Origin of the sequence: Microvirga arabica (genome assembly GCF_016811235.1) — a bacterium.
Taxonomy (GTDB): Bacteria; Pseudomonadota; Alphaproteobacteria; order Rhizobiales; family Beijerinckiaceae; genus Microvirga; species Microvirga arabica.
The window spans coordinates 1-115343 of sequence record NZ_JAFBID010000006.1 but is presented as its reverse complement, the minus strand read 5'-3'; the positions used below and the strand labels follow the sequence as shown (position 1 = coordinate 115343).

At 62.5% G+C, this 115343-nt stretch carries 95 protein-coding genes, 1 tRNA gene and 3 pseudogenes (1 of these 99 running past the window's edge); 48 read left to right on the top strand and 51 right to left on the bottom strand.

The features are described 5' to 3' along the window. The 3 genes in view from JQC81_RS05165 to JQC81_RS05155 are tightly spaced (at most 17 nt apart) and all read right to left on the bottom strand, a layout consistent with a single transcriptional unit that may run on beyond the window. Nucleotides 1–456, bottom strand: partial view of a DEAD/DEAH box helicase family protein gene (locus JQC81_RS05165; protein WP_203270747.1) — the start only. 2916 nt of this gene lie to the left of the window's left edge; only the first 456 of its 3372 coding nucleotides appear in the window; the start codon lies at nucleotides 454–456; its stop codon lies off the left edge, out of view. 17 nt (nucleotides 457–473) lie between these two features. Further along, complete coding sequence (locus JQC81_RS05160; RefSeq protein ID WP_203270746.1) at nucleotides 474–1679, bottom strand: restriction endonuclease subunit S; 1206 nt, start codon at nucleotides 1677–1679, stop codon at nucleotides 474–476. Beyond that, nucleotides 1676–3241, bottom strand: coding sequence for a type I restriction-modification system subunit M (locus tag JQC81_RS05155; RefSeq protein ID WP_203270745.1), 1566 nt, complete (start codon nucleotides 3239–3241; stop codon nucleotides 1676–1678). Before JQC81_RS05155 ends, JQC81_RS05160 begins: the two co-directional genes overlap by 4 nt. 270 nt (nucleotides 3242–3511) lie before the next feature. On the opposite strand from JQC81_RS05155, the gene JQC81_RS05150 reads away from it, so the two are divergent. Continuing rightward, a tRNA-Ser gene (locus tag JQC81_RS05150) sits at nucleotides 3512–3601 on the top strand. A 412-nt stretch (nucleotides 3602–4013) separates the two neighbouring features. On the opposite strand, the gene JQC81_RS05145 is transcribed toward JQC81_RS05150, so the two are convergent. The 7 genes from JQC81_RS05145 to JQC81_RS05120 form a co-directional block, all read right to left on the bottom strand. After that, on the bottom strand, nucleotides 4014–6194 hold the full coding sequence (locus JQC81_RS05145; RefSeq protein ID WP_312887477.1) for a CHASE2 domain-containing protein: 2181 nt from the start codon (nucleotides 6192–6194) through the stop codon (nucleotides 4014–4016). Beyond that, the gene (locus JQC81_RS33765; protein ID WP_281400227.1) at nucleotides 6191–6325 is read right to left on the bottom strand and encodes a hypothetical protein; all 135 of its coding nucleotides are present in this window, start codon (nucleotides 6323–6325) and stop codon (nucleotides 6191–6193) included. Before JQC81_RS33765 ends, JQC81_RS05145 begins: the two co-directional genes overlap by 4 nt. A gap of 7 nt (nucleotides 6326–6332) precedes the next feature. Beyond that, a complete protein-coding gene (locus JQC81_RS05140) occupies nucleotides 6333–9041 on the bottom strand; it encodes an Ig-like domain-containing protein (RefSeq protein ID WP_203270744.1) in 2709 nt (902 codons plus the stop codon). A gap of 262 nt (nucleotides 9042–9303) precedes the next feature. Next, on the bottom strand, nucleotides 9304–10590 hold the full coding sequence (locus JQC81_RS05135) for a four-carbon acid sugar kinase family protein (RefSeq protein ID WP_312887476.1): 1287 nt from the start codon (nucleotides 10588–10590) through the stop codon (nucleotides 9304–9306). Between the two features lie 16 nt (nucleotides 10591–10606). Then, nucleotides 10607–11872 carry a ribulose-bisphosphate carboxylase large subunit family protein gene (locus JQC81_RS05130; protein ID WP_203270738.1) on the bottom strand — a complete coding sequence of 422 codons (1266 nt, stop codon included), beginning with the start codon at nucleotides 11870–11872 and terminating at the stop codon, nucleotides 10607–10609. 8 nt (nucleotides 11873–11880) lie between these two features. Then, complete coding sequence (locus JQC81_RS05125) at nucleotides 11881–12420, bottom strand: VOC family protein (RefSeq protein ID WP_203270736.1); 540 nt, start codon at nucleotides 12418–12420, stop codon at nucleotides 11881–11883. Nucleotides 12421–12514: 94 nt separating this feature from the next. Further along, nucleotides 12515–13531, bottom strand: a complete 1017-nt coding sequence (locus tag JQC81_RS05120) for a TRAP transporter substrate-binding protein (protein ID WP_203270734.1) — start codon at nucleotides 13529–13531, stop codon at nucleotides 12515–12517. A 107-nt stretch (nucleotides 13532–13638) separates the two neighbouring features. Between JQC81_RS05120 and JQC81_RS05115 the strand changes: the two genes are divergently transcribed. The 5 genes from JQC81_RS05115 (at nucleotide 13639) to JQC81_RS05095 (ending at nucleotide 19884) form a co-directional block, all read left to right on the top strand. Beyond that, complete coding sequence (locus JQC81_RS05115) at nucleotides 13639–14694, top strand: LacI family DNA-binding transcriptional regulator (protein WP_203270732.1); 1056 nt, start codon at nucleotides 13639–13641, stop codon at nucleotides 14692–14694. Between the two features lie 65 nt (nucleotides 14695–14759). After that, nucleotides 14760–16628 (top strand): TRAP transporter large permease subunit, encoded by a 1869-nt coding sequence (locus tag JQC81_RS05110; protein WP_203270730.1) that lies wholly within the window; start codon nucleotides 14760–14762, stop codon nucleotides 16626–16628. A 580-nt stretch (nucleotides 16629–17208) separates the two neighbouring features. Beyond that, nucleotides 17209–18027 (top strand): ABC transporter ATP-binding protein, encoded by an 819-nt coding sequence (locus tag JQC81_RS05105; protein WP_203270728.1) that lies wholly within the window; start codon nucleotides 17209–17211, stop codon nucleotides 18025–18027. After that, nucleotides 18024–18815, top strand: a complete 792-nt coding sequence (locus JQC81_RS05100) for an ABC transporter permease (protein ID WP_203270726.1) — start codon at nucleotides 18024–18026, stop codon at nucleotides 18813–18815. The genes JQC81_RS05105 and JQC81_RS05100 overlap by 4 nt, the downstream gene beginning before the upstream one ends. Nucleotides 18816–18861: 46 nt before the next feature. Then, nucleotides 18862–19884 (top strand): ABC transporter substrate-binding protein, encoded by a 1023-nt coding sequence (locus JQC81_RS05095; protein WP_203270725.1) that lies wholly within the window; start codon nucleotides 18862–18864, stop codon nucleotides 19882–19884. Between the two features lie 355 nt (nucleotides 19885–20239). Here the strand turns inward: JQC81_RS05095 and JQC81_RS05090 are convergent, their stop codons facing one another. The 9 genes from JQC81_RS05090 to JQC81_RS05050 all read right to left on the bottom strand — a co-directional run bounded on the left by JQC81_RS05090 (nucleotide 20240) and on the right by JQC81_RS05050 (nucleotide 31043). After that, nucleotides 20240–22234, bottom strand: coding sequence for a PAS domain S-box protein (locus tag JQC81_RS05090; RefSeq protein WP_281400226.1), 1995 nt, complete (start codon nucleotides 22232–22234; stop codon nucleotides 20240–20242). Nucleotides 22235–22238: 4 nt separating this feature from the next. Continuing rightward, nucleotides 22239–22880 carry a chemotaxis protein CheX gene (locus JQC81_RS05085; protein WP_203270722.1) on the bottom strand — a complete coding sequence of 214 codons (642 nt, stop codon included), beginning with the start codon at nucleotides 22878–22880 and terminating at the stop codon, nucleotides 22239–22241. A gap of 56 nt (nucleotides 22881–22936) precedes the next feature. Next, nucleotides 22937–23320, bottom strand: a complete 384-nt coding sequence (locus JQC81_RS05080) for a response regulator transcription factor (protein WP_203270720.1) — start codon at nucleotides 23318–23320, stop codon at nucleotides 22937–22939. A 101-nt stretch (nucleotides 23321–23421) separates the two neighbouring features. Then, on the bottom strand, nucleotides 23422–23691 hold the full coding sequence (locus JQC81_RS05075; protein WP_203270718.1) for a hypothetical protein: 270 nt from the start codon (nucleotides 23689–23691) through the stop codon (nucleotides 23422–23424). Further along, on the bottom strand, nucleotides 23688–25682 hold the full coding sequence (locus JQC81_RS05070; RefSeq protein WP_203270710.1) for a chemotaxis protein CheA: 1995 nt from the start codon (nucleotides 25680–25682) through the stop codon (nucleotides 23688–23690). Before JQC81_RS05070 ends, JQC81_RS05075 begins: the two co-directional genes overlap by 4 nt. Then, complete coding sequence (locus JQC81_RS05065; RefSeq protein ID WP_203270708.1) at nucleotides 25675–26532, bottom strand: CheR family methyltransferase; 858 nt, start codon at nucleotides 26530–26532, stop codon at nucleotides 25675–25677. Before JQC81_RS05065 ends, JQC81_RS05070 begins: the two co-directional genes overlap by 8 nt. Next, nucleotides 26529–27629 (bottom strand): chemotaxis-specific protein-glutamate methyltransferase CheB, encoded by a 1101-nt coding sequence (gene cheB, locus JQC81_RS05060; RefSeq protein WP_203270706.1) that lies wholly within the window; start codon nucleotides 27627–27629, stop codon nucleotides 26529–26531. The genes JQC81_RS05065 and cheB overlap by 4 nt, the downstream gene beginning before the upstream one ends. Then, on the bottom strand, nucleotides 27626–29092 hold the full coding sequence (locus tag JQC81_RS05055; protein WP_203270704.1) for a chemotaxis protein CheW: 1467 nt from the start codon (nucleotides 29090–29092) through the stop codon (nucleotides 27626–27628). Before JQC81_RS05055 ends, cheB begins: the two co-directional genes overlap by 4 nt. Before the next feature lie 4 nt (nucleotides 29093–29096). Further along, on the bottom strand, nucleotides 29097–31043 hold the full coding sequence (locus JQC81_RS05050) for a methyl-accepting chemotaxis protein (RefSeq protein WP_203270702.1): 1947 nt from the start codon (nucleotides 31041–31043) through the stop codon (nucleotides 29097–29099). Nucleotides 31044–31970: 927 nt separating this feature from the next. Here JQC81_RS05050 and JQC81_RS05045 point away from each other — a divergent pair. The 6 genes from JQC81_RS05045 to JQC81_RS05020 all read left to right on the top strand — a co-directional run bounded on the left by JQC81_RS05045 (nucleotide 31971) and on the right by JQC81_RS05020 (nucleotide 34324). Continuing rightward, complete coding sequence (locus tag JQC81_RS05045; RefSeq protein ID WP_203270700.1) at nucleotides 31971–32180, top strand: cold-shock protein; 210 nt, start codon at nucleotides 31971–31973, stop codon at nucleotides 32178–32180. Nucleotides 32181–32329: 149 nt separating this feature from the next. Further along, nucleotides 32330–32539 carry a hypothetical protein gene (locus tag JQC81_RS05040; RefSeq protein ID WP_203270699.1) on the top strand — a complete coding sequence of 70 codons (210 nt, stop codon included), beginning with the start codon at nucleotides 32330–32332 and terminating at the stop codon, nucleotides 32537–32539. A 116-nt stretch (nucleotides 32540–32655) separates the two neighbouring features. Then, on the top strand, nucleotides 32656–32829 hold the full coding sequence (locus tag JQC81_RS05035; RefSeq protein WP_203270697.1) for a hypothetical protein: 174 nt from the start codon (nucleotides 32656–32658) through the stop codon (nucleotides 32827–32829). Nucleotides 32830–32880: 51 nt separating this feature from the next. Beyond that, nucleotides 32881–33186 (top strand): hypothetical protein, encoded by a 306-nt coding sequence (locus tag JQC81_RS05030; RefSeq protein ID WP_203270695.1) that lies wholly within the window; start codon nucleotides 32881–32883, stop codon nucleotides 33184–33186. Between the two features lie 38 nt (nucleotides 33187–33224). Next, nucleotides 33225–33929 (top strand): spermidine synthase family protein, encoded by a 705-nt coding sequence (locus JQC81_RS05025; RefSeq protein WP_203270693.1) that lies wholly within the window; start codon nucleotides 33225–33227, stop codon nucleotides 33927–33929. Nucleotides 33930–34075: 146 nt separating this feature from the next. Continuing rightward, complete coding sequence (locus JQC81_RS05020; RefSeq protein WP_196265392.1) at nucleotides 34076–34324, top strand: ParB N-terminal domain-containing protein; 249 nt, start codon at nucleotides 34076–34078, stop codon at nucleotides 34322–34324. A gap of 101 nt (nucleotides 34325–34425) precedes the next feature. Here JQC81_RS05020 and JQC81_RS05015 read toward each other — a convergent pair whose 3' ends face one another. After that, a complete protein-coding gene (locus tag JQC81_RS05015; RefSeq protein ID WP_203270691.1) occupies nucleotides 34426–35295 on the bottom strand; it encodes an amidoligase family protein in 870 nt (289 codons plus the stop codon). Between the two features lie 218 nt (nucleotides 35296–35513). Here JQC81_RS05015 and JQC81_RS05010 point away from each other — a divergent pair, with 218 nt between their 5' ends. Then, complete coding sequence (locus JQC81_RS05010) at nucleotides 35514–36617, top strand: alginate lyase family protein (protein ID WP_203270689.1); 1104 nt, start codon at nucleotides 35514–35516, stop codon at nucleotides 36615–36617. A gap of 39 nt (nucleotides 36618–36656) precedes the next feature. On the opposite strand, the gene JQC81_RS05005 is transcribed toward JQC81_RS05010, so the two are convergent. Continuing rightward, nucleotides 36657–37424 carry an SDR family NAD(P)-dependent oxidoreductase gene (locus tag JQC81_RS05005; RefSeq protein WP_203270687.1) on the bottom strand — a complete coding sequence of 256 codons (768 nt, stop codon included), beginning with the start codon at nucleotides 37422–37424 and terminating at the stop codon, nucleotides 36657–36659. Between the two features lie 107 nt (nucleotides 37425–37531). Between JQC81_RS05005 and JQC81_RS05000 the strand changes: the two genes are divergently transcribed. From JQC81_RS05000 to JQC81_RS04975, 6 genes are all read left to right on the top strand, one after another. Continuing rightward, nucleotides 37532–38293 carry a GntR family transcriptional regulator gene (locus JQC81_RS05000; RefSeq protein WP_203270684.1) on the top strand — a complete coding sequence of 254 codons (762 nt, stop codon included), beginning with the start codon at nucleotides 37532–37534 and terminating at the stop codon, nucleotides 38291–38293. Nucleotides 38294–38487: 194 nt separating this feature from the next. Then, nucleotides 38488–39372, top strand: coding sequence for an ABC transporter permease (locus tag JQC81_RS04995; RefSeq protein ID WP_312887478.1), 885 nt, complete (start codon nucleotides 38488–38490; stop codon nucleotides 39370–39372). A gap of 9 nt (nucleotides 39373–39381) precedes the next feature. Next, nucleotides 39382–40296, top strand: coding sequence for a carbohydrate ABC transporter permease (locus JQC81_RS04990; RefSeq protein WP_203270682.1), 915 nt, complete (start codon nucleotides 39382–39384; stop codon nucleotides 40294–40296). 58 nt (nucleotides 40297–40354) lie between these two features. Further along, nucleotides 40355–41902, top strand: coding sequence for an extracellular solute-binding protein (locus JQC81_RS04985; protein ID WP_246520243.1), 1548 nt, complete (start codon nucleotides 40355–40357; stop codon nucleotides 41900–41902). A gap of 53 nt (nucleotides 41903–41955) precedes the next feature. Continuing rightward, nucleotides 41956–44292: a heparinase II/III domain-containing protein gene (locus tag JQC81_RS04980; protein ID WP_203270680.1), complete on the top strand. Its 2337-nt coding sequence runs from the start codon at nucleotides 41956–41958 to the stop codon at nucleotides 44290–44292. 95 nt (nucleotides 44293–44387) lie between these two features. Continuing rightward, a complete protein-coding gene (locus tag JQC81_RS04975; protein ID WP_203270678.1) occupies nucleotides 44388–45098 on the top strand; it encodes a PRC-barrel domain-containing protein in 711 nt (236 codons plus the stop codon). A gap of 42 nt (nucleotides 45099–45140) precedes the next feature. Here JQC81_RS04975 and JQC81_RS04970 read toward each other — a convergent pair whose 3' ends face one another. Next, nucleotides 45141–47156 carry a sensor histidine kinase gene (locus JQC81_RS04970; RefSeq protein ID WP_203270676.1) on the bottom strand — a complete coding sequence of 672 codons (2016 nt, stop codon included), beginning with the start codon at nucleotides 47154–47156 and terminating at the stop codon, nucleotides 45141–45143. 114 nt (nucleotides 47157–47270) lie between these two features. Here JQC81_RS04970 and JQC81_RS04965 point away from each other — a divergent pair, with 114 nt between their 5' ends. Then, nucleotides 47271–48053, top strand: a complete 783-nt coding sequence (locus JQC81_RS04965) for a hydroxypyruvate isomerase family protein (RefSeq protein ID WP_203270674.1) — start codon at nucleotides 47271–47273, stop codon at nucleotides 48051–48053. Nucleotides 48054–48065: 12 nt separating this feature from the next. Here JQC81_RS04965 and JQC81_RS04960 read toward each other — a convergent pair whose 3' ends face one another. The 6 genes from JQC81_RS04960 to JQC81_RS04935 all read right to left on the bottom strand — a co-directional run bounded on the left by JQC81_RS04960 (nucleotide 48066) and on the right by JQC81_RS04935 (nucleotide 52937). Next, complete coding sequence (locus tag JQC81_RS04960; RefSeq protein ID WP_203270672.1) at nucleotides 48066–48416, bottom strand: cupin domain-containing protein; 351 nt, start codon at nucleotides 48414–48416, stop codon at nucleotides 48066–48068. 17 nt (nucleotides 48417–48433) lie between these two features. Next, nucleotides 48434–49192, bottom strand: a complete 759-nt coding sequence (gene kduD / locus JQC81_RS04955; RefSeq protein ID WP_203270670.1) for a 2-dehydro-3-deoxy-D-gluconate 5-dehydrogenase KduD — start codon at nucleotides 49190–49192, stop codon at nucleotides 48434–48436. An 11-nt stretch (nucleotides 49193–49203) separates the two neighbouring features. Beyond that, the gene (kduI, locus tag JQC81_RS04950) at nucleotides 49204–50040 is read right to left on the bottom strand and encodes a 5-dehydro-4-deoxy-D-glucuronate isomerase (protein WP_203270668.1); all 837 of its coding nucleotides are present in this window, start codon (nucleotides 50038–50040) and stop codon (nucleotides 49204–49206) included. 23 nt (nucleotides 50041–50063) lie between these two features. Beyond that, on the bottom strand, nucleotides 50064–51344 hold the full coding sequence (locus tag JQC81_RS04945) for a TRAP transporter large permease (RefSeq protein ID WP_203270666.1): 1281 nt from the start codon (nucleotides 51342–51344) through the stop codon (nucleotides 50064–50066). A gap of 4 nt (nucleotides 51345–51348) precedes the next feature. Further along, nucleotides 51349–51888 (bottom strand): TRAP transporter small permease, encoded by a 540-nt coding sequence (locus tag JQC81_RS04940; protein WP_203270664.1) that lies wholly within the window; start codon nucleotides 51886–51888, stop codon nucleotides 51349–51351. A gap of 68 nt (nucleotides 51889–51956) precedes the next feature. Beyond that, nucleotides 51957–52937, bottom strand: coding sequence for a TRAP transporter substrate-binding protein (locus tag JQC81_RS04935; RefSeq protein ID WP_203270662.1), 981 nt, complete (start codon nucleotides 52935–52937; stop codon nucleotides 51957–51959). 184 nt (nucleotides 52938–53121) lie between these two features. On the opposite strand from JQC81_RS04935, the gene JQC81_RS04930 reads away from it, so the two are divergent. Then, nucleotides 53122–53814 (top strand): GntR family transcriptional regulator, encoded by a 693-nt coding sequence (locus JQC81_RS04930; protein WP_203270660.1) that lies wholly within the window; start codon nucleotides 53122–53124, stop codon nucleotides 53812–53814. Between the two features lie 103 nt (nucleotides 53815–53917). Further along, complete coding sequence (locus tag JQC81_RS04925) at nucleotides 53918–54973, top strand: MBL fold metallo-hydrolase (RefSeq protein ID WP_203270783.1); 1056 nt, start codon at nucleotides 53918–53920, stop codon at nucleotides 54971–54973. A gap of 21 nt (nucleotides 54974–54994) precedes the next feature. Here JQC81_RS04925 and JQC81_RS04920 read toward each other — a convergent pair whose 3' ends face one another. The 7 genes from JQC81_RS04920 to JQC81_RS04890 all read right to left on the bottom strand — a co-directional run bounded on the left by JQC81_RS04920 (nucleotide 54995) and on the right by JQC81_RS04890 (nucleotide 67531). After that, nucleotides 54995–57232, bottom strand: coding sequence for a xanthine dehydrogenase family protein molybdopterin-binding subunit (locus JQC81_RS04920; protein WP_203270649.1), 2238 nt, complete (start codon nucleotides 57230–57232; stop codon nucleotides 54995–54997). Nucleotides 57233–57243: 11 nt separating this feature from the next. Further along, nucleotides 57244–58260: an FAD binding domain-containing protein gene (locus JQC81_RS04915; RefSeq protein ID WP_203270647.1), complete on the bottom strand. Its 1017-nt coding sequence runs from the start codon at nucleotides 58258–58260 to the stop codon at nucleotides 57244–57246. Then, nucleotides 58257–58772: a (2Fe-2S)-binding protein gene (locus JQC81_RS04910; protein ID WP_203270645.1), complete on the bottom strand. Its 516-nt coding sequence runs from the start codon at nucleotides 58770–58772 to the stop codon at nucleotides 58257–58259. Before JQC81_RS04910 ends, JQC81_RS04915 begins: the two co-directional genes overlap by 4 nt. A gap of 483 nt (nucleotides 58773–59255) precedes the next feature. Beyond that, complete coding sequence (locus JQC81_RS04905; RefSeq protein WP_203270643.1) at nucleotides 59256–62180, bottom strand: Ig-like domain-containing protein; 2925 nt, start codon at nucleotides 62178–62180, stop codon at nucleotides 59256–59258. 13 nt (nucleotides 62181–62193) lie between these two features. Next, nucleotides 62194–63648 (bottom strand): HlyD family type I secretion periplasmic adaptor subunit, encoded by a 1455-nt coding sequence (locus JQC81_RS04900; RefSeq protein WP_203270641.1) that lies wholly within the window; start codon nucleotides 63646–63648, stop codon nucleotides 62194–62196. Next, complete coding sequence (locus JQC81_RS04895) at nucleotides 63648–65831, bottom strand: peptidase domain-containing ABC transporter (protein WP_203270639.1); 2184 nt, start codon at nucleotides 65829–65831, stop codon at nucleotides 63648–63650. The genes JQC81_RS04900 and JQC81_RS04895 overlap by 1 nt, the downstream gene beginning before the upstream one ends. Beyond that, nucleotides 65828–67531 (bottom strand): peptidase domain-containing ABC transporter, encoded by a 1704-nt coding sequence (locus tag JQC81_RS04890; RefSeq protein WP_203270629.1) that lies wholly within the window; start codon nucleotides 67529–67531, stop codon nucleotides 65828–65830. Before JQC81_RS04890 ends, JQC81_RS04895 begins: the two co-directional genes overlap by 4 nt. Before the next feature lie 421 nt (nucleotides 67532–67952). Between JQC81_RS04890 and JQC81_RS04885 the strand changes: the two genes are divergently transcribed. Further along, complete coding sequence (locus JQC81_RS04885; RefSeq protein ID WP_203270620.1) at nucleotides 67953–68843, top strand: LysR family transcriptional regulator; 891 nt, start codon at nucleotides 67953–67955, stop codon at nucleotides 68841–68843. 135 nt (nucleotides 68844–68978) lie between these two features. Beyond that, on the top strand, nucleotides 68979–69179 hold the full coding sequence (locus tag JQC81_RS04880) for a hypothetical protein (protein WP_203270618.1): 201 nt from the start codon (nucleotides 68979–68981) through the stop codon (nucleotides 69177–69179). Nucleotides 69180–69277: 98 nt separating this feature from the next. Here the strand turns inward: JQC81_RS04880 and JQC81_RS04875 are convergent, their stop codons facing one another. The 5 genes from JQC81_RS04875 to JQC81_RS04855 all read right to left on the bottom strand — a co-directional run bounded on the left by JQC81_RS04875 (nucleotide 69278) and on the right by JQC81_RS04855 (nucleotide 74363). Then, nucleotides 69278–69493 carry a hypothetical protein gene (locus JQC81_RS04875; protein ID WP_203270617.1) on the bottom strand — a complete coding sequence of 72 codons (216 nt, stop codon included), beginning with the start codon at nucleotides 69491–69493 and terminating at the stop codon, nucleotides 69278–69280. Nucleotides 69494–69714: 221 nt separating this feature from the next. Further along, nucleotides 69715–70572, bottom strand: coding sequence for a LuxR C-terminal-related transcriptional regulator (locus JQC81_RS04870; RefSeq protein ID WP_203270615.1), 858 nt, complete (start codon nucleotides 70570–70572; stop codon nucleotides 69715–69717). Nucleotides 70573–70750: 178 nt separating this feature from the next. Next, entirely contained in the window at nucleotides 70751–73045 is a 2295-nt protein-coding gene (locus JQC81_RS04865; protein WP_203270613.1) for a bifunctional diguanylate cyclase/phosphodiesterase, read from the bottom strand. 372 nt (nucleotides 73046–73417) lie between these two features. Beyond that, nucleotides 73418–73708 (bottom strand): hypothetical protein, encoded by a 291-nt coding sequence (locus JQC81_RS04860; RefSeq protein ID WP_203270612.1) that lies wholly within the window; start codon nucleotides 73706–73708, stop codon nucleotides 73418–73420. A gap of 235 nt (nucleotides 73709–73943) precedes the next feature. Beyond that, the gene (locus tag JQC81_RS04855; RefSeq protein ID WP_203270610.1) at nucleotides 73944–74363 is read right to left on the bottom strand and encodes a DoxX family protein; all 420 of its coding nucleotides are present in this window, start codon (nucleotides 74361–74363) and stop codon (nucleotides 73944–73946) included. Nucleotides 74364–74616: 253 nt separating this feature from the next. Here JQC81_RS04855 and JQC81_RS04850 point away from each other — a divergent pair, with 253 nt between their 5' ends. Next, on the top strand, nucleotides 74617–75411 hold the full coding sequence (locus tag JQC81_RS04850; RefSeq protein WP_203270608.1) for a DUF1194 domain-containing protein: 795 nt from the start codon (nucleotides 74617–74619) through the stop codon (nucleotides 75409–75411). A gap of 25 nt (nucleotides 75412–75436) precedes the next feature. On the opposite strand, the gene JQC81_RS04845 is transcribed toward JQC81_RS04850, so the two are convergent. After that, complete coding sequence (locus tag JQC81_RS04845) at nucleotides 75437–76423, bottom strand: Bug family tripartite tricarboxylate transporter substrate binding protein (RefSeq protein WP_203270607.1); 987 nt, start codon at nucleotides 76421–76423, stop codon at nucleotides 75437–75439. 199 nt (nucleotides 76424–76622) lie between these two features. Here JQC81_RS04845 and JQC81_RS04840 point away from each other — a divergent pair, with 199 nt between their 5' ends. Beyond that, nucleotides 76623–76880, top strand: coding sequence for a hypothetical protein (locus JQC81_RS04840; RefSeq protein WP_203270605.1), 258 nt, complete (start codon nucleotides 76623–76625; stop codon nucleotides 76878–76880). Nucleotides 76881–76892: 12 nt separating this feature from the next. On the opposite strand, the gene JQC81_RS04835 is transcribed toward JQC81_RS04840, so the two are convergent. Together JQC81_RS04835 and cphA are read right to left on the bottom strand one after the other, a co-directional pair. Next, the gene (locus JQC81_RS04835) at nucleotides 76893–77747 is read right to left on the bottom strand and encodes a cyanophycinase (RefSeq protein ID WP_203270604.1); all 855 of its coding nucleotides are present in this window, start codon (nucleotides 77745–77747) and stop codon (nucleotides 76893–76895) included. A 79-nt stretch (nucleotides 77748–77826) separates the two neighbouring features. Further along, nucleotides 77827–80703, bottom strand: a complete 2877-nt coding sequence (gene cphA, locus JQC81_RS04830; RefSeq protein ID WP_246520242.1) for a cyanophycin synthetase — start codon at nucleotides 80701–80703, stop codon at nucleotides 77827–77829. 473 nt (nucleotides 80704–81176) lie between these two features. Between cphA and JQC81_RS04825 the strand changes: the two genes are divergently transcribed. Next, nucleotides 81177–82808 (top strand): alpha-D-glucose phosphate-specific phosphoglucomutase, encoded by a 1632-nt coding sequence (locus JQC81_RS04825; RefSeq protein WP_203270602.1) that lies wholly within the window; start codon nucleotides 81177–81179, stop codon nucleotides 82806–82808. Nucleotides 82809–82832: 24 nt separating this feature from the next. Here the strand turns inward: JQC81_RS04825 and JQC81_RS04820 are convergent, their stop codons facing one another. After that, nucleotides 82833–83246, bottom strand: a complete 414-nt coding sequence (locus tag JQC81_RS04820) for a VOC family protein (RefSeq protein ID WP_203270601.1) — start codon at nucleotides 83244–83246, stop codon at nucleotides 82833–82835. Between the two features lie 428 nt (nucleotides 83247–83674). Here JQC81_RS04820 and JQC81_RS04815 point away from each other — a divergent pair, with 428 nt between their 5' ends. Then, complete coding sequence (locus JQC81_RS04815) at nucleotides 83675–83998, top strand: hypothetical protein (RefSeq protein ID WP_376772368.1); 324 nt, start codon at nucleotides 83675–83677, stop codon at nucleotides 83996–83998. Here JQC81_RS04815 and JQC81_RS04810 read toward each other — a convergent pair. After that, nucleotides 83995–85056, bottom strand: coding sequence for a LacI family DNA-binding transcriptional regulator (locus JQC81_RS04810; RefSeq protein WP_203270598.1), 1062 nt, complete (start codon nucleotides 85054–85056; stop codon nucleotides 83995–83997). The genes JQC81_RS04815 and JQC81_RS04810 overlap by 4 nt on opposite strands. Before the next feature lie 257 nt (nucleotides 85057–85313). Here JQC81_RS04810 and JQC81_RS04805 point away from each other — a divergent pair, with 257 nt between their 5' ends. From JQC81_RS04805 to JQC81_RS04775, 7 genes are all read left to right on the top strand, one after another. Further along, nucleotides 85314–86834, top strand: coding sequence for a sugar ABC transporter ATP-binding protein (locus JQC81_RS04805; protein WP_203270597.1), 1521 nt, complete (start codon nucleotides 85314–85316; stop codon nucleotides 86832–86834). Continuing rightward, the gene (locus tag JQC81_RS04800) at nucleotides 86831–87829 is read left to right on the top strand and encodes an ABC transporter permease (RefSeq protein ID WP_203270596.1); all 999 of its coding nucleotides are present in this window, start codon (nucleotides 86831–86833) and stop codon (nucleotides 87827–87829) included. Before JQC81_RS04805 ends, JQC81_RS04800 begins: the two co-directional genes overlap by 4 nt. Nucleotides 87830–87896: 67 nt before the next feature. After that, nucleotides 87897–88847 (top strand): substrate-binding domain-containing protein, encoded by a 951-nt coding sequence (locus JQC81_RS04795; protein WP_203270594.1) that lies wholly within the window; start codon nucleotides 87897–87899, stop codon nucleotides 88845–88847. A gap of 112 nt (nucleotides 88848–88959) precedes the next feature. After that, entirely contained in the window at nucleotides 88960–90021 is a 1062-nt protein-coding gene (locus tag JQC81_RS04790) for a sugar phosphate isomerase/epimerase family protein (protein WP_203270592.1), read from the top strand. Between the two features lie 18 nt (nucleotides 90022–90039). Further along, entirely contained in the window at nucleotides 90040–91215 is a 1176-nt protein-coding gene (locus JQC81_RS04785) for a Gfo/Idh/MocA family protein (RefSeq protein WP_203270591.1), read from the top strand. Between the two features lie 126 nt (nucleotides 91216–91341). After that, entirely contained in the window at nucleotides 91342–91752 is a 411-nt protein-coding gene (locus JQC81_RS04780; RefSeq protein ID WP_246520241.1) for a Fur family transcriptional regulator, read from the top strand. A gap of 200 nt (nucleotides 91753–91952) precedes the next feature. Beyond that, nucleotides 91953–92405, top strand: a complete 453-nt coding sequence (locus tag JQC81_RS04775) for a Fur family transcriptional regulator (protein WP_052003362.1) — start codon at nucleotides 91953–91955, stop codon at nucleotides 92403–92405. A gap of 81 nt (nucleotides 92406–92486) precedes the next feature. Here the strand turns inward: JQC81_RS04775 and JQC81_RS04770 are convergent, their stop codons facing one another. Both JQC81_RS04770 and JQC81_RS04765 read right to left on the bottom strand, forming a co-directional pair. Continuing rightward, on the bottom strand, nucleotides 92487–95582 hold the full coding sequence (locus JQC81_RS04770; RefSeq protein WP_203270589.1) for an efflux RND transporter permease subunit: 3096 nt from the start codon (nucleotides 95580–95582) through the stop codon (nucleotides 92487–92489). A 23-nt stretch (nucleotides 95583–95605) separates the two neighbouring features. Next, on the bottom strand, nucleotides 95606–96739 hold the full coding sequence (locus tag JQC81_RS04765) for an efflux RND transporter periplasmic adaptor subunit (RefSeq protein ID WP_203270587.1): 1134 nt from the start codon (nucleotides 96737–96739) through the stop codon (nucleotides 95606–95608). A 163-nt stretch (nucleotides 96740–96902) separates the two neighbouring features. Between JQC81_RS04765 and JQC81_RS04760 the strand changes: the two genes are divergently transcribed. Then, nucleotides 96903–97472 (top strand): TetR/AcrR family transcriptional regulator, encoded by a 570-nt coding sequence (locus JQC81_RS04760; RefSeq protein ID WP_203270586.1) that lies wholly within the window; start codon nucleotides 96903–96905, stop codon nucleotides 97470–97472. Nucleotides 97473–97484: 12 nt separating this feature from the next. On the opposite strand, the gene JQC81_RS04755 is transcribed toward JQC81_RS04760, so the two are convergent. The 3 genes from JQC81_RS04755 to JQC81_RS04745 are packed head-to-tail and all read right to left on the bottom strand — an operon-like array spanning nucleotide 97485 to nucleotide 100683. Further along, nucleotides 97485–98657, bottom strand: coding sequence for a CaiB/BaiF CoA transferase family protein (locus tag JQC81_RS04755; protein ID WP_203270585.1), 1173 nt, complete (start codon nucleotides 98655–98657; stop codon nucleotides 97485–97487). 5 nt (nucleotides 98658–98662) lie between these two features. Beyond that, entirely contained in the window at nucleotides 98663–99469 is an 807-nt protein-coding gene (gene dapB / locus JQC81_RS04750; protein ID WP_203270583.1) for a 4-hydroxy-tetrahydrodipicolinate reductase, read from the bottom strand. A gap of 14 nt (nucleotides 99470–99483) precedes the next feature. Continuing rightward, complete coding sequence (locus tag JQC81_RS04745) at nucleotides 99484–100683, bottom strand: acyl-CoA dehydrogenase (RefSeq protein WP_203270582.1); 1200 nt, start codon at nucleotides 100681–100683, stop codon at nucleotides 99484–99486. A 143-nt stretch (nucleotides 100684–100826) separates the two neighbouring features. Between JQC81_RS04745 and JQC81_RS04740 the strand changes: the two genes are divergently transcribed. After that, nucleotides 100827–101723: a LysR family transcriptional regulator gene (locus JQC81_RS04740; RefSeq protein ID WP_203270580.1), complete on the top strand. Its 897-nt coding sequence runs from the start codon at nucleotides 100827–100829 to the stop codon at nucleotides 101721–101723. Here JQC81_RS04740 and JQC81_RS04735 read toward each other — a convergent pair. Then, nucleotides 101714–102901: a multidrug effflux MFS transporter gene (locus JQC81_RS04735; protein ID WP_203270579.1), complete on the bottom strand. Its 1188-nt coding sequence runs from the start codon at nucleotides 102899–102901 to the stop codon at nucleotides 101714–101716. The genes JQC81_RS04740 and JQC81_RS04735 overlap by 10 nt on opposite strands. Nucleotides 102902–103276: 375 nt before the next feature. On the opposite strand from JQC81_RS04735, the gene bcsN reads away from it, so the two are divergent. The 11 genes and pseudogenes from bcsN to JQC81_RS04680 form a co-directional block, all read left to right on the top strand. Further along, a complete protein-coding gene (bcsN, locus tag JQC81_RS04730; protein ID WP_203270578.1) occupies nucleotides 103277–104224 on the top strand; it encodes a cellulose biosynthesis protein BcsN in 948 nt (315 codons plus the stop codon). 164 nt (nucleotides 104225–104388) lie between these two features. Next, a pseudogene (gene bcsA, locus JQC81_RS04725) lies at nucleotides 104389–106583 on the top strand (UDP-forming cellulose synthase catalytic subunit). 51 nt (nucleotides 106584–106634) lie between these two features. Continuing rightward, a pseudogene (locus JQC81_RS34685) lies at nucleotides 106635–107315 on the top strand (cellulose biosynthesis cyclic di-GMP-binding regulatory protein BcsB); the annotation flags it as partial. 529 nt (nucleotides 107316–107844) lie between these two features. After that, nucleotides 107845–109152: a cellulose biosynthesis cyclic di-GMP-binding regulatory protein BcsB gene (locus JQC81_RS04715; RefSeq protein ID WP_246520240.1), complete on the top strand. Its 1308-nt coding sequence runs from the start codon at nucleotides 107845–107847 to the stop codon at nucleotides 109150–109152. Continuing rightward, nucleotides 109152–110261 carry a family 8 glycosyl hydrolase gene (locus tag JQC81_RS04710; RefSeq protein ID WP_246520239.1) on the top strand — a complete coding sequence of 370 codons (1110 nt, stop codon included), beginning with the start codon at nucleotides 109152–109154 and terminating at the stop codon, nucleotides 110259–110261. Before JQC81_RS04715 ends, JQC81_RS04710 begins: the two co-directional genes overlap by 1 nt. Then, nucleotides 110237–110431: a hypothetical protein gene (locus JQC81_RS04705; protein ID WP_203270575.1), complete on the top strand. Its 195-nt coding sequence runs from the start codon at nucleotides 110237–110239 to the stop codon at nucleotides 110429–110431. The genes JQC81_RS04710 and JQC81_RS04705 overlap by 25 nt, the downstream gene beginning before the upstream one ends. Next, nucleotides 110428–112329, top strand: a complete 1902-nt coding sequence (locus JQC81_RS34110; RefSeq protein WP_203270573.1) for a tetratricopeptide repeat protein — start codon at nucleotides 110428–110430, stop codon at nucleotides 112327–112329. The genes JQC81_RS04705 and JQC81_RS34110 overlap by 4 nt, the downstream gene beginning before the upstream one ends. A 93-nt stretch (nucleotides 112330–112422) precedes the next feature. Next, on the top strand, nucleotides 112423–112929 hold the full coding sequence (locus JQC81_RS04695; protein WP_203270571.1) for a chemotaxis protein CheW: 507 nt from the start codon (nucleotides 112423–112425) through the stop codon (nucleotides 112927–112929). Further along, entirely contained in the window at nucleotides 112929–114371 is a 1443-nt protein-coding gene (locus JQC81_RS04690) for a CheR family methyltransferase (RefSeq protein WP_203270570.1), read from the top strand. The genes JQC81_RS04695 and JQC81_RS04690 overlap by 1 nt, the downstream gene beginning before the upstream one ends. Before the next feature lie 2 nt (nucleotides 114372–114373). Then, nucleotides 114374–114970: a chemotaxis protein CheW gene (locus JQC81_RS04685; protein ID WP_203270568.1), complete on the top strand. Its 597-nt coding sequence runs from the start codon at nucleotides 114374–114376 to the stop codon at nucleotides 114968–114970. Nucleotide 114971: 1 nt separating this feature from the next. Next, nucleotides 114972–115343 (top strand): annotated as a pseudogene (locus JQC81_RS04680) (methyl-accepting chemotaxis protein); the annotation flags it as partial.

The window sequence follows — 115343 nt, the reverse complement described above, 5'->3', positions numbered from 1 at the left end:
CACAAAGGCGGTGCGTAGCGCATCCTCGCGCCGAGTCAGGTGCTTGGGGTCGAAGGCGAGGCCGTCCGCCGGCCGCGTGACCTTGCCATAGGTGCGGGCGAGCCAGAAACAGACATGAAAGAGCTCCTTCACGGCGCCGAGTGCATCAGCCACCGTGATCGTCTTCTCCTCATGCACAGCTCGGTTGCGCAGTCGGTTGATGAACTTCGCCTTGGCGAACACCGCCTCGCCCGCGAGCCGCTTGAAGCTCGGCTCGTGCAGCAGCGCGGCGATGTTGTCCTGGTAAGGCAGGGAGAGCCCTGGATCGTTCCGGAACGTCCATTTGACGGCGATCTCAACAGTCTTGCCTGCGAAAAAAGCTGCCGCTGTCGGATCGGAAATTACATGCCGCTCCGCTGCGACCGCCGCATCATGAATGTTTCCAAATTCGGCCGCGAGGAAGGTGAAGTTAGACATGCTATGGCGTCATCTGTTCAAGGCGTCTGAGAAAAAGCGCGTTGCTGAAGCGATGAGAACAGCTCGTTTGCAGCAGGAAGTGCGGATAACGACTTCGTTCGCTGGCGCTGGATCGAATTCAGAGCATTAATAAACCGTTCTTGCTCTCCTATGGTCGGCACAAGAGTTGGAATCTTAGATAAGTTTGACTGGTTTATTCCGGATATAGTCGACTGTGTAATGTATGGCAGAATGTATTTTTGGCGCACGTAGGAATTTGATAAATAGTAAAACAGATATTCCGCCCTTACGGCTTCTGAATGAGGGCGTATCCTGATAAACGATGATTCATAGATTAGAGGTTCTTCGGAGTTTGGAATCAAACACGGTTTGGCCGCACCCTCAAAATTTAGCGATCGCCGTGCAATCAGGAGATCTGTGTTGAGCAGGCCATACTTTGCGACATCTGCGGCGCTACAATTTACCCGCTTGAGTTCCCCTCTACTGACGATACCATTGAACGCATCGCTCATATGAACCATCTCTACTCCAGACTTGGATAAGCTGTATTTCTCTTTAGGGAAATAAGCCCCATTTTGGAGTGTAGAAATGCTTGCAATCGGCTGAAAGCGTTCTGGGTCTGCGCCAAAAATTTCGTTTCCAAAGACTTCCATAAAAGTTGAATGGAGCAGTTCGTTGAGTAACTTCAGTGTGCGCCTGCGCTTCCGGCGAAGCGCGTCCGCCTTGTCTAGGATAGTTGCGATCTGACGCTGCTCATCGAGCGGCGGGAGTGGGATCGGAGTAGCTGCAATCTCGCCTGATCGTATGCGAGGTAGTTGCCCCGGAGCTGCGTCGATCGGAGCGGTTCTTAAAAAGGCATCGCTTCGCAGGAAATGCGCGACATAGTTTCGGTCAACGCTACTACTCACCTTGAAGACATACTGGTCGACTGAACATATGCCGTCGAATTCAGCAATCCACACTTTATTGAGATATGGTCTCAAATACCCGTAGACGATGTCTCCTTCTTTGAAGCGCGCGCGTCGTCCCGTCATCCCGCCCAGTTCAATCTGCTCGGAACCGATGCGTATCCCCGTATCTCTCTCAACATGTTCCAAGCCAACGAACACGGCCTGTCCGACTGGCTTATCTTTCGGGTGAACGATCTCGTTCCTGAATTCGAGGAGCTCCCCTAATGGTCGGCTTCGGGCGACGTCCGTGATGATTTTGCTGTGAGTATTCACGGCAGCATGGCCTCCAACTCCAACAATCCCTCGGCGATCTCAGCCTCGAGCATTTTCAGTTCGGCAATGATCTCCTGCGGTGGGCGGTGCTCAGCCGCTTCGTGCACCACCTCTTTGTAGCGGTTGAGCGAGAGGTCGTAGTCGGCCGCTGCGATTTCAGCCTTCGGCACGCAGAAGCTTTGTGCCGTGCGGCTGCGCTTCCGCTCAGTGCCGGTCCGCTCGCGCCAGCGAGCTGCAATGTCAGGTAGGTTGTTCTTCGCCTGCTCGTCATTGGTCAGCGGGATACTAACGAAATTTGAGCCCTCACTCCGGCTCGGCGTCGGCCCAAGCTTCTCGTCTGGTAGCAGTGGGACGCGCTTGTCATCGAGGGAGAAGCCATCGGCCTGGCAGTCGTAGAACCAGACCTGGTCGGTGCCGCCTGAATTGGTCTTGGTGAAGAGCAGGATGGCGGTTGAGACACCCGCATAGGGGCGGAACACGCCCGACGGCAGCTTCACGATGCCGTCGAGGCGGTGGTCCTCAACTAACATCTTTCGGATCGTCTTGTGCGCAGTGGAGGAGCCGAACAACACCCCATCCGGCACGATCACGGCGGCGCGTCCGCCGGGCTTCAGGAGCTTGAGAAAGAGGACGAGGAACAGCAACTCAGTCTTCTTCGTCTTGATGACTTTCAGCAGGTCCTTAGACGTCGTCTCGTAATCGAGCGATCCCGCAAAGGGAGGATTGGCGAGGACTAGGCTGTAGCGCTCTGCATCACCGTTGTTGTCCTGCGCGAGCGAGTCCCGATAGCGGATGTCTGGGTTCTCGACTCCGTGCAGGATCATGTTCATAGAGCCGATCCGCAGCATGGTGCCATCGAAGTCGAAGCCATGGAACATGCTGTCGTGAAAATGACGGCGTAGGGCTTCGTCCCGGAAGATCTCCGGGTGGTTGTCACGAAGATACTCCCCGGCTCCAACCAAGAACCCGCAGGTGCCCGCGGCTGGGTCGCAGATCTCGTCCCTGGGCCCCGGCGCCGTCATCTCGACCATGAGCGCGATGATTTGGCGCGGCGTGCGGAACTGCCCGTTCTGACCGGCGCTCGCGATCTTCGAGAGCATGTATTCGTAGAGGTCGCCTTTGGTGTCCCGGTCATCCATCGGGATCTCTGCTAGAAGGTCGACCACTTTAGCGAGGAGTGCGGGCGTCGGGATGGTAAAACGCGCGCCCTTCATGTGCGCCCCATGGGCGGTGTCCGCGTCCGCCATAGAGCGGATGAAAGGGAAGACATGCTCGCCGACGATATTGAACATCTCGGCCGGGGCCTTGTTGCGGAAGCGCGACCAGCGCATCTCCTCAAAGGTAAGGCCGCGCTCGTCCTTCCCTCCCGGAAAGATCACCCTTTCCATAGGGCGCCGGAGCCGATTTGCCTTGTTCTCCTCCCGCGTGTGCACGTCGTCGAGGCCACGGATAAAGAGCAGGTAAGTGATTTGCTCGATCACCTCGAGGGGATTGGCGATACCTCCGGCCCAGAAGGCGTCCCAAATACGGTCAATCTTGTTTCTTAGTTCACCCGTAAGCATTAGCCCCTGAACCTTTGTTCGAGTCTTGGCTCGAACATAAGCTAAGCAGGGTCGCAAGGAAACGGAAACGATATGGCAATGTTATTGCATAACGCTTGCATCTCTGGTATATCTCCCTGAATTGCTCTCTCGGTAAGCCAGTGCTGGGCTAGAGAGCTTAGCGGCACTTCTGCGGCGCGTCCGGCACGCCTCAGCCGCTTGCACGTCTACTGAAGAAGCCCATGATATCCACCCCGCCTCAACCAGCGGGCCTGACGGCCTTCGCACCCCGGAGAGGTGGCAGAGTGGTTGAATGCACCGCACTCGAAATGCGGCATACGGGCAACCGTATCGGGAGTTCGAATCTCCCCCTCTCCGCCATTATTCCGCTCTAAGCTATTGTTGGCATTGCGCTATCCGCAGCGCTCGTCTGAGTGGTCCCAGCAAGGCCCCTAGCGGCGCCACCTGCACCGGTTCAGGAACTCACTACGAACACACCAGCTTCCTTGGCCTTGAGCCTGATAGTGCCTGCTCAAGGAAGTTGAATCGCCTCGTAGCATTCACGATTTGCGGCGTGTCATCCGCGAGCCATAGGCGGCCGGACTCGGACGCATCTCGGTATAAACGCCTTCATTGCTCCACAGTAAGCCGATACCGATTAGCCATCGACGGATCTTCCCGTTGGACCGACCACCGAGTCAGTGCCCATTGTGAAAGCTCGCGAGACGGGGAGGAAACTACCGCTCAGAACGACCAATGCCGCATGGCCTCCCCTCCCTTCCTGAGACAGGAGTTAGCTGGATGATGCCGGTGTGTCGATCAGGTGGCGGATCCGCTGAATGTAAAGCTCGAAATAGTCATCGAGGCCGAACTTCTTGCCTAACTCTCGACAGAGAAGGATCATCTCGAGCGCCTGGGACCACTCGCGGCATCGATAGGCGGTCAGCATCATGCCGTTCCGTTCGTTCAGTTCCGCGAAGTCACGGCCCGTGGCCACATCGGCACGCCCTAGAACAGTGAAGATCCTCTCCAGCTCCCGTTTTCCTCTGACCTGCAGATGGTCGATTTCGAGAACGGCGAAATGGGTCAGAACTGCCTGCGCGGTCCGCTCGCCGATGATGATGGGAACACCGTAGTGCTTTGTCATTCCCTCAAGGCGGGACGCCAGATTGACCGTGTCTCCCAGGGCCGAGTAGTTGAAGTGCAGATCGGATCCAAAGTTGCCGACGGCACAGAGGCCGGTATTGAGACCAATTCCGATCCTGAGCGGCGGAACCGGCTGATCGGCTTCACGCTGGCGTTGTTCGTTCAGCACTTTGAGACTGTCAAGCATCGCGCACGCGGCCTCGCACGCATTCATCTCATGACGCGGATCGTCGAGCGGGGCGTTCCAGAAAGCCATGATGGCATCGCCCATGTATTTATCGATTGTCCCGCGGCGCTCCATGATGTCCTTGGTCAGCGGAGTAAAGAGCCGATTGATAAGGGTCGTCAAACCCTTCGGATCGTCCTTGTACAACTCGGAAATCGTCGTGAAGCCCCGAATGTCCGAGAAGAGGACGGTCAGCACACGCTGCTCTCCGCCGAGGGTCAATTTTTCGGGTGATTGCGCCAGTTGTTCGACGAGATCGGGTGAGAGATACTGGCTGAACGCTGACCTGATCCGATAGCGGTCCGCGGAAACGGTCACGTAATTCGTGAACACCAGAACAGCGTAGACGAGTAGGCTGGAGATCAGTGGGAAGGTGTAGTCGATCAGGAGATCGAGAAAAGAGAAGCAGAACCAGGACACGCCCAAAGTTATGGCGGCGGTGGCCCCCCCAAGTACGAAAAGAATTCCGGCATTCACCCGAGGCACCAGTGTGACCAGGGTCAGGCTCAGCAGCATCGCAAGCACGATCTCGACGGAGGCCGTGTAGGTCGGCCGGCTCAGAGTCTCTCCCGTGAGGGCGCTTTCCAGAAGTTGGGCATGCAACTCGACCCCTGGCAGCGCCGGGTGAACTGGAGTGACCTTGAGATCGAGAAGGCCAGCGGCGGAGGTCCCGATCAACACCATCTTGCCCACGAGGCGGTCCGTGGGCACCCTGCCCTGCAGGAGGTCGATGGCGGAAACATACCTCCCAGGATTGGGGGAAGAGAAATGGATCCACACCCGGCCTTTGCCGTCCGTCGGAATTTCAAGATCATCAACACCGACGCTCTGGACGCCGCTTGCGTCCGACTTGATCAGGATGGCTCCCGATCTGGTGGCGACCCGCAGCATCTCAAGGGAAAGAGACGGAACAACGGTACCATCTGCGACCGCCACTACCGGGACACGGCGGACAGTGCCATCCTGTTCAGGAATAATAGAAAAGATACCCTGGCCCTGAGCGGCCTCGTCAAGGATGGGAAGATTGCGCAGGAGATGCGGAAAGTCGACGAGGAAAGGACGCGGGTCGGACCCGATGATCGCGATCCCCGTCTGGGTAGTCGGCCGCTCGATTGGCGCCGTGCCGGAGACGCGATACCCCGACTGCCCAAGCACCACCTTCGACACCCGAATGGCGTCCGCGAAGACGGCGTCGTTGCCGGGCAGGCGCAGGAGCCTTTCCCGTGTTGCGTTGTCCAACCCCCGGAATGTCTCGGCGGCGACCTCTGGTGAGCTTCGGTCCGGCTCGGGAAAGAGGACGTCGAAGCCAATGACAGTGCCACCTTGTTTGACGATCCTTGAGAGCATCTCGGCCATGACAGTGCGTGGCCAAGGCCATTGGCCCAATGCCCGCAGGCTCTTCTCGTCGATGTCTATGACGGTGACAAGATCCTGGCGCACGGCACGCGGATGCATCAGCTGGTAGATGTCAAACGATCGCTGACGGAGAGCTTCGATAGGTCCAGGATCCCAGATCCGCAAGGCGAGCAGTCCGACGAGAAGCAGGAGGCCGACGATCCGCCCGATCCCGAAGCGGTGCATCCTCTTCAGGAGAGCGGTCACAGCCCTCGCTCCGGTGGGGTGTGGGCATAAGCTGCGATGAACTTCGCACCCTGGTCGTCACGATGGGATCGCGCCTCCCATCGGGTCAGACCGTGAGGAAAGGGACCGGACAGGATCGTCGGCAGATGCATGATCCCCTCACAGGATTTGATCTGTGGAACGGGGTAAGGCGCCTGCAATGGTCAACTCTGCCGCCAAGACCTCCTCACTCGCGAACCTGACAACGGCCGACACCGTATTCCCCTCCCCCACGAGCCGCCTCAACCCTCCGATCGAAGTGTCTAGGGCAAGCCCAGTCGGCGTAGAGACGAAATCCTCGGGGCCAATCCCGACGATCTCCATGCCGTTCACAAAGAGATCGACATCGGTGACCGCCCCACCAGAAACTGGCGATCCGAGGACAGAGATGTCGATCTGGTCTGATGAAATCAGCAGCGATGCTCCGCCCGTGTTGTCGATTTCATTCAGCTGAGAGAGGTTCGCGCCCTCGCCGACGCCGAGAGCCGTGATTTTCGTGCCATATACGTTGTTTAGCGTTGCAAGCTCATCATCAATTGCGCCCTGTCCTCTGCCATCCGAAAGAAAGTAGAGAAAGTTTTTCTCATTCCCCTGATCCAAGATCCGCAAACGATCGTTGGCCGCTCGCAAGGCGTTGGTGAAATTCGTCAATCCATTAGAGCTGAGCCCTCCCAGGTAGTTCGCGATCATATCCTCCCCGGTTTGACCAAGGCTGAACGTCTCCGCATTCACAATGCCTCCACCCGTAGGATCGGCAGGATCGGCGCTGCCGTTGAATGGGATGATCGTGACCGTGAGATCGGCAGGCGAAAAGCCGATCCCTCTCACACGCTCCGTCAGCGCGATGAGACCGGCAATCTCTGCATCCAGGATGGTATTGGCACGTCCGTCGCTGTTAAGATCGCCGACAGACGCCCCGCTGAATTGTTCCGACGTGCTGCCCGAGATGTCGATGAGGTAAAGGATGTTCATCTGCGGCTGCAGGAACGTCCCGAGGTTGACACTCAGCCTGAGATCGGCATTTGCAGCCGTGGTGGCGGAGGGCGCCTCGATGGTAAGAGAGACGGGCTGATCGTTATAGTCGAGGATGCCGCTGCTCGAAGTTGCTTGGTCAGGAGACGTAAACGTCCCGGTGCCGCGGACTTGCACCGTGATGTTTGCAGTATCGGCTCCTCCGTTGCCGTCGGAGACCGTATAGGCGAAGGACACCGTCGCAGTTTCACCGGCGCTGAGAGCGTGGAAATCGTCGCCAGGGTCGAATACCAACTCGCCGGAGGAGTTGCGGAAGACGGAGCCTTCGAGCGGGCTCGTCCAGCGGATAACGTTGAGTGGATCGCCGTCGATGTCGCGGTCGTTTGCAAGCACCGTCAAGACCCTGACACCAGCCTCGCTTGCGCCAATAATGCGATCGCCCGTTGCAGTGGGAGCATCGTTTCGGCCAGCAACGATCCACGAGATCGACGCCGGAACCCGAATGGCACCATCGACCAGCAGATTGTAGTCGACCCTGACCGTCTCGGTCTCTCCCTCACCCAGGTGCTGATAGGCCGGATGCGATGGGTCCAGAGAGAAACTCCGTGCTCCATCGAGATATCGCACGCCAGGAGGCAAGAAAGCTGGGACGATTACAAGAGGCAAGGTCGTGCCAGCCGGTGTGGCCGCGTCCATCAGTGCGCTGAGCCGTGCCAGTGGCCCGTCCTCAAAAGCCGAGCCGCGGATCGGCGCCGGTACTATCGTGACGGATGGAAGAACAATGTCACGCTCCGCGACACGCTCCTGGACAACTGGTGTGATGGCAAATTGCCTTGAGTCTGGCAGATCGACCCGCTGAGGCAGGTTCACGGGAATGATAGGCGCGTCGTCGAAATCACTGCTGCCCCTGGGCTGGCGGTTCTCAGTAGAATAGAACTGGAATATTTCCCGCGCGAACGCGTTCTCGCCGCGGATGTCATCAGCGGTCTTCGCAATCTGTGTGATGCGCGGGTCGGAGCCGGGGACGGGCGTCAAGAGAGTCGTAACGCGGGCATCCGACAGCGACGTGATCACACGGGCCGGGTTGTTCTTATCCAGAAGGACAAACGAGCCCACGGTTCCATCCGGCTCGGTCAAAAGCGAGAACTTCGTGGTTCCGCTGAATGCTGCGATTTCGGTCTGGACGGCCGTACCTCTGATCGCCATGGTCGCGACTGGGGTATCCACCTTGAGGTCGCCGGACTTGGCTACCCGCCCGGCGACGAAGCCGATTACGCCTTGGATGAGGGTGAACAGGGCCGAGTTCGCATTTGAATCTGCGTCGTACACCATATCGTTCAGCACCATGCGGGCGCTGGAAGATAGGCTAAAGACTGTTCCGTCGTTGAATTTGATCGTCAGCGAGGAATCCGCTCCCGTCTGCACGACGTCGCCTTTAGCTACCATGTCGCCGAGGCGCAACTCGACCGAAACGCCGTTCCGCAACACGGTTGCGGAACCGGATACTTTCTCGACACGACCGATCGTCGTTCGGGTTGGCGGTGCATTGCTCACCTGCGCATACTGATCTGAATGATCAGGGCCCGCCAGCGTCTCGATGGTGGCACCTGTGAGGCTCGCACCTTCAGGAGTCATGATGCTCAGGCGCCGCTCGTCCCTGAAATAGCCCAGGATCACTGCCGTTGTCTCCTGGCTTGCGAGCAGGAGATCAGCTCCGGATCTCTTGAATTGGGCAGTAAAGAGTATGTCCTTGTCGGGAAAAACGATCGAGGGTTCGGTGTCAGCACGACGGCTCGCTGCCTCGGCAGCGTCAATCTGGATGTCGAATACGGTAGCGCCGTCCCCAGATTGGTACACAGCATGAACCCCTTGGGTTCATGCGATGATAATCCTTTAATCCATTCTCTCCTACGGGAATGAAATCTTAGACATCGGAACGGCTCGTACAGACGTCCTCAAGCTGGCGGAGGTCGGCTTTGGGTCAGGCACGGCAGTTCCCTTGCTCCTTCGGAACGTCCGGTACGCGCGACCAAAGCTGACAACCAAGTTACTTCGGAGTAGTGCCAGTTGCAGACGCTCTCACCTCAACCGGCCAAGGAATGCGACTGTGCGCTCTTGCTCACGAAGCGGTTTTGTTGTCCAGGAATGACTCGAACAGCTGCTCGTGTCCCATCTGGCCTCCTTTGAGCATCACGAGCATCCCATCGCGCGATGAGTCATCGCTCCGCGCGAGGCTGACGGTGACCCCGTTGCTGATCCGGCTATGATAGCCAAGCCCCCAATAGCCGAGATGACCGACGATCCGGCTCGACGTGTCGCCCCCGGCAATCGCCAGCCGCCGGATCGGACGACGCTTGAGAACCTCTTCGACGAGAGAGGCGCTGGCAGTTGCGAGATCGCCAGCCAAGGAATGCGGAGCATCGCCGGTCTCAGGGGCCGTCGAGAGCATGACGTGCTCGCCTCGAGCCAACGCAGCAGCGGCACTTTCGATGATCCGCTCGCGCGCACCTGAACTCGACAGGATGCTGGCAGGATCCACATTCAGGCGCGTGTAGGACCGTGTGGCTGCTACCTGCATCCTCGTTGTCGGAGAAAGGCTTCCCACAAATGCAAGCACAGGCCCATCTGCCGGCGTCGGCAGAGAATTCGCCAGCGGCTGCCCTTCCTCGAAGAAAGCTTGTGCGACGCTGCTAGAGCCCACCGCCAACAGCGGATGCCGCTGGCTTTCGGTTCGGAGCAAGTGACCGATGGTGTCGACATGCTGCGTGTCGCACGCGTCGAGCAGCACCGCCGGCGCCACGCCCGACAGTCGCTTCCATTCGGCGGCGAGGGACTCCGTGTCCCCAATCAGCAGAGGCCAGTGAATCGCCTCCACTCCGGGCATGCCGAGGGTGGCAAGATGCTGCCGAAGATCTGCCTCGGTCATCGGTGTTGCCGGATGGCGGCTCATGGTTGGGTGACGGTCGAGCCGGAACACACCTCCATCGGTGCCGAATGACGCGAAAAGATTGGAAAAGGCGCAGTAGCGACCGAGCGATGGCTGACCGCCGACAATGGCGACGGTTTTGTGCGCGACATACTCATGCAGGATCGCGGCTGCCACCGCGATGTTCCCGCGCGCCGGAGCACTGTCGAAGGTCGAGCAGCACTTGTAATGCAGGATGCGAACGCCGAGATTGCGGAAGAATGCGCCAACGGGCGCGAGCTCGGCCTGCATCTCGTCCGGCTCCATCGCACGCGCAGCGCCTGCAATGCCTATGGCATCCAAGTCTCCGACCTGAGCCAGCCGCTGCGGATCAGGCACGCGCAGGAAGAGGAACGCGCGGCGACCGCGCCGCGCCACTGTCGCGAGCGTATCCGTTGCTCCGGTGAAATCGTCTCCGTACCAGCCATAGGACGGGGTCACGATGACCTCCGCCCCTCTAAGGCTTGCCGAAGAAGCTGAAGGCATCCGAAAGCGAGCGATGCCTGGCACGCGCGCTGTCGATGCTTTCTCCCGCTTCCACGGCTCGCCAGGCTTCACGAATGCTCGCTACCCCTTCTGCAGGACCGCCCGGGTGGGCCATCACTCCACCGCCTGCCATGAAAAGAAGGTCAGACGTGTTCACGGCGCGATAGGTCTGCTCCACCGTTCCCGCCCATTGACCGGAAGAGAAGGCTGGCATGACCCGGTCGTCCACGTCGCAGAGCGATTCCAAACAATCTTTTGCGCTCTCCACTACCTCCTCGTCGGCCTGCGCGAATTTTCCCCCGAGGCCGTGCACATGCATGTGGTCGACGCCGGCTAGGCGCCAGAGCGTCTGGTAGGCTTGAAAACCGATCCCGAGCGCGGGATGTCGCGAGAGCGCGCCATAGCCGTTTCGGTGGCCATGGACCACCAGATCGCTGCTGCGCCTCAGGGTCTCGATACCCGAGAAGCCGCACCAGTTCAGACTGGCCATGACGCAGCTTCCCCCTTCCTTTGCCACCAGATCCGCATGACGGCGCATGGCGTCCGTCTCGTCGGTGATATTAAAGGCGACCATGACATGCTTGCCGGTTCGATCCTGGTGTCGGCGCACGGCGGCCATCACGGCTGGAACACGGGTAGACAGTGGCGCATGGGTGGGATTAGAGGCGATTTCATCGTCCTTGATGAAGTCGAGCCCAGCAGAGCACAGGCGCTCCACCAACGAGGCAATCTCCTCGGAACGTAGTCCGACATTCGGCTTGATGATCGATCCGATCAGTGCGCCGTGAGCGACGCCCGTCAAGCGTCGCGTTCCATCAATGCCATGCTGCGGCAATGGATACTGTTTTCGATAGGTGCCAGGCAGCTTGAGGGACTGGAGCCGCAGGCCAGTCACCTCGCCGAGATCGAAGAGATTGCCAGCCACAGTCGCGGCAAGCGTCGACAGATTGACCCCTACATTCGCGACCGGAAACCGCACGACCACCTCGCCAAGGTGCGGGGACGCCGATAGGCTCTTGCGGTCAAGCCAAGAGCTGCGAAGGGAGGGCTGCGCAACCTCGCCCAGGTCACGGATCGCGACGACATCCGCGCGAGCGCGCTCCCGCAACTCGTCGGTCTCACCTTCCACCCGAGTGAAGGTTCCGCAGGATTGCTCGCCAGCCATCACCTCGGCCACTGCCTCAAGCGGCAGAGGCGTTTCAACAAGATAGATCGCCTCATAGAATGCATCCGGCATGGCAGACCTCAAAGCCGGGAGAGATCAGGGAACGGCCGGACCGGGTCGCGTCCATCCCAGCCTTCCGAAGCTTCCCTGATCAGCTGAAACATCTTTCCCTTTGGCCCGGCCACCTCCGACAACTCGATCACGGTGCCCGGATGATATTCGGTGTCGAAATAGACGAAGCGGCCGCGCTCGCCTACCTCGCCGCTCATGACGGGAGCGAAACCCTGCTTCATCAACCGTTCCAGATCGGCATCGTAATTGTCCGTCCAGTAGGCGACATGCTGCAGGCCCCGATGACCGGCCTGCTTGAAATCGCGGTACATGGACGGCGCATCGTTGCGGGTTTGGATGAGTTCGATCTGGAGAGAACCGGAATTGGCCAAAGCCACAGAATTATGCGGTCGATAAGTCTCGCCTCTGTATGTGTAGTTCTCGATCGGCACCTGCTCCTTGTAGAAGAATGGTCCCACGCCGAGAACACGCGACCAATAATCCATGGCTGCCTCGATGTCGTCGACAACATAGCCAGCCTGCCTGATCTCCCCGAGAAATCGGCTCATATCCTACCTGCAAGTCTAATGAGGGCGCAGCCATTTGAACCGCGCCCGATGAAGAGGAAAATCCGATGTAAGCCATCGGATCGCACGGCGTTCGTCAGGCGAGCGTTCCGACGACGCTCTCGAGATGCCCCCAGGCCTCTGGGCCGAACTTCTGCTTCCACTCCTTGTAGAAGCCGGCTTCGCGCAGTTTCGCCCGGAAGCTATCCGTGTCGCATTGATTGAAGGACAATCCCTTGCTCTGCAGATCGGTCTGCACCGATTCGTTGAGAGTCTTGATGTCCTCGCGTTGCTTCAAGCCCGCCTCGTTAATAGCGCGCGAGACGACCTCCTGCACGTCCGCAGGCATGCCTGCCCACTGGCGGCCATTCGCGATGAACCAGTAGCCGTCCCAGATATGATTCGTGAGCGCGCAGGAGGACTGCACTTCATAGAGCTTCGCGACCTGAATGATCGGGAGCGGGTTCTCCTGCGCGTCGACCACCTTGGTCTGGAGGGCGGTGTAGACCTCGCTGAACTGCAGGCTGGCCGGCGCCGCGCCGAGGCCGGAGAACATGGAGATGCTGATCGGGCTCACGGGCACGCGGATCTTCAGCCCCTTCATCGAGTCCGCGCTCTGGATCGGCGCACCGCTCGTGGTCATCTGGCGGAAGCCGTTGTCCCACATGGTTTCAAGCGCGTGCAGCCGGGAGTCGGCAATCGCCTTGCGCACGAAGGCCCCAACGGGGCCATCCATGGCGGCCCAAACTTGGTTGTAATCCTTGAACGCGAAGCCCACGGCATTGATCGCCGCGACGGGAACAAGGGTTGCGATCACCAGTGCCGACGGGGTGAAGAAGGTCAGAGCGCCGTTGCGCACTTGGGAGAGCATATCCGTATCGCCGCCGAGCTGATTGGCTGGGAAGATCAGCATCTCGACACGCCCGTTCGTCTCCTTGGCGATCCGATCAGCAGCTTCCTTTGCGCGGATATTGAGGGGATGGCTGAGGGGTAGGTTGTTGCCGTATCGCAGGGTGATCTCGGCAGCGTGAGCATAGCGCGGAATCGAGAAAAGGCTGATGGCAGCCGGAGCAGCCCCGAGGCCTTTGAGAAGTGTCCTTCTGCTGATGGTCATGGCGTAATTTTCTCCCGAAAAGATGGTTTTGCTCTTCCCGAATGAGAAAATCAGTCATATTGATGATGTGGTCAAATCAAAGTTTTGATGTTTTTTGATGTAATCATATGAGCATTCTGGTCGATACCCATCCCCTCAGCCGACGCGCCACCATCGTGGACATCGCACGGCTTGCCGATGTTTCGACAGCCACCGTCGACCGGGTTCTGAACGGCCGGCAGGGGGTTAAGGCTGCAACGGTCAAGCGTGTCATGAAGGCCGCTGCGGAGCTTGGATATGTTGACGAGAGCGACGAGCGGGCGCGGGATGTGAGACCTCTCACCCAAATTTCGTTCATCCTCCCCCAGGGCACCAACCGCTACATCACCATGCTCGGCCGCATGATCACCGAGACGGCGCCGCAACTGGAGCGCTTCTCGATCAAGCCCACGGTAGAATACATCGACAGCTTCAATCCCGATCTGCTCGCCAAGGCCCTGCGCCGCCATGCCAAGCATGCGGACGGTATCGCGTTCATGGCTATCGAACATCCCGTCGTGCGCGAGGCCGTCACCCGCATCGCCGCAGCAGGAAAGCCTGTGGTGACCTTGATCTCCGATGTGGCAAGCCCGGGGCGGATGGCTTATTTCGGCCTCGACAACCGGGCGGCCGGGCGCATGGCGGGCTATCTTCTTGCCCGCTTCATCAGCAAGCACCCTGCCAAGGTCGCCATGATCGCGGGCAGCCTCAGCTACCGTGCTCACGGAGAGCGCGAGATGGGCTTCCTCGATATCTTACAGGAGCTCTACCCCGACATCGAAGTGGTCGGGCTGCGTGAGGGGCATGACGACGAGGCGCTCAACTACCGGCAGATGAGGGCACTCCTGTCTCACCACCCGGACTTGGATGGGATCTACAACATTGGCGGCGGCGCATCAGGCATCGGGCGCGCGCTGAAGGATGCGCGGCGTGAGAGGGACGTGGTGTTCGTCGGCCATGGCCTGACCAGCGACACCCGCGAATTCCTTCTCGACGGCACGATGGATGCTGTCATCACCCAGAGCGCCGAAGACACCATCGCCAAATGCGCAGCCCTGTTCCGTGACCTAAGGGAGGGGCACAAGATCGGCAACCTAGCTGATCCCATGCGCATCGAAGTGGTCTTCAGGGAAAATCTCCCCTGACGGCAAGCAATCACAACAACAAAGAACAAGAACGCCAAGAACATTCAGAGACAACGGAGGAGACAATGACCGTGGCAACAGAGAGCATCGGCGTCGGCGAGATCGAGGACATGCCGACCGGCCTGAAAAGCGGGTCGGCGCTCCTTAAGCCCATCGAGATGATCGCCTCCGGCATCTTGGTGGTGATCATCGTCCTGCTCCTGATGGGCGTGACCTCACGCTACGTGCTCTCTCTGCCGATCGTCTGGATCGATGAGGCGGCTGCCTTCTGCTTCCTCTGGCTGGCCATGCTTGGCGCAGTCATCGCCATCGACCGCAACGAGCACCTCCGCCTGACCCTGTTCCTCCACATGCTCCCGGAAAGACTGCGCGGCTTCTTCGGCGCATTGGGACCGCTTCTCGTCGCAGTGTTTCTGGTCGGAATGCTCTCGCCTGCTATCGAGTATGTGATTGAGGAATCCTATATCACCTCGGCCGCGCTCAACATCCCCATGAGTTGGCGCGTGGCCGCTCTTCCAGTCGGCATTGGTTTGATGGCGCTCCTGGCGCTCAGGGAAACAGTGCGGGCAGCCAGAGCTTCGGAAATCTCCATGGCGGCGGCCGTGATCTTGGCCGTCGGTGGGTTGCTGTGGCTCGCCTCCCCGTCCCTGCCGTCGCTGGGCAACATCAACATCCTCATCTTCCTGGTCGGCTTCGTTGCGTTCTTCCTTGTCATAGGCGTGCCGATCGCCTTCTGCTTCGGCCTCGGTGCCTTCACTTTCCTGACCTTCACCAGTTCCGTGCCGACGATGGTGATGATCGGGCGCATCGACGAGGGCATGTCCAGCCTCATCCTCCTGTCAGTTCCCATCTTTGTGTTCCTGGGCTGCATCCTCGACGCGACCGGCATGGGTCGGGCTATCGTTGAGTTTCTCGCGTCTCTGCTCGGCCACGTGAAGGCGGGTATGTCCTATGTGCTCCTCGGTTCGCTCTTCCTGGTCTCCGGCATTTCCGGTTCCAAGGTATCCGACATGGCCACGGTCGCACCGGCCCTCTTCCCTGAGATGAAGCGTCGCGGCCACAAGCCGAAGGAGATGATTGCGCTGCTGGCGACCGGTGCCGCCATGGCCGACACGGTGCCGCCGTCGATTGTCCTTATCGTTCTCGGCTCGGTGGCGGGCGTCTCCATCGCAGGTCTGTTCACCTCCGGTTTTGTTATCGCAATGGTGCTCCTCCTCGTTCTCGCCATCCTCGCGCGCTGGAAGGCACGCGGCGAGGTTATGGATGGCATCCGGCGCGCTCCCCTACGAACTGTAGGCAAGGCGCTTGCGGTCGCCGGCCCAGCACTCGTGCTGCCATTCCTGATCCGGAGCGCTGTCGGCGGCGGCGTGGCAACAGCGACTGAAGTTTCAACTATTGCCGTGCTCTACGCCCTGATCATCGGCATGGTACTCTACGGTGGCATCCGCCCCGGCAAGATCTACGACATGCTGGTCGAAACAGCGGCTCTCTCAGGCGCGATTCTGATCATCCTTGGCACCGCCTCGGCCATGGCTTGGGCGCTGACCCAGACCGGCTTCGCCTTCAAGATGGCGGCGATCGTCACCGACCTGCCGGGCGGCTGGGTGACCTACATGCTGGTGACGATCGCAGTCTTCATGGTGCTCGGCTGCGTGCTCGAGGGCCTGCCGGCCATCGTGCTGATGGCGCCTATTATGTTCCCAATTGCGAAGAACCTCGGAATTAATGACATCCATTATTCCATGGTCGTCGTGACGGCCATGAATGTGGGCCTAATGGCGCCGCCCATCGGCATCGGCTTCTATATTGCCTGCAAGATCGGCAACGTCTCTCCGGATGAAGCGATGGGTGCCATCTGGCCATACATTGGAGCGCTCTTCGTGGGACTCCTCGTCATCGCCATGATCCCGGGGCTGTCGACGGCTTTCCTTTAGAGTCCGCTAAAAGATCTCCATGCGACTGCCGTAAGGCGGGAGCACGTTGGAGAACCACTGCACTCGAAGTGGTTCTCCAACGATTGAGGGTTTCTCTCACGAGATTAGTAGGTCTGCTCTGGGTTATTCCCTGAAGCTGGAGCACATCAGGATCACGGCACCGTGCAGGATAGCAAGGGTCATGTCGTGCTCGGCTCCGATCTGACCGGGGGTGGACTGGTCACCATCACACTGATGTCACCCTTGCAGGTTTCGTTCTCCCTGTCGGAGCGTGATCTACCGTTGCTGCGCGCGACTCTTGTAGATCCTAAGGACTAAGGCCGCGCGCGTGTTCTCGCCGACCAAGATGGTCAAACGTCTGCAGACGCGGGCCTGGCATTCATCGAATTACTGGGTGACGTCAGTCGGGGCTGACACGCCGCTATGGCGTATGCCTCGACTTAAGCCTGCGGTGTCGCCTGCTGATGCTGTAAGGTCCTTGTCAGCTTGATCAAGGATCTGCCCTGCTCTTGCTATGGAAGGCTGAGCCATTAGGATAGCTCGAAGCGCCGCTCACAGGCGCAGGGAACGATCAACTCTCATGCCTGCATCACCGAGTACCGCAGCCGTTTCGCTCCGCAGCGTGGCCATCACCTTCGGGCCAAAAGTGGGTGGCTACACGGCCGTTCAGAATATTGACCTTACAGCATCCCCTGGGGAATTCATCGCGATCGTCGGGCCGACCGGATGCGGAAAATCTACCCTGCTCAACGCAGCCGCGGGGCTGCTTAAGCCGTCCTATGGCGAGGTCGAGATCTTCGGTGCGCGCCTGCATGGCCTCAACGGCCGTGCGGGTTATCTCTTTCAGCAGGACGCCCTGATGCCCTGGAAGACAGCCCTCCAGAACGTGGCCGTCGCCCTGGAGCCCAAGGGCGTTTCCCGAAAGGAGGCCGAGGCGAAAGCCCGGGACTGGCTGCGACGGGTCGGGCTTGCTGCCTTCGTCGACCGCTACCCGCATATGCTTTCAGGCGGCCAACGAAAGCGGGTCGCCTTGGCACAGATGCTGATCCGCGATCCTGAGATCCTTCTGATGGACGAGCCTTTCGGCCCGCTGGATGCCCAGACCCGGCAGATCATGGGCAACCTGCTGCTGGAGCTCTGGGCAGCCAATCGCAAGGCCGTTCTCTTCGTCACGCACGACCTCGAGGAGGCGATTGCCCTCGCCGACAGGGTGGTGGTGATGTCGGCCGGCCCTGCGGCCGGTATCATCGGGGAGTTTCCCGTGCCGCTGCCGCGCCCGCGCGACATCGCGGAGGTGCGGCTCGAACCCGCCTTCCATCACATTCACAAGGAGATCTGGGCGAGCCTTCGCACCGAGGTGCAGAAGGCCTACGCACAGGGAGAGGGAGCCTCCTCATGAACCGCTTGAAGCTCATTCTCCTCCAGGTTGCCGTAGGCCTTGGCTTCCTGTTGCTCTGGCATGTCTTGACCGCCTACCCCATTCTCGCGCCGACGCGTCAGACCCAGTTCTTCTTCTCGACTCCTCTCGACGTGCTGACGAGGGTCTGGAAGGAGTTCGCTTCCGGCGAGATATGGCGGCATCTCTGGATCACGCTTGTGGAGACTATTCTGGCTTTCGCCTTCGGTGCAGGCGGGGGGATCCTGTTCGGCTTCCTGTTCGCCCGCCGCGAACTCCTGGCTGCCGTGTTTGACCCCTATATCAAGGCGGCAAACGCGCTGCCGCGGGTGGTGCTCGCGCCGATTTTTGCCCTCTGGTTCGGCCTTGGGATCTGGTCAAAGGTGGCTCTTGGCTTCACGCTGGTCTTCTTCATTGTCTTCTTCAACGTGTACCAGGGCGTGCGCGAGGTGAGCCCGGTCGTGCTGGCGAATGCCAGGATGCTCGGCATGAACGAGCGTCAGCTGCTGCGGCACGTCTATTGGCCGGCAGCGCTGACATGGATGTTCTCTTCCCTGCACACCTCTGTGGGGTTCGCCCTCGTCGGCGCGGTCGTGGGTGAGTATCTCGGCTCCTCCGCAGGGCTCGGCTATAAGATCCATGAGGCCGAGAGCGTGTTCGACGTCACCGGAGTCTTCGCCGGCATGGTAATCCTGTCGATCTTCGTCATTCTCATTGACTACGTGGTCACTCTTATCGAGAGGCGCCTCCTGGTCTGGCGCCCTGCCCCATCGACAAACGGGCAAGGTTAAGCAATCCTTCTCGTCCACAATCTGCATCGAAGCAGGGAGAACGAGGATGGAACGCCGTACATTTCTCATTGGGACGGGCGCTGTTGCTCTGTCCACCGGGCTGAGTCGCAGCGCCTTCGCACAGGCGAAGCCGGAAAAGAGCAAGGTCACGCTGGGTGTGGGCGGCAAACCGCTACTTTATTACCTTCCGCTGACCATTGCTGAACGGAAGGGGTTCTTCAAGGAAGAAGGGCTCGAGGTGGAGATCAACGATTTCGGCGGCGGCGCCAAGTCGCTCCAGGCCCTGATCGGCGGCTCCGTCGACATCGTCACCGGGGCCTATGAACATACCATTCGCATGCAAGCCAAAGGTCAGGATGTTCGCGCCATCACCGAACTAGGCCGATTTCCAGCCATCGTGATCGCAGCAAAGAAAGACAAAGCTGGGCAGATCAAATCCGCGGCCGATTTCAAGGGTCTCAAGATTGGCGTGACAGCCCCGGGATCCTCCACCGCGCTGACCGCACAATATGCCATGGTGAAGGCGGGGCTGAAGCCAACTGACGCCGCCTTCATCGGCGTCGGCTCCGGTGCGAGCGCCGTTGCCGCCATGCAGAAGGGTGAGATCGACGTGATCTCACATCTCGATCCAGTCATTTCCAAGCTCGAGTCGGAAGGAGATATCATGATCCTGATCGACACGCGCACAGAGGCTGGAACGCGGGCGCTCTTCGGCGGCTCGAACCCGGCAGCAACCCTCTACACCAAGAAGGACTTCATCGACGCCAACCCAGTGACGACCCAGCGCCTCGTGAACGCCTTCATGAAGTCGCTCAAATGGCTCCAGACAGCGAAGCCGGAGGATGTCGCCGCAACAGTTCCGCCAGAGTACCATCTCGGCGATCGCCCATTGTACCTCAAGGCTGTGCAGAATTCTCTCGAGAGCTATTCGCGTGACGGCATTGTCCCGCCCGATGGCATGAAGAGCGTCATGGATATGCTGAAGCAGCTCGACCCTGAGCTGAAAGATGCCAAGGTTGATCTCTCTGCAACGTTTGAAGACCGCTTCGTGAAGCAGGCCGCGAGCTAGTCGTTGGGCCAGGTCAGTCGAACACGTCAATCGGGAAGATTCTGATCAGACCCATTTCGCCACAGGATTGCGGCTTGTCCGCAAGCCTGGGGCAGGTTGAGTACGTGTCTGAATTCCTCAGGCACTCACAAGACAACTTGGGTAACTATCCCCAGTATGGCCGTCTGACCTGTCACAACTCCGCCAGTTGCGGCCGACTAAACTATCGGATCTGGCAAGAGCGTACGGCCTGTCTATTAACGGCAAGGTACGGACCTGAGGCTTAAGCAGCCAAACGACCGACGACCCGAGCGTGCCGGCACCGGATTCTCAAGTCTAAGGCAGGATCGCCAAATTTCTGAGGAAACAGGTTCACTTACCTCGTGCCCTGGATAATATTCCGGATGCGATTTGCTAAAGCTTCAACCGCAAAGGGCTTAGTGATCATCTCCATCCCCGGATTAAGGAAGCCGTTTGCCAGTGTGGCATTCTCGGCATAGCCGGTGATGAAAAGCACCTTCAGGTGGGGTCGCGTCTCTCGCGCGGCATCGGCGAGTTGTCGCCCATTGATACCGGGCAAACCGACATCCGTGACGAGCAGATCGATGTGTTGCCGCGACTGCAGGATCTTGAGACCTGCGGGACCGTCAGGCGCTTCGAGGGCACGGTAGCCCAGATCCTGGAGCACTTCGACGATCAGGTTGCGGATGACGGGCTCATCCTCGACCACCAGCACCGTCTCGCCCGCCTCTGCCCGAGGGACCTCGGCATGGGAAGCCGGGGACGGCTCCTCCTGGGCGGCGCCGCGGTGCCGCGGCAGGTAGATTCTGATCGTTGTGCCCTGTCCCTCCTCCGAATAGATTTTGACATGCCCTTCGGATTGTTTGGCAAAGCCATAGACCATTGAGAGCCCAAGCCCAGTGCCCTGGCCTATGGGCTTTGTGGTGAAAAAGGGCTCGAAGACGCGCTCGATCAGATCCGGCGGCATGCCCGTGCCGGTATCCGTGATGCAGATCGCCACGTACTGTCCCGGCGCGACGTCAAGGTGAGCTGCCGCATAGGCGTCGTCGAGAGAGGCATTCGCCGTCTCGATCGTGAGCTTGCCACCATCCGGCATGGCATCGCGCGCATTGATCGCAAGGTTCAGGATGGCGCTCTCAAGCTGGTTGGGATCGCACAGGGTCGTCCAGAGACCGCCAGCGTTTACGATCTCCAGGGCATGCAACGGACCAATGGTGCGGCGGAGCAGATCCTCCATGGAGGCGATGAGTTGGTTGGCATTGACCGGCTTCGGATCAAGCGGCTGCCGGCGTGCGAAGGCGAGCAGTCGGTGGGTGAGCGCGGCGGCCCGCTGCGCCGAGTTCATCGCGGCCTTGGCATAGCGCCCAACGTGTTCTGTACGTCCTTGCGCAATACGGGTCTGCATCAGATCGAGAGAGCCGACGATGCCCGCGAGGAGATTGTTGAAGTCGTGGGCAATACCACCTGTCAATTGCCCGACCGCCTCCATCTTCTGAGCCTGGCGAAGCTGCTCTTCGGCTCTCAGAAGCTCCTGTGTCCGTTCTTCGACACGCTCTTCCAGGGTCTGGTTCAGGTGCCGCAGCGCTTCCTCGGCCGCCCGGCGCTCATTCACATCGCGGAGAATGGCCGTCACGAAAACGCGCGTATCGCTCTGCCAGCGCGCGGCAGAAACCTCCATGAAACTGATCGATCCGTCCCTGCGCTTGGCTGTGACCTGCAGGGGACGGTGCATGACGTTTCCTGCCAGGACACTTGTCCAGAGCACATTCCATGCCTCCGGCACGTTCAGAAGTGCAGTCATCTCCAAGCCGATGAGTTCGCGCAGAGCATACCCGAATTCCCGTGCGGCTGCGGGATTGGCGAGCTGGATGACGCCTTGAGCATCGAGGGTGAGAATCGCGTCTGGAGCGCTGTTCACCACGGCATCGTAACGGGCGTTCTGCCGCTCGCGCAGGACCTGTTCGCGTTGGACCGCAACTGTCACATCGACGATTTGCACGAGGCATCGGAGATCGGGCGGCGTTCCCAGCGGGCGCACGGAGACGTTGTGGATGAGCTGTTTCCCGGAGCGGGTCTGCAGCGGCAGGAGGAAAGGGTGCAGGGAATGGGTCAGGAGCCTTGAGGAGCCTGCTTCCAATGTGTCCGTGATAGCGGATTTGAGTCTGGGCGAAACCGCTCCCGGAAACAGTTCATCCAACTGTCGACCAGTAGCCTCCTGACAGGAGACCCCACTGGCCGAGGCGAACCACGCGTTCCAAGCGACCACCCGCATGCTGCCATCGAGCACGATCAGGCCCGTATCTACGGCGTCGAAGACCGTAAGTAGGAGTTTATCATCAAGCTGATGCATATGATCAGGATGCCATGCCATCGGTCGTCCGCTCGATAAACTCGCCGAGCAGGTTCTTGAGCACGGTCAGGGAAGGAATATCCATCAGCATGACGATGTAGCCGCTGATATCCCGTTGCCGGACCGTGAAGTTGATGTAGAGGAACATCACCACGTCGGCAGCCTCGGGTGGAGGCGCAAGGCTGAAGAGTTCCTGCCCCTTCCCCCGGATGATCTCCGGCAGAGACATCCTCAGGCTGCGCTGGAGCATGTTGGCGATCGTGCCCAGGCAGCCGTTCAGCAAAATGTTGCCGGTCTCGGCCAGCGCCTCCTGCTCCAGCTCAATGATGTCTTCGAGGGAAAGTTCGCCACCTGTGACCGCTCTGACGAGTTCAAGGCTTTTGGTCTCGGGAAAGATCAGCAGGGCGCGCCCCGTGATGTCACCCTCGAAGACTTGATGGACCGCTACGAGCGGACCGGCCTCGCGTCCATTGAGGATTTCAATAGCCTGCGTACGATGCACAAGATCGACGGCCGGCACGGACAGATGAACCTGCTCACCGATCATCTCGCGGAGGCTGAAGGCGGCACGGCTGACACCGATGTTCACGAGTTCCGTCAGAGCATCAAGCTCCAGCTCGTTGAGCACTTCCGAGATCGTTGACATGCTCATCTCAAACCTCGGCCGTCATACGTCGCTGGATTCTTCCGGACTGACACTTGTTACGCCGCACTCGACCGCAGGCGCAGGGCTGCTCCGGAAATGAACCCTCTCAATCCCTCTTCCGTCAGAGGCTTGCTGACGAAAGTGGCGTTCACCTCGCGCGCCCGAGCGATCACCTCGTCCTGAATGTTGGCCGTAATGATCGCGATCGGCATCGTCGGATGGCTGGAGCGGATCTCTGTAGCCAATTCGAGCCCATCCTTCTCCGGCATGTTGAAGTCGACCATGGCCACGTCGATCTTCCGCTCGCCCAGGATGGCGAGGGCTTCCTGGGCATTGCCGGCCTCGACTCTGTCCCACTCAGGCTGGAGAGCGGCCAGAGCCTTGGCTGCGACGATGCGCGCAAGCTTGCTATCGTCGACGATCAGAACCGTTGTCACCACTCAGATACTCCGCTGGGGATAGACTTCCCGGGATAGCCGGACCGCCTAGGAGGAGAAGGCTGTAAGTCCCTTTTAGAGTATACCGGGAGAATGACAACGTTTCAGCCTCCCTGACGGCCTGATTCAGGAGGGGTTTTTCCCATCAAAGCCGGAGCGATCCAGTCTCGAAGAAAGGCATCCCCGGCCATTCCCCGCATAGACGGCCGCAGAGCCATCAGAACCTGGAGAACGGCAGCGTGGAGATGTTCGGCACCCGCCAGATCGACCATCCGTCCCCTGTCGGCCTGAAGCCAGCCGAGCAGCGGCTCCGCATCCTCGACCCGGCATGATCCTTCCAGGATGATGACATTGCCGTCCAGCCGCACGCTCATCCGATCAGCTCCGGGATATTGAGAATCATGAGGACGCTGCCATCGCCAAGCAGGGTTGTCCCCATCACGCCCGGCATGCCCGCGAGAATGCCGGTCATGGGCCGCATCAGAACGTCCATCCGCTCGGCAAATCCATCCACCACGACCCCGACCAAGTCGTCACCCGCTGCCATGACCACGACCTTCAGGCGCTGAGGGGACTCCACTGGGGGCCGTATCCCTAAGAGATCGACAAGCCTCACCAGAGGAAGCGTCCTGTCACGCCAGACGAAGGCCTCCGCGTCTCGAACGGGAAGGACCCGCGAGGCCGGCACGAAGGCAGTCTCGATGATCCCGTCGAGGGGAATGCCGTAGAGCTCGCGGCCCAGCCGGACGGCCATGACCTTCGTCATGACAATGGTCAACGGCAGAGACAGGCGGATCGTCGTGCCATGACCAGGCCGACTTCGAACGCCGGCCTGCCCGCCCAGGCGCTCGACCGCGGAACGAACGGCATCCATACCGACCCCCCGGCCCGACAGGTCGGTCACCTCCGAGGCGGTCGAGAAGCCTGGAGCAAAGATCAGGTCGATGACCTCCGAATCGCTCATGCGGTCGAGGTCATCCGCTGAAGCGATGCCGCGTTTGCGCGCCGCCTCCCGGATTGCCGCCGGATCAATGCCGCGCCCATCATCCTCGACTTCGACCTTGACGCGATCGCCATCGCGAGAGGCCCTGAGCACGATCCTGGTTTTTGCCGGTTTCCCGGCCTCCAGACGGAAACGCTCAGGTTCGGCGCCATGGCCGACCGCGTTACGCAGGATATGCAGCAGAGGCTCGAAGAGGCCTTCCACCACGGCCTTGTCGGCCTCGACCTCCTCTCCGTCGATGGAGAAGTCGATGGCTCTGTCCAGTTGGCCTGCGAGATCGCGTACGGCCTTGGGAAAGCGTCGGAAGATGTCCCGCATGGGCATCATGCGAACATCCATCACGGCCCCATGCAGTTCGGCCACGAGGCGTTCTATGGCGGCTTGGCTCGCAAGCAGGCCCTGCGAAGCATGCTTCCGGTCCAGCCCCTCGTCGAATTGTCCCGCCAGATGCGCCAGCGCATTCTTGGCGATGACCATCTCACCGACAAGATCCGCCAGCCGGTCGATCCGCGAGGCGTCCACGCGAAGCATCCGTGCGCCCGGTCGACCTGCGGCTCCCGGCGCGATGCCGGTGGCTCCGTTGGCGAGCGCCATATCGGAGCCCTGTTCCTGAGCCGTTGCGGCGATCTCGTGAAGGGTCACCTGATCCGGCACAAACCGGAAGACAGCCTTGACCCTGTCGAGTTCAGCGCCGGAGAGCGCTTCGATCCTCAGATTACAGGAGAAAGGGTCGATCTCAGCCGCAGGCGGCCACGGGTCCCGGGCCGAGAGGCGGACGGCCACGAGATCGGGAACCGAGCGCAGGAGAGCCATTGGGTCATCGCCGGCAAAGAAGCAATCGGCACGCGGCGTGTAACGGATCGCCACCAGAGGACGATCCTGCGCCCTCAGGGCGGCCGGATCACGGCCCTGTGCCATTAGCTCCTCAATCCAGCCAAGATCGGCCTGGGGGACCGGATCTGCGGCTTGTGCAGGATCCTCATCGAGCTGCGAGCGCAGAGCCCGTGCCAGGCGGTAGCCTTCCTCCGCAGCGTCCGACGGCAACTGTCCTGTCTGCTCGATCACGGCAACCCACCGCTCGGCCTGAGCGATGCAGGCGAGCAGGCTGTCAATTATCTGGCTGTCGATACCGGCCCGCCTCTCCCTGAGAGCGCCCAGCAGGTCCTCGGCCGCATGCAGGGCAATTCCCATCGGGGCGAAGTCGAAGAGGCCGACCGATCCCTTGAGGGTGTGGACGGCACGAAAGGCGCTGTCCATGGGCGCAGTCGCCTGGGGGTTGCGCTCCAGGACCAAAAGGTCGTCCGTCGCCTGCTGGATCAGTTCGTGGGCCTCGACGATGAAATGCTGAAGAAGATCATCCATCGCGGTCGCTCCCAGGCCGTTGATAGACGATCGCATCTTCGAAGCGGCGAAGGCTGAAACGCTTCGAGATCCGGGTCATCGACTCAGTATGGCCGAGACAGATGTAGCCTCCCGGATGCAGGGACCTATAGAGATTGTCGACCGCGAGAAGGCGGGAGGAATCGTCGAAATAGATGAGAACGTTGCGGCAGAAGATGACGTCGAATTGTCCCTGCGCCGCAACGGACGCTGGATCGACGAGATTGGCCGATGTGAACTTCACCGATTCACGCAAATCCTGGATCAGACTGCGCTGTCCATCGTGAGATGGTTCAAAATAGCGCTCGACCACGTCGGGAGGCAAACGCGAAAGGGCACGTTCGCCATAATCTCCCGCCTGAGCGTCCAGCAGAACCTGCGTGTCGATATCCGAGCCGACGATCTCGATATGATAGGCATCGACCAGCGGCCAATTCTCAAGCAGCCATATGGCGATGGAATAGGGCTCCTCACCAGTCGAACATGGCACGGACCAGATCCGCACGAGATCGCCGGGCTCCCTGTCCTGGATGATCCCCGGCAGGAGTGAGCGGCTCAGGCAGCGGAGCTGATGCTCCTCGCGGTAAAAGTAGGTCTCGTTCACCGTGAAGATATTGATCAGCTGCTCGACCTCGCGGCGGTCGGCTTCGACATGCGCGAAGTAGGCGTTGAACGTGCGCATCCCCGTCGCAGCCATGCGATCTGCGATGCGCCTCTCGATGTAGTACCGCTTGGCCTCACCGAAAATCATGCCGGTGCGATGGTGGAGGAACACGCCGAGGCGGCGGATCTCGTCGGCCGTGAGCGCCTGGGCCTTGCGCGGCCTGCTCATGAGCGCTCCACCATATCCATGATCCGGTCGGCAATCTCCTCCAGGGGCGCAATGACCCCCGCGCCGCCGCGTCGAACCAGTTCGCCGGGCATGCCCCACACGACCGCGCTCTCTTCCGCCTCGGCGATGGTGCGGCCACCCTGCCCTTTCAGCCGCGCCATAGCCTCGGCTCCATCGCTGCCCATGCCGGTCATCAGCACCCCGAGCAGGCGCTCGGGGGCGAAATGCTGCATGGCGCTGTCCACCAGCCGATCGACGCTCGGATGCCAACGGTGCTCCGGCAGCGTGGGTGCGGCCAGCACCACGGGACCGTCCGCCCGAACGCTGACAATGACGTCGGCATCGCCCTTGCCGATATAAACATGTCCGGGTGCAAGCTGCATCGGCAGGGCAGCCTCCATCACGGTGAGAGCGCACAGCTTGTCGAGCCGCCGGGCCAAGGGACCGGTGAATGAGCCTGGCATGTGCTGTGCCACCACAATCGGCCACGGAAAGTCGGCCGGCAGCCGTGACAGCACCGTATCGAGCGCCGGAGGACCTCCGGTGGAGACACCGATCAGAACAAGACCGTGAGCTGGCGCAGCCTTGATCCGTCGCCTCGGCGCCGAGACCGGCGCGCGCCGGCGTGGCGCCTGAACAGAAGGTGCCTGCCCCAAGCCGCTGCGCAGCCGCACCCGCTCGGCCAGTCTCAGACTGCTGGGCAGACGAGCCCGCGACGCGGCGCGCACCGTCTCGACGAGCTTGGGGGCGAGCGTCTCCATTTCCAACGAGATGGCTCGGTCAGGCTTGGTGATGAAATCGACGGCTCCGAGCGCGAAGGCCTCAAGAGTCACGCCTGCGCCTGCCTCCGTGAGGGATGAGATCATCACCACCGGACAGGGGCGCTCCAGCATGATCCGGTCGAGGCAGGCAAGGCCATCCATCTCGGGCATGTGCACATCAAGCGTGATCACGTGCGGCTTGAATGCCTGCAATTGCTCCAGTGCCTCAACACCGTTACGGGCAAAGGCGATCTCGAAATCGCCTTCGGCAGTAAACACCCCGCCAAGGAGACGTCGCATCAGAGGAGAATCGTCGACGATGAGCAGCCGGATCACGAAGCGGGCCGCTCCGGGTCGCTCTGGCCCATGGCTGCGAGCAGATCCTTCTCCGCCCTGTCCAGCAACTCGCGTGGATCGAGCAGGAGGATCATTCTTCCCTCGACCTCGATATTGGCGATGCGGTCGATGACCTGGCTCCCGTCCGCGGCGAGATCGGGAGTCGGGCGAAGCTGGCTTTGGGGAATGCTGAGAACCTCCGACACGGTATCGACGACGAAGCCGGCCTGCATCTGGTCGATCCTGACGACGACGACGCGCTCGCGCCGCCGTTCTCCGTGGCCCTCGAACCTGAAGCGCCGCCGCTGATCGATCACGGGAATGACGCGGCCCCGCAGGTTCATGACGCCTTCGATGAAAGCGGGAGCCCTAGGCAGCCGTGTCAGCGTGTCGGGCACGCGCACCACTTCATCGACAACCCCGATGGGCAGCCCGTATTCCTCGCCGCCGAGTTGGAACACGATGAACTGCTCATCGCCCTTTGATGGACCATCCGCTGTGTCCATGTCGTGGTTCTTCCCCGCTTGCGATGTGATCTGCTCGATCAGCGCCTGATCCCTGAACAGGTGGTTTGTGGACAGCACCGAGACCAGCCTCCGTCCGCCTTCGAGACGGCAGATGCCCTGGATCTGAGCCTCCGCATTCCCCCGTGTCAGGATGGCCGGCACAGGATCGATGGCGCTGTCAGGAAGGCGAAGGATTTCCTTCATGCCATCGATGACAAGTCCCACGAGCCCTTGGCCGATCCGTGCCACCACCACGCGGGATCGCTCACCGCCCTGCCCGCCAGCCCGGAGCCCGAGGAGCGCGCGCAGGGAGACCAGCGGCAGCAGCTGCCCGCGCAGGGACGTTACACCCAGCATGACAGAGTCCGTCTGCGGGACGACGGCGACACCATCCGGCAGGGCCACCACCTCGCGAACGGAGGTGAGGGGCAGGGCGAAATCCTGCCCGGCCACGGCAAAGCACACCAGCGCAACCTGGTTTTGCTCCGCAGCCGTTCGATCCCGCCCGTCGGTCGCAGCTTGAGCCTGCCGGTGCTGAGCCCGGCGGGTGAAGCTGCCGAAGTCTTTGGCCAGCAGCGTATCCAGATCGATCATCCGCGCAGGCGTGCCCATGCTGTCATCGGCAGCCGAGTCTGAGGAAGCGACACCCGCTTCTCCAAGCGAGGTCACTCTGTCGATCATGAGGCCGACCGGGGTGCCGCGGTCGATCACCACGACGCGCGCATGCGACGAGGGGCTAGCCTCGCCTCCGAGAAGGCGATGCAGCGACACCACAGGCATCACCGCACCTCGCAGATTGGCTACCCCGAGCAGGCTTGAGGGCCCGAGGGGGACGCGGGTCACGGCCGGGGGACGGATCACTTCGGCCACATCGGATGTCGGAAGGGCGAAGCGCTCATCGCCGACCTGAACGGTCAGAAACGACTGGGCGACAGCCGCAGAGGCCGCCTGGGTCATGGCTTCAAGTCTCCGCCATCTGGAGTTCGTCGGCCAGAGAGGCGATCTCTTCAATTGCAGCTGCCAGATCCTCGGCTCCTCGCGCCTGCTGGCGCGCCGCGGTGGCAGCCTGGGCGGCGGCACTGCCGGCTTGCTCGGCCACGGCGGCAACCTGTTGGGTGCCGAGCCGGACCTCGCGCACTGCCGTCAGAATCGTCTCAGAGCCGGACAGGATGGCGACGCTTCCCTGACGGATGGCCTGCACGCCGGCCTCCACCGCACCCAGCCGCTCCGCCGTCAGAGCGTTCCTGGCAACCTCGGCTGCGGCAATGGCAGCGCTCTGCTCTAGGTCTCGCCTGACGATGGTGATCTGGTCGCGGATCTGGCGAACCACATCCTTGATCCGGTCGGCATTCTCGGAAGCATCCCGCGCCAGATTGCGGATGTCGCCGGAGACGATCGCGAAGCCACGCCCGGCCTCGCCGGCTCGGGCGGCCTCGATGGAGCCGCTCACGGCCAGCATGGTGGTCTGAACGGCCACGAGGGCGATGCCATCGACGATCTTTTCGATGCGGCGTCCGGAATCGTCCAGGCCGCTCATGAGGCCGATCATGGCCTGCGTCTCCCGTAAGCCCTCCTCGACGCCCGAGGCCAGCCTCATGGTCGTGGTGCGATTATCCTGAAGATCGGCTGCAAGAGTCTCGATCCGTTTGATGGCGGTGCTCGCCGCATCCTGCGATGCGGCGGTCGCGCGCTCGATCTGCTCCATCGCCACATTGGCCTGCTGCGTGGCCGCAGCCTGCATCTGGGCGCCTCGGCTGATCTGATCGACAGCCGTCATGATCTCGCCGGAAGCCCCGGAGAGTTCCTGAATGGCCGCAGACAACTCCTCAGCGGCAGAACCGACCTGCTCGGCACTGGCAGCACCGGCCGCGCCCTCCTGAAGATCGTCCGCGAGAGCAGCCAATGCCTGCGCGGTCTGCTGGCTCTGATCGAGCGATGCACTCTGCTGCTGGACGGCCCGCTGAGCCTCGGCGGCGGCGGCGGCCTGCTCCTCGGCGGCACTCGCCACTTGCTCGGCCCCGCGCTGCGCCTCGCGGATGGCAGCTTCGGCTTCGACAGCTGCCACAAGGATGGCCTGGCTCCCCTCGGTCAGAAGGGACACATCGGTTCGAATCTTGTCCAAGGCCGTCACCACGGCACGGCCGATCTGGGCCTCTCCCGATGCCGTTTCGGCTGCCGCCCTGATCCGTTCCGCAACGGAACGAACCTCGCTGACGATGCCTTCTGCGAGGGTCTGGACATCCTGTGCGCTTTTCTCCGAAGCGCCGGCGAGAGCCCGCACCTCGTCGGCCACGACCGCAAAACCGCGCCCACTCTCTCCGGCCCGCGCCGCCTCGATGGCTGCATTCAGCGCCAGAAGATTGGTCTGATCGGAAATGTCTCCGACCACACGGGTGATCTCACCGATCTCGGCTGCCTGTTGTTCGAGGAGCGAGACGATGTCGACCATCACCCGCTGGCGCGACGCATTAGCCTCTACGGCTGTGACGGACGTGCCGATCTGGGCTCCCGTTTCGGTGAGAAGGCTCTGAAGGTCCGCGGTTTTGGTGCGCGTCGCCTCAGCATGGGCGCGCGCCTCGGAAAACGAGGCACTGAGGCTCACGATGGCCGAGAGCGACTGCTGGGAGGCGCCGGCAGCTTCCTCGGCTCCGCTGGCGATCTGCTCCATGGAGCGCCGGAGCTCCTCGGCCGCCGACGAAGCCTCGGCCACGCCGCTCGCCAGTTCCTCCGTTGCAGCACCGATGCGTTCGGCAGCTTTCTGTTGCCTGGCTCTGACACGCTCCAGGTTCCGGCGTTGGGACGCCGCTCCCCTTACAGAGGGAGGCGGCATGCTGGAATTGGCAGCTTCATCGCCGGCTGGACGTGAGTTGCCCTTGCCCGCGAGTTCGGACGTCTTGACCAATGCCATTGGGGTCCCTTGAAGCTTTATATGGTACTCTGACACCGCTCCATTTCGTAAGCCAGCTTTCCGGCTTTGTCGAACGACATAGAGAGGAGTGAGACTCTTATAGGCTTAGCCGAGCCCCAAGCAAGGTATGCATGGCGCAAATACCATGACTTGAAGGACAGCTCAGGGTCGATCTCAAAAGGCTTCCGTAACGTAGAGGGCCATGCTCCAACCGTGTATCGGCCCAATATGAAAACCGTTGTTGGCGCGTGACCAGCCGATCCAGCTAAAGGATCATGCCGCCATGGCTCTCCCGGAATGAGCAAGCACGTGAAGTTTTGCAGAGAAGGAGCCTGCCTCGCTTGGCAAGGCAGGCGCTTCGTTGTGAACTTGGGCTCGGCGGATCATTGCGTCACGACGTGAGGCTTAACCCTTAATCCATCACGAGCCTCATGGCCCGATCAGCTTTGAATGAGGCCAAGAAGATCTGGATTGATGATCTCCGGGTGCGTGGTGCACATCCCGCGCGGAAGGCCCTGCTATACGCTGAGCATGCCATTCCTGAAGAGCTTGACTGCCAGCAGGGCCGAGCGGCAACCGGGAGGCTGGATAGCCCTCCTCGAGGCGCATGAAGAGCATGCCATGGACGGGATCAATAATATCTGGCAGTTGCAATCTTTGCCCAATACATTTTCGCCTCTCTCCTACGTCGAGTTCTGCTGCCATCCGCGTAGATAAATTAAATAATTATAAGCGCTTGCTAATGATCAGGAAAAGATCTATATAGTTCTTATCGGATTTTGGCCGGACAATCGGGTCGTTTCGCTTTTGGTTCTTCCAGGCGCACGTTCGGACTTTCTTACCATCACATCGACGAACCGGGTTGAAACCACGCTTTTGCGTGGCGCCGCTCACGTGCATCTGCAACAATCGCGAAAGGTTACCCCAATGATTATGGGCACAGTAAAATTCTACAATGACATGAAGGGCTTCGGCTTCATTCAGCCGAACGATGGCAGCAAGGACGTGTTCGTTCACGCGACTGCTCTGGAGCGCGCCGGAATGCGCGGCCTCGTTGAGGGCCAAAAGGTCTCCTTCGACACCGCTGAAGACCGCCGCTCCGGCAAGAGCGCCGTCAACAACATCGAGATGGCTTAATCGCTGATGATGGGTGCAGGCTACACACCTGCGCCGCTGAGCCTTGAAGCCGCTCCCTCCGGAGCGGCTTTTTCGTTTGACCGGCAGACACCTTTTAGCAGCGACCTACGCTGCCCTGCCCAACGGCAACTGAATTCCACGAGGAACGAATGTCCCATAAGTATCAGATTCATCAATTGGTCCGGATCATCCACCCGCGGATTTCGGACAAGCGTGCAAGTGCGAGCGGCATCTACGAGGTGACCCGCCTCATGCCGGCCGACCAGACCGGTGAAGTCTCGTACCGGATCAAATCGTCCGGCTTCGGCGAGCGCGCCGTGCGCGAAAGCGAGATCGCAGCCCGGGCATCCGAGATTTGACCAGCGGGGACGCCTTCTTTCAAGAATCTCAGATCTACGATCCGATTGCGCTGCTTCGGCGGAACGAAGAAGTTCTGTACGTCACCCGTGTGGGCATGAAGGCCTCACGACAGTTCATGATTCTGACATCGACTGGCGAGCCTGCTTGGCCGCATGAGCCGCTTGGCAGTCTCTCGGACATCGGCTGGTCGCTTCGCGCACATGAATGGCACGATGTAATGCCCGAGCCCGTTGGACAGAATGAGCGCTTGGCCAAGACGCTGGCCCGCCTGCTGATCGAGCGTGCATAAGCAGTCGACACACTCAGGGATACCCAGGCAGCGGATATGGAGGAACAGGCAATGGGTGATCAACCGACCAATCTCGATGCTCACCGCGGCATGGCGGCCCAGAAGGCAACCGACCTTCGACGTCTCCGGTCCGAGGTCGAAGCCGACCAGGAGGCTCTGCGAACGAGACAGGCGGAACTCGAAGACCTGCTGGCCGCCGCACCCGCCAGCGATTGGCATGAGGCGGTCGAGAAGGCACGCTACCTCCTCGGCCTCTTTGCGCAGAGCCTGGATGCAAGCGATCTGCGTCGCCGCAAGCTCATCGACCGCGTCCTAGCCGACTTCGATCATCTGCTCGACAAGGCGCCTCGGGACTGAGATGATCCCACCGACGAACTTGCAGGCACCGGCTATTCATGATCCCTTGGGTGTTAATCGACACGGCAAAAATCCCTGGTGATGGAGGCGATCTGCGTCTCAAAAAGCGTGGTGCCGAATTCTCCATCATGCTGGGCAGCAACGAGCTGATGAACAGCCGCCTGAGCGGCTCAGAGGAGGCACTGGCCAGACTGTCTTGCCTGAGACTTCAGGATCGCGAGCGGCCGAAGATTCTCATCGGTGGACTGGGGATGGGCTTTACGTTGCGCGCCGCGCTCGCCGAACTCGGCTCTGAAGCCCAGGTCACAGTGGCTGAGCTGCTGCCCGCCGTTGTGGCATGGGCGCGCGGTCCCATGGCCGAAGTCTTCGGCGACAGCCTCATAGATCCGCGTGTCGGCATTTATGAGGGAGATGTCGGGCGCCTGATAAGATCGAGCCGGTCTGCTTACGATGCGATCCTTCTCGACGTCGACAACGGCCCCGAAGGCCTGACCCGCAAGTCCAATGACAGCCTCTACGACCTGCCGGGGCTCAGCTCTGCCCGAGCGGCGCTCACACCTGGTGGCGTCCTGGCCGTGTGGTCATCGGCACCGAACCCTGCCTTCACCCGGCGCCTGCGTAATGTGGGGTTTGGCGTTGACGAGGTCGGTGCACGCGCCAATGGAGCACGCGGTGGCGCAAGACACACGATCTGGATTGCGACCAAGCCAGGAGGAACACCGGTCTCGCAGGCACGAAGCTAAAGGGACAACGTCGTGTGGACTTCGTCCCTCATCGAAGCCACCGCGCAACTGTTACGCCGAATTGCTTGCTTCGATGACATTCCCTGCCCGGAACATGGTCAGGATAAGCACCCATGGACACGAGACTTGGAACAGGAGCAGCACAGATGATGAAGAAGCAGATGGTTGCCATCCAAGATGTCTATGTGCCTGTCCAACGGCGGCAAACACTTGATCCGCAGAAGGTTGAGGCCCTTGCCGAGAGCATGCTGGCCAAAGGGCAGGAGGCGCCTATCCTCGTGCGGCCGGACGGCAAGCGTTTTGTCCTGGTCGAGGGCTTGCATCGCCTGGAAGCCTGCAAGGCTCTCGGAGAGACAACGGTGCCGGTTTACCTGGTGCAAGCCCGCAAGCATTAGCCCGCATCCCGTGGAGATCTACTGCTCCGGCCTGCTGTCTCCGAGCGGCTTGATCCAAAACAACTCATGTTCCAGCTCGTCTGAAAGTCATGTTCGCCGGGTCAGACGAACTCCCTTGGATTGTCCTCGCCTCGAACAAGTTCGGCAGCGATGCGCTCTACCTTGAGCCAGCCATACCAATCCGGGAGGATGCTCCAATCCGGATCGCTGAGATAGGCGTGCGGAAGCCGGTAATGGAACACGGGCCGCGGACCGATCTTCTCCCGCGGAAGCGCTTGGCGCACCTGGGCCTCGTTCAGATGGGCAAGCACCGGCAGGAGGTCGAGGGCACGCTGGCGGGTCGGATTGGCCGCCAGATAATCGGCGGTGAGGTCCGGCAGACCAGGCCAATAATCCCGAGCAAGGACGCGTTCCTTGTAGCTCTCAGGGTAATCGGGTGGGAGTGCAAGCGCGAGCCTCAGGCTGCCCCGAGCCGTCTGCCGTCTGAGATCGTCGCTGACCAGAAGAAATCCTTTCAGGAAGGCCGTGAGTGTCCGCACGTCGAGGCTCGGCGGATCGATGTTGAAGTGCAGGCTGAGTGAGTTCTGGAAGATGACGCCACGGCCCCGGGCGCCCACGGACCGAACGCTTGCAAGAGCCTTGTCCACATCGCCAAGCTGAGCCGCAGGGATGGGTGCGGTGATCAGCTCCCGCGGGACAAAGGGCGAGACGAGGGTTCCCAGGAATGCAGCGCCGCGGCGACCAAGCCCGACATCCAGGTCCGGGTGGCGAGCGGGATGGATATGACGGAGATCCAATTCGATCGAGAGATTGCCCAAGCGGGTGCCGCGCACCTTGACGGCGTGAGGATCCTCGGGCTCGACAACCCCGCCCAAATCCCGGGCAAGGGCGGCAGCCGCCGCACTGACGCTGGGACCGAGAAACTCCACCTCGACACCCACGCGTCGCGCGCTGCCGTCCGCGGCGAGCATTGCGGCGGCTTCAAGGGGGTTTGGATGGGGTAGCGCGATGTCCATTCATCGGAGAGATGGGAGCGGCCACACCATATGGCAACAACCGCTAGGACTGCTTCTCATGGGCTCTGCAGGCCCTAGTTCCCCTTAATCTCTGAATGGCAGGTCAAAATCCGCCTGGAAGCTGGCTGCTAACGGCGTCACATTTTCCAAGGCAGGTGCAACAGGAGCAGGATATGCCTCTCGGTTCCGGCGATCGGGTCTTGTGCGGTGTCCGACTCACTGCGGTTCTTCTCGCCCTTTTGCAGGCAGCCCCGGGTCATGCGCAAGGGGCAGGGTACCTCGTGCCGGCTCCCGGCAAAGACAAGGGGCAGGCGGAGCCGGAATATAAATGCGAGGTGCCTGGAACGCCCGTGATCACTCTTGAGACGCAGAGCAAGTACAAGCAGGCCGATAGCTCCCGCGCGACGATCGATGAAACCGCCAACGAGAGCTATCTGAAGGCTGTGGTGCCACTTCGGGCTTACGCCAAAGGGCTGGTGCAAATCGCCAACGATTATGTGCGCTCAAACCCGAGAAATCCGACGGCAGCCGCTTGTGCGCTCAATTGGCTAGAGCATTGGGCATCGGCCAACGCAATGACCGACATGCGCTCGAAGCAAGCCCTGTTCAATCTGGGCCAGACGCTCGGCGGTTTCGCGCTGGCGTATCTCCAGATCCGGAATTCTCCAGACTTGCAGCAGGACAAGAAAAAGCGGATTGAAGCCTGGCTCAAGGCACTCGGCCACCAAGTGGTCAACTTCATGGATCAAAACAACGAGGTCTCAGGGCGGAACAACCACCGCTACTGGGCAGGCCTTGCCGCCACTGCGGCCGGCATCGCCGCCGATGACAAGCGCTTGGCCGAATGGGGTATTGAGAGCGCCCGCATCGGCCTTTCGCAGATCACCCCGGAAGGCACATTGCCTCTCGAAATCAGCCGAGGCAAGCGTGCCCGTGACTATCATATCTACGCGGCGGAACCGCTCGTTGCGACTGCGGAACTGGCGCGCAGCCGGGGTGTCGACCTTTATGCGGACAACAAGGGTGCCTTGAAGCGGCTGGCAGACCGGGTGGTGGCATCCCTTGACGATCCGTCCTTCTTCGAGAAGGCCACGGGCACGAAGCAGGAGTCTTTCCCCGATAACGGCACCGTGCCGCCCAACCGCATCGCTTGGCTTGAAATTTACCAGAGCCGCTTCCCCTCGCCCAGGATCGAGGCGGTGCTGGAATCGAAACGTCCCCTCGCCTCAAGCGGACTCGGCGGAGACCTGACGCTGCTTTTTCACGGCAGCCAGTGACACCTGCGCGTGATGCGAGAGGGCGAGGCGCGCCCTTCGTCAGATCATGCCGAGGCCGCCGTTGATCTGGAGGATTTCTCCGGACAGATAAGAGGCGCGTTCTGATGCCAGGAAGAGCACGGCTTCGGCCACATCCTCCGGAGTCCCCTCCCGGCGGAGAGGGGTTCGCTCAACCGTCGCCTTGCGTCCCTCGGGCGTGCTGAACACATCGTGGAAGCGCGTGCCGATAAGGCCTGGCGCTACGCCGTTCACGCGGATCCCCAGCGGGCCGACCTCCTTCGCCAGTGCCCTGATATAAGTCGCAACCGCGCCCTTGGTCGCCGCGTAATGGGAGGCGCCGGGCCCACCGCCGTCGAACGCGGCGAGCGAGGACATCAGCACGAGAGTCCCGGATTTCCGCGGCTCCATGCTGCGCAGTGCCAGTTGGCAGGCGAGAAACGTGCTTGTCAGGTTGACGGCAATCGCCTCCTGCCAGAGCTCCAGAGACGTATCGACACAGCGGCTGCGCTTGAGCAGGCCGCCAGCATTGGCAAACAGAATATCGACCGGTCCAAACGCCTCCTCGGCCTTCCCGAACGCATCGGCAACGCTGACGGGATCGGTCATGTCGGCTTTGATGCCCATGACCTGGCGCTCCGAACCGTTGAAGTTGCGCTCTAAGGTTCCGGCTTCCTCGGTGCTCGTCACATAGGTGAAAGCCACCTTCGCTCCATTCGAGGCGAACGCCCGGGTGGTGGCGGCACCGATCCCGGATGCCCCGCCGGTGATCAGGACGGTCTTTCCGGCAAACTGGAACTCTGACGACATGGCGGCCTCCCTGCAGGCAATGCGCTTGTGAACTCTTTTGCCATCAATTGGCTCTTGCCAGGGCCTCGTCAACTGATATCTTAGAAGTACAACGTGATATCTCTGTCATGGCACTGCCCTTGGAAAAACCGCTCACGAACGTCCTTCAACCCAGTCTCCTGGCTGGGAGCGGTCCGCTCGTCGTGCAGATTCACAGGGCCTTGAGGAACCTCATCCTCGAAACCGTTCTGCTTCCCTGGCAGACCCTGTCAGAGAAAGACGTGGCCGCGTGCCTGGAGGTCAGCAAGACGCCCGTGCGCGAGGCGATCATCCGGTTGTCCGAGGAAGGGCTCGTCACGGTTGTCCCGAAAAGCAGGACCTATGTGGCGCCCATCAATCTTGATCGTTTCCTGGAAGGGTGCTTCGTCCGCCTGCAACTCGAGAGCGGCGCAGCCAAGCGCGCCGCTGCGGAGCGGAGTCTCGAGGACGTCTGCAACCTGAAAGCCTGCCTCGCCCGGCAGGAGGAGGCCATAGCGGCCGAGGATTACACAGCCTTCAGGCACCTCGACGAGGAGTTTCACTCCCTGCTTATCCAAGCCGCCAAATTGCCAGGGATCATTCAGCTCCTTGAGACTGCGAAGATCGAGATCGACCGGATCCGGAGTCTCAAGCAGCGCCTGAACATCCGTGCCACGGATCGGGTTCTGGCCCAGCATCGGTCGATCACGTCGGCAATTGCCGACAAGGAACCGGCGAAAGCCGAGGAGGCCATGCGAGCCCATCTCGGCAGCATCGAGACCAAAGTTTGGGAGCTTGGGGAGAACCCGGAATTCTGGGCGCTCTTCGAAGCGATCAACCGGGAACGCCCACGGTACAGACTCTCCGCATAAGCCAAGAACACAAGCGGAGGCGAAGGGAGGAGGCCAGGATGGCAGACGCGGCACTCGACAGGGAGAGCGGCGGCGGATCCGTGAGGGTCATGGATGGCGTCATCGCCACGCCTGAGCTTGCCGCGCCGCCGGCCCTTCGCTCGACCCATCAAGGATCCGGCATCCGAAAGGCGGTTCGCACTCTGCTCAGCGACATGCGCCGGGACTGGCAGCTCTATGTGCTGCTCGCCCCCATGATCATCTGGTTTGTGGTTTTCCTCTACACCCCGATGTACGGGCTTCAGATCGCCTTCAAGCAGTACAGCCTCTTCCGTGGGATCGAGGGGAGCCCGTGGGTCGGCTTCGACAATTTCGTAGCTCTCTTCAGCAACGAGTACTTCCTGCGGGCGGTCAAGAACACGCTCCTCATCAGCTTATACTCGCTCGTTTTCGCTTTTCCGATTCCGATCATTTTGGCCCTGATGTTCAATGAAATTCACCATCAAGGATTTCGCAGGATCGCTCAGACCATCACCTACCTGCCGCATTTCATCTCGGTGGTGATCATCGCCGGTCTCGTGGTGAGCTTCCTGTCGCCCACGACCGGCATTGTGAACATCATCCTGGACCGCCTCGGCTTTGAGAAGATCTATTTCCTCACGATTCCGGAATACTTCCGCCCGATCTTCATCGGCTCCAACATCTGGAAGGAGGCCGGCTTCGACTCCATCGTCTACCTGGCGGCCATCGCCGGCATCAATCCGGCACTCTACGAATCCGCCCGCATGGACGGTGCTTCGCGCTTGCAGATGATCCGCTACATCACGCTGCCGTCGCTCCTCCCGGTGATCATGATCATGCTGATCATCCGCGTCGGCCAGCTCATCGAAGTCAATTTCGAGTACATCATCCTGCTCTACCAGCCCGCCACCTTCGAGACGGCCGATGTGATCTCAACCTTCATCTACCGTGCGGGCCTCCAGAACAACCAATATGCGCTCGGCACGGCGGCGGATCTCTTCAACGCGGTCGTGGCACTCGTCCTCGTGGTGGGCGCCAATTGGCTGAGCCGTCGCTACAGCCAGCACTCGGTCTGGTGAGGTTTCAGCATGTCTGCTCGTGCGCTCACTTCCGACACCTCACATGAGCCCTTCAATCTCTATACCCGGGGAGACAGGATCTTCGGCTTCGCCAACACGGCTCTCCTCCTGCTGTTCGTGCTCAGCACCCTGTATCCCTTCGTCTACATTCTGTCGGCATCCCTGAGTTCCGGCTTTGCGGTCACGTCAGGCCAGGTCACGCTCTGGCCGGTGGACGTCACGCTCGCGGCCTACGAGTATGTGCTGGCGGACCAGAAGTTCTGGATCGCTTATGGCAATACGCTCTTCTATGCTTTCTTCGGCACGCTCACGAGCCTCCTCATCATGGTGCCGGGCGCCTTCGCGCTGTCGCGGGCGCGGCTCAGGGGGCGCCGCATCATCGGCTTCCTGGTGGCCTTCACCATGTGGTTCCATGCGGGCCTCATCCCGTTCTTCCTCAACATCCGCGATCTCGGGCTGCTCGACGCTCGGATCGGCATCGTCCTGGCATTCGCCTGCAATGCCTTCAGCGTGATCCTCCTGCGCAACTACTTCGAGTCCGTGCCGGCCTCGTTCGAGGAGGCCGCCCGGATCGACGGTGCCAGCGATTTCCAGCTGCTGTGGAAGATCTTCATTCCGCTCGCCAAGCCGGCGATCATGACGGTTGCGCTCCTGTGCCTCGTCTCCCGCTGGAACGGCTATTTCTGGGCCATGGTGCTTCTGCGCAGCGAGGAGAAGGTTCCCCTTCAGGTCTACCTGAAGCGGACGATCGTCGACATGCGCAGCGACGACAGCTTCGCCAGCGGGCTCATGTCGACGGAATACTCATTCGAGACGATCACGGCGGCCATCATGGTCGTGTCGATCCTGCCCATCGTGATCGTTTTTCCATATGTCCAGAAATACTTCAACAAAGGCATCACACTCGGCGGAGTCAAAGAATGACGAGGGAGCGCCGCGCCGGGTCGGCGAACCCCAAGGGAAACGCTATTGGAGGACTACGATGAAAAGGATGATGACGGCCGCGCTGCTGTCGGCCTTGCTGGCAGGAGCGCCCGCTGCGGCTCAGGACGCCAAGACGACTAAAATCACCGACAAACCGCTCGAACTGACGATCCACATGCACTTTCGCGACAAGTACGTGTGGAATGACGACTGGCCCGTGGCCAAGGAATTGAACCGGCTCACTGGCATCAAGCTGAAGAACGTCGCGTCGAAGGCCACCACCCTCAGCCGGGAGGCGTTCAACCTCCTGATGGCCTCCGGCAACCTGCCGGACATCGTTGCGGGCAATGAGCTCCGCCACGATTTCGTGCGCTACGGGATGGAGGGAGCATTTCAGCCCCTCAACAAGCTGATCGACCAGCACGCCCCGAACTTGAAGCGTTTCCTTGCCGAGAACGAGACGGTGCGCAAAGCCATCACGGCACCAGACGGCAACATCTACTGGATTCCTTACGTGCCCGACGGCAAGTTCGCCCGCGGCTGGTTCATCCGCTACGATTGGCTGGAGAAGCTCGGTCTTCAGCCGCCGCAAACCGTGGATGAGCTCTACGCGGTGCTGAAGGCCTTCCGCGAGCGCGATCCGAACGGGAACGGTCAGAAGGACGAGGTGCCGCTTTTCATCCGCGAGCCCGACTCGGAACTCCCACGCCTTGTGGTTCTCTGGGACGGCCGCTCCAGCGGCTCTGACGCCGCGCACGACTTTTACATCGACAGCGGCAAGGTCAGGCATCCCTATACGGGCGACAATTATCGGACCGGCATCCGCAACATCGCCAAATGGTATGCGGAGGGCCTCATCGACAAGGAGGTCTATACCCGCCGCGCTCGCGCCCGCGAGGCGCTTCTCGGCGCCAACCAAGGCGGCATGACCTATGACTGGTTTGCCTCGACCGCCAGCTATAACACAAGCCTCAAGGACAAGGTGCCGGGCATGAAGTTCCTGGCAATTGCCCCGCCGGCCAGCGCCTCGGGCAAGCGCATCAACGAGAACCGCCGCTCGCGTATGCGGCCGGATGGCTGGGCGATTACCATCGCCAACAAGCATCCAGTTGAGACGGTCAAACTCTTCGATTTCTACTTCACGCCGCAAGGCCGTGTTCTCTCGAACTTCGGCGTCGAGGGACAGCACTATGACATGGTTGACGGAAAGCCGCGCTACAAGCCGGAGATCCTGAGCGCCAAGGCGCCCGTGAATGCTCAGATGTGGGACATCGGCGCGCAGATCCCGATCGGCTTCTGGCAGGATTATGAGTACGAGCGCCAATGGACCGACGAGAACGCACTCAAGGGCATCGAGCTCTACGAGAAAGGCAATTATCTCATCGACGAGTTCCTCGGCGTGAGCATGACAACGGACGAGCGCCAGGTCTTTGACCGCCACATGCCCAATATACAGACCTTCATGATCGAGCAGATGCAGGCCTGGATCCTGGGCTCACGAGATGTGGACAAGGACTGGGAGACCTACAACGCCCAGCTGAAGAAGCTCGGCCTGGATCAGGTTCTCGCCGTCATGCAGAAAGCCTACGACCGTCAATATCGCTGAACGTCTGCCGCCAGCCTCCGGGCTGGCGGCTCCCCACCATTGGATCCGCCCCCATGTCGACCAGCGTCTCCCCGCATTCCGCCGTCAAGCAGACCATCCTCGACCAGCCGAAGGCCGGTACGCTGACGGTGAAGTACACGCCGGATGCCGAAGAGGTCTATGAGAATCCGCCGCGGTTCGTATGGCTTCCGACTCTGGACGAGGGATCACACTACGTTCTGAAAGTAACAGAGGGCGGCAGCGTGAACGGCAAGCCCCTCTTCATCTACGAGAACCTGCCGAGAAACTTTTTCACGCCGGATCACGCCTATGCTCCGGGCGAATATTCATGGGCTTATGCCGTTTGGGATCCCGACGAGAGCGCTCCTGCGAGCGCCTGGAGCGAGAGCCGCTGCTTCACTGTGCCAACAGGCTTGGATCCGGTGCCGCTCCCGTCCGGCATGGCCCGGGCCAAGGCCGCCCTTCTGTCCCATCCGCGGCTCTGGCTGAATCAGGATAAGGCCCGCGCCTTCGCCGCGGCTCTGAAGGATAATCCGGACCATTGCGGCTTCCGGAATTTCTACGAACGATCCGTCAAGACATGGATCGACAGGCCGATCATCGCCGAGCCCGCCCCCTATCCCAACAACAAACGGGTCGCCTCCCTGTGGCGGCAGATGTACATCGATTGCCAGGAGGTGATCTACGCCATACGGCACTTGGCGATCGCTGGTCGCCTGCTGGAAGATGAGGAACTTCTCGTGCGGGCGAAGGAATGGCTTCTCGCTGTCGCCGATTGGGATGTGCTCGGCCCGACATCGCGTGCCTACAACGACGAGGCTGCCTTTCGCGTGGCGAGCGCCCTCGCCTGGGGTTACGATTGGCTTTATGGTTGTCTTGATGCGCAGGAGCGGACGATCGTCCGGGCGGCCCTCCTCGCGAGGACCCGGGAAATCGCCGATCATGTCATCGGCCATGCCCGCATCCACATCTTTCCTTATGACAGTCACGCGGTGCGGGCCCTGTCGGCCGTGCTGACGCCCTGCTGCATCGCTCTGCTGGACGATGAAGATAAGGAGGTTCGCGACTGGCTCGATTACACGGTCGAGTATCTGTTCAGCATCTACTCGCCGTGGGGCGCCAAGGATGGCGGCTGGGCGGAAGGGCCGCATTACTGGACCACCGGCATGGCTTATCTGCTGGAAGCCGCCGGTCTCATCCGCAACTACTACGGAGTTGACGTTCTCCAACGACCCTTTTTCCAGGCCACCGGCAACTTCCCCCTCTACACCAAGGCGCCAGGGGTGCGCCGCACCTGCTTCGGCGATGATTCCACCATGGGTGATCCGCCAAGCCTCAAGACCGGCTACAACATGCGCCAGTTCGCTGGAGCAACGGGCAACGGGCATTACCAGTGGTATTTCGAGCAGGTAAGGCGCGACGATCCAGGCACCGAAGATCTGTTTTACAATTACGGCTGGTGGGACTTCGCCTTCGAGGATCTGCAATACGCCCATGACCTCATAGCAGTCGAGGCTAAACCACCAACGGATCTCGCGCTGCTGCATGTCTTCCACGATGTCGGCTGGGTTGCGCTTCAGAAAGACATGAGCGATCCGGCACGTCACATCCAGTTTGTGTTCAAGAGCAGTCCCTATGGCTCCCTGAGCCATAGCCATGGTGACCAGAATGCGTTCCTGTTGCGCGCCTTTGGCGAGGACCTGGCCATCCAGGGCGGCTATTATGTGGCGTTTAATTCCTCTATGCACCGCCTGTGGCGCCGTCAGACGCGCTCAAAGAATGCCATCCTGATCGGCGGCAAAGGCCAGTACGCGGAGCGCGACAAGGCCCTGGGCAAAGCAGCCTCAGGCAAACTTCTCGCCGTGAAGCAGGATGCCACGAGCATCTTCATGAGCGGGGACGCCACCGCCGCCTACCGGTCCCTCAATCCCGGAGTGAGGCTGGCACAACGCGACGTGCATTTCGTGCGTGAACGCTACTTTGTGATCGTCGACCGGGTCTCGCTCGCCGAGCCGGAGCCGATCACGTTCCTGTTCCACACCGAGAACAGAATGGAGATCGGTGGCCAGACCTTCCGGGTGACTGGCAAGCAGGCAGGCCTCTACGGCCACTTCGTCTTCAGCAGCGCGGGCAAGCCCGTTCTCCGGCAGCATCAAGGCTTTCTGGATGTCGATCCGGCGGAGATCGAGGGCCTTCCGCTGCAATGGCATCTTGCCGCCGAAGTACCCGCTGCCCGACAGCACAACCTGGTGACTCTCCTCGTTCCTTATCCTCTCCATGAGCCGTCACGTGTCCTGCATTTCATTGACGATCAGGGCTTCAGCACGGACCTCTATTTTGTCGATGAGAACGATCAGGAGTTCTCGGTGGTGCTGCCAAAGGAGTTCTGAAGGCGCAACAGGTCCTGGATTCTGTCAGAACCTTGTCCGCCCTCATCCGTTCCTCTTGTGAGCGTCGCAAGACGCCCTGCTCAAAGGAGGAATAGATGCTGAGGATGCAGCTTACGGCAGGCCTTGCCGCAACCGCATTGTTGACCGGATCGGCCCTGGCCCAGACGACGGCGCCCACTCAGCCCGCCGGACCCGGCCAAGTCATGACTCAGATGCCCGCTGACCTGATGCGCGGCTCGCAGCTGATGGGCATCGACGTTTATGGGGCAGATAACCAGAAGATCGGCGACATCGACGAGGTTCTGGTGGACCGCCAAGGCAAGATCCACGGTCTCGTCGTGGGAGTTGGCGGTTTCCTGGGCATTGGCCGGAAGGACGTGGCCATTCCGTTCGATCAGGTGCAGTGGATGTCGGACCAGGAGGTTCAGGCCTCCGCCAGTGCGGGTCAGCGTGGCACGAACACGGCCGACACGACCGTGCCGAGCACCGCAACCGGTGGAGCGGGCCAGCCGGCCACCACCGGCAGCACAGCCGCAGGCACCACCGGCTCCCCCGGAGCGGCCGGAACCCTGGGCGGTGCGGGAACAGGAGGAACGACTGCCGGAGCCGGCACGGCGGCTTCCGGAAGCGACCCCAATACTCCTGCTCGCGCCATGGTGAAAATGACCAAGGCCGACCTGCAGAACGCACCCGAGTTCCGCTACAGTACGGATGCCAGCCGCGCAGGTTCCGCAGGCAATACCAATCCGCCTCCGCAGACCGTGAACACACCCGGCAACGTCCCGGCGAACACGCCGCGGCAGTAGCCTTCGAGCATTGACGAAGGCGGGCGGCCTGCACCTCTGTGCTCAGGCCGCCTGCTGACTGGCTGATCCGACCGGAACAGCAATCCTGCAGCACATTCCTTCACGCTCGAACCTGACGTCCAGTTCGCCTGCGAGTTCCTGAATGATCGTCTGCCGCAGCAGACGCGAGCCAAATCCGGAATTCGGCTGACCTTCAAGCAGGGGGCCGCCCCTCTCGTACCATTCGATGGCAAGAACGACCTCACCTCTCGCTTCACCCATTGTCCAATCCACCTGCACCTGACCGGCTGCCTGAGACAGGGCCCCGTGCTTGACGGCGTTGGTGGCAAGTTCGTGAATGGCCATGCCCAGCACGACCGCCGTTTTCGGGGAAAGCTGCACCTCCGGCCCATGGAGCCGGATGCGCGAGGGAGCCGTTGCGTAAGGCTGGAGCTCAGTTTCCAGGATTGTCCTGAAGGATGCTCCTTCCCAGTGCGTCTCATTGAGGAGGTTGTGTGTGCGAGAGAGTGCCAGCAGGCGCTCCTGAAAACGCTGCTGCGCCACCTCAGGTGGCACGCCCGGACGAGCCGCCTGCCAGGCCAACGACTGAACGGTTGCAAGCGTGTTCTTCACCCGGTGATTCAGTTCGTCGATCAGGAGCCTCTGGCGCCGGTCGGCCTCGCGGCGTTCCGTGATGTCCTCGACCACCCGCACCGCATAGAGAAACTCTCCGCCGGCATCCCGGACTGCCGTGCTGGTCACACGGGCCCAGCCGCCCATGCCGTTCTTGCGGCGGAACTTGCTGTCGGTCGTATAGGCATCGAGTTCCCCCGCCACCTGCCGCCTGAACAGGTCTAGATCCTGTTCGAGCGTCGAGGAATCGGCCGCGTGGCCGAAGTGCAGGCCGATCAGCTCTTCAAGAGAGTGGCCGGTCAGCCTGCAGCGTGCCTCGTTGACCGAAATGAACCGCCCTTCCCGGTCCACCTCGGCGATGCCCACCGCGGCATTGTTCTGGGTGGCGCGCAGGCGGGCCTCGCTCTGAGCCAGCGCAGCCTCCCTGCTGCGCAACTCTGCCGAAGCGCCTGCCAGGGCCTCGCCGACCCGGTCGATCTCCATCAGTCCTGTCGATCCCACGGCAATCGGCTCGCCGCGGCCGAGGCGCTGCGCCAGGCCGGCCAATCCCTGGACAGGCTCGGCGATGCGCTTGCCGAACCCGCGGGCAAGGAGGAAGGAGAGCACGAGCAAACTGATCCCAAGCCCGAACATGGTCCAGAGGGAGCGGTGCAGGGGGGCTTGGACGATCTCGGCGGGAACACCCACGAAGGTCGTCCAGTTTGACAGCTCGGAACGGGCATAGGCTCCGAGAACTTCGGTTCCCTCGAGATTGCGTCCTTCCCAGATGCCGTCGGTATCGCGCGCTGCCTGGAGGAACTCGTCAGGGGCAGGCGTTCCAACAAACGCCTCGTGCCGGCGGGAACGGGCCACCACGCGGTCCGCCCTGTCGATGATTGTGGCAACCCATTGGCCAGGAAGGCCCTCGGCCTGCAGAACATCCGCAAGCCGCCGGGGTTCGACGGCCATGGACAGGACGTGGGTGACCGTATCGTCCCTGAGAACAGGAACCCTGACGCTGATGATCGACCGCCCGGCCGTTGCGCCGGTGAAGATGTCCTGGACCACGGGACGCTTGGTTGCGATCACCTGCTGGTCGATCGGGAGGTTGGCCCCCTTCGGCAGAGGCGAGCCCCAGGGCAGGCGCGTGTTGGCAACCTGCTGGCCCATGGTGTCGCGAACCACGATGGCATAGTCGTCCGGCTTTGTCCGCGACCAGGATTGGAGGGTCAACTGGGCCTGACGCTGGAACGCCTCGAAATTGCCTTCGAGCAGGGTCGAGGAGGTTGCAAGAGCCTGAGCGGCGGCTTGAATCCCGACGAGTTCGCGGTCGACCGAAGCCATGATGCGCTGGGCGGTGCCGAGGGTCTCCTCCTCATAGTGATGGCGCTCCGCGCTCGCATAGCGCCACAGCAGGATGGCCGCGAAGACAAGGCCCGGCAGCACGAGGGCGGCGCCGAAAGCCATCAAGCACTGGCGAATGGTGTAGCTTCGCGACGAGACCATACGAACTAAATACCGCTTCCCGAATGCAAGTCGAGTGACTAGCCTGAGATCCTAAAGATCTTGGCAGAAAGAGCCATGCCCCGTTTCTCGGCCAATCTCGGTTTTCTCTTCTCCGACCGCCCTGAGATCGAGCGGGTCGCCGCTGCGGCCTCCTGCGGCTTCAAGGCGGTCGAGATGCATTGGCCCTATCACGTACCCGCCCTCGACATGCGGGAGGCGCTGGCAGCCCACAAGCTCACCATGCTCGGCCTGAACATGCCGGTCGGCAATGCCCCTGCAGGCGATTTTGGATTGGCCGCCTTACCAAGCCGGCAGAACGAGTTCCAGAATGCGCTTGTTCAGGCGCTATCCTACGGTAGCACGATCCGGGCCTCGGCGATCCATTGCCTTGCCGGGATTGTCTCCCCCGATGATCGGGCGGCGGCCGAGCGCACATTCATTGCCAACCTGCAGATGGCGGCTGACAGGGCCGGCGAGGCCGACATGACGATCCTGATCGAACCGATGAACCGTCGCGACAGGCCGGGATACTTTCTCCAGCACGTGGAGCAGGCGGCTGCCAACATCGGACAGGCGGAGCGTCGCAACATCAGGCTCATGTTCGACTGCTACCACGTGGAGATCACGCAGGGCGATCTGATCACGCGGATCAAGACCCACCTGGACCTCATCGGCCATGTGCAGATTGCCGCAGTGCCGAGCCGCGCCGAGCCTGACGAGGGCGAGGTGAACTACCGGGAGATTTTCCAAACCCTCGACAGCCTAGGATACCAGGGCTGGATCGGTGCCGAGTACAAGCCACGCGGGCGCACCGAGGACGGGTTGGGTTGGCTTTCCGAACTATCCGGAAGGCCGTGAGAATGCCCTTCCTCAGGCGCCCGCTGCGACGAAATCCTCTCGCATCGGGGTGAAGACATCGAGGAGAACGCCGGCTTCTATGGCAACCGCGCCATGCACGGCATTCGGCGGGACAAGGAAGCTGTCTCCCTGCCTCAGCCGCTCGGTGCGGCCGTCGATGGTCACGTCGAAGACGCCCTGCTCGACCAGACTGCACTGGATGTGCGGATGCGAATGGGGGACGCCGACGGCTCCCGCCTCAAACGCCACACGCACCATCATCACGCCCGTGTCGTAGGTCAGCACCTTGCGACGGATGCCCTCGCCGGCCGCCTCCCAGGCGGTGTCACGGTCGAAAGCGAAGGCCAAACCTTTGCGAGTCATGATCGTCTCCAAATGAATTATCGGGCAAGCCATCCGCCGTCGACGGGCAGGACGATGCCGTGGATGTAGTTTGCTGCAGGCGAGGCCAGGAACACCGCGGCGCCGCCGAGATCCGATGGATTACCCCAGCGTCCCGCCGGGATCCGCCCGAGAATTTCGCTGCTCCGTTTCGGATCGCTGCGCAGAGCCTCGGTATTGTTGGTGACGAAGTAGCCCGGCGCGATGGCGTTGACGTTGATGCCCTTCGCCGCCCATTCGCAGGCCAGCAGCCGCGTGAGTCCGGCAAGCCCGCTCTTGCTCGCCGTGTAGGAGGGAATCCGAATCCCGCCTTGGAAGGACAGGAGCGACGCGATGTTGATGATCTTGCCGCCTTGCTCATCGGCTATCATCGTGCGCGCCACGGCCTGGGACAGGAAGAAGGTCGACTTGAGGTTGACGTTCATCACGTCGTCCCAATCCTTCTCCGTGAAGTCGATGGCGTCGGCCCGACGGATGATGCCGGCGTTGTTGACCAGAATACCAATCCGGCCGGTCAGTGTGACGGCCTCCGCAACGATGCGCTCGATGGGCTCCAGGGAGGACAGATCCGCCTGCACGCTGTGGAACGCGGCGCCCGCTTCGCGGCACAGGCGCTCCGTCTCGTCCATGCTCGAGCGACCGACCGCCACAATGGAGGCGCCGGCTTGAGCCAGCGCCACCGCGATGCCCTGACCGAGGCCCGTGTTGGCCCCGGTCACGAGAGCGGTCTTGCCCGCCAGATCGAAGGAGAACGTCATCGCCATCCTCCTCAGCGCAGGGCGTCCATGGGCACCATGTCCATGTCGGTGAAGTCCTGGTTGTCGCCGCCCATGGCCCACACGAAGGTGTAGTTGCTGGTCCCGACGCCGGAATGGATCGACCAGCCCGGCGAGAGGATGGCCTGCTCGTTCGACACCACAAGATGCTTGGTCTCGTCAGGCTCGCCCATGAAGTGGAACACGCGGGTGTCGGGCTGCATGTCGAAATAGACATAGACCTCGGAGCGGCGGTCGTGGACGTGAGCCGGCATGGTGTTCCACATGCTGCCGGGCTTGAGCTGCGTCATGCCGAGGACGAGCTGAGCCGAACGGCAGACCTCCGGATGAATCATCTGGAAGATGGTGCGGACATTGCCGTTCGCCGCGTCGCCGAGATCCACGCGGCGGGCGCGGTCGAGGCCGATCTTCACCGTCTCGAAGCGCGCATGCGCCGGGGTGCTGACGAGATAGAACTTGGCCGGGGTCGCGGCATCCAGGCTCTCAAAGCGGACGTCCTTGGTGCCCATGGCGATGTAGAGAGCATCGCGGGGCGCGAGATCGTGAACGGCCCTGTCCGTATGGACGCGGCCCGCACCACCGAGGTTCACGACGCCGAGTTCGCGCCGGTCGAGGAAGTTGGGAGAGCCGATCTGCTTGTGCGATTCCAGCTTGATGGCCCCAGAGGTCGGGGTCGCGCCGCCGACCACGAGGCGATCGATATGGCTGTAGGTCAGCTTCACTTCACCCGGAACGAAGAGCGTCTCGATCAGGAAGTGGCGGCGCAGCTCGGCGGCACTGAAGTGGCGCACGGCCTCGGGATGGCATACCTGCCGGATTTCGATGGTCATCATTGCCTCTTTCAGTAGCTGGATCAGCGGAACAGGGCCGGCAGCCAGAGCGACAGCCCGGGAATGTAGGTGACGAGGAGCAGCACCAGGACGCTTGCGCCCAGGAACGGCCAGATGGTCTTCATGGCCTCGCCGATGGAGATCTTGCCGACCGCGCAACCGACGAAGAGGACGGAGCCCACTGGCGGCGTGTTGAGGCCGATACCGGCGTTGAGGATCAGGATCACGCCGAAATGGACCGGGTCGATGCCGAACGCCTTGATCACGGGCAGGAAGATCGGCGTGCAGATGATGATCAGCGGCGCCATGTCCATGAAGGTGCCGAGCACCAGCAGGATGACGTTGATCAGGAGAAGGACGACGATGGGATTGTCGGACAGTGCCTTCATGAGGGAGATCGTCGCCTGCGGCACCTGCAGGAAGGCCATGAGCCAGCCGAAGGCGCTGGCCGCGCCGATGACCAGCAGGACCATGGCCGTGGTGCGCACCGCCCCAAGGGTCGCCTCGACGAAGCCCTGCCAGTTCAGCTCGCGATAGACGAGGAGAGTAATGAGCAGGGCATAGACAACCGCGATGCACGAACTCTCCGCCGCCGTGAACACGCCCGACCGAACGCCGCCGAAGATGATGAAGATGAGCAGGAGGCCCGGCACGGCCGAAACGAAGAAATAGGCCAGCAGCCGAAATCCGGGGAACGGATCTGCCGGGTACCCGCGGCGCAGGGCGATAATATATGCCGTGATCATCAAGGCGACGGCGAGGAGGAATCCCGGAACGGTGCCGGCCGTGAACAGGTCCGCGACCGAAATCGTTCCACCTGCCGCGATCGAGTAGATGATCATGTTGTGCGAAGGCGGGATCAGAAGCGCGATGATCGCCGAGCTTACGGTGACATTGACGCTGTAGTCGCGTGCATAGCCCCGCCTCTCCATCTGCGGGATCATGATGCCGCCGATAGCCGAGGCATCGGCCACGGCCGATCCCGAGATGCCGCCGAACAGGGTGGAGGCCACGATGTTCACCTGACCCAGGCCGCCGCGCAGATGTCCGACGAAGCCGGCAGCGAGGCGAATGAGTCGGTCGGCGATGCCGCCCCGCATCATGAGGTCGCCGGCATAGATGAAGAACGGGATCGCCATCATGGCGAAGGCGTTCATGCCGGAATTGACCTGCTGGAACACAACGACAGGAGGAAGCCCCATGTAAAGGACGGTCGCCAGGGAGGCGATGCCGAGGCAGAATGCGACGGGCGTGCCAATCAGAAGCAGCAGCGTGAAGACGCCGAAGAGAACCCAGATTTCCATGAGGTCATTCCTTCACGGCAACGAGATGAGGCTCGCCCGGGCGGACCATCGGCGCCTCTTCCCCGGCCAGGAGAAGGCGAACGAGCTTTTCAAAGGAAAAAAGAGCAATCAACGCACCACCCACGGCGAGGGGCACATAATCGAGGCCCTGGGGGATGGGCAGACCCGGCATGGCGGCGGACCAGGTTTCCATGGCCAGCATCGTGCCGTACCACGCCATGGCTCCTCCGAAGATCATCACCAGCACCTCGGTGACGGCGAGCATGACCTGCCGCAGGCCGGAGGGCGCATGATGGAGGCCGATCTCGAAGCCGAGATGGTTGCCCTCCCGCACGCCGACGGCAGAGCCGAGAAGAATGAACCAGCTCATCAGCAGCAAAGACGCCGGCTCGGTCCAGCTCGGGGACTGGTTCAGCACATATCGTCCAAATACCTGCCAGGCGACGAAGGCCGTCATCAAAATGAGCCCGACTCCGGAAATCCAAAGCGCCGCGCGGTTCACGACAGCCAGGATTCGGGACAGCGCGGCAAGACCATCGCGCATCGATCAAGATCTCCAGCGGAAAAAGGGGCCGGCCGTAGCCGGCCCAGTTTGGTTCGGGAGGACCGAACTCAGTTCATCGCTTGGATGCGGGACACGAGGTCCTTCACCTTCGCGTCCTTGGCGTACTTCTCATAGACAGGCTTCATCGCATCGATGAAGGGCTGCTTGTCGACGTTGTTGATCTGGCTGCCGCCGGCCCGGATCTTCGCCTCGGCCTGCTTCTCGCGGGCCTCCCAGAGCTCACGCATCTTCGCGACCGATTCCTTGGCGGTTTCGCGCACCGCCTTCTGGTCCTCGGGCGAGAGCTTGTCGAAGCTCTTCTTCGACATCACCAGCACTTCCGGCGACATGGAATGCTCGGTCAGCGAGTAATACTTCGCCACCTCGGAGTGACGGAAGGAATCGTAGCTCGGCCAGTTGTTCTCGGCTCCATCGACCACGCCCGTCTGCAGGGCCGAGTAGACCTCTCCCGGAGGCATCGGGGTCGCGTTGGCTCCGAGCGCGTTGACCATATCGAGGAAGAGGTCGGACTGGATCACCCGAACTTTCATGCCCTTCAGGTCGGCCGGCGTGTTGATGGGGCGCTTGGAGTTGTAGAAGGACCGGGCGCCCGAGTCGTAGAAGGCCAGCGCCACGAGGCCATGAGGCTCGAACGCCTTCAGGATCTGGTCGCCGATGGGGCCGTCCATGGTCTTGCGCATATGGTCGACGGAACGGAAGATGAAGGGAAGGCCGGGCACCAGGGTCTCAGGGATCAGGTTGTTGAACGGACCCATATTGATCCGGTTCAGATCGATGACGCCGAAGCGGGTCTGCTCGATGGTGTCCTTTTCCTGGCCCAGCTGGGCAGAGTGGAAGACCTGCACCTTGTACCGGCCGTTGGTTTTCTTCTCCAGCAGGGAGCCGAAATGCTTGACGGCTTCGACGGTTGGGTATCCATCTGGATGGATGTCGGCCGAGCGTAGCGTGGTCTGGGCACTGGCGGTGCCGCTCAGCAATGCGGCGCACAGGCTGACGGCGGCAGCGGCGAATGTTCTTTTTGTCAGCATTCTCTTCCTCCTTTAGGCTTCCTCGGATGTACCTTTATTTCAGATCCGCCCTTCCGGACCAATCATTCTCGCTCCCAAGTGCCTCTCGCGCCTTGGTAGAGACCCGGCAGCCGTCTTTCGCGGCTTACTTGGTCGATGATTGTATGGTAGTATACACTAATATATCTCGCAACTCGCCAAAAGAATGAGATCCGTTGTGAACAGCCCCTTCTCCACCGGCCAAGGTTCTGCAGCCCAGCGCATCGAAAGCGAGTTGCGTCGCCTCATCATTGCCCTGGAGCTTCCGCCGGGCAGCCGGCTCTCAGAGCAGGATATCGCCGAGCGCCACGGCGTTTCCCGTCAGCCCGTCCGCGAGGCCCTGATCGGCCTGGCCAAGACCCGGCTGGTGGAAATCCAGCCCCAGCGCGGCACGACGGTGGTGAAGATCTCGGTTCGGAAGATGATGGAAGCACGCTTCGTCCGTGAGGCGATCGAGACGGCCGTGGTGCGCCGGGCCTGCTCATCGTTCGACACACAGAGCCGAGAAAGGATCGGCGACCTTCTGGAACTGCAGGACCAGGCGGCGCGCCGGGACGATCACGCGGCCTTTCAGCGCTACGATGAACTCTTCCACATCGCCCTTGCGGAAGGCGCCGGCTGTCCCCTCGCCTGGGAGGCGGTTCAGGACATCAAGGCGCATATGGACCGGGTATGCCAGCTCACCCTTCCGGGCCCGGAGGCGATGCTGCCCCTGATCGATCAGCACCGGGCCATCATGGCGGCGATCGACGCCCGCGACGAGGATGCGGCCGCAGACGCGATGCGCCGCCATCTCACGGAAATTCTGCGGGCCCTGCCCCGCGTCGAAGCGGAGCACCCGGAACTCTTCAGTGCATGATTGAGCAGGTCCAAGGGCAGACGATCTCTTCCTTGTGATTGTTCAAGCTCCGGCCAAGCCCTAAGCTCCCGCCACACTTTTATTGCCGCTGGAGCAGAATGTGCTGTCGCGCAGACAAGTCGTCTACCTGATCGGATCTCTCCCGTTCATCGGCAGCGCCGCGGGAGCAAAGGCCCAGGAGGGCGGCTTCTACTACCGCGGGCCGCCGAGCGATCACTTCGACGGACAGCGCTTCTTCAACCCCGGCGGAGAGCCCTCCCGCGGATTTGGCGACTTCCTGCGCTGGCGGCTCACCAAGAGCGCGGCGCCATGGCCGGAGCCCTACCCGAGCCCGTTCCAGGATACGCCCCCGGCTCGCGTCGGACGACGCGACCTGCGCATCAGCTTCGTCGGGCACGCGTCCTTCCTGATCCAGATCGCCGGCCACAACATTCTGACAGACCCGATCTGGTCCGAGCGCGCGAGCCCCGTGCCCTTCGCCGGACCGCGGCGCTACAACCCGCCGGGCGTCTCCTTCGATCAGCTGCCCCGGATCGATGCGGTGCTCATCTCGCACAACCATTACGACCACATGGATTTGCCCACGCTCGCGCGCCTGTGGCAGCGCGACCGCCCGAGAATCGTCGCGCCGCTCGGCAATGACGCCATCATCCGGGCGCATGATCCAGGTATCGCCGTCACGGCGGTGGATTGGGGGGACCGCCTCTCACTTAGCTCCGATCTCCAAGTGTTCGCCGAGCCGGCTCATCACTGGTCCGCCCGCGCAACGAACGACCGCAACCATGCGCTCTGGGCCTCCTTCATGCTGCGCGGCGGCGGCCGCTCCGTCTATTTCGGCGGCGATACGGGCTTTGGCGGCGGCAGGCATTTTCAGGGAATCGCCGCACGGCACGCCGGCCCGGATGTGGCCCTTCTGCCCATCGGCGCCTATGAGCCGCGCTGGTTCATGGCGCCGAACCACATGAACCCAGACGATGCGGTTCGCGCGTTCGGCATCCTCAGGGCCAGATCGGCCTTAGGCTATCACTGGGGAACGTTCAGGCTCACGGATGAAGGCGCCGATCAGCCGCCTCGGGACCTCGCCCGGGCCCTGCAGGCACGGAACATCCCTGCGCGCCGCTTCGCGGCCATGCGGCCAGGACAGGTGTGGACGGCCTGATCGGCAGTTCTGCCAGCGTCGTCATCCAAGGATCTTGTCCACGGTGATGGGGTATTCGCGGATCCGCTTGCCCGTGGCATGGAAGATTGCGTTTCCGATCGCCGCGGCCGTGCCGACGATGCCGATCTCGCCCAGTCCCTTGATCCCCATGGGATTGAGCTTGTCGTCATGCTCGGAGACGAAGATCACGTCGATGTCGTGAATGTCCGCATTCACGGGCACGTGGTACTCGGCCAGATTGTGGTTCATGAACCGTCCGAGGTTGTGATCGAGCAGCGACTCCTCTTCCAGAGCCATTCCGATCCCGAATACGATGCCGCCGATGATCTGGCTGCGCGCCGTCTTGGGATTGAGGATGGTGCCCGCGGCCACCGCATTGACGATTCTGGTCACCCGGACGATGCCGAGTTCCTCGTCCACTCTCACCTCGGCGAATATGGCGGAATGCGAATAGCCGGAATAGCGCAGGCTGGTCATCATGCCCGGAGCCGCCATCTCCTCCGCCTCGACCGTGTCGACGCCCTTCGCACGCATGATGTCGGTGAACGAGATCCCTGTCTCCGGATCGTTCGTCAGCACGATCCGCCCGTCCGCAAAGGAGACATGCTCGAGGCTTGCATTGGCCAATGGCGACCCGTCCATCTCACGGGCATACTTGAAGAGTGTCTCGCGCACGCTCCGGCAGGCGACCTGCACCGCGGTTCCGGCCGAGGCGGCCGTCCATGACCCGCCCTGAACGGGAGATTTCGGCAAGCTCGAGTCGCCGATCCGCGTTGTGACCTTGTTGATGGCCAACCCCAGCGTGTCGGCGGCAATCTGCGCCAGGATCGTATAGGTGCCCGTTCCGATATCCGACGTAGCGGTTGAGACATCAAGGTGGCCATCCGCGTGGAGCACCGCGCGAGCGGCCGTCTTCTGCATGAAGGCTTCCCAAACGCCGGTCGCCATGCCCCATCCGACGAGTTCCCGCCCCTCCCGCATGGAACGTGGCTGCGGATTGCGCGTGGACCAGCCGAAGCGCTCCGCGCCGAGCTGGTAGCAGGCTCTCAGTTCCTTGCTGGTGAAATCTCTTTTGTTGGCTTCATCGGCCTCGGTGTAGTTCCTGATCCGCAGCTCGACAGGGTCGATGCCGACAGCATATGCCAATTCGTCCATGGCCGTCTCGATGGCGGTGACGCCGGTCGCCGCGCCAGGCGCCCGCATGTCGCTCGGCGTATAGGTATCGACCTGAGCCAGTTTGTAGGTCAGCTTGACGTTGTCGCAATGGTAGAGAAGGTTCGACCAGTTGACGATGACCTCCTGGTAATCCTCAAAGGAAGAGGTCGTCTGGACGGCATCGTGCATGATGGACTGGAGAGTTCCATCAGGATTTGCACCCAGCGAAATGGTCTGGATGGCCTGCGGTCGATAGCCGAAGGTGAACATCTGATCGCGGGTCAGCACGACCCGGACCGAGCGCTTGAGCTCCAGGGCTGCCATGACAGCGAGAAAGAGCTGGTATTGCGGACGCAAGCCCGAGCCGAAGGCTCCGCCGACGAACGGCGACACGACGCGGACCTGATCGCTGGAGAGGCCGAATACGCTTGAGACGTAACGTTGGCTGTTCTGAACGCCTTGCGTCTTGTCGTGGATGGTAAGCTTGCCATCCTCCTCATAGACGACGGTGGAGGCATGGGGCTCCATCGGATTATGGTGCTCGATGGCAATCCGATACTCGCCATGAACCTTCACGGGCGCCTGCGCAAAAGCCTGATCGGCATCACCGCGCGGGCTCGGCGGCGGCGTGACGCCCGACCGCTTCTTGGGCGGCACATAGGCCTCGCTCCGCTTGATGTCGAGATCCGTCATATGAGTGTCGGTCTCGTACTCGACACGCACCAGGGAAGCCGCATGGGCCGCGATCTCGAACTCGTCCGCCACCACGAGAGCGATCGGTTGTCCGCTATAGACCACCTGTTCATCGTAAAGGGGACGGAAGGGAGAGCCGGGAGGAGCGACGTCGTCGCGATAGCTGCGATCGAACCATGCCGTGCGGGGCCGGTTCTCGTGCGTGAAGATCTGAACCACGCCCGGTATGGCCAACGCAGCCGAGGCATCGATCGACGTGATCCGCCCCTTGGCGATCGCGCTCGATATGACGATCCCGTAGGCGAGGTCCGGCACCTCGAATTCCGCCGCATAGCGCGCCTCGCCCGTGACCTTGGCGCGCCCGTCGACCCGGTTCTGCGGAGCGCCGACGTAACCTTGAGCTTTCAGCATCCGTCTCGTCCTTACCTGATGCGCTTGTCGGTCTGGGATTGCGGCGTTCCTGCAGCGGCCTGGGAGAGCGCGCGGACGATCCCGCGCCGGGCCAGATCAATCTTGAAGGCATTGTCCTCGAAGCCTTTGGCCTCGCGCAGGATGAAGTCTGCGACAGTCGCAAACCGCTCGGCACTGGCCGGATGCCCGCGCAGCATGGCCTCCGTATCCGGATCGCGCCACGGCTTGTGGGCAACGCCGCCGAGGGCGAGCCGCGCCTCGGCGATTGTGCTCCCATCCATGCGGAGTGCAGCCGCAACGGAGACCAGCGCGAAGGCGTACGAGAGGCGATCGCGAAGCTTCAGATAGGTGTAGTGGGACCCAAAATCCGCCGGCGGAAGCTCGACGGCCGTGATGATTTCCCCATGCTGCAGGGTGGTGTCGATCTCCGGCCTGTCGCCCGGCAGGCGATGGAACTCGGACATCGGGATCGTGCGCTCCCCATTGGGCCCCGCAACGTGGATGACAGCCTCCAGGGCCGCGAGAGCCACGCACATGTCGGAGGGATGCGTCGCGATGCAGTGATCACTCGTGCCCAGGATCGCATGGATGCGATTGCGCCCGAAGGTTGCCGGACAGCCCGTGCCGGGCTCGCGCTTGTTGCAGGGCGTGGCCGTATCGTAGAAGTAATAGCATCGGGTGCGCTGAAGAAGATTGCCGCCGGTCGTGGCCGCATTGCGCAATTGCGGCGAGGCACCGGCGAGGATCGCGCTGGCGAGCAGCGGATAGCGGCTCCGGACCCGGGCGTCGTGAGCCACCTCGTCGTTGGTGGTCATCGCGCCAAGGCGCAGCCCGCCACTCTCGGTTTCCTCAATGGTATTCAGGGGCAGTCGCGTGATGTCGATGAGACGGGTCGGACGCTCCACATTATACTTCATGAGATCGACGAGATTCGTGCCGCCGGCAATGAAGCGGGCGGACGCGTCGGCAGAGGCTGCTTTCACGGCTTCCTCCACACTGCCGGCTCGCAGGTAGGAAAACCGGTTCATCGCGCTGCCTCCGTGGTTGAACCCAGCACCTGCTCGATGGCGTCGACGATGTTGGTATAGGCGCCGCAGCGGCAGATATTACCGCTCATCCATTCGCAAATTTCGTTTCGAGTGCGCGCCCGGCCCTCCTGAATGAGAGCGACTCCGGAGCAGATCTGGCCTGAAGTGCAGTAGCCGCACTGAAATGCATCATGATCGATGAATGCCTGCTGCAGAGGATGCAGCTCTCCGTTTTTGGCAAGCCCCTCGATGGTCGTGACGCTCGCGCCGTCCTTCATCACAGCAAGCGCCATGCAGGAATTGATCCGCTTGCCATCGATCAGCACCGTGCAGGCGCCGCACTGCCCGTGATCGCAGCCCTTCTTAGTTCCCGTCAGGCCGAGATGATCGCGCAGGAGGTCGAGAAGGACTGTCCAGGGCAGGACCTCCACTGTCCTAGTCTGGCCGTTCACCGTGAGGGTGACCGGGATCCTTTCAAGCGCGGGGGATGAATGGTTCTGGCTTGCACTCAATCGGGACCTCCCTCGTCACGACAGAGACCGATGGCCCCACTAGAGGGCAATCAGGCTGAGGTGAAATCACCGCCGACATGACATCGGCACAGGGGGCACAGGGGGTGCATTGTTCGGCAGTGGACGTGATCCAACGGCCCAGATCAACCAGGGTTCCGGCACCCCCACAGGACAGGTGAGCCTTACCTATTCGAATGATCAAGCTCTGAGGCGGGAACGCATCGGGCGCCTGTGCTTTCCCAAAGGAGCAATCCACTGATGGAGCTCCCATGTCCGACACGCCAAAGCCTTCTGACCAGCCGCCCGACGTCCCAGGTCCCTTGCCGGAACTTCCTTCATTGGATCCTTTTGAGCCGCTAGAGGATGACAAGCCCGCCGACGAGCCGTCCCGTCCCGCGGACGTGCCCATCGTACAGCCAGGAACCCAGTGACAATGCTTCGGCAGGGCGGAGCCCGTGGAGGCTCCGTCCTGCCATGCAGTCGTCAGGACCAGCTCATCCGCGATGCATCGACCTGAAGATCGTCGATGGTCTGAGTATGGTCCGCAGCCGGCTGATCGAGCGTGGTCACGGGTTGAGACGCAGCCGCGGATTGATCGCTGTCGATCTGCTCCGTCCATGCGGCAGTCGCAGCGTGACTCATCTCGGCCTCGTCATCGGCCATCAGGAGCATGATATCCGAGCCGTCACTGTTCTGTGTTGACTCTGGAGCACTGAAGGCAAAGTTCTGCCCCTCCGGCTGAACGGGCTCTGCCTCGTCGATCACCACATCCACGGATTGCCGCGTCGTGGTGGCGCCGTCACTGTCGGACAATACAACGCCAATGCTGCGGGTGCCGGCCGCCAGGCCGGATCGAGCGTCGCTCTCGAGCATCAGGGACTGCAGCACCGCGGCGTAGGTTTCGGGTGAGGCATGGCCACTGAGCGTCAGCGTGCCCGTATCGTCGGCATAGCCCCCCCCCACGAGCTCAATGCCTGTGTCGCCGATCATCGTGCGTCCGTTCTCGCTGTGCAGGGTGAAGCCTTCGAGATCGAGCCTGTCACCGGGTTGTGCTCCGGAGAGCGTGATAACAGCGCCACCAAGTTGCGTGCTGTCGATATCCTCTGCATGAGCGGTGCCGATGGCTTCTGCCTGGTGGGCACCGGACTCCGTATGTTCCGCAGCGGTCAGGCTCAGCTCGGGCGCATCGTTCACTGAATCGATGATCACCGTGAACGACTTGCTGCTTGTAGCGGACACCCCGGTACTCGTCTCGGTGCTGGTCGCCTGAACCGTCAGGTTCAGCGTGCCGTTCCAGTCCGCCGGCGGCATCAGTTTGAGACCCGGCAGATCTCCGCTTGGCACGCGCCATTCGCCTCCACCCCGTGCGGTGCCGGCTGACAGCGTGAAGCCTTCGGGAATTCCGAGAATGCTTACGACCATGATCTCGGAGCCATCCGCGTCAATGAGGGCCGCCGAGAGATCAAGCGGGATGGCTGTGTCCTCCTGACCTGTCACGTTCTTTGCCTCGATACGCGGCGCATCGGCCACGGCTTCGACCTCCACCTTCAATGTGGTTTCAGTGGTGGCGACTTTGCCGTTGGAGGTTTCCCGCGCATGAGCCTGCACGGAGAGGGTTGCGGTGCCGCTCCATTCTGGTCCTGGGATCAGCTTCAGGCCGGTGAGTTGCGCTGGCGTGAGTGTCCAGGTGCCGTTGGCATTGTCGAGTCCAGCCGAGAGGCGGGCGCCTTGGGGCAGGTTGCCGATTATCACCGAAAGCACCTCGGAGCCATCCGCGTCTGTGAGGCTGGCCGAGATGTCCAGCGCCACCGGCGTGTCCTCCTGACCTGTGGCATCTCTGGCGCTCACCTGCGGGGCATCGGCCTCGGCCGTGACCGTCACTGCATGCGTGCCCGTCACCTCCCGGCTCACGCTGGTGCCGTTGCCCGTGTCGATCAGCGTCGCCCTCACCGTGAGGGTGAAGTCCGCATCCGAGTGCACGGCCGGATGCACAGATACCCGCCCCGCCTGCAGGTCGGCCGTGGACACCTGCCACACGCCTGGCGACAGCTCGGTGCCATGGCTCAGCCGGGCGCCGGACGGCACGCCCGACACTTGGGCAAACTCCGACCAGGTCTCCGACGGATCGGGCGTGGCAAAGACCGGCTGGAGCACGATGGCCGTGTCCTCCGCGCCCGTGCTCGCGCCCCCGATGGTGCCGGCATCCGCCACCGGGTCGAACCCCACCGTGAAGCTGGCCGACGTTCCGGCCTGCGAGCCGTTGCTGCCCTCGGTGGCAATCGCCGTCAGGGTGAGATTGTAGCTGCCGGAGAAGTGGGCCGGCGGCGTGAGCATCAGGCCCGTCAGCTCGGCCGGGGTGAGCCGCCAGGTGCCGTCCGGCTGGCGGGTGCCGGCGCTCAGGGTCGCGTCGGCCGGCACCCCGCTGAGCACGAAGCCGAGGCTCTCCGAGCCGTCCTGATCCCGCAGCGCGCCGCCCAGGCCGGCCAGGCTCACCGGCGTGTCCTCGGACCCGCGGGCGTCCATCACCGTGACGGTCGGGGCATCCGCCACCGCCTCCACCTGCACCCGGAAGGTGGTCTCCACCATGGCGCTGCCGCCCTGGCTCTCGTGGGCGGTGGCGCGCAGGGTGAGCTCGATGCGGCCGGAGAAGTGCTCGGGCGGGGTGAGGCTGAGCTGGGCCAAGTCGGAGGCCGGCACGCTCCAGGAGCCGTCGGGCTGCCGGGTGCCGTGGGAGAGCCTTGCCCCATCCGGCACGCCCAGGATGCTCACCGTCAGCTGCTCGGAGCCGTCCCGGTCCACAAGCGCCGCCGACAGGTCAAGCCGAATGGCCGTGTCCTCCTCACCGGTCACATCCCGCGAGCCGACCATAGCAGAATCAGCGACGATGTCGGCCGGCTCCTGTGGATCGGGCCTCTCGGTAGGGGGCGGCGTTAGGATGATTGCATCGTCAGGAATCTCAGCTTCGACCGGAGACGTCTCCCACGTGGGGGAGCCATCCAGTTCAGGTGCGGGGTAGCTCGACGATCGCGCTGCGGCGGCCCTGGACCCCACCAGAGGCATTGGCGCTGCGGACGACGAGAGTGCAAGATCGAACGGCACCTCATCCAGCATGAACGCCGGACCGGCCGGCGGTGCAAGGTCGAGGGGCCTCAGCGGCTCATCCTGCGGGGCGGGCGGCAGGTCGCTTTCCAGCGGGCTGATTTCATGAGGCCTGACAGCGATGGCGCCGGAAGGTCCGCCTCGCACCATGCCGAAGGCGGCCACCGCCTCCGTTCCGCCCACCAGATTTCCGCTGGTGCTTGCATCACCCATCGGGAGGCTTCGCTGAACTGCCCGCAGAGCGCGCAGGGCCTCCTCGTCAACCACGCTGGCATCGAACGGGATGGTCAGATCGGGTTGCTGGCTCATGCGATTAGCGTCCTCAACGCTCGTGGAATGATGCCGCCATGGCGGAATAGATTGGCTTCAGAAGATATTGCAGCACCGTCTTGTTGCCGGTCGTGATGTCGGCCTGAACCGTCATGCCGGGCACGAGCTGCGCCTTGCCGGGATCGCGGCCCACATGCTGCTGCTTGAGCGCGACGCGCACGCGGTAGTGCGGCTGCCGCTGCTCGTCGAGGAACGTGCCGGCCGAGATGCGCTCCACGATCCCATCGACGGCACCATAGCGCGCATAGTCGAAGGCCTGCACCTTGACGTGCGCGGGCTGACCGACTTCGATGAACCCGATGTCGCGCGGCGTGATCCGCACATCCGCCACGAGCGGAGCATCCTGCGGCATGACCTCGGCGATCAGTCCGCCAGGCGGCAAGACAGTGCCGGAACGGTGAACGGCCAGTCCGCGCAGCACGCCGGGAGCCGGGGCGCGGAGCAGGGTTCGCTCCGCACGATCCTCCAGCCTGCGGACGGCTTCCGCCGTTTCGGCAATCTCCAACGCCACCCGTGCGGCCTCCTGCCGGGCCTCGTCCACGGCGGCCGATTGCATCTCCGAAATGCGCGCCTCGGCCTCGGCCAGGCTGCGCAGGGCTGTGGCATACTGGCCGTTCAGTCGCTCATGCTCGGCCTTCGCGCTCATCAGGAGACGCTGCGCCTCCAGAACCGCGAGCCGCGTGGTCAATCCATTGCGGGCGAGTTCCTCGCGGATGCCGAGTTCCTTGGAATGCAGCGCTATCTGCTCCTGCACGGCAGAGATCTGCCCGGACAGCATCGCCAATTCACTGCGCCGCTGCGCCACCTGCTCGTGAAGCACAGCAATACGATCGCTCAAGGAGCGCAGGCGTGCATCCAGCGCCGCACGTTGGGGGCCAGCGAAGAGACTGGTGCGCAGGGATGGCATCGTGCTGCCCTCACCGCTCGCATCGGCAACAGCAATGCTCGCCGTTCCTTTGCGCCCCCGCAGCTCCATTGCCGTGTTGTTGCCTTCCGCGGCTGCCATCAGGCGCTGCGACTGCAATTGCAGGGATTCAAGGCGAAGCCGCGCCTGCGAGAGCTCGGCTTGAGCCGCCGCATCGTTCATGCGCAGCATAGCCTGACCGGCTTCGACCACATCGCCTTCGTGAACCAACACCTCCGTGACGATGCCGCCCTCAAAGTGCTGAACAGGCGCCGGCGCGACCGTCGGTGCGAGATCGCCCACGCCGATAGCCACTTCCGGCACATGGGTGAGCGCAGCCCAGGCAAGCGCTGCGGCCACCAGCAAGCCGGTTCCCAGAACGACGGCGCGCTCCAAGCCGTAGATCCGTAGTTCCTCCAGGGCGAGCACATGACTGTCGGGGCGCGGCTGACGGCTGGCACGGGGCAGAGGTGCCATCGTGTGCTGATGTGCGGCCGGCGTTAGATTCTCGGCCTCGGCGGCGGTTTTTGCGGCGGTGCTCATCAACCAACTCTGGGGCTGTTAGCGGCAGAAAGATTTGCGAAAGCTGCGTTCGCCAGCGGCACGCCTACCGGCGTACGTGTCGGACGAGGCCCGAAGGGAGCAGGCTGATTCACCTCCTCCACCTGCCCGTCCCGCAGGCGCAGGATGCGGTCGGCGAGCCGGATGTGGCTCGGCCTGTGCGTTGCCATGAGGATCGTGCTGTTCCCCCTGCGGGAGGCAATGACATCGGTGAAAGCCTTGGCGCAGGCGTCATCCAGTCCGGCGACGGGTTCGTCGAGGAGCAGGATGGGCGCATCGCGCAAAAGCGCGCTGGCGAGTGCGATCCGCTGCAGGATGCTGCGCGGCAGGCGGCCGCTGTGGTTGTCGCCGACCCGCGTGTCGAAGCCTTGCGGCAGCGCCTCGATGGCTTCCAGAACCCCGGCCTCCGCGGCTGCGGCGCGCAATTGCGCATCGGAGGCACTGGGTCGTGCCAGACGCAGGTTCTGGGCGATCGTGCCATAGAGCAATCCCGGCGATTGCGGCACCCAGCCGATGCTTCGCCGGAGAACGGCCGGATTGAAGGAGCGCACGTCGTGACCGTCGATCCGCACGAGGCCGCCCTGCGGCCGATACAGGCCTGCGATCAGCAGCAGCAGGGTGGACTTGCCCGTGCCCTCCGCACCGGTGATGGCCACCACCTGGCCGGGCTGAATGGCGAAACTGGCGCCGGCCAGCACGGGCTCAGATTGCGGCAGATAGCGCAGGGTCACCCGATGGAAGACGATGGCGCCCTGCTCCGGCGGCGCCATGCGCGCTTCGAGCGGCGGCGGACGCTCCGTTTCAAGCGCCATCAATCCGTCCACCTGCCGGATCGAGGCCTGCGTCTGCTCCCAACGCGAGAACATGACGAAGCATGTCTGCATCGGGCCCAGAACCCGCCAGATCAGCATCATGCCGGCGATCAGCGCGCCTGCGGTCATTGCACCGGACAGCACCGAGAGGACGCCCAAGACCACCGCGGCCAGACCTGACAGGGTGACGAGCGCCTGGCTTGCTGCGAGCACCGAACCCGTCAGGGTGCCGACCCGTGCAGACGCCACGGCGGCAGCAGCGGCAGCAGCCGCATAGCGGTCGATCCAGCGCTCTTCCGCACCTCCGAGCTTCAGCGTGCGCACCGTCTCGAGCGCCTCGACGGCCAGGGCCTCGCGAGCTTGGTTGGCGCGCGCCGCCTGATCGATGGCCAGCCGCATGGACCCGCGCGAGATCCAGAACAGAAGAACGAAGCCGATGGCGGTCCCCACCGGCACGAGCGCGATCCATCCGCCGAGAACCACCATCAGCACCACGACGAGGATCGTGAACGGCAAGTCCAGAAGGGCGACGGCGAAACTGCCGGTGAGAAACTCGCGGATCGCCGCGAAATCGCGCAGACGCGACACTTGGGATGCGGTGCCGGCCCGCTCCACGAGCGCTGTCGGCAGGGACAGCAATTGTGTGAATACGGCGCTCGGAACCAGCCGATCCAGGCGTTCCGCGATGCGCAGCAGGGCACGCTGGCGGATGACCCGGAAGAGGATCTCCAGCACGACCGCGGCGGCAACGCCGACGATGAGCATGGGCAGCGTTTCCGGGCTGTAGCCGGCGACCACCGTGTCGAAGACCGCCATGGTGAAGATCGGAACCGCGAGCCCGAGCACGGCCATGAGCCCGCTGATCGCGAGCAAGGGCGCCAGAGATCCCCGAAACCGTCGGGCGATGCCGCCGAACCAGTTCTGACGGGGCGACCCGACATTCGCCTCGGCGGCAAGGATCAAGGTTCCACGCAGCTTCTCCGGAGCACAGGGCTTCACATCACCTGTGGCGCCATCAAACATCAGAACCTGTCCGGCCTCATCGCGGTAGATGACAGCGGCAGCCTTTCCCGGCGGCAGCAGGATGGCCGGCAGGCACCGCAGGTCAAGACTTCCCCGCTTGAGCCCCTGCATCCTGGTCGGATAGCCGAGAACGGCCAGCGAGTTGCGCAGATCGGTGAGATCGATGTCGGGCTTCGCATGCGGGAGCGCCGAGAGAAGATCGTCCGCGCTGCCCGACCACTCCATCAGCCACAGCAGGACCGGCAGGCAACGGGCCAGATCGGACGGAGCCAGAAGGTCTTTCGACACCTGCACCGGAGCCTGAGGGGAACAATCCATCACGAGGCTCATGACACGCGCTCCAGCCTGCCGTCACGGATCGCGAAGACCCTATCCGCGATTCCGAGCGTCGAGGGACGGTGCGTGACGATGATGACCGTGACCTTGCCGCGCAGCCCCGCCAGGAGCTGGGCGAGCCGCGCATCGCTGTCGCCGTCGATCTGTGAGGTGATGTCGTCGAGCAGGAGGATACGCGGCTCCTCGATGAGGGCGCGTACGACACCGATGCGTTGGGCTGCGCCACGCGGCAGCGGCGTGGCCGAAACGCCGACAGGCGTATGCCAGTCGCCCGGCAGTGCGCCCGCCACCTGATCCAAACCCAATTGGGTCGCCAGGCGCAGAGCCGCCGCCTCCCGGTGCGGCTGATGCATCGTGAGGTTCTGCAGGAGCGTGCCGCGCACCAGAGCCGGATCGGGCGGCACGATGGCAACCTGTCGGCGTGCCGGTCCCATCTCGACCTGCGCGAGGTCCTGTCCATCGATCGTCACGCGGCCTTCGGTTGGCGGCAGGTCGCCCGCGATCAGCCGCAGCATGGCGGAACGGCCCGAGCCATTCGCACCGGTGACGCCGATGATCTCGCCAGGTTTCGCCTCCAGGGTCAAACCGTCGAACAGCCACTCCTTGTGGGGCGGGGTGCGCAGCCGAACGTTGTCGAGAACCACATGACCTTCTGAAACATCGAGGACTGGCCTGTCGAGATGGCGCTCCTGTGGGAGCAGGGCAATCTCTGCGACACGGCGGCGGCTTTCCGCGAGCGACTGAAGACGCGACCAGAGAGCCACGCCGCCAAGCAAGGGCTGCATCGTGCGTCCAACCAGCATGGTGCAGGCGCCCAGTCCGCCGACACTGAGCTGACCGTTCAGCACCATGTGACAGCCGAAGGCTGCGACGCCGATGGTGGCGGCCTGGGCCAGCAGTTGCCCACCCTCCTGGCCGGTCGAGATGGCTTGGGCAAGCGTTCGGCGCATCTGCGCTGAGCCGCCCTGCAGACGCTCGTAGCGACGCTCGAGCAGGGGCTCGGCGCCGAGAACTTTCATCGGATGGATGCAGCTCAGCGTGTCGAACAGAAAGTTGAACCGGCGCTCCTCGGCGAGCGCGAGGTTCTGCGCCGCGCGGCGCACGCGACGGCCCGTTAACGCTGCGAGCAGCGCGACACCGACCAGCAATGCCAGCGGCACCAGCACGAGCGGGCCGGCGAGATACCAGATCCCAACCAGGTAAAGCAGGGCGAAAGGCAGATCGAGCATGGCCTGCAGGGCTGGGCCTGACCATGCCTCACGCAGGGTGCCGATGGCGGAGAGACGCTCCGCATAATAGCCGTTGCTGTTGGCTTCCAGGGCTGAGAGCGGAGCATGGAGCAGGCACTCCATGGCCTGACGATGCGCCTGCGCCTCCGAAGTTGCCGCCATTCGGGCCAGAAGCCTGCCCCGCACGTGCCGAAGCAGCGCCTCCAGCAGAATGGCCACAGCCACCGTGATGGCGAGAACCACCAGGGTGCCGGTGGCCTTGTTCGGCAGTATCCGGTCGTAGACCTGCAGCAGGGCAGCGGGCAGCGCCAGCGCCAGCGCCAGCAGGGTGATCAGCAGCGTTGCCTCGAGCACCGGGATGAAAAAGGCGATGCCGAAGCGGCCGATCAGCCCCCGGAAGGGGCGTGTCAGCCATGGGCCCGAGGATGCCGCCAAGGCCTCGGATGCGGCAGCAGACCTGTTCATAGCGCGACCTTTGGCCATTCGGCCGTGGGATGCAGATCATGAGGATTAGGGGGAACATACCGGGCTTGCACCGGTATGACGGGACGGCATCATGCCTTTGGACGCGCATCGCTTAAGGTGCGCCGGCCAACCCGCTATGTCTGTGGCGTATCGCTAGGTTGAACTTTCACAATACTGCCGGCAAAGTCAATAAATACCTGCGGCTGGCCCGAGTTACCCTTAGATAAAGTTAACGGAACCTGCCCTTATCATTGAGCAGACCTCATGTCATACTATCATGCATGATCCGCTCACCACAGGATAGAGGTCTTCATATCTGGGAATGGTGTGATCGCGATCCTTGTAGCAAGCCCTCTCAATTTGGAATACTCCTTCGTGAGGTGCAGGCAATGTGAACCCGCTCCCCTTTTGAGGATCTGTCTTGGACTGGGACAAAATCAGATTGTTCTATGAGGTGGTCGATGCCGGGAACTTCACCCGAGCCGGCGAGAAACTCGGGGTCAACCAGTCATCGGTCAGCCGCCAGATCAGCGCCCTCGAACACGACCTGAAGGTCCCGCTCTTTCATCGCCACCCCCGAGGCCTCATTCTCACTGAGCATGGAGAGGTGCTGTTCCGCGCCGCCCAGGACATCCGCCTGCGCCTGGACGAAACGCGTCAGCGCCTTACGGAAACCAGCGAACGTCCGGCCGGCGAGCTCAGGGTCACCGCAACGGTCGGCATCGGCGGGATCTGGTTGGCGCAGCGCATTAAGGAGTTTCTCGATCTTTACCCGGATGTGCGCGTTCAACTGTCCCTGACGAGCGAGGAGCTGGATCTCGCCATGCGCGAGGCCGACATCGCCATCCGGCTGCGCCGGCCGGCACAGCCGGACCTGATCCAGCGCCGCCTCTTCACGATTCAGTACCACGCCTATGCGGCCCATGCCTATCTCGAGCGCTTCGGAGAGCCCGAGCGCATCGAGGATCTCGACAATCACTCCCTCCTCTGCCTGGGAGGCGACCAGCCCGCTTTCATTCTGGACTTGCACCGGCTGAGCAGCCTGGGGCGCGACCCCAAGGATCCCCGTCCCAGCCGCCTTGTGGTGAATGACAGCCTGGCTCTCCGCAAGGCCATCGAGAATGGTGCCGGTATCGGCATGGCGCCGGATTATGCGATGAGCGGCAATCCGGCCGTGAAGCAGGTTCTCCGGGACGTGCAGATGCCGGTCCTCGACAGCTACCTCGTCTATCCTGACGAGCTGCGTTCCGTCGCGCGGGTCCAAGTCTTTCGCGACTTCCTCGTCGCGAAGGCGCAACGGTGGGACTTTTAGTCGGACAACTTTTTTTGGATTAAATTTAAAGGAGTCTTGAGAGAGTTTAGCCTCGAGTGCAATCTCACTTTCTCCACGATTTTGAAGGCTACTTAATTCTCAAACGTTTGTTCCTCGAACAATGGAATCCGCTCTATGCCACGGTCCTTTTTAGCCGTTCTCGCCATTGCCCTTGGTCTGCCCTTCCTTCTTCTGCTGGCGATCGTCTCTTCTGCTTCGGGAGTCAGCGCGAGCGTCTTCACGAGCGCACTCGGACTCGTTGTCATGTCGGTTGTTCTGATGCTGGCCGTCTATGAGATCAAACGGATTGCCGATCTGCCGCCAGACGCCCATTGAGCACAGCACTCCTGGCATGAGGAGCTTTTAAGGATTGAGCGTGCTTGAGATCCCCGCTCTTCGCGAGCATCTCAAGCAGCCTGGTCCGAATGCAATTGTTAGGCTGCAGCCCTGGGTCGCTCAGGATGCTCTTGAGCCGTGGCCCGATGAAGGGCCAGCAGAAGAACGCCGATATCCTCGTCAAGCAGACTGATGGCGTTGCGCGCATATTGGCGGAACTCTTCCCTCACCAATTCCGCTTCACCATCCCATGAGAAGTCCTCGTGCTCGGCCTCAAAAAATGCACGAGCCACCAACTCTACTTGGTAATCCATATTTGCCCCACCGCATCGTTTAGGTGTTTGTTCTAAGTTCAAGCCTGGGGCGTCGGTACGCTCTTACTGAAGTTTTTATTCCGCTGCGCCATCAGGGTGACATCAGGCTTAGCGCTGGTGTTGACTGATCCGCAACTCGCCACTTGTACTACCCCGAAAGAGTTAGGTGGGCGAGGCTTTCCCGCGCGCCCTAACTCTGATGAGACAGTATTTCTAAGGTTCTATTCGCCTGGAACCAGAGGTCTGCTCTCCTGCGCAGCGGCGAAATGACCTGCAGCCCACATGGCCGCCTGCGTTCTGTTCACAGCCTTCACCTTTCGCAAGATGGCCTTGATATGCACTTTGACGGTGGCTTCCGCCACTCCGAGTTCACGCGCGATCAGCTTGTTCGAGGCGCCCTGGGTCAGGCACCGCAAGATCTGTGCTTCACGCTCTGACAGCTTGTTCAAGAGCAAAGCCGGATCGTTGGCAGGCATGAGGGAAACCGTTTGGCCCAGACCCCCGGCCTGGTTGCCGCGGAATTGGTCGAGCAGATCCAGCCCGACAGACCCTGGAATGAAGGTTTCACCCAGCATCACAAGTTCCAAAGCCTTGATGATTGCATGACGGGCCATTGTCGTCATGCAGAACCCGTCCAACCCCTCCTTACAGATCTGAACGATCTCTTGCGGACCCATGTTGTCTGCGAGGACGACCACCCGGGCATGAAGGTGCTGCTCCTTCAATTCCTTGACCATCTGAGAGTACTCGCCAGGGGAGCGCCCATCGCAGATGAGGAAGAGCACCGGCACTCCTTCGGGGAATGTGGATAGGGTCGACAGGTCTCCGGTTTGCTCCGCTATATCGAAGCGGGTGCCCGAAAGGATATGGCTGACACCCGTCCGGAGAAGGATGTTCTGGCAGATGAGAACCGTCGTGACGTTCTGAAAGGGATCTTGGGCGATGGGGAGAATTTGCTCTTTGTAGACGACGTTATGGCCCATGCTGGCTCTAGCCCCTTGGTAGCGTTCATCAAAGTCAGGAATCATGGTGCCGCCTATCCGAATTACGCAGGCTAGAACAAAAGAGGCAGGAACCATGTCCGGGAAGCCGATCCGATTAGATCAGGCGAGGCAATAACAACCGCCAGAAGATTTAGTTCCTCTTCCTGAACGTCAACTAAGAGGTAACCCGTCATGCTATAATGGTTTTGTCATAGCGTCTCAAATCAGCGGCGCCACAATGTGGCATATCTTGACCATAAGGATTTACATAAGCTTAACCTATACTTTGGACTGGCATAGTATTCACATGATTGCGCGCCTTATCAGATGACGAACGACTGAGCATTCGCATGATTTGATCTTCCGATACGGCTTTCGAGAACAGAAAGCCCTGCATCTCGTTGCAGCCTGCCGTATCCAGAAAGTTCCGCTGTGTTTCTGTCTCGACGCCTTCCGCCGTCACCGTAATCGACATGGCATGCCCGAGGGCCACGATGGCCTTGATGACGGTCGCGGCTTTGCCGCCCTTTCCCAAACTATGAGTGAATGACCGGTCAATCTTGATCTTGTCGACCTCGAAGCGGTGAAGGTAGCCCAAGCTCGAATAGCCGGTTCCGAAATCGTCCAGAGCAATGCGGAAGCCCGCTTCCCGCAGCCTCCGAAGCGCATCGGTCGTCCTGCCATCCTCTTCAAGGAGGACCCCTTCCGTCACTTCAAGCTCAATGCGCTGAGGATGCCCACCACATTCCCGAACGATGGCGATGAGACGGCTGGCGAAATCACCAGACCGGAACTGAACGGGCGAGAGATTGACGGAGACAAAGAGATCGGGCCAGCGCCGGGAGGCCATGCAGGCCTGGCGCAGAATCCATTCTCCGAGCGGGACGATCAGGCCGGTCTGCTCCGCCACGGGGATGAACTGGCTGGGCTGGATATACCCGCATGTCGGGTGACACCAGCGGGCAAGGGCCTCCACGCCGACGACCGCGCCGCCCTGGGCGATCTGCGGCTGATAGGCAACCTCAAGGCCTTTGCCTGTCGCAAGCGCCGCACGGAGATCCTCTTCGATGGCCCTTGAGACATTGATGGTTTCGTCCATCTCCGACGTGAAGACGCGGTAGCAGTTCCGCCCCTCTCCCTTGGCGCGGTAAAGCGCGATGTCGGCCTTGCGCAGGAGTTCGATCCGATCCAAGCCAGCCTCCGGAGCCAATACGAGCCCGATGCTGACCCCGACGAACACCTGGTTGCCGAGAACGTCGTAAGGCTGCATGGAGGCGGCAAGGATGCTTTCGCACAAGGCTTGCGGCGCATGGCTCCCCGATGCGAAGGTCTGTACGATGGCGAATTCATCTCCGCCCAACCGGGTGATGGTCACGCCGCTATCCACGAGACCCGCCAAGCGGACCGCGAATTCCTGAATAAGACTGTCGCCCGCATGATGACCGAGAGTGTCGTTCACATGCTTGAAGCGATCCAGGTCGAGCATCATGACGGCAATCTGCTCGCCATCTTTCATCTGAGCGATCGCATGGTTGAGCCGGTCTGCGAAGAGGGCGCGGTTGGGTAGGCCCGTCAGAACATCATGGAACGCAAGATGGTGGGCCTGCGCCTCGCTCGCTTTCAGCTCAAGGACCGTTCTCTCCAGTGCCGTTGTGGACTGCCTCAGCCGACGGACCAGAGCACCGAGCAGGAGAACGATCATGGCGGCGGCAGCGGCCATCACAGGACCGACCGACCTGAGAACGCGATCTCCCGGCAGTTCCGGGTTCCAGATGAAGCATCCGATGAGATGGCCGACATCCGATTTCACCGGCACCGAGACCTCACCCTGCTCAGGAGTGTCGGTGCTGGAGAACCGCAGGCCATCGATCAGGTTCTGCTCGGATAGCTGCGTGATAAAGCTCCCGTCCAGGTACCGGATGCTGAGCAGAAGGAATTCCCTGTCATGCGGATAGGGAACGTCTTCGGATTCAGGGATGATCTTCATCACGCTGACAGCTGCCGGCCGGCCATTGAGTTCAAGTAGATGAGCGTCGTGAACGGCCTGGCCGGTCTTCAGGTAGGAAGCCGTCGCGAGGTCCGCCACGTGCGCCCGGTGAAGAGAGTCCGGGGCTCCCCTGATGCCTGCAACAAGATCGGTGACGCTGCCCCTCACCCGCTCGTATTCTTCAGCAGCCACGCGGGTGGATCCAACGGTCGCGACGAGCGGCTCGTTGCGATCATCAAGGATGTAGATTTCATCCTGTCCGAAGGTCTTGTTGAGCCAGACGCCGAAATTGGCGTCGACCCATTTGAGGTCCAGGGGCCGCTTGTTGAGCTCCACCACGGCATCATCCCAGATAGCGACCATTTCCTGCTGCTGAGCGAGTTCCTGAACGGCGGCCCGGATGCTAGCCTCTGTTGTCAGGAGCTGGCGTTCGGCGGAAATGTTATTGCTCCTGCCCACCGCCCAGAGAATCGCCCCTGCTCCCATCGACAGGGTTGTGCAGGCGACCAGGACGACAGGCAGCAGAACGCCGCGGATAAAAGGCCATTCTGCACGCTTGGACGACAGAAATTTACTCAACATAGCCGCACCGGAACGCCTCCGGAATTCGACCGAACAGCGGCATGCCGAACGGTCGACCTCGAACAAATGAATTTTGGGAACGAACCTGCCGGGCTCACACCGGCCTGACAGGGGGGCATCATGCCTTTGAGCGGCGCATGGACTTAGGGCGCGAACTCAACCTGTCACAGGTACTTTTGCAACGATAATCATTTTACGGCGGGCGTTCAAAAAGCAACGAAAGAATTCGTCCAACCGCATACTTTGAGATTTAGAGTTAATGGTTCTATTCGAAGCCGAACTTCCGCAGAGGAAATAAGGCTTATGGGCGTCTCTCTCTTCGAGCAGAGAGCAGATCCCTCGAAACTTTGTCAGAGTCCCGGGCCTGGGCGCTCATTCCGGCTGCGCATGATCTTCCAAGGCCTGGATCAGTTCCAGGCACTTCTCCGCCACGATGGCCGAGACCCTGGGATCTCCATGATGGTGTCGCATAGCGACCGCATTGGCCTGCTCGAACAGATCCGTCAGGTTGCCGGAAATGAAGGGGCGGGAACTCGGAAAATCGAAACTCCCGCTCTCGGTGCGGGATTTGGATCTTGCAGAGCGCTTCGGTTCGAAAAGAGTCAGCACCTCGCACCGATCGGCGATCTTCTTGAGATCCTTGAAGGCGATGATCTCGGCCATGTCCAGACTCCTACGCAACGAACCTGCCCGTGCTCTTAACGCTTTTCGCGCGCAAAAGTCATGCGCCGTCCCCTGAAATTTATCGGGTTACCGGCAGTCGTTCCACGTCGGTGTCAGAGGAGCCGGGCCTGTTACCCAACTCTTACGGGTTAGAAGGCGGAGTTGCCTTTCCGGACCACAGCGACAAGGGAGCGTCCGGGAGCCCTGCCGCAAGGCTACCAGAACATCTGCCGGATCAGCGTTCCCAGGAGTGCCGTGGGCCGGCTGGCCGCCGTGCTCCGTCGATGCTCAAGGCACCCGGGCCGGTAAAAACGAGCAGGAGGAAGACGAAGCAGAACAGGATGGATGCATCGCCACCGTTCAGAACCGGATAGAAGTTCTGCGGGGCGTGGAACATCCAGTACGCCACCGCCATCTCGCCGGCGAGCACGAAGGCTATGGGCCTGGTGAACAACCCCGCCAGGATCAGGAGACCACCGACGAATTCCAGAATAGCCCCGATGCCGAAGAGCGACAGGAGGGGCGGCATGCCGATCTCTGGAGGGGCCGGGAAGCCGAACAGCTTCTGCGTTCCATGCGCCATGAAGAGCAGCGCCGTGACGATCCTTAAGATGGCCAGGGCATAGGGTGACCAGCGATCGAGAGTGGACGACATCTGCAAGACTTCCTTCTGAGCACCGCCCGCTACAGCGGCTCGAGACTTCATGCCGGCCATATAAAGCGGGAGGCCGGGAGGAAAAGCCCGCTCGGTGGGACGTTCCATTCTGGCATTTGGCTGCGGGCGGCCACAAACGTTTCACATGGAATTCACGTTAAATTGACAGCCGGTAGACCCTTCTCAGCACCGTCGAACCTTGCCTGCCGGAGGTTTCCTGCCAGCTTCTTGCGTCTGGTAAACGGAGGCGGAGATGAATCGAAGGCTTCTTGGCGCTTTTGCGGCTGTCATGACGGGCCTATGGCTGTCTACGCCTGGTGCCCGGGCAGAGACCGAGGTCGATGTCGCGCTGGTGCTGGCCGTCGACGTCTCCCGCTCCATGGATCCCGATGAGCAGGAACTCCAGCGCCAGGGCTTCATGGAGGCCTTCCGTTCGCCGCAGGTGCATGAGGCCATCCGCAACGGCATGGTGGGGCGGATCATCGTCACCTACGTGGAATGGTCCGGCGTCGAGTATCAGAACGTCATCGTGCCCTGGACGATCATCGACGGCCCTGAGGGCGCCCTGAAGTTTGCCGACGGCCTGAGCAGCACCCCCATTGGCCGTATCCGGAGAACCTCGATCTCCGGCGCCATCGATTTCGGCGTGAAGCTCCTGGAGCAGACCGGCGTCGAGCCGATCCGCAGGGTCATCGACATCTCCGGAGATGGCCCCAACAGCAGCGGCCGAGGCGTCGTGGCAGCCCGTGACGAGGCCATTGCCAAGGGCATCACCATCAACGGCCTTCCCATCATGCTCAAGCGACCGAGCGGCTTCGGCGACATGGAGCATCTCGACCTCTACTACAAAAACTGTGTGATCGGCGGCGAAGGCTCTTTCATCGTGCCGGTGCGGGAGCGCCAGCAATTCGCCGATGCTATCCGGACCAAGATCATCCGCGAGATCGCAGCGCTGCCGGCACGGCCGACGATCCAGAAGGTGCAGGCCGAGCCGACTGTGAGCTGCACCGAGGGCGAGCAGCGCATGTACCGCTGGGACCGCAACTGACGCGGCCCCGAAACGGCGGCTCGCATCACTCCAGGGTGATGTTGGCCGTCCTGATCACCTTCTCCCACTTGGCGCCTTCTTCCTGCATGTAGACGGCCATCTCGGCAGGCGAGCTCTGGAGCACGTCGATTCCGGCGCCAGTCAGCTTGTCGCGGATGTCCTGTCTTGCGACCACCTGCCGGTAAGTGTCGTTGAGCTTGGCGACGATCTCGGGCGACAGGCCCGCAGGGCCGACGAAGCCCTGCCAGGCCCAGGCCTCGAAGCCCGGGAAATCGGCGGCGACGGGCGGCACGCCCGGCAAGCCGGCGAACTCCTTCGGCGAAGCCACTGCAATGGCCTTGATGGGGCCGGAGAGCTGGGAGCGGGCAGTTGCGAAGTCGATGAACATCATATCGACTTGCCCCGACACCAGATCCTGCACGGCCGGAGCGGCACCCCGATAGGGCACATGGGTGAGCTTGATGCCGGCGCCCTGTGACAGGAGCTCCGTCGCCAGGTGGAAGGGGCTGCCAAGGCCAGGAGTCGCATAGTTGATCCGCCCGGGCGTCTTCTTCGCCTCGGCGATCAATTCCTGAATGGAGTTCACCGGCAGCTTGTTCGTGTTGACGAGCAGCACGAGCGCGAATCGACCGGTGAGTGAAATTGGGCTGAAATCCTTATACGGGTCGAAGGAGAGCTTGCGATAGAGGGAGCGGTTCGTCGCGAAGGTCGCCGAATCCCCTAAGAGCAGCGTGTAGCCGTCGGGCTCCGCCCGGGCGACGGCCTCGGCCCCGATATTGGTGCCGGCCCCCGGCCGGTTCTCGACGACGAACTGCTGCCCCAACTGCTCTCCCATGGCGGCAAAGACAAGCCGCGCGAAGAAATCCGTCCCGCCGCCGGCCGCATAGGGAACGATGACTCGTACGGGCCTCGTCGGATAATCAGCCTGGGCCAGGGCCCGCCATGGCGAAAGGGCCGAGGCTGCGGAAGCGGCGGCCATCGTCACGAGGAGGCTGCGGCGGGTCTGGTTCATGGCGTTCTCCCGGATTGTCTTAGGATTCGATGCATGTCTGGAGATAGGGAGAGCGCCTGCGGCGACCAGAGCTACGTCGGGGAAGAGGCGAGGCTAGCTCCTTGCAGCCTCCAGATTATTTGCCGCTACGCCTGAACATGCGGAGATTCCGGGCATTCCTACGTGGAGAGCTGTGCCACGATAGAGCAGGAGATGAGCGATGGGCGTGAAGAAGGACGAAGACGATCTGGTCGATGCCGGCTCGGAATACTCCTTTCCGGCCAGCGATCCACCGTCCTATATGGGTGGGTCGGCGGTTGCCGGTCCGCCTCCGCATAACGAGCAGGCGCGGGAGCCTGTCTCTCATGCGGTGTCGAACCCCGACGAGGTGAAGCCGGCCGGAGACGCTCCGCAGGGAACCGATCCAGCACAGACGGGCGAAGCACCGAAGAAGCACTCCGGCGGGAACAACCCTTAGCCGGAGTTCTAGTCAGCTGGCGGCCTGCGCTTCGATGGCATGGCTCTTCTGCAGATCCGGCACTTCCGCAGGACGACGCTTCGACAGGTCGAACGCATCGCCGGAACTCAGCACATGCATGCGGATGTCGTACATGGACAGGGAGCGCTCGGGCTCGGCCTCGGCGATGTTCGAATGGGTGACGCCAGCTCCATCGACAACATAGACGCAGCCGCTGCCGATCACCTGGAAGCGCCCGTCTTCGAGGACCAAAGCCGTGTCCTCGTCGATTCCGATCCCGAGCTCGCGCGGGTTATGCGCCACGGCGCCGAACAGACGTCCGAAGCGACCACGCTCCGCGAAATGCTGATCGATGATCACGTTGCGCACGAGGCCAAGGCCCGGCGCCATGTGAAGATCCCCGATCTTGTAGGATTCCCCGCTTGTCCCTTTGACCAGCATGGTTTCACTCATCACCGACGCACCGGCCGACGTTCCCGCGAGCAATCCACCGCTATCATGGATCTCGCGCACCCGCTGTTCGACGGGCGTGTCGCCGATCTGGCTCGAGATGCGCAGCTGGTCGCCGCCTGAAAAGAACACCCCGGCGGCTCCATCGAAGAGCCGCAGTTTCTCAGGATCGAGGGTCTCGGCCCGATCCTTCACGTAGATCTCCACGAGGTCCGTGACGCCGAGATCGGCAAAGGCTTTCTGATAAGACTCGAAATAGCCCTCCGGCTCATGGGACGCGACGGTTGCGAGGACGAGCTTGCCGCCATCCACATGCCGGGCGACCTCGCGCAGGATGGTGCGCTCGCCCTCCTTGTCCTCACCGCCGCCGATGATGATGAGCGGCCCCTTCGACTTATTTCTCGCGCGGTCCTGCATGATCCCGACCCGTCTCCCTTTTCGGCAGCAACCCGGCCCGGACAAGGGACGGATGACATCGAAGTTCCTCTTGTACCGCTCAAGCGGTGCGGCGCCATCCTTCGGCCGGACTCTCCACTCGGTCTATCTCCACATCGAAGGACGTGGAGGGAGAGGTCCGGAAGTCGAGCACCTGCCGCCACATGGCCTCCACATCGGTGGGCGTGAGCACCACAAGGTCGCCCGGCTGCGCGCGGCTGAGACACACGTCCGCAGCTTCATCTTCGTCCAGAATGCGTGTGATTTTCTCCTCCGGGAAACCAGCGGCCAGCGCACCTTCAGCAAGCAGAGCCACGATCTCGCCGGGCTTGCGCCCGCGACGGGCGGGATCCTCCCGGAAGATGATCTCGTCGAAATAGCGGGTTGCAAGCGCTCCCATCTCCCGCATGTCGTCGTCGCGACGGTCGCCCGGAATATTGATCATGCCGATGATGCGCCGATGGCGGCGGCGCATCTTGAGGATCAGATCGCCCAGGGCCTGAAGGCCCGCCGGATTGTGGGCATAATCCAGGATGACCCGGAAGCCGTGGCCGTCGAAAACGTTGAGACGTCCGGGGCACTGCTCGAAGGACGTGGTGAAGGTCGACAGGGCGTTGCGGATGACGTTGACCGGCACGCCTTGAGCGTAGGCCATGGCGACTGCTCCCAGAGCATTCTGAACGTTGAACTCGGCCAACCCATCGAGGGTTGCCGGGATTTCGGCAGCGCGCATCAGGTGAATGCTGTCTCCGTCATCGTGGATCACGATCTCGCCTCCGTCGAGCGCTCCCGGCTCGCGCACCACCGCGAAGCCGCCATCGTCGATGTGATCGCGCAGGAAGTCCGGCATGTCGGCTCCTCCGCGGAGGGAGAAGTAGCAGATGCGTCCGCCGGCACGCCGGCGCATGCTCACGCACATCGGATCGTCGGCATTGAGAATGCTGGTGCCGTTGCGATGCACGGCCTCCACGACGACGGACTTGACCCAGGCCAGATCCTCGATGGTGTCGATGCCTTTGAGCCCGAGGTGGTCCGGCTGGATATTGGTGACGAGACCGACATCGCATTCAGAAAAACCCATCCCCTCGCGAAGGATGCCGCCTCGGGCGGTTTCGAGCACGGCCACGTCCACCGTCGGCTCCTTGAGCACCACACGGGCGCTCCAGGGGCCCGACGCATCCGCTTCCACGACCCGGCGGCCGTTCATGTAGATGCCGGTCGTCGAGGTCAGGCCTACGCACAGGCCATGGGCACGCAGGATGTGACCGACCATGCGCGACGTGGTGGATTTGCCGTTGGTGCCGGTGATGGCAAGAATCGGGATGCGCGTCGGTGTCCCGCGTGGGAACAGCATGTCCATGACGGGCCGCGCCACGTTGCGCGCCCGCCCCTCCGAAGGCTGGAGGTGCATGCGGAAGCCTGGTGCGGCATTGACCTCGATGATGCCGCCACCAGTTTCATGCACCGAGCGGGTGATGTCCGGCGCGATGAAATCGATCCCTGCCACGTCTAGGCCGATGGTGCGTGCAGCCCGCCGGGCGATCATGGCATTGTCGGGGTGGATGTCATCGGTACGGTCAATCGCGGTGCCGCCGGTCGAGAGATTGGCCGTATCGCACAGATAGACCGCCTGCCCGAGATCCGGAACGCTCTCCGGGCTCAGGCCGGACTTCGCCAGCACGGCACGTGCATGATCGCCAATGGTGATCCGGGTCATGACGTTCTCATGCCCCTCGCCCCGGCGCGGATCCTTGTTCACCTCCTCGACCAAGGCCGCGATGCTGCGTTCACCGTCGCCGATCACGTGAGCCGGCACGCGCTCGGCCACTGCCACGACCTCTCCGTTGACGACCAGGATGCGGTGGTCGCGGCCTTTGAAACAGTTCTCGACGATGACGCGCCGGCTGTGGCTGACGGCCTCCTCGAAGGCGCGGGTGACTTCTTCCGGCGTGGAGAGGTCGATGCTGACGCCGCGACCATGGTTGCCGTCGAGGGGCTTGACCACGACCGGATAACCGATCCGCTCAGCTGCGTGCACGGCATCCTCACCCTTGCGGACGACCTCGCCTCTAGGGACAGGCAATCCGGCATCGGCAAGGAGGCTTTTCGCCAGATCCTTGTCGCCGGCCGCATCTGTCGCGATCGACGAAGTCATGCTCGTGATGCTGGCACGGATGCGCTTCTGGTAACGCCCGGTGCCGAGTTGCACGAGACTCTGATCGTCGAGGCGCAGGACCGGAATCCCGCGGCGCTCGGCCTCCTGCACGAGCGACATGGTTGTCGGGCCAAGGGCCGTGCGGCAATGAACGTAGCGCAGAGCCTTGAGCGCGAGAGCAAGGTCGAAGGGATTCCGGAATGCGGGCTCATCCTCGTCCTTGTAGATCCGGTCGAGGCCCTTGATGCCTTGAAGCTCCGGGGGCAGCAGGGAATCCGCGAGTTGGAGAGCGAGACGCCCGGCCACAAGACCCACATCCGCCTCCCGGTAGGCATACATCACATTGTAGACCCCGAACTCTCCCTTCACCGAACGAGTCTTGCCTCGGGTGACGCGCGAGTCGATGAGCGTCTGAAGCTCAAGAGCGATATGCTCGGCCACGTGGCCGAGCCAGGTTCCCTCTTCGAGACGTCGGACGAAGCCGCCCCGCTCGTGAAAGCTGCAGCCATGCTCGTTCAGCCCCGGCAAGAGAGCCAGAAGGCGCTCGGTGAAGCCCGGCAGGCGATGGGACGGCCACTCCTCCAATGTGCCGAGATCGAGCTTGATCCGGATCATCGGCGTGAGGCTGTAGAGATGCGGCCCGCGATAGATCCCGCGCTCGATCACGCGCATGGGGCTCGTCGCCATCTCCCGCAGTCCTTGGACGCCGGCTTCGTTCGACGGATCCGACAGCGGGCGCATGGCCTCTTCAGAGCCAGTCTGCGCTTGACGATCATCGCCCATTCTCAGGAACTCCTCACAGCAGAAAACAAAACGGCGCGTCATCCCGCAGACGGCATCCGTCCACGTTTCCGCCGATGATTGAATGATGAAAGAGCGTGCTGAATGCACTCAGGTGCTGTTCAATCTCCAGGCAGGTTCCTTTGTTCCGATGTAGAGCCACCCGCCGAAGCAATATTTAACCAGCGATAACATATGTTATAAGAAGCCTATACTTCTCGCTTCACCGCCGTTGCTTGTGAGTTTATGAAGACTGACACTCCTAAAGCATCTTTTCGATAAACTCCGCAGATGGGCGCTATTCCTGAGCAGAGGCAGGAATGTGAGAGCAGAGAGACCCTTCTTCATCTTAACTTCATCTCGGCAGTGGCATGTCGCGGCCATGACCCTAAAATGGTCGCACGCCCCATTCGGGGCAGGCTTCTAGGTTTTGAGACGTGGCCCCTTCGTGGGCCCAGAGGAAGTGATCAGCCCCGATGGTGACCACGAGCATCCCGACGACACCTTTTTCCGATCAGCGCCCCGGCACATCCGGCCTGCGCAAGAAGGTCACCGTCTTCCAGCAGCCCCGGTATGTGGAAAACTTCATCCAGGCGATCTTCGACAATGTGGAAGGCGCGCAAGGCTCGACCCTGGTGATCGGCGGCGACGGGCGCTACTTCAACGACGTCGTGGTTCAGACCGCCATCAGGATGGCCGCCGCCCATGGCTTCGGCCGGGTTCTCGTCGGGCAGCGGGGGCTCCTGTCGACACCGGCCGCCTCCTGCGTGATCCGCAAGCACAAGGCCATCGGCGGGCTCGTTCTGTCGGCAAGCCATAACCCGGGCGGGCCGGACGGCGACTTCGGAATCAAGTTCAACATGTCCCATGGCGGGCCGGCGCCGGAATCCTTCACGGAAGCCGTGTTCAAGCGGGCGACCGCCATCACCGAATACAGAATTGTCGACGCTCCCGATATCGATCTCAGCCGCATCGGCCCGACCAAGGTGGGGGAGATGAATGTCGAGGTCATCGATCCGGTGGCCGATTATGCGGAGCTGATGGAGCAGCTGGTCGATTTCGGGAAGATTGCCGATCTGTTCCGCTCGGGCTTTCGCATGCGCTTCGATGCCTTGAGCGCTATCACCGGCCCTTATGCAAAAGCGATTCTCGAGAACCGTCTCGGTGCACCGGCTGGCACCGTCGTCAACGGGGAACCCAAGCCTGATTTCGGCGGCCACCATCCCGATCCGAACCCGGTTCACGCCCATGACTTGATGGACCTGATGCTCGGCCCCGACGCGCCAGATTTCGGCGCAGCCTCCGACGGGGACGGCGACCGCAACATGATCGTGGCGCGGGGTCTCTTCGTGACGCCGAGCGACAGTCTTGCGATCCTCGCGAGCCATGCGCATCTCGCGCCCGGCTACGCCAAGGGCTTGGCCGGCGTCGCACGCTCCATGCCGACGAGCCGCGCGGCCGACCGGGTGGCCAAGAAGCTCGGCATCAATTTCTTCGAGACCCCCACCGGCTGGAAGTTCTTCGCCAACCTTCTGGACGCGGGTCTCATAACCCTGTGCGGGGAGGAGAGCGCCGGCACGGGCTCCAATCACATCCGCGAGAAGGACGGCCTCTGGGCCGTGCTGCTCTGGCTCAACATTCTGGCTGTTACGAAAAAGCCGGCGGATCAGATCGTGCGCGAGCACTGGGCCGCATTCGGGCGCGACTACTATACGCGCCATGACTACGAGGAACTCGAGACCGCACCGGCCAACGAACTCATGGAGACCTTACGCAAAAAGCTGCCCGCTCTTCCGGGCCAGCGCTTCGGCGGCCTCACGGTGCAGTCATGCGATGACTTCGCCTATACCGATCCCGTCGATGGTTCGATCACGCCAAAGCAGGGCATTCGCATTCTCTTCGAGGAGGATGCCCGCGCCGTGTTCCGCCTGTCGGGCACGGGCACATCGGGGGCGACGCTGCGGGTCTATCTGGAACGCTTCGAGCCCGACACCAACCGGCACGACCTGCCAACCGCCGACGTTCTGGCTCCCGTGGTGCAGGCGGCAAACGAGATTGCGGAGATCGCAGCCCGTACAGGGCGGAATGAGCCCAGCGTCATCACCTGACACCGACCAGCCGGGCTTTGGCGCTCAATACGTAGCCCAGAGCCCGGGCGTCGCCAGTTCGAGAACGTGCCCATCCGGATCGCGGAAATAGACGCTTGTGCCGCCCCGGGGCCAAGTCACCCGGCTCTCGATGGGAATTCCGCGCTCTTCCAGCTTCCCCTCCCAGGGACCGAGCTCGTCGGCTGAAATGGCGAACGCAATGTGCAGAGGTCCCTGCCCGTCATGACCGGGAATGGTGCCGCCAGGCGTGGTCATATCCTCGCTCGAACCGCCTCGCAGGAAGACGAGCAGCGCGCTCCTGCCCCCGACATCGAACACGCACATGCGCTTGTTTGACAAAAGAAGAGGCAAGCCGAGGCTGCCCTCATAGAACTCCCTGGCCCGGGACAGATCGTCCACGTAGAGAGCCGTTTCGAGCACGGCATTCAGTTTCGGCATCTCAGACCTCTTGTGGCGTTCCTGTTGCCGCGCATTGGGCCCTCGCCTCCGCTCTCCTGTCCAGATTCACTGAAGCCGAATTTAGTCAGGGAGGCGAAAAATTGGGCAATGATGCTGACCTTTTAATCTTGAAACCAGCCGCCCACCGCTTAATTATTGCAGTGCAACACGGCGATTGGCGTCGCAGCGTTGCAGCCCTTCTAGGGCGTTTCCTCCCTAAACTTCGGGCCGTTGGCAACAACGGCCTTTTTTCTTGCCTGCACAATGGCTTCCGACTCGTTCGAGCAGCCGGCGCAGCATGCACGGAACAGGAACCTCGCACTCCTCCGGCGGTTTCCCCATCAGCGGATCCCAGGAGAGCTGTCATGTCCACCCGTTCAGACAACCCCAACCACACCGATATTCCTCGGACGCACACGATCAAGCCGATGGACCCTCCACCCATGAACGAGGGCTCGACCACGGCGCAGCTGAAGGGCGACATCAACAGTGGTCGCACGGGGGACAAGAACGAGGTGTTCGACCCTGGGCTCTCCCCTCTCGGCACGGACGACGAGGCCGGGGGCAATCCCATGAGGCCGGAGCAGGTCGATATCGCCCGGCATCAGGAATCATCGGCCCGCTGGCAGAACGGCAATGCCAAGGACAGCTATGCCCACCAGCACTCGCGGAAAGCGCTGGCCGGCTATGTCGGGTTCATCGGCCTCGTGCTGGTGCTGTTCGTCGGGGCGTTTTCGATATTTTGGGATTAACCGGGCGGCGCGACACTGTTCCGGATGACAAGTTCCGTCTCGAGCCGGATCTGCTTGGGCGCCGGGCGGCCCTGGAGCAGGTCGATGAGAACCGTCGCGGCCGCTTGGCCGAGTTCCCGGCGTGGCTGATGGATCGTGGTGAGCGACGGCTCGGCCACGGCTGCGAATTCGATATCGTCGAACCCGGCAACCGAGATGTCCTCCGGCACCCGCAAGCCGGCAGACAGAAGGGTGCGCATGAGCCCGATCGCCATCTCGTCGCTGGTGCAGAACACCGCCGTCGGACGGGTGGTTCGAGCAACCAAGCCCTGGCCGGCCGCCACGCCGGATTCGATCGTATAGTCACCAGGAATTACGAGCGCCGGATCGAAGGGCAGGCCCGCCGCCTCCAGTCCATCCTTGAAGCCTAGGAAGCGCTCGCGCTCCAGGATGTTGTTCGCCGGTCCGCTCACATAGGCGATGCGCCGATGCCCCAACCCGGCGAGATGCTGCGTCATGCGTGAGGCGGCGGCACGGTTGTCGATCTCGATATGCGGAATGTCGGCACTCGGAATCGCTTCGCACAAAGCCACGAGCGGGATCCCAATCCGGGCAGGCTGCCCCTCCCCTTCCCGGCTCTGCCCGAACAGGTGGCCGTTGAGCAGAATGGCGCCGTCCACGCGGCCGGCTGCGGTGAAGGCCGCAAAATGCGCCTCCTTCTCAGGCGATCCGTCGAGATCGCTGATGATCATGCCGTAACCGGCCTCGAAGAGCGTCTCCTCAATGCCTCGCAGAATCTTGGAGAAGAAGGTATTCGCCAGGTCCGGCAGGACTACGAGCACCATATAGGTCTTCTGCGAGCGCAGGGTGCGTGCGGCGGGGTTGGGCACATAGCCGGTCTTGGCGATGGCCTCCAGCACGCGGGCCCGAGCCTCGGGAGACACCCGCTCTGGGGTCGCGAGCGCCCGGCTTACGGTCGCGGTGGAGACGTCGGCGAGCCGGGCAACGTCCTGGATTCGCGCGGCGCGAACCGGCGCATCTCCCGGCTCGGTGCCGCCTGCCTGTCCCAGATCGTCCATATCTTCCCCCCGACTATGGTTCTGTTTGACAGATGCGGTCATTTCGGTAAAGTTGCATGTAATCGATTACATAGGGTCGTTGTCGAGCCGTTCGACAGCTCTAGTTCAAAAAGGGTCCCGTCAGAGGACCAATCGACAAGCAGGAGGACATGAATGCCCGCTCCCGTGCCGTCCAGTTGATCCGCTTCCGGTAAAGACGTCTTGTGACCGCCTTCACGAAATCGAAGGCGAGCGATTTTGCTCATCCGGAGCAGGTGATGGAATCCGTTCTTCGCGCCGAGAACATCTCGAAATCCTTCGGACCCATCGAGGTCCTGAGCGGCATTTCGCTGGATCTGAAGGCAGGCGAGGTTCATGCCGTCATCGGCGAGAACGGAGCCGGCAAATCGACCCTCATGCGCATCCTGTCGGGGCATCTCCCGCCGACGAAGGGAGCTCTGCACCTCAACGGCCAGCCGATCACCTTCTCGGGCCCTGTGGATGCCGAGGCTCACGGCATCGTTCTGGTGCACCAGGAAATCCTGCTCGCCCCGGATCTGACCGTTGCACAGAATCTCTTTCTGGGCCGCGAAATCAGGCGCTTCGGCTTTGTGGACGACAAGGCCATGCGGGAACGCACGCGGTCCATCCTGCGTGAGCTCGGCACCAACATCGATCCTGACCGGGAGGTGAGCCGCCTGTCCATCGCAGACCGGCAGCTCGTCCAGATTGCCCGCGCGCTCCTCGTGCCGCACAAGGTGGTCGCCTTCGACGAGCCCACAGCCGTTCTCACGCCGATCGAAGCCGAGAGCCTGTTCGAGATCATCCGAAAGCTGCGGGCTCAGGGCGTAGCGGTGCTCTATATCTCCCATCGCCTCAATGAGGTGAAGGCGGTCGCCGATCGCGTGACCGTGCTGCGGGACGGGCGCCATATCGCCACTCGCGACATCGAAGGGCTCGAACCCCTCGAAATGGCGCGCCTCATGGTGGGCCGCGACATGTCCAAGCTCTACCCCGAGAAGCCGGAGACCGCCTCCGACCAGATCGTCCTGACCGTGCGCGACATGGCCGTGCCAGGCTATGTGGAGAACGCCTCCTTCACCTTGCGTCGCGGCGAGATCCTAGGCTTCGGCGGGCTGATCGGTGCGGGCCGCACGGAGCTGTTCGAGGGCATCGTGGGCCTGCGCCCGGGCCATGGCACCGTCACGCTCGACGACAGGAACGTTCATTTCCGCGATGCGCGCGAAGCGATGGCGGCCGGCATCGTCTATCTGTCGGAAGATCGAAAGGGCAAGGGCCTGCTCCTGCAGCAGAACCTTCGGATCAACCTCTCCCTCGCGGCTTTGGACAAATTCGGCCGCGGATCGTTCATCGATACGGGCGCCGAGGAGAAGGCGCTCGATCAGGCGATCAAGGATTTCGACATCCGCACCCGGAGCCGCGACCTGCTGGCAGGCCAGCTCTCCGGCGGCAACCAGCAGAAGCTCCTGCTCGCCAAGATGATGCTGCTGGAGCCGCGCATCGTCATCATCGATGAGCCGACGCGCGGTGTCGACATCGGCACGAAGGAACAGATCTACCGCTTCATCGCGTCGCTTGCGGCGGAGGGCAAGGCCGTCGTCGTCATCTCGTCCGAGATGCAGGAACTGATCGGCCTCTGCCACCGGGTCGTGGTGATGCGCAATGGACGCGTCGCCGGCGAGATCGCCCAGGCAGACCTGTCGGAAGACGCTATCGTTTACCTCGCCACAGGCGTTCATGAAGAAAGGGCGGCGGAAATCGCCGCGGGCCACGCATGACGGAGACCGTGCTCCCCACCCGCGCCGAAAAGCGCAAGTTCGCTATCGATATGCGGGCGCTCTCGCCCTTCATCGCGCTGATCGTTCTGATCATCGCAGGCGCGCTGATCAATCCCGATTTTCTCACCGCCTCGAACTTGCTCAACGTGGTGACACGCTCGGCCTTCATCGCCATCATCGCGGTGGGGGCCACCTTCGTGATCGCAGGCGGAGGACTCGACCTCTCCGTCGGCTCCATGGCGGCGCTGATTGCCGGCGTGATGATCCTGACCCTGAACAATCTCGGCGGCGGGGATGTGGGCACGCTGGCGATCGGATTGCTCGCCGCCATCGCGCTCGGTGCGGCCTGCGGGCTGGCCAACGGTCTCATCGTGACCTTCGGGCGCATCGAGCCATTCATCGTGACGCTGGGCACCATGGGCATCTTCCGTTCGCTCGTCATCTGGCTGGCGGCCGGCGGCACCATCACGATGCGCAATTTCGAGCTGCGCGAACTCTATCGCCCGGTCTATTTCGGCAGCATCTTCGGCATCCCGTATCCGATCATCGCCTTTCTTGTAGTGGCGGCCATCGGGGCGCTGATCCTGTACCGCACCTCGTTCGGCCGCCATGTGGTGGCGCTCGGCTCCAACGAAGATGTGGCCCGCTATTCGGGCGTGCCGATCTGGCGCGTGCGCACGCTCACCTACATCATTCAGGGCATCTGCGTCGGCATTGCCGTGCTGGTCTATGTGCCGCGCCTCGGCTCCGCCACGCCGACCACGGGTCTCTTGTGGGAGCTGCAGGCCATCACGGCCGTGGTCATCGGCGGCACCGCGCTCAAGGGCGGCATCGGCCGCGTCTGGGGCACCGTCGTCGGCGCGGTGATCCTCGAACTCGTCGCCAACATCATGGTGCTGTCGAATTTCGTCTCCGAGTTTCTCGTGGGCGCGGTTCAGGGCGCCATCATCATTATCGCCATGCTCGTGCAGCGGTCAGTCCACCGCGGGCGATGAAACCGGGCTAAGCCCACCGGAAAAGGGACGAAGGGCTTAAAAAACCAACCCTCCAGGGAGGAATGAGATGAAAGCAACGGTACTGAAGTTCGCCCTCGCGGCAGGCCTGATGGCAGGCGTCGCCACCGGCGCGACGGCTCAGCAGAAGAACGTGACGATCGGCGTTTCGATCCCAGCCGCAACCCACGGCTGGACCGGCGGCGTCGTCTATCACGCACAGGAAACCGCCAAGCAGCTCGAGAAGGGCTATCCGGGGCTGAAGGTGATCGTGAAGACATCGCCGGACGGCGCGGCGCAGGCGAACGCCCTCGACGATCTCACCTCCCAGAAGGTCGACGCCCTCGTGGTGCTGCCCTTCAACTCGGATGAGCTGACGAACCCGATGCGCGAGATCAAGAAGCGCGGCACCTTCGTCACGATCGTCGACCGCGGCCTCAAGGATCCGTCGATCCAGGACATCTATGTGGCCGGCAACAACCCGGAATTCGGCCGCGTCGCCGGCAAGTACTTCGTCGACAACCTGAAGCAGGGCAACGTCGTCGTCTTCCGCGGCATTCCGACCGTGATCGACGAAGAGCGCGTCACGAATTTCGAAAAGGCTCTCGAAGGTTCTGGCGTGAAGGTCATCGACAAGCAATACGCCAACTGGAACCGTGACGATGCCTTCAAGGTGATGCAGGACTACCTCGCCAAGCACCCGAAGATCGATGCGGTGTGGGCGTCCGACGACGACATGGCGCTCGGCGTCATGGAAGCCATCCGTCAGGCCAAGCGCGAGGACATCAAGTTTGTTCTCGGCGGCGCCGGCATGAAGGACATCGTCAAGCGCGTCATGGACGGCGACAAGATGACCCCGGCCAACGTGTCCTATCCGCCATCCATGATCTCCACCGCCATGGGCGTCACCGCCGCGCAGTTCTACACCAACGCGCCAATGCGCGGCACCTATACGCTCAACGCCGAGCTGATCACGAAAGACAACGCCAAGAACCACTACTTCCCGAACTCTCCGTTCTAAGTGGCGTCGCTCTCGCCTCTTCCTTCGGGAAGGGGCGAGGCAACGGCAAGCTGCTCTTGAGCGAGCGGCTTCCCCTTGCCGGCTTTCCCCACGCCACCTCGGGAGTTCATCCATGAAGACCATGAAAGGCCCTGGCCTTTTCCTTGCGCAGTTCGCAGGCGACGAGGCTCCGTTCAATTCTCTCGACGCGATCTGCCGCTGGGCGGCCTCCCTCGGCTACAAGGGCGTGCAGATTCCCACCTGGGATGCGCGCCTCTTCGACCTGAAGAAGGCTGCGGAGTCGGAGGCTTATTGCGACGAGGTGCAGGGCATCGTGCGCTCCCACGGCCTGGAGATCACGGAACTCTCCACCCACCTGCAGGGGCAGCTCGTGGCCGTTCATCCGGCCTTCGACGAAGCCTTCGACGGGTTTGCGGCCCCCGAAGTCAGGGGCAACCCGAAGGCGCGGCAGGAGTGGGCCGTCAACCAGATGCTGATGGCGGCTCAAGCCTCGAAGCGCCTGGGCCTGAATGTGAGCGTATCCTTCTCCGGGGCGCTTGCCTGGCCCTTCGTATATCCGTGGCCGCAGCGCCCTGCGGGTCTCGTCGAGACCGCCTTCGAGGAACTGGGGCGGCGCTGGCGACCGATCCTCGATGCCTATGAGGATGCAGGCTGCGACGTTGCCTACGAGATTCACCCAGGCGAGGACATTCACGACGGCGCCACCTTCGAGCGCTTCGTGGATGCGGTGGGCGGACATGCCCGCGCCTGCATCAACTACGACCCGAGCCACTTCCTGCTGCAGCAGCTCGACTACGTGGCCTTCATCGATCTCTACCACGAGCGTATCAAGGCATTCCATGCTAAGGATGCGGAGTTCAATCCGTCCGGCCGTATCGGCGTCTATGGCGGCTATGAGAGCTGGATCAACCGGGCGGGACGCTTCCGCTCGCTCGGCGACGGGCAGGTGGATTTCGGCGCGATCTTCTCCAAGCTCGCGCAGTACGATTATGACTCCTGGGCCGTGCTGGAGTGGGAATGCGCCCTCAAGCATCCGGAAGACGGCGCGCGGGAAGGTGCCGAGTTCATCAAGGCGCACATCATCCGCGTCACGGAAAAAGCTTTTGACGACTTTGCCGCCGGCGGAACGGACGAGGCGGCGAACCGCCGGATGCTCGGCATCGGCGCAGCCTAAGCGACAAGGGGGCACGACATGACGATTGCAGGATCTCCGGATCAGAAGTTGAACCGCCGCTTGCGTCTCGGCATGGTCGGCGGCGGGCGCGGCGCCTTCATCGGCGCGGTGCACCGCATCGCCGCTCGCATCGATGATCGCTGGGAGCTGGTCGCGGGCGCCCTCTCGTCCGACCCGGAGCGCGCCAAGGCTTCAGGCGAGGATCTTCTCTTGAAGCCCGACCGCATCTATGGCGACTTCAACGAGATGGCCCGCCGCGAGAGGCGGCTGAAGGACGGCATTGATGCGGTCGCGATCGTGACGCCGAACCACGCCCATGCCGCAGCAGCGCGCGCGTTCCTGAAGGCCGGCATCCATGTGATCTGCGACAAGCCGCTCACCACCACGCGGCGCGAAGCCGATCAACTCGCCAAGCTCGCCCATGAATCAGGCCTCATCTTCGCGGTGACGCACAACTACACCGGTTACCCGCTTGTGCGGCAGGCCCGCGCCATGATCCAGGCGGGAGAGCTGGGCGCCATCCGCGTCGTGCAGGTGGAATACGCGCAGGACTGGCTTGCCACCCGCATGGAGGAGACCGGCAGTAAGCAGGCCGAGTGGCGCACGGATCCGGCGCGCTCGGGTCCCGCCGGGGCCGTGGGCGACATCGGCACGCACGCCTTCAACCTCGCCGAGTTCATCGTGGGCGACGAGGTCGCGTCGCTTTCAGCGGAACTCCACACCTTCGTGGAGGGTCGCAGGCTCGACGACAATGCGCACATGATGCTGCGCTTCGCGTCTGGCGCAAAAGGCATGCTCTGGTGCAGCCAGGTAGCCGCCGGCCTCGAGAACGGTCTCAAGATCCGTGTCTATGGCGAGAAGGCCGGCCTCGAATGGCACCAGGAGAACCCGAACTACCTCACGTTCTCCCCACTTGGCGAGCCGCCCCGCACCATCCGCCGCAACGGCTATGGGGCAGACGAGGCCTCCCGCGCCGCATCGCGCATCCCCGGCGGCCATCCGGAAGGCTATCTCGAGGGATTCGCCCAACTTTATACGGACGTGGCCGAGCAAATCGTGGCGCGGATCGAAAAGCGCGAGCCCAGTCCCTTCTCGCTTCAGGTCCCGACGGTGGATCAGGGCGTCCGCGGTGTCCGCTTCATCGAAGCGGCGGTGCGCTCCTCTCAGCGCAAGGCAGCCTGGGTGGATCTCTAAGAAAGCTTACTGACCAGAAGGCCCTGGCGGGTGCCCTCGCCAGGGCAATTGGCGCAGGTGTCTTGAAATCGCTTCCGCAATCATGACGTATAGGGCGACCACGCCCGGCGGAACCAACGATTTCAGATGGCTGACACGCATCATCACCACAACCTCGACGACCTGAACGACACCCAGAAGCGGGTTCATCGGATTCTGTGTTCCGCCCAGAACCCGCTCTCGGCCTATGAGGTTCTCGACAAGATGCGTGGCAAGGGAGCCGTCACGCCGCCGACGGTCTACCGCTCGCTGGACAAGCTCATCGAGAAGGGCCTTGCCCATAGGCTGGAGAGCCTGAACGCCTATGTTGCCTGCAAGCATCCTCATGACCATCAGGATATGGCAGCCTTTGCGATCTGCGAGAGCTGCGGTCTAGTCAAGGAATTTACCGATCCGCATATCAGCGAGCGCCTATCCCACTGGAGCGACGATCACGCCTTCTCGGCCAAGAAGGTGACGGTGGAGATCCGGGGACTTTGCGAAATCTGCGCCAAGTAGTCTCGGACGCTGGAACTGGATTACATTCAATACGTTATTACGTGATAATTTGCTTCCCGGCGGGATGTCTGATGTCTGTCATCAGCCTTCCGTTGAGGAAAAAAGTGTAGTTCTGGCATCTTTCGCAACGATAGCACATTGTCAGAGCCATATTTTACCTATATGAATATATAGGTTCCGTAATAACAGGAGTGTGGCTCATGAGCACCAAGGCCCTCAGGAAGGAAGAAGAGGAAAACCTCCTCCGTCGTGCCGACGATCTGTGCCGGCAGAACAACCTCAGGCTCACGCCGATCCGGGAGCGCGTCTATCGCGAGCTGGTTCAGAGCGGTGGCCCGGTCGGGGCTTACGACTTGGTTGATCGCCTGAGCAATGAGAAGAAGCGTCTTGCTCCGGTGACCATCTACCGTGCCCTGGACTTCCTGCGCGACGCAGGTCTCGTCCACCGCCTGGCCACTCAGAACTCTTACGTGATCTCCCACGGTCAGCCGGACATGAACGCGATGAAGATCATGTTCGTGGATGCGAAGACCGGCGAAACCGTTGAGGTTCATTCGAGCGAGGTTGCCGAGGCTGTCCGCAAGGCCGCGGAGCAGGCCGGCTTCAAGTCGGTCTCCCCCTTCATGGAAGTCGAAGGCGAGATCGCTCAATAATGCAAGAAGAGGCAGGATCGACGCCGACCTGCCTCTCAGGACGAAACGTAAAAGGCCGGGCATTGCCCGGCCTTTTCGTTGTCACTCCGCCGCAACCGGCTGATGGTGATGGCGCTTTTCGGGTGCCCTGTCTTCCGCCCGGTGGGCTCGCACCGTCTCCCGCGAGATGAAGGTGTAGAACATCGGCACCACGAAGAGCGTGAAGATAGTCCCGATGGACATGCCGGACGCGATCACCAGACCCATCGAGAAACGGGCAGCCGCACCGGCGCCGCTGGCATAGAGCAGAGGCGCAACGCCGAGCACCATGGCGGCCGTGGTCATCAGGATCGGGCGCAGACGAACGCGGGCCGCTTCTTCGATGGCCTCGCGCTTGCTGACCCCGTGCTTCTCCTTCTGCTCGTTGGCAAACTCCACCATCAGGATGCCGTGCTTGGTGATCAGGCCCACGAGAGTGATCAGACCCACCTGCGTGTAGATGTTGAGAGTCGCCAACCCTACGTTCAGGAAGATCATGGCACCGAACATGGAGAGCGGAACCGACATCATGATGATGAACGGGTCGCGGAAGCTCTCGAACTGCGCCGCCAGCACCAGGTAGATCACGATGATGGCGAGCCCGAAGGCCAGGAAGATCGAGTTGCCCTCCTGAATTTCCAGGCGCGACTGGCCGGCATAGTCTTCATAGAAGCCTTGCGGCATGACTTCCTGAGCGATGGAACGCAGGGTCGCCAGACCCTCAGACGTGGTCACGCCAGGCAGCGGCAGGGCCGACAGGGTTGCCGAGTTGAGCTGGTTGAACTGCTCGATAACAGCCGGCGCCGCGTCGGTCTTGATGCTGATGAGAGCCGACAGCGGAACCATGGAGCCGTCGGACGCACGGACATAATACTCCGCAAGCCGCTCCGGATTGAGGCGGTCCTCCTGCCGGACCTGGCTGACGACGTCGTAGCTCCGGTTATCCCGGTCGAACTTCGAGATCGGCGCGCCGCCGACGAGAGCCCCGAGCGTGTTGCCGATTTCGGACACGGGCACGCCCAACGCTGCAGCCCGATCACGGTCGACCGTGATGCGCGCCCGCGGCGACTCGTAGGAGATGGAGTTCTGGACGACGATGAACTTGCCCGACTTCATCGCCCGCTTGCGGATTTCATCGGCAGTCTCATAGGCCTGGGACGAATCGCCGATGGTGCGCAGAACGTACTGGATCGGCAGGCCGTCACCGGCTCCGGGCAGGGACGGAGGCGCGAAGGCGAAAGCCTGGAGGCCGGCATTCTCATTCAGAAGGTTCTGAATGTCCTGCTTGGTCTCGGCTCCCTTCTTCTCACGCTCGCTCCATTCCTTCAGCTTGAAGCCGAAGAAGCCGCCGCCGCCGCCGTCGATGCCGACGATCAGGAAGCTGTCGTCAATCTCCTTGATCTTCTCCGCTGCATTGGTGAACTGCTTGGAGAAGGCCTGGGTATAATCGGCGGTGGCATATTTCGGCGCATTCAGGATGCCGAGATAGGCGCCCTGATCCTCTTCCGGCGCAAGCTCGGAGGAGGTCTTGGTGAACATGAACGCCGTGGTGCCGAGGAGGACCGCAACGATGACGAGCGTCACGCCGCGATAGTCCAGCGAACCCTTCAGGCGCCGGGCGTACCAGTTCTCGAGGCGGGTGAAGACGCGGTCGACGAAAGCGGCAAAGCGCCCCTGTCCACCGTGACTCTTCAGCAACTTCGAGGACATCATGGGCGATAGCGTCACGGCGACGATGCCCGAGATGATAACGGCCCCAGCCAGGGTGAAGGCGAACTCACGGAAGAGCGAGCCCGTCAGACCTTGGGTGAATCCGATTGGGGCATACACGGCCGCCAGGGTGACAGTCATCGACACGATGGGCAGGAAGATCTCCTTCATGCCGACGATGGCCGCATCGACCGGCTTGAGACCTTCCTCGATATGACGGTGGATGTTCTCCAGCACCACGATGGCATCGTCCACCACGAGGCCGATGGCAAGCACCATGGCCAGCAGGGTGAGCAGGTTAATCGAGTAACCGAGCGCATAGAGGAAGAAGCACACGCCCACAAGCGAGAGCGGGATCGTCACGATGGGGATCAGCACCGAACGGAAGGACCCCAGGAACAGCAGGATCACCACCACGACGATGAGTGCAGCCTCGCCGATGGTCTTGAACACCTCCTCAATCGAGGCCGAGATGAAGTTCGACGCATCGTAGACGATCTCGACATTCATGCCTTTCGGCAGGGTCGAGCGAATCCCCTCGATGGCTTTCGTCACCTCTTCGGCGACGGTCAGAGGGTTGGCCGACGGCGTCGGCACGATGCCGATGAAGGTACCCTGGCTGCCGTTGAAGCTGACGATCGTGTCCGTGCTCTCGGGCCCGAGCTCCACATCCGCCACGTCGCGCAGGCGCACGACCTGATCGCCGTTCGAGCGGATCGGCAGCGTGCCGAAGGTCTCAGGCGTCTGCAGAGTGGTCTGCATGTCGAGCCTGTAAGCCACGTACTCGCTCTGGGTCTTGCCGGGCGCTGCGAGGAAGTTGTTGGCCCTGATGGCCTGAACCACGTCGCCGGCAGTCACACCACGGGCGGCCAGACGCACGGGATCGATCCAGACACGCATGGAGAAGTCGCGCCCGCCGAGGATTTCGGCGTTGCCGACACCTTCGAGCGTGGCGAAACGCGGCTGCACCACACGGGTGAGGAATTCGGAGACCTGCTCCGGGTTCATCTCCGTGCTGCCGAAGGTGATGTACATGAGGGCGAAGCTCTGGCCCGTACCCTTCATGATCACCGGATCCTCAGCCTCGGAGGGAAGCTGCGCGCGGATCTGCTGTACCTTGGAGGTGACTTCGGTCAGCGCCGCGTTCGGATCCGTGTTGAGGCGCATGCGCACGGACACGGTGCTGACGCCCAGGCGGCTCTGCGTCGTCACGTAGTCGACGCCTTCCGCACTGGATACGGACTTGGCGATCGGCGTGCTGATGAAGCCCTGGATCAGGTCGGCGCTGGCGCCCGTATAGGCCGTCGTGATCGTGATGGTGGTTTCCTCGACCTCCGGATACTGGCGCACCTGGAGGTTCATCAGACCCTGCGCACCCAGCAGCAGGATTAGGAGGCTCACCACCATCGACAGGACGGGGCGGCGGATGAAAAGTTCTGTGAAACTCATGACTGGTGCCTACTGGCTGATGCCTATTGCCCGCTCGCGAGCTTCGTCGTGTCGAGCTTGGTCACATCGATGGTGTTGTCGATCTTGACGGCCGAGCCGGCCTGCAGCTTGTTCTGACCCGAGGCGACCACCTGCTGGCCGGCATTGAGGCCGGATACGATCTCGAGAGCCCCACCGCGACGGCGGCCGGTCTTCACGAAGACCTGCTTGACCACCTGGACCTGCTGGCCCGCCCGCTCTTCCTGCTCGATGGTGTAGACATAATCCCCGTACAGACTGGTGATAACCGCCGTCTGTGGCAGGGTCATGACGTTGGGCTGCTCCGGCAGGATCGCCTCCACGTGGAGGAACTGGCCCGGCAGAATGGCCCCATCCTTGTTGTCCTCGATAAGCGCCTGAACGGAGACCAGACGGGTTGCCGGATCAACGCGCGGATCCTTGCCGATCACACGCCCCTTGAAGGGCAGGTCCGCCTCGGTCATGCCTACCCGGACCTCCTGTCCGAGCTTGATTTCACCGGCCCGCTGCTCCGGAACCGTAAAATCGACCTTCATGGACGACAGATCCTGGAAGCTCGCCACAACCGTGCCGGGCTGCAGGTACTGTCCCACATCGATGCGTGGAATGCCTGCAACGCCGCCGAAGGGGGCCTTGAGGGCCTTCTGATCGATCACCGCCTTGGTTCGTGCTTCCTGCGCGCGGGCAGTGGCCAGGGAGGCCTCGTTCTGCTCGAAGGTAGCCTCGGCCGTGATGCCGCGGGCGGACAGGGCACGGGAGCGGGCGAAGGTCGCCTCGGCGAGCTTCACCTGGGCCTGCACATTGGCCAGATCAGCCCGGTCGACCGCGTCGTCGAGCTGGACCAGCACCTTGCCTTCAGGCACGCGCTCGTTCGGCTTGAAGCTGATCTCTTTCACCACACCCCCGACCTGCACGGCCAGCTCGACGCCGTTGGCGGCCTTGGCCGTTCCAATGGCGCTGATCGCCGGCGTCCAGGTTTTCGCCTCGACCTTGGCAGCCGAGATCGTCTGCGCCGGCTGTTGCATGGTGGCGAAGAACTGCGTGATCATCTTGTCGCGGAAGAAGTTGAACCAGATCAGGCCGCCGCAGAGGCCAATCGCGAGAATGAACACAAGACCGACTACAAGGCGCCGTTTCATAGGCTTCTTCCGACATTGCGAACCCGTATCAACGGGCTCATCTAAGACTAAGGAGGTGCGGCATTAACGCGACTTTTCCTTGACGCCAATGCCGTGGAACAATTTATATACCGTCTGGACGGTTTAGTCGCAAGTGCGGCAACGCACAAAACAAGAGTTATGGATGCTGTTTCCCTGTACCAGAGGCCGTAAGAGTTCCCGAGAAAAAATTCTCGATGCGGCCGCAGAACTTGTTGGCGAAATTGGCGCCGGCCGACTGACGCTCGAGGCTGTGGCGGAAAAGGCCGGCCTCAGCAAAGGCGGGCTGCTCTACAATTTCCCCACCAAGGAGGCCCTGCTCCAGGGCATGATCCAGCGCCTCATCGACAACGTGGCGGCCGAAAAGGAGGAGATCCGCAAGCGGACGCCCCCCGGGCGAAACCTGGAGGCTCGCCTTTGCACGGCAGCCCTGCTGAAGCTGTGCAGCGGTCAGATGAAGGAGACGGCCAACGGCATGCTGGCCGCAACGGCCGAGAACCCGCGACTTCTCGATCCGCTCCGGGAGGTCATCAGGGAAACACTGAGGTCATTCAAGGACACGTCGGACGACCTCGATGCGGCTCTCGTGGCCTGGCTTGCCGTCGAAGGCCTCAACAGCTTCGAGATGCATGATCTCAGCCCCTTTACGACGGAGGACCGCGAACGGATCCTGCAGGCCGTCGACCGCTTGCTGGCCAAGGGAATCGCCGAATAGGCAGCTTGCCGTTCAGGCCATCCAGGAGGGGTCGCTCAGCACCTCGTCCGTATGTTCACCCAGGCGCGGCGAAGGCCGCTGAGCCGCCATCGGCTCCCCGTTCATCATGATCGGAGAGCGGACGGACGGGATGGCCCCACCCTTGGCCTTGGGCGAGGGCAGGTCGATCCTCATGCCGCGGGCGATGACCTGCGGATCGGCGAAAACATCCGCCACCGTGTTGATGGGGCCGGCCGGAACACCTTGCTTCTCGAGGGCTGACAGCAGCGCATCGCGGGTGGTTTGCAGGGTGAGTTCGGTCAGGATCGGCACGAGCTCGGCCCGGCGGCCCACCCGGCCTGCATTGCTGCTGAAACGCTCGTCCTGGGCCAGTTCAGGCTTGCCCAACACCGACACAAACCGAGCGAACTGCCCGTCGTTGCCCACTGCCACGATCACGTGGCCGTCCGCCACCGAAAAAACCTGGTAGGGCACGATGTTGGGATGGGCATTGCCCATGCGCCGGGGCGCCTTGCCGGAGGCCAGATAGTTCATGGCCTGGTTCGCCAGCACGCTCGTCTGCACGTCGAGGAGCGCCATGTCGAGATGCGCCCCCTCGCCTGTCGCATCGCGCTGGCGAAGGGCGGCCAGGATGCCGACAACGGAATACACCCCTGTGAAGATATCCACATAGGCCACGCCGATCTTCTGCGGCTCGCCTTCGGGATCGCCCGTCAGGTCCATGATCCCGCCCATGCCCTGGATCATGAAATCGTAACCGGCGCGGGACGCGTAAGGCCCGTCCTGGCCGAAGCCGGTGATCGAACAATAGACGAGGCGTGGGTTGATCTTTTTCAGGCTCTCGTAATCGAGGCCATATTTCTTCAGGCCGCCGACCTTGAAGTTCTCGATCACAACATCCGCATGCATGCTGAGCTTGCGCACGAGCTCCTGGCCTTCAGGCGTCTCGAAATCCACCGCAATGGAGCGTTTGCCGCGGTTGCAGGAATGGAAATAGGCCGCCGAGAGATCACCGCCATCGACCGCTTCCACGAAGGGAGGCCCCCAGCCGCGGGTGTCGTCGCCTGCGCCCGGCCGCTCCACCTTCACCACATCGGCACCGAGATCGGCCAGCAACTGGCCGACCCAGGGGCCTGCCAGAATACGTGCGAGTTCAAGGACCTTGAGGCCTGCGAGCGGTTTCATGCGGATCAATCCATGATGGTGTCGAGGCCGCGCTTGAGGCCGGTGAACGAGCCGACGCGACGGGCGGCCAGCAGCGTGCCGGCCACATAGGGGGCCGCCGACGAGCCCGCATCATGACGGATCACGAGGCGCTCATTGTCAGCCCCGAAAACGGCCTCGCAGGACAGAACGAAAGACGGCATACGCAGGGAATGGACCTGCACCGGCTCCTTGGCGCCAAGCGCACCGCCGCGGGTCTCGCGAACGCCGGTCAGTTCGGCGACAGGCTTTGAGGTGGCAGGCTGGCGCGCCTCGCTCAAAAGCTCGGCCAGTTCGCGGGCGGTGCCCGACGGCGTGTCCGGCTTCTTGGCCGAGGCGTAATCGATGACTTCCACATCTGGCACGTAACGGGCCGCCTCAAGGGCGAAGCGGCGCAGCAGAGTCGCGGTGATCGAGAAATTGCCGGCCGCGAGCACGCCACGCCCTGCTTGCTGCGCCTGCGCGTCGATCTCGGCGTAATCCTCGGCGCTGAGCCCCGAAGTACCAACAACCACGTGCCGGCCCTGAGCGAGAGCCGTGATGGCATGAGCCTTCACGGCACCGGGCTTGGTGTAGTCGATCACCACATCAGACGGCTCACGCAGCGCCTCCTCGAGGGTTGCGCTGATCGGAACACCAAGGCGGGAAAGGCCAGCGGCTTCGCCCGCATCCTGGCCGGCGGCGCTGCGGCTGACAGCGCCGGCCAGCACGAGGTCGTCGGAGGCGACGATCGCCGCCACGAGGGCCTTGCCGACCCAGCCCGTCGATCCTGCCAGGGTGATCCGAAGCGCCATCGATGTGCCCTCGCCTAGAAGAATGCCTGGAGGCCGGTCTGAGCGCGGCCCAGGATGAGAGCATGCACGTCGTGGGTGCCCTCATAGGTGTTCACGGTCTCCAGGTTCTGCGCATGGCGCATCACGTGGTATTCCTCCTGGATGCCGTTACCGCCATGCATGTCGCGGGCGACGCGGGCGATATCCAGGGCCTTGCCGACATTGTTGCGCTTGACGAGCGAGATCATCTCCGGCGCCACGCGGCCTTCGTCGAAGAGGCGACCGACGCGCAAGCTGGCATGGAGGCCCAGCGTGATCTCGGTCATCATGTCGGCGAGCTTCTTCTGCACGAGCTGGGTGGCGGCGAGCGGCCGGTCGAACTGCTTGCGGTCGAGGGTGTACTGACGGGCCCGGTGCCAGCAATCTTCCGCCGCTCCCAGGGCGCCCCAGGAGATGCCATAGCGGGCGCGGTTGAGGCAGCCGAAGGGGCCTTTCAGGCCGGACACGCTCGGCAGCAGGGCGTCCTCGCCCACCTCGACATTGTCCATGACAATCTCGCCGGTGATCGAGGCGCGAAGCGAGAGCTTGCCGCCGATCTTCGGAGCAGACAGCCCCTTCATGCCCTTCTCCAGCACGAAGCCGCGGATCTGGTTGTCGTGAGCCTCGGACTTCGCCCAGACCACGAACACGTCCGCGATGGGGGAGTTTGAGATCCACATCTTGGAGCCGGTCAGACGATAGCCGCCATCGGTCTTCACGGCGCGTGTCTTCATGCCGGCGGGATCGGAGCCTGCATCGGGCTCGGTGAGGCCGAAGCAGCCCACGAACTCGCCGGATGCGAGCTTGGGCAGGTACTTCCGGCGCTGCTCCTCGGAGCCGTAGGCATAGATCGGGTACATCACGAGAGAAGACTGTACGCTCATCATGGAGCGGTAGCCGGAATCGACGCGCTCCACCTCGCGGGCCACGAGGCCATAGGCCACGTAGGATGCGCCGGCGCAGCCGTAATCCTCCGGCAGGGTCACGCCGAGGAGGCCGAGCTCGCCCATCTCGTTGAAAATGGCGCGGTCCGTCTTCTCCTCGCGGTACGCCTCGATCACGCGGGGCAGGAGCTTGTCCTGGGCATAGGCCCGGGCCGTGTCGCGGATCATGCGTTCGTCGTCGGTCAGAAGGTCATCGAGAAGGAGCGGATCCTCCCATTTGAGCTTCGCGAGTTCCTGTTGAGCACCGGCCATGATGATCATCCTTCCCATGAGAGCGTTCGGGCGCTGGCGCCAAACCAGCCAAACCCATTGAATTTGAGGGGCAAAATCGCGCTGGACAGGCCAAAAGTAAATCGACATCTTCGCAGCAGGTTATTCATAATTGGAATGAACGTGTGTTTCGTCGCGGCTTCCTCCCCAATGTGGGCAATCTCCTGGCCTTCGAGGCCACGGCGCGCCATGGCAGCGTGTCACGAGCCGCTGAGGAGCTGAACCTGACGCAGAGCGCCGTCTCGCGCCAGATCCAGCAGCTGGAGGAGTCGCTCGGCGTCTCCCTGTTCAGCCGCTCCCGGCAGCGGGTCGTGCTCACGGATGTGGGACGCCTGTACGCATCCCAGGTGCGCAGCACCCTGTCCGAGCTGTCCGACGCCACCCATCAGGCCATTGCACTCTCGGGCACAACCGGCGTGCTCAATCTTGCCACCCTGCCGACCTTCGGCACCCGCTGGCTCATTCCGCGGATTCCCGGCTTCTTCGCCCAACATCCGGGTGCGACGGTGAATTTCGGTGTGCGGCTCCTGCCCTTCGACTTCGCCACAGAGCCGTTCGACGCCGCGATTCATTTCGGCGAGCCGCACTGGCCGGGCGCCGTGTGCGAATTGCTGCGGACGGAGGAGGCGGTGCCCGTCTGCAGCCCGGCCTATCGGGAGCGCGAGAACCTGCGCTCGCCACAGGACTTGGCCCACGCCACCCTGCTCCAGCAGAGCACGCGTCCCACTGCCTGGGCGGAGTGGTTCGCCAGCGTTGACGTGGAGGCGAGCAATCCGCTCCGCGGTCCACGCTTCGAGCAATTCGCCATGGTGGCCCAGGCGGCTGCCGCGGGCTTGGGCGCTGCCCTGATCCCGCATTTCCTGATTGCCGACGAGCTGGCATCGGGACGTCTGGAGATCCTCTTCCCCAACAGCCTCGTCAGCGGCGGCGCCTATTATCTCGTCTATCCGGAGCACAAGGCAGAGACGCCGCTGCTGCGCTCCTTTCGCGATTGGATCCTGGATCAGACCCGTCAGGGATAGACCCGCCTCAGTTTCATCGTTCGGAAGCTCAAGGCGAGCGCCACGAGGGCACAGAAGAAGATGGCACTGACCATCGAAATGGACGTACCGTCATAGAGGGCGCTGACCAGCGCGATGATCACAGCGCCCGTGCCGAGCTGAAGAGTGCCCATGAGGGCCGAGGCTGTGCCAGCCACGGCGCCTTGTTCCTCAAGGGCGAGCACCGCCGTGGACGGAATGATGAATCCGAGACAGCCGAACGATACGAAGAGAAGGCCCCACAGGACAAAGGCGTTATCGACGCCGGAGACGGTCAGCACGAAGAGCAGCGTCACGAGGCTGGCGAAGCAGGAGATTGCGATGCGCACCACCCGCTCAGCGCCGAAACGGCGCATGAGGGTGCTGTTGAACTGGGCGCTGCCGATGAACGCAATGGCGTTCGACGCGAAGATCATGCTGTAGGCTGATGGCGTCATGCCGAAATGCTGGATGAAGATGACGGATGAGCCGGCGAGATAGGCGAAGAAGCTCGCCTGGCTGAACCCGCCGATGAAGGTAAGGCCGAGGAAGCGTCGGTCCCTCAGCAGGCTCCCGTATGTGCGGAAGGCCTGCGCGATGCCTCCCTTGCCCTGATCAGGCTTGTGAGTTTCGGGCAAGAGAAAGAGCACGACAGCAAGGCCACCCAGCCCGATGAGCGCGATGGCCCAGAAGATCACGCGCCAGCTGAAGAACGCCGTTAGGGCGCTTCCTGCCAGCGGCGCCAAGATCGGCGAGACGCTGAAGACCAGCATGCTGGTCGCCATCAGGCGGGCCGCCTCGTGCCCGGTGTGCAGGTCGCGGATGATCGCCCGGGGGATCACCATGGCCGCGCAGGAGCCGACGCCCTGGAGAAAGCGGAAGGCGATCAGGGTTTCCACATTCGGCGCGAAGCTGCAGCCGATGCTGGCCAGCGCGAACAGTCCCAGCCCGGCATAGAGCGGCGGCTTGCGTCCGAACCGGTCGGAGAGCGGCCCATACACGCTCTGGCACAGAGCGACCGCCAGGAAGAAGCTCATCAGGCTCATCTGCACGCCGCTCACATCGACCTGATACTCCCGGGCGATCGCCGGAAAGGCAGGCAGGTACATGTCGATGGCGAACGGCCCGACGGCGGAGAGCATGCCGAGGATCAGCGCGTTGCGCAAAAAGGCGGATTGCATCGAAAAGGCTTTCTTGAAGCCCGGCCCGTTCGCCGGGATCGGGAAATAGGCCTGCCCGCTTCAGCAGACGAGCCACGCAATGTCACGGAAGATACGGGGCACGCCCCGGAGCCGGTCGTTCCTGCCGGCGTGTGCCGTTTGTATTCCGCCCGGCCGGGAGGTCAAGGCGAAGCGCCTATTCGGGCCGGATTAAAATCCGCCCCTGCTGTGATGCTTACTGTTCGTTAACCATGAATGGTCATAGCTGGTTAAACCATCCGGCTGAATGGGTCCATCCGCTCCAGGGGCAACCCTCCAGCGGGCAAGCCTCCGCTCGGCTGACCAGCCACCAGAGTTTTCACGTTCCGCATGACCGCCTCAACGCACAGGAATCAGATGCACGTCGGCGCTGAGGCGTCCGAAGCGGGCATCGCCTGCGACCACGGGCATACGGGCGGTCCCGGCAAGGTCCTGAAGTGGCTCGCCGCCGCAGTCGTTATGATGACCGTTGCCGCCTGCGCGGGCCGTTCCGATCTCGGCTATGCGACCTTGACCTCCGAAGTCCCTGCAACCCGCGCGATCGTCGTCCCTCCTCCGGGAGGCCCCTCCATCGTGGCCGTTCTGCAGCGCAACTTTCAGAATGGGATCTCGCAGGAGATCGCCCTGTCGACGGCCTCGCTGACAAGCGGCCAGAACGCCTTCTACGTGAGCCTGCTCAACAACACCGCGAGCAACATGGAGATCCCGGAGACGCTCTCGCTGCCTCCTCTCACCCCAGACCGGATCGAGCGCGAGATGGAGGAGCGGATCCCCGGGGTCGCGATGCAGACGTCCCTCGTCTACGTCCAGAACAAGTTCGGGCCCTTCGGATTCGCCACGGGACGCTCCCCCTCGGGCGACCTTTGCCTTTATGCCTGGCAGCAGATCGAGCCCGACAAGCCCGCCATTCTGGTGCCGGGCGGGGCGATTTCGGTCCGCCTGCGCCTGTGCGATGCCGATGCCAGCGTCGATCAGCTCCTGCGGGTCATGTATGGCTACACGATCGCCGCCTATTATCGTCAGGAATCCTGGAATCCTTACGGCGATCCGCCATCGCCGCCTGCCGGTTTCGGGCAGGTCGATGCGCCGATGTATCCGCTCGGTCTCGACAGGCGGGAGGACACCACCGTGATCCGCCGGCGCGTCCTGTCCACGGAAAGCCGCCGCGCCACCCTTCCGGACCAGACGTCCGGGCGCCTCATCGACAAGGATACGGTCGAGCCCGCGGGTCCTCCCGCAACCATACTGCAGAATACGGCCCCGCTCGGCGGCTACCCCGTGGTGCCACCGCCTCCGAGCGAGTAAAAGCCAAGTCTATAGCATCTAATGTAATAACGTTAGGTACCGATTTATTTACCGATGTGACAATAGGCCTAAGCAACGGTAGAGATATATTAATGGACCTGCCTTCAGTGTTGAACTAAGCGTGCACTCTCTCACGCGAACACTCAGGCCGAGAATCCGGACAAATGCGAGCAGGTCTTATCGTGGCCCTTTGGGCAGTGGCGGCGATCCTGATTGTCTCGCTTGTCGTTCTTCCCATCAGCCTTCAGGCGCATCTGGTCGCAGGCCTCACCGTCGTGGCCTGCATGATCATCATCAAGTTCTTCCGGGCGCAAGGCATCTGGCGCCAGATCGCCCTGGCTTTGGGCACCGCCATCGTGCTGCGCTACGTGTTCTGGCGGACGACCAGCACCATCCCGCCGATCACCGAGGTAGCGAACTTCATTCCCGGCTTCCTGCTGTACCTGGCCGAGATGTACAGCGTCATGATGCTGTTCTTGAGCCTGTTCGTGGTCTCCAGCCCGATGCCCTCGCGCAAGCCGCCCCAGATCGACCCGCATAACCTGCCGACCGTCGACGTGTTCGTCCCGAGCTACAACGAGGGCGCCGATCTCCTCGCGACCACGCTTGCCGCCGCCAAGGCCATGACCTACCCGGAGGACAAGCTGACGGTCTGGCTTCTCGACGATGGCGGCACGGACGAGAAATGCAGTTCGCAGAACGCGCTCGCCGCGCTGCAGGCCCGGGAACGACGCGCGGAGCTGCAGGCCCTGTGCGCCGCGCTCGATGTCCGCTACCTGACCCGCGCCCGCAATCTGCACGCCAAGGCCGGCAATCTCAACAACGGTCTCGAGCACTCGACAGGCAATCTGGTCGCCGTCTTCGACGCCGACCATGCCCCGGCCCGGAACTTCCTGACCGAGACCGTCGGCTACTTCACGGCGGACAAGAACCTGTTTCTCGTCCAGACGCCCCACTTCTTCATCAATCCCGACCCGCTCGAGCGCAACCTCGGCACGTTCCAGACCATGCCCTCGGAGAACGAGATGTTCTACGGGGTCATCCAGCGCGGCCTCGACAAGTGGGATGCCTCCTTCTTTTGCGGCTCGGCCGCCGTGCTCCGGCGCGAGGCATTGCAGGAGACCAACGGCTTCAGCGGCGTCAGCATCACGGAAGACTGCGAGACCGCCCTTGAGCTCCACTCCCGGGGCTGGAAGAGCGCCTATGTGGACAAGCCGCTGATTGCGGGCCTGCAGCCGGACAGCTTTGCCAGCTTTATCGGCCAGCGCTCGCGCTGGGCGCAGGGCATGATGCAGATCCTGCGCTACAAGTTCCCGCCCTTCAAGCGCGGGCTGAAGCTGTCGCAGCGCCTGTGCTACATGTCGAGCAGCATGTTCTGGCTGTTCCCATTCTCGCGGTTCTGCTTTCTCGTTTCGCCGCTCTGCTACCTCTTCTTCTCGCTGGAGATCTTCACTGCGTCCGGAGGCGAGTTCTTCGCCTATACGTTCACCTACATGATGGTGAACTTCATGATGCAGAACTATCTCTATGGCCGCTATCGCTGGCCGTGGATCTCGGATCTCTACGAGTACGTTCGACGATCTATCTTCTGCCCGCCGTGCTGTCGGTGATCGCCAATCCGAGCAAGCCCACCTTCAAGGTTACGTCGAAGAACGAGACCATGGACGAGAGCCGGATCTCGGAATTGGGAACGCCCTATTTCATCATCTTCGGCATCCTGCTCCTCGGCGTCGTGGCAACGGGAGTGCGGGTCTGGGCGGAGCCCTACAAGGCCGACCTGACTCTCGTCACCGGAGCCTGGAATATCCTCAACCTGATCGTCGCGGGCTGCGCCCTCGGCGTCGTGTCGGAGCGGGCAACGCGCCGCCAGAGCCACCGTGTTCGCGTCGAGCGTCCCTGCCGCTTTGTCATGGGCGACGAGATCATCGATGCCATCCTGCGGGACGTGTCGGTCGGCGGCGCAAGGGTTCACGTGCCGCCATCAGTCGAGCCCAGATTGAAGAAGGGAGCCGCAGGCACCATCGAGTTCCAGCCTTTCGCCAACCTTCCAGTCCAGCATCTGCCGGTGGAGATCCGCAAGGTCGGCATGGACGACGACGGGCTGCTGCTGGGATGCCGCTTCATGATCGAGAAGGCCGAGCACCGGAAGATGATTGCGGACCTCGTCTTCGCCAATGCGGATCAGTGGAGCGAATTTCAGAAGAACCGGCACTATGACATTGGCGTGCTGCGCGGAACGCTCTGGTTCTTCATGGTTGCGTTCTACCAGACCGGCCGTGGCCTCTCCTACTTCTTCGGCCTGCAGCGGATCGGCAGTTCATCCCCTCCGGCTCCGTCCGTAGCCGCAGCCATCAAGTAGAGGTGTGTCGTGCGCCGCGTTCTGATCCCTTTCCTGCTGGGCCTGCAAGCGATGGGCGCACAGAGCGCACTCGCCCAGGCGACGCCGTTCAACATGGCGCCCGGCGGCTCGAACGCGCCGCAGGCGAGCCCGGCTCCCGTGCCGGGTCAGGCCGCGCCAACCGCGCCTTTCGACATGCGCCAGCCCGGCCCGCCACCTGCTGCAGCAACGGCTCCACAATCGGCAAATCCACAGCCGGCGCCGTCAGCCGGCGCAGCCGCGCCTTTCAGCATGGGACCACGCAATGCCGCTCCCCCTGCAGCGGCCGTTGGCAATGCTCCCCCGCCCATGCGCCCGCCAGTCGCCGCCAGCGCTCCGGCGGCGCGCAGCGTCGCGCGAATCGAGCGACCGATCCTGCCCTTCGAGACTCTCCGGCTCGAGGGTGAAACAGATGCCCGGTCCTGGACCTTCCATCTCACGCAGGACGAGGCTGCGAGCGGCACGACCCTGTCCATCGGCTACAAGAACGCGGTCGTGGTCATGCCCGAGGGCTCTCGCCTGAGGATCGCGATCAACGGCGAATCCGTGCTCGACACGCCGATCGCCTCGTCGAACGACATCAAGCGCGTGACGTCGTCGATCCGCCCCGGCCTTCTCCGTCCGGGGCAGAACATCATCCGCATGGAAAGCCTTCAGCGTCATCGGACGGATTGCACCGTTGCGGCGACCTATGAGCTCTGGACCGATGTGGATTCGGCGTCCACGCGCCTCATCTTCGCCGAAGGAGCGACCAAGACCCTTCGCGGCCTGGACGATCTGCCGGCTGTCGGCGTCGACAGCACGGGCGTCACGACGATCCGGGTGGTTGCCCCCAAGATCTATCGGCCGGAGATCCGGGACCGGCTGCTGCGTCTCGCGCAGACGGTTGCCCTGCGTGGTCGCTATGCCCATCCCGTGATCCAGGTGATGGAATCCGACCCGGGCCCCTCGCCTGTCGGGACGATCAAGGTCGCCATGGGCTTGGCCGGCGAGCTGCGCGGCCTTGTGCCGGGCATTCCGGACGCCGCGTCAGTGCAGCCCCTGACCATGATGATGCAGGAGCCGGGCTCCACAGGCTCCACTCTGGTGGTGGCAGGCCCCACCTGGCAGGATCTCGACACGGCAATCGGGATCGTCAGAGCTCAGCCCCTCAACCCGCTCAGTGCCGAGCGCGGGATGATCGACACGGCTTCCTGGCACTGGCCCGAGGTTCCCACGGCGTTCGGCGGTCAGTCCTTCCGCTTTGCGGATCTGGGCGTACCGACGCAGGAATTCCGGACGACGCCTGAAAGCCGAGTTCGCCATCAATCTCCCGTCGGACTTCTATGCCACCGAGTACGGGGAAGCCATCCTGCACCTCGATGCAGCCTATACGTCGGCGGTCCGGCCCGGCAGCCATGTGAACGTGTTCGTCAACGGCCAGATCAGCACGCAGATGACGATCACCACCCAGGGCGACATCGTCCGGCGGCATACCGTCCGGGTCCCGCTCAAGAACTTCAAGTCGGGTCTCAACCGCATCACCTTCGAGGCGGCCCTGATGACGGACGCAGACGCGCGCTGCGCACCGGGGGAGACTCTGTCTGAGACGAAGCGCTTCGTTCTGTTCGACACCACCACCCTGGAATTTCCGAAATTCGGTCGGATCGGCCGCCTGCCCGATCTGGCGGTTCTCGGGGCCGGCCGCTTCTCGGACGAAGACCTTCCCACCACCGTCGTCCTCGCGCGTCCCGACGCGCTGAACCTGTCCGCCGCCGGAACCCTGCTGGCCCGCATGGCGCGCAACGCCGGCCAGCCGGTGCGGGCGCAGTTCGCCAATGCGGCCTCCGCCGACGACGAATCCGTTCTGTTCATCGGCGCCGTCGACCAGATCCCGCCCGGCATGCTCAACCGTGTGAGAGTGACGGAGCACCTGCGCATGATCTGGCCGTCGACACCGGTCGCGGACAACAAGGGAGGGGCACAGACGGCAAGCGCCGACTTCACCATGCCGCTGAGCCAGGCGTCACCCAACACCACGGCCTCGACCGACGAGGTCCGCCGGCGCTGGTCCGACACGTTCCAGCGCCGCGGCGTCATTCAGCAGACGATCGGATCCGTGCAGGACTGGCTTGAGAAGACCTTCAGCCTCTCCCTCTCGTCGTTGCGGCTGGAGGAGCGGACCGATGCGCCCTACGAACCGCCGCAGCGGGCCTCGCTGCTCATGGCGCAGAGCCGCACGGAAGATTCCGGCGTCTGGACGCTCGTGACTGCCCGCACGGACCGCGCCCTGGCGGACGAGATGGCCCGTCTGGCCAACCCCCTGCTCTGGTCGCAGGTCTCGGGACGCGCCATCGCCCTGGAGCCGCGGGAGATGAAGCTGCAGATCGAGCCCATCAACGATTACCGCTTCGTGCAGACCCAGCCCCTTTCGCTGACGAACCTTCGCCTCGTGGCGGCGAACTGGATGTCCGCCAACATCCTCCAATATGCGCTTGTCATGTTGGCATGCTGCACGTTTCTCGGCGTCGCCACCGCCCTGCTCCTGAGCCGGCTGGGACGACGCTCATGATGGCCCGGGCGCCTTTTCGCGCAACGCTCCTGACATGGCTCGTCGCCATGTTTTCACTCGTCATGGCCATGAGCGCATCGTCCCAGAGCCTCTCCGTTCAGCCGCTGAAGATTGCGGGCACCGTCTCGTCGGCCGATTGGGAAGCCTACCGCTCCCGCTTCGTCGAGGACAGCGGCCGGGTGGTCGATACCGCCAACGGCAACATCAGCCACAGCGAGGGCCAGGGTTACGGCCTGCTTCTGGCTCTCGCGGCGTCCGACCGACGCTCCTTCGAGCAGATCTGGAGCTTCACCTTCACCGAACTGCTCATCCGGGATGACGGTCTGGCTGTGTGGAAATGGGATCCCGAGGCAAAGCCCCGGGTGACGGATCGCAACAACGCCACGGACGGCGATCTTCTCATCGCTTATGCCCTGGCAAAGGCCGGGGAGGTCTGGCAGGAGCCCCGCTATACCACCGCGGCGCAGAAAATCGCCAGGGCCATCGGCAAGAATACGTTCGGGCGCAGCGGACGCTCGCTCATCCTTCTGCCCGGAGCCAATGGCTTCGGAGCCGAGGATCGACCCGACGGCCCGGTGGTGAACCTCTCCTACTGGGTTTTCGAGGCCTTTCCCGTGATGGCGGCGCTGGCGCCGGAATACGAATGGAACCGCGTCTGGCGCGACGGGGTGCTGCTGCTTCAGCAGGCAACCACGGGCCGCGTAAGGCTTCCGGCGGACTGGCTCTCCCTTCGGAGCGGATTGCAGCCGAAGCCTGCGGACGGCTTTCCGCCCGAGTTCGGTTACAACTCCTTAAGGATACCGCTTTACCTGTTGAGAGCGGGGATGATTGATTTGGAGTGGCTGAGAGCCCTCAAGCAGCGCTGGTCTGCGGAGAATGAAGGGGTTGCCGTGGTCAATGTGGTAACCGGACAGATCCGGGAGCGGCTGACGGACCAGGGTTATGCCGTTCTTCACGCGGCTCTGGCCTGTGCGCTCGACGGAACGCCCGTTCCGGCAGCGCTGAGAGCCTTCGAGCCGAGCCTCTATTATCCGTCCACCCTGTATCTTTTGGCGAAATCCCTGCTGGGTGAGAAATATACGCAATGCGTCTCGTCGGCAGCGCCATAACGACTGCGATCCTGATCCTGGGATTTGCAGCGATCGCGCAGCAGACCGGCCCCGGCGGCTCCCAACCGCCCGCCGGAACGCCGCCGTCCGAGACACCGCCCGCCAACGGCTCTCAGCCGCAGGTCGATGAATCGGCGCTTCGCTACTTCGCATCCCAGGGCGAAGGGTGAATGCGGAGATCGCCCGGCTCAGAGCGCTCTATCCCAACTGGACACCGCCCAGCGACCTGTCGCAGCTCTCGGCGGGTGGCGCCGCCGCTCCGCCCGATCCGATCATCGAGCGCCTGTGGAACCTCTACCGCGAGGACCGGATCGCCGAAGTCCGCGCAGCCATTGCCGAACGCCAAGCCTCGGACCCGAACTGGAAGCCGCCGGAGGAGTTGGTCACGGCTCTGGAAACGGTGGAGGCGCGCCGCCGCCTGGTGAATGCTTCCGATTCCGGTCAATGGCAGACCGTGCTGTCGGTCGCGACCGAGTCGCCCAGCCTCCTCACCTGCACCAACGTGGATGTGCTCTGGCGCGTGGCGGAGGCGTTCGCCCGGACGGATCAGCCTGCCCGCACCCGGGATGTCTACACCTATCTCCTGACGAACTGCGCCAATCCGGCCGAACGCCTCGCGACGCTGCAGAAGGCCCTCACCCTTCTGCCCGAACAGCAGGTCGCCGATCTGCTCCAATTCGAGCGCAGGACCGGCGAGAGCCCGGACGATTTCAGCTCCGTCCGCGACGAGCTGGCCCGCCGCAGGGTCGAGCGCGCCTCTCTCGACAGCAAGGTGACCGCATCGGCAGAAGACCTTGCAGCGGTCGAGCGGCTGATCCGCAATACCAACGAAGCCGGGCCTGTGATGACCCTCGGCTGGTACAACTACCACCATGGCAATCCGGCACGGGCGCTCGAGTTGTTCAAGACGGCTCTGGACCGCAACGGCGGCGCCAAGGCGGCCGAAGGCTATGCCATGTCCTTAAGGGCGCTTGAGCGCCTCACGGACGCCGAGGCCTTTGCCTACGAATGGCGCGAGCGCGCTCCCGAGAACATGAAGATCTACCTGGACATCGCCACGGCGCTCCTCAGCCAGGATCCGCCACCGCGGCTCGATGCCCGGGTGGTTGGCCGGATCGTCCCTGTCGTGACGGCGCAGCGCTTCCCCGATGGAGCGCAGGCGCTTGGCTGGTACTCCTACAACACGCAGCAGATCCGGACCGCGCGGGACTGGTTCCGGACCGCTCTCGGGTGGAAACCCGAGGACGAGCCCTCCGCCTATGGCCTCGCCCTGTCGACGCAGCGCCTGAACGAGCGCGCGGCGTTCAACGCCATCGTGGCCCAATGGCGGGGGCGCTCCGAGCGCATCGCGGATCTCGCGGATACGGCCAATCCCGGCTCCGGGCGGCGCTCCGCTCCGGTTCAGCCACGGGCTGAGATGGACGCTGCGCCACGCCCTGCCGTGCCTCGTCAGGTCACCGTAGAGCGTGTCGAGGTCGAACAGCCTCTCGTGCGCACCGAGGAGGGCGTGCGGGTCCGCCAGACCCAGGCCCGCTCCGTTCTGGGGCGCAGCTGCGCCATGACGCGCAATCCTGCGGGCCTCTCGGGCGACGCGGCCCTCACCCGCGGCTGGTGCCTGATGGAGATCAACCGGCCTCTGGAGGCCGTCGCCGCCTTCGACCAGGCGATCGCCACCGGCAGCAACCGGGCCCGCGAAGAGGCCGCCTATGGCAAATCCCTGGCCTACCTGCGCAAGAACCTCACCTCAGAGGCTGCCGTCGCGGCCGCCGAGGCGCCGCAGACCCGGACACGCCAGGTGGAGCTCGGAGCCTCGATCCTGACCCAGCGGGCGCTGGCGGCGTACCGCGACAAGCGCTACGTCGAGACCCTGCTGGCTCTCAGCGAGCGGGCACGGCTCGTCCCGGAGCAGAACGATCTTCTGCTGATTCGCGGCTGGTCGTATTTCAATCTCGGCCGCTACAAAGACGCCAAGCAGGTCTTCAGGGCCGTCCAGCGGACCGGGTATTCGGAAGAGGCCAGCGTCGGCCTGAACGCCATTCGCGAGGCTACGGATCAGGTGTCTCAGTAGCCTGGCGGCGCGGTTGCCGGAGGCGGCCCGGTGCCTATCTAAGGATCACCAAGCTTTCACCCCTCTCATTACCGGCGACCGGCGATCCCATCCATGGCGAGCCTGCAGATCATCATCTTCGACGTGTGCGGCACCGCCTGTGCCCTGCACCGGAGCGCCGTGCGCGAGTTCCTGCCCCTGCCCCGCCTGTGGCGTCCGCCAGCCCTGCCCCGACCGGTCGCCGGCTTCTTCAACCTCGGCGGGGACGCAGTTCCCGTCCTCCGGCTCGACGTGCTGTTCGGCCTCCAAAGAGGTGAGGACGATCCGGAGGCCGATCTCTACCGGCACTTGGTTCTGATCGGAACCGGCGGCAACGCCAGCCCCACCGCGCTCCTTGTCGACCGCGTTCTGGACGTGGCGACGGTGAATGCCGCACAGGTCTCGGATGTCAGGCCAGCGGAGAGCCTGAACGGCTGCGTCGAGGCGGAGGTCACCTGGGGTGACCGGCTCGTCCATCTTCTCTCTGCCGAGCGGATCCTGCTGGCAGAGGAAAAGCAGGCGCTGGCGGAGCTCGGACGCCAGGCGCAGAGCCGCCTCAACGAATGGGCGGTGCCGGCCTGATGGCCGCACGACCGGCTCCCGTTCCTCTCCCCGATTCCGGCTTTCCTCATCTGAAGAGCCGCGTAATCGAGCGCACGGGACATTTCTACTACCAGGACAAGGACGACCTCCTGTGGGAGCGCGTGCGCAAGCGGTTGCGCGCCAGGGGCCTGTCCGATTCCAGCGCGTATCTGGCCCTGCTGGACGACCCGATCTCGGGCCCGGCGGAATGGGGAAAGCTGGAGGCCGAGATTACTATCGGCGAGACGTTCTTCTTTCGCTACGCGGAGCAGTTCGCAGCCCTGCGCGAGACCATCCTGCCCGAGATCATCGCCAGGAAAGCCGCCACGCGGCGGCTGCGGATCTGGAGCGCCGGATGCTCCACCGGAGCCGAGCCTTACTCCCTGGCTATTCTGGCGAATGAGATTCTCGGCGGAAACCTTGGAACCTGGCGTGTCAGCATCGTCGGAACCGACATCAACGACAGCTTCCTGAAAGCGGCCCGGCAGGCGCAGTTCGGCAAATGGGCGCTTCGTTCGATGCCGGAGGAGCAGCGACAGCGCTACTTTACCGACGCAGGCAAGGAGCAGTGGGAAGTGCGGCGGGAGTTTCGCTCCCTGGTGCGCTTCGAGCGGCACAACCTGCTGAGCCTTCTCGACGGCACCTCGCCCCTTGAACTCACCGATTTCGACCTGATCCTGTGCCGGAACGTGCTGATCTACTTCCATCCCGACACGGTCACCCGGATTGTCGGAGCCCTGCGCGACCGCCTGGACGAGGATGGCTGGATGCTGCTGGGCCATGCCGAGCCCAATCCTGTTTTCGCGACAATGATGCAGGCCCTGAGCCTGCCGGGGACCGTCGCCTACCGGCGTGGCGCCGGCGATGCGCCCCTGCCGATGCCTGCTCCCTTGCAACCCAAGACCACCCTGCAGGAGTGGAAGCCGCTCCTGCCTGAGCCGAAACCTGAAGCGTCAGTTCAAAGAATAGCCCTCCCGCGCCTCCCGAAGGCTCCACAAAAGCCGTCCGCCTTTCCCGCCCCTCAAAAAACCGGCAACCTCCTCGGCGATATCAGGGCGCGGGCCGATGCGGGAGACTTCGCCGCGGCGGCGGACCTCTGCCGGATGGCGCTCATCGCCGAGCCGCTGAACGCGGCCTTGCATTTTTACCAAGGCCTCGTCCTTCGAGCGCTCAGGCGTTCCGACGAGGCTGAGAAAAGCTTCCTTAAAAGCCTTTATCTCGATAGAAGCTTCGCCATGGCTCACTACCATCTTGGACTCCTGCTCCTCGCCGAGGGAAGATCGGCGCCCGGGCGCCGCTCCTTGAACCATGCGGCGCAGAGCGTTGCAGCCTTGGCTGACGATCACCTCCTCGACGAGGGAGATGGGGTGACGGCCAAGGACCTGCGTGACCTGATCCGCATGCACCTCGACGCGCCAATGCCGTCCAAGCGGAAGGCATGACCATGGCAAGATCTGTACGCCGCAAGCTGAGGCAGATCGAAAGAGGCAGGATCCACTCGGCCGAGGAGCGGGTTCAGCATATCCTCGACGAGAGAACCGAGAGCCTCGCATCGCGCCGCAAGGATGGTGCGGCTCTGGTAGAAGTCCTGCCGCGCGCCCTCGTCTGCGGCTCGGGCCGCGAGCGTTTCGCGATCCCGATCGAGTCCGTCGCTGAAGTGCTGCCCCCGCAGAAATATCTGCGCGTTCCTGATGGACCGCTTGCCCTGGTCGGTCTGTTCGGCCGAAGCGGACGAGTGGTGAGCGTAATCGATCTCGCGCTCGCGCTGGGTATCGAACCGACCTCTGCGGAGAAAGATCACCATTTTGTGCTGCTGCGCCGGGATCACCCGCACGTGGCTCTCAGGGTCGAACGCGCCCATGCGGTCGCCGACATCCATCTCCTGACAGGTGAGGAGGCCACAGGCTTCCGAACCGATGCGGTGACGGGCTATGCCCGCATGCACGGTGCCGCCGACGATCCATCCGACACCCTGGCCCTTCTCGATATCGAGCGGCTTCTGCGCCCCTTCCTGTCCCCTTCCCCAGTTCCCGGAGTCTGACGTGACGATCTCGATCGCCAACCGTATTCTTCTCGGCTTCGCCGCCATTGTCGCCCTGATGATCGGGTTGAGCGTCTACTCCATCAACCGCCTCGACGAAGTCCGTCAGACGACCGAGCGGATCGTCTCACGGGATATCGCGCTGATGCGGCAGCTGGAGATCATCGACGACGATCAGAACATCATGCGCAACCTGCGGCAGCAGATCATGGCGGGCTACCTGCTTCGCGCTCTTGGCCAGCAGGTCGCCTTCGAGGACCGCATCCAGGAGTGGACCCGGCAGGCCGCGAAGGCGCAAGCCGATATCGCCCAGGCGACGGCCATGGCGGGCGGTTTCGCGGCGCAGTCGATCACTCCGGAACGCGGGGCCGCC

Excerpts from the sequence above, each read along its gene's own strand:
- JQC81_RS05155 (WP_203270745.1), bottom strand. The coding sequence starts at position 3,241 with ATGCTTACGGGTGAACTAAGAAACAAGATTGACCGTATTTGGGACGCC.
- JQC81_RS33765 (WP_281400227.1), bottom strand. The coding sequence starts at position 6,325 with ATGCATCTGCCGACGATCCTGTCCGGTCCCTTTCCTCACGGTCTGACC.
- JQC81_RS05130 (WP_203270738.1), bottom strand. The coding sequence starts at position 11,872 with ATGCCGGATGCATTCTATGAGGCGATCTATCTTGTTGAAACGCCTCTG.
- JQC81_RS05125 (WP_203270736.1), bottom strand. The coding sequence starts at position 12,420 with ATGAGCCGATTTCTCGGGGAGATCAGGCAGGCTGGCTATGTTGTCGAC.
- JQC81_RS05120 (WP_203270734.1), bottom strand. The coding sequence starts at position 13,531 with ATGACCATCAGCAGAAGGACACTTCTCAAAGGCCTCGGGGCTGCTCCG.
- JQC81_RS05115 (WP_203270732.1), top strand. The coding sequence starts at position 13,639 with ATGAGCATTCTGGTCGATACCCATCCCCTCAGCCGACGCGCCACCATC.
- JQC81_RS05110 (WP_203270730.1), top strand. The coding sequence starts at position 14,760 with ATGACCGTGGCAACAGAGAGCATCGGCGTCGGCGAGATCGAGGACATG.
- JQC81_RS05105 (WP_203270728.1), top strand. The coding sequence starts at position 17,209 with ATGCCTGCATCACCGAGTACCGCAGCCGTTTCGCTCCGCAGCGTGGCC.
- JQC81_RS05100 (WP_203270726.1), top strand. The coding sequence starts at position 18,024 with ATGAACCGCTTGAAGCTCATTCTCCTCCAGGTTGCCGTAGGCCTTGGC.
- JQC81_RS05095 (WP_203270725.1), top strand. The coding sequence starts at position 18,862 with ATGGAACGCCGTACATTTCTCATTGGGACGGGCGCTGTTGCTCTGTCC.
- JQC81_RS05090 (WP_281400226.1), bottom strand. The coding sequence starts at position 22,234 with ATGCATCAGCTTGATGATAAACTCCTACTTACGGTCTTCGACGCCGTA.
- JQC81_RS05085 (WP_203270722.1), bottom strand. The coding sequence starts at position 22,880 with ATGTCAACGATCTCGGAAGTGCTCAACGAGCTGGAGCTTGATGCTCTG.
- JQC81_RS05075 (WP_203270718.1), bottom strand. The coding sequence starts at position 23,691 with ATGAGCGTGCGGCTGGACGGCAATGTCATCATCCTGGAAGGATCATGC.
- JQC81_RS05070 (WP_203270710.1), bottom strand. The coding sequence starts at position 25,682 with ATGGATGATCTTCTTCAGCATTTCATCGTCGAGGCCCACGAACTGATC.
- JQC81_RS05065 (WP_203270708.1), bottom strand. The coding sequence starts at position 26,532 with ATGAGCAGGCCGCGCAAGGCCCAGGCGCTCACGGCCGACGAGATCCGC.
- JQC81_RS05055 (WP_203270704.1), bottom strand. The coding sequence starts at position 29,092 with ATGACCCAGGCGGCCTCTGCGGCTGTCGCCCAGTCGTTTCTGACCGTT.
- JQC81_RS05050 (WP_203270702.1), bottom strand. The coding sequence starts at position 31,043 with ATGGCATTGGTCAAGACGTCCGAACTCGCGGGCAAGGGCAACTCACGT.
- JQC81_RS05045 (WP_203270700.1), top strand. The coding sequence starts at position 31,971 with ATGATTATGGGCACAGTAAAATTCTACAATGACATGAAGGGCTTCGGC.
- JQC81_RS05040 (WP_203270699.1), top strand. The coding sequence starts at position 32,330 with ATGTCCCATAAGTATCAGATTCATCAATTGGTCCGGATCATCCACCCG.
- JQC81_RS05035 (WP_203270697.1), top strand. The coding sequence starts at position 32,656 with ATGATTCTGACATCGACTGGCGAGCCTGCTTGGCCGCATGAGCCGCTT.
- JQC81_RS05030 (WP_203270695.1), top strand. The coding sequence starts at position 32,881 with ATGGGTGATCAACCGACCAATCTCGATGCTCACCGCGGCATGGCGGCC.
- JQC81_RS05025 (WP_203270693.1), top strand. The coding sequence starts at position 33,225 with ATGATCCCTTGGGTGTTAATCGACACGGCAAAAATCCCTGGTGATGGA.
- JQC81_RS05020 (WP_196265392.1), top strand. The coding sequence starts at position 34,076 with ATGATGAAGAAGCAGATGGTTGCCATCCAAGATGTCTATGTGCCTGTC.
- JQC81_RS05015 (WP_203270691.1), bottom strand. The coding sequence starts at position 35,295 with ATGCTCGCCGCGGACGGCAGCGCGCGACGCGTGGGTGTCGAGGTGGAG.
- JQC81_RS05010 (WP_203270689.1), top strand. The coding sequence starts at position 35,514 with ATGCCTCTCGGTTCCGGCGATCGGGTCTTGTGCGGTGTCCGACTCACT.
- JQC81_RS05005 (WP_203270687.1), bottom strand. The coding sequence starts at position 37,424 with ATGTCGTCAGAGTTCCAGTTTGCCGGAAAGACCGTCCTGATCACCGGC.
- JQC81_RS05000 (WP_203270684.1), top strand. The coding sequence starts at position 37,532 with ATGGCACTGCCCTTGGAAAAACCGCTCACGAACGTCCTTCAACCCAGT.
- JQC81_RS04995 (WP_312887478.1), top strand. The coding sequence starts at position 38,488 with ATGCGCCGGGACTGGCAGCTCTATGTGCTGCTCGCCCCCATGATCATC.
- JQC81_RS04990 (WP_203270682.1), top strand. The coding sequence starts at position 39,382 with ATGTCTGCTCGTGCGCTCACTTCCGACACCTCACATGAGCCCTTCAAT.
- JQC81_RS04985 (WP_246520243.1), top strand. The coding sequence starts at position 40,355 with ATGAAAAGGATGATGACGGCCGCGCTGCTGTCGGCCTTGCTGGCAGGA.
- JQC81_RS04980 (WP_203270680.1), top strand. The coding sequence starts at position 41,956 with ATGTCGACCAGCGTCTCCCCGCATTCCGCCGTCAAGCAGACCATCCTC.
- JQC81_RS04975 (WP_203270678.1), top strand. The coding sequence starts at position 44,388 with ATGCTGAGGATGCAGCTTACGGCAGGCCTTGCCGCAACCGCATTGTTG.
- JQC81_RS04970 (WP_203270676.1), bottom strand. The coding sequence starts at position 47,156 with ATGGCTTTCGGCGCCGCCCTCGTGCTGCCGGGCCTTGTCTTCGCGGCC.
- JQC81_RS04965 (WP_203270674.1), top strand. The coding sequence starts at position 47,271 with ATGCCCCGTTTCTCGGCCAATCTCGGTTTTCTCTTCTCCGACCGCCCT.
- JQC81_RS04960 (WP_203270672.1), bottom strand. The coding sequence starts at position 48,416 with ATGACTCGCAAAGGTTTGGCCTTCGCTTTCGACCGTGACACCGCCTGG.
- kduD (WP_203270670.1), bottom strand. The coding sequence starts at position 49,192 with ATGACGTTCTCCTTCGATCTGGCGGGCAAGACCGCTCTCGTGACCGGG.
- kduI (WP_203270668.1), bottom strand. The coding sequence starts at position 50,040 with ATGACCATCGAAATCCGGCAGGTATGCCATCCCGAGGCCGTGCGCCAC.
- JQC81_RS04945 (WP_203270666.1), bottom strand. The coding sequence starts at position 51,344 with ATGGAAATCTGGGTTCTCTTCGGCGTCTTCACGCTGCTGCTTCTGATT.
- JQC81_RS04940 (WP_203270664.1), bottom strand. The coding sequence starts at position 51,888 with ATGCGCGATGGTCTTGCCGCGCTGTCCCGAATCCTGGCTGTCGTGAAC.
- JQC81_RS04935 (WP_203270662.1), bottom strand. The coding sequence starts at position 52,937 with ATGCTGACAAAAAGAACATTCGCCGCTGCCGCCGTCAGCCTGTGCGCC.
- JQC81_RS04930 (WP_203270660.1), top strand. The coding sequence starts at position 53,122 with ATGAGATCCGTTGTGAACAGCCCCTTCTCCACCGGCCAAGGTTCTGCA.
- JQC81_RS04920 (WP_203270649.1), bottom strand. The coding sequence starts at position 57,232 with ATGCTGAAAGCTCAAGGTTACGTCGGCGCTCCGCAGAACCGGGTCGAC.
- JQC81_RS04915 (WP_203270647.1), bottom strand. The coding sequence starts at position 58,260 with ATGAACCGGTTTTCCTACCTGCGAGCCGGCAGTGTGGAGGAAGCCGTG.
- JQC81_RS04905 (WP_203270643.1), bottom strand. The coding sequence starts at position 62,180 with ATGAGCCAGCAACCCGATCTGACCATCCCGTTCGATGCCAGCGTGGTT.
- JQC81_RS04900 (WP_203270641.1), bottom strand. The coding sequence starts at position 63,648 with ATGAGCACCGCCGCAAAAACCGCCGCCGAGGCCGAGAATCTAACGCCG.
- JQC81_RS04895 (WP_203270639.1), bottom strand. The coding sequence starts at position 65,831 with ATGAGCCTCGTGATGGATTGTTCCCCTCAGGCTCCGGTGCAGGTGTCG.
- JQC81_RS04890 (WP_203270629.1), bottom strand. The coding sequence starts at position 67,531 with ATGAACAGGTCTGCTGCCGCATCCGAGGCCTTGGCGGCATCCTCGGGC.
- JQC81_RS04880 (WP_203270618.1), top strand. The coding sequence starts at position 68,979 with ATGCCACGGTCCTTTTTAGCCGTTCTCGCCATTGCCCTTGGTCTGCCC.
- JQC81_RS04875 (WP_203270617.1), bottom strand. The coding sequence starts at position 69,493 with ATGGATTACCAAGTAGAGTTGGTGGCTCGTGCATTTTTTGAGGCCGAG.
- JQC81_RS04870 (WP_203270615.1), bottom strand. The coding sequence starts at position 70,572 with ATGGTTCCTGCCTCTTTTGTTCTAGCCTGCGTAATTCGGATAGGCGGC.
- JQC81_RS04865 (WP_203270613.1), bottom strand. The coding sequence starts at position 73,045 with ATGTTGAGTAAATTTCTGTCGTCCAAGCGTGCAGAATGGCCTTTTATC.
- JQC81_RS04860 (WP_203270612.1), bottom strand. The coding sequence starts at position 73,708 with ATGGCCGAGATCATCGCCTTCAAGGATCTCAAGAAGATCGCCGATCGG.
- JQC81_RS04855 (WP_203270610.1), bottom strand. The coding sequence starts at position 74,363 with ATGTCGTCCACTCTCGATCGCTGGTCACCCTATGCCCTGGCCATCTTA.
- JQC81_RS04850 (WP_203270608.1), top strand. The coding sequence starts at position 74,617 with ATGAATCGAAGGCTTCTTGGCGCTTTTGCGGCTGTCATGACGGGCCTA.
- JQC81_RS04845 (WP_203270607.1), bottom strand. The coding sequence starts at position 76,423 with ATGAACCAGACCCGCCGCAGCCTCCTCGTGACGATGGCCGCCGCTTCC.
- JQC81_RS04840 (WP_203270605.1), top strand. The coding sequence starts at position 76,623 with ATGGGCGTGAAGAAGGACGAAGACGATCTGGTCGATGCCGGCTCGGAA.
- JQC81_RS04835 (WP_203270604.1), bottom strand. The coding sequence starts at position 77,747 with ATGCAGGACCGCGCGAGAAATAAGTCGAAGGGGCCGCTCATCATCATC.
- cphA (WP_246520242.1), bottom strand. The coding sequence starts at position 80,703 with ATGGGCGATGATCGTCAAGCGCAGACTGGCTCTGAAGAGGCCATGCGC.
- JQC81_RS04825 (WP_203270602.1), top strand. The coding sequence starts at position 81,177 with ATGGTGACCACGAGCATCCCGACGACACCTTTTTCCGATCAGCGCCCC.
- JQC81_RS04820 (WP_203270601.1), bottom strand. The coding sequence starts at position 83,246 with ATGCCGAAACTGAATGCCGTGCTCGAAACGGCTCTCTACGTGGACGAT.
- JQC81_RS04815 (WP_376772368.1), top strand. The coding sequence starts at position 83,675 with ATGGACCCTCCACCCATGAACGAGGGCTCGACCACGGCGCAGCTGAAG.
- JQC81_RS04810 (WP_203270598.1), bottom strand. The coding sequence starts at position 85,056 with ATGGACGATCTGGGACAGGCAGGCGGCACCGAGCCGGGAGATGCGCCG.
- JQC81_RS04805 (WP_203270597.1), top strand. The coding sequence starts at position 85,314 with ATGGAATCCGTTCTTCGCGCCGAGAACATCTCGAAATCCTTCGGACCC.
- JQC81_RS04800 (WP_203270596.1), top strand. The coding sequence starts at position 86,831 with ATGACGGAGACCGTGCTCCCCACCCGCGCCGAAAAGCGCAAGTTCGCT.
- JQC81_RS04795 (WP_203270594.1), top strand. The coding sequence starts at position 87,897 with ATGAAAGCAACGGTACTGAAGTTCGCCCTCGCGGCAGGCCTGATGGCA.
- JQC81_RS04790 (WP_203270592.1), top strand. The coding sequence starts at position 88,960 with ATGAAGACCATGAAAGGCCCTGGCCTTTTCCTTGCGCAGTTCGCAGGC.
- JQC81_RS04785 (WP_203270591.1), top strand. The coding sequence starts at position 90,040 with ATGACGATTGCAGGATCTCCGGATCAGAAGTTGAACCGCCGCTTGCGT.
- JQC81_RS04780 (WP_246520241.1), top strand. The coding sequence starts at position 91,342 with ATGGCTGACACGCATCATCACCACAACCTCGACGACCTGAACGACACC.
- JQC81_RS04775 (WP_052003362.1), top strand. The coding sequence starts at position 91,953 with ATGAGCACCAAGGCCCTCAGGAAGGAAGAAGAGGAAAACCTCCTCCGT.
- JQC81_RS04770 (WP_203270589.1), bottom strand. The coding sequence starts at position 95,582 with ATGAGTTTCACAGAACTTTTCATCCGCCGCCCCGTCCTGTCGATGGTG.
- JQC81_RS04765 (WP_203270587.1), bottom strand. The coding sequence starts at position 96,739 with ATGAAACGGCGCCTTGTAGTCGGTCTTGTGTTCATTCTCGCGATTGGC.
- JQC81_RS04760 (WP_203270586.1), top strand. The coding sequence starts at position 96,903 with ATGCTGTTTCCCTGTACCAGAGGCCGTAAGAGTTCCCGAGAAAAAATT.
- JQC81_RS04755 (WP_203270585.1), bottom strand. The coding sequence starts at position 98,657 with ATGAAACCGCTCGCAGGCCTCAAGGTCCTTGAACTCGCACGTATTCTG.
- dapB (WP_203270583.1), bottom strand. The coding sequence starts at position 99,469 with ATGGCGCTTCGGATCACCCTGGCAGGATCGACGGGCTGGGTCGGCAAG.
- JQC81_RS04745 (WP_203270582.1), bottom strand. The coding sequence starts at position 100,683 with ATGGCCGGTGCTCAACAGGAACTCGCGAAGCTCAAATGGGAGGATCCG.
- JQC81_RS04735 (WP_203270579.1), bottom strand. The coding sequence starts at position 102,901 with ATGCAATCCGCCTTTTTGCGCAACGCGCTGATCCTCGGCATGCTCTCC.
- bcsN (WP_203270578.1), top strand. The coding sequence starts at position 103,277 with ATGCACGTCGGCGCTGAGGCGTCCGAAGCGGGCATCGCCTGCGACCAC.
- JQC81_RS04710 (WP_246520239.1), top strand. The coding sequence starts at position 109,152 with ATGGCCCGGGCGCCTTTTCGCGCAACGCTCCTGACATGGCTCGTCGCC.
- JQC81_RS04705 (WP_203270575.1), top strand. The coding sequence starts at position 110,237 with ATGCGTCTCGTCGGCAGCGCCATAACGACTGCGATCCTGATCCTGGGA.
- JQC81_RS04695 (WP_203270571.1), top strand. The coding sequence starts at position 112,423 with ATGGCGAGCCTGCAGATCATCATCTTCGACGTGTGCGGCACCGCCTGT.
- JQC81_RS04690 (WP_203270570.1), top strand. The coding sequence starts at position 112,929 with ATGGCCGCACGACCGGCTCCCGTTCCTCTCCCCGATTCCGGCTTTCCT.
- JQC81_RS04685 (WP_203270568.1), top strand. The coding sequence starts at position 114,374 with ATGGCAAGATCTGTACGCCGCAAGCTGAGGCAGATCGAAAGAGGCAGG.